Origin of the sequence: Romboutsia hominis, from assembly GCF_900002575.1 — a bacterium.
In the GTDB taxonomy this organism is placed as follows: Bacteria; Bacillota; Clostridia; order Peptostreptococcales; family Peptostreptococcaceae; genus Romboutsia_C; species Romboutsia_C hominis.
Map to the genome: position 1 here is coordinate 1 of NZ_LN650648.1, position 115343 is coordinate 115343.

Here is a 115343-nt window from a genome sequence, read left to right on the forward strand (position 1 = left end):
AAGTTGGGCACTCTAGAGGGACTGCCAGGGATAACCTGGAGGAAGGTGGGGATGACGTCAAATCATCATGCCCCTTATGCTTAGGGCTACACACGTGCTACAATGGGTGGTACAGAGGGCAGCCAAACCGTGAGGTGGAGCTAATCCCTTAAAGCCATTCTCAGTTCGGATTGTAGGCTGAAACTCGCCTACATGAAGCTGGAGTTACTAGTAATCGCAGATCAGAATGCTGCGGTGAATGCGTTCCCGGGTCTTGTACACACCGCCCGTCACACCACGGAAGTTGGGGGCGCCCGAAGCCGGATAGCTAACCTTTTGGAAGCGTCCGTCGAAGGTGAAATCAATAACTGGGGTGAAGTCGTAACAAGGTAGCCGTATCGGAAGGTGCGGCTGGATCACCTCCTTTCTAAGGAGAATTACCTACTGTTTAATTTTGAGAGTTTTTATAAAAAATCTCTTGACAAAATTCGACAAATATAATAAAATATTTATGTTGAAAATGATATGGGGGTGTAGCTCAGCTGGGAGAGCACTTGCCTTGCACGCAAGGGGTCAGGAGTTCGATCCTCCTCATCTCCACCATTAGTACTTTGAAAACTGTATAACATTTAGTGATATGACATCATTTTTTATAAATAGACAAGAAAAGTCTTTAAAATAATTTTTAATAACTGGTCAAGTTATTAAGGGTGCAGGGCGGATGCCTTGGCACTAGGAGCCGATGAAGGACGTGATAAGCTGCGATAAGCTTCGGGGAGTTGCACGTAAACTTTGATCCGAAGATTTCCGAATGAGGAAACTCACTTAGAGTAATGTCTAAGTATCGTTAAGTGAATACATAGCTTAGCGAGGGGAACCCGGGGAACTGAAACATCTAAGTACCTGGAGGAAGAGAAAGAAAAATCGATTCCGTAAGTAGCGGCGAGCGAACGCGGAACAGGCCAAACCAATAAAGTTTTCTTTGTTGGGGTTGCGGACATATCATAAAAATCGAGGTCATCGTAGATGAAGAGAGTTGGAAAGCTCCGCTATAAAGTGTAACAGCCACGTAGTTGAAACGATAATTCGATAGATATGATCCAGAGTACCACGGGACACGTGAAACCCTGTGGGAAGCAGGAGGGACCATCCTCCAAGCCTAAATACTACCTAGTGACCGATAGCGCATAGTACCGTGAGGGAAAGGTGAAAAGAACCCCGGGAGGGGAGTGAAATAGAACCTGAAACCCTGCACTTACAAGCTGTGGGAGCACATTTCTTGTGTGACCGCGTACTTTTTGTAGAACGGGCCAACGAGTTACGTTAAGTAGCAAGGTTAAGCACTTAAGGTGTGGAGCCGTAGCGAAAGCGAGTCTTAAATGGGCGATTTAAGTTACTTGACGTAGACCCGAAACCGGGCGACCTATCCATGAGCAGGTTGAAGCGAAAGTAAAATTTCGTGGAGGACCGAACCCACGAGCGTTGAAAAGCTCGGGGATGACTTGTGGATAGCGGTGAAATTCCAATCGAGCCCGGAGATAGCTGGTTCTCCCCGAAATAGCTTTAGGGCTAGCCTTGAGCTTAGAGAAACGGAGGTAGAGCACTGAATGTCCTAGGGGGTATTGCACTTACCGAAGACTATCAAACTCCGAATGCCGTCTTCTTTTGCTCAGGAGTCAGACTGTGGGTGATAAGATTCATAGTCAAGAGGGCAACAGCCCAGATCGTCAGCTAAGGTCCCTAAATGTACGTTAAGTGGTAAAGGATGTGGGATTGCACAGACAACCAGGATGTTGGCTTAGAAGCAGCCACTCATTTAAAGAGTGCGTAATAGCTCACTGGTCGAGTGATCCTGCGCCGAAAATTTCCGGGGCTAAAACGTACTACCGAAGCTACGGCATCATTTATGATGGGTAGGGGAGCTTCGTATGCAGGCTGAAGCATGACCGTAAGGACATGTGGACAGTATACGAGTGAGAATGTTGGCATGAGTAGCGAGACGTGGGTGAGAATCCCACGGGCCGTAAACCCAAGGTTTCCAGGGGAAGGTTCGTCCGCCCTGGGTTAGTCGGGACCTAAGCCGAGGCCGAAAGGCGTAGGTGATGGACAACAGGTTGATATTCCTGTACCACCAATAACCGTTTGAGGAATGGGATGACACAGTAGGATAAGCTAACCACACTGTTGGTTATGTGTGGCTAAGTACTGAGGCAGTCAAGATAGGCAAATCCGTCTTGATAATGCTAGGGTACGATGGGGAGCCCTTTTGGGCGAAGTAGCTGATTTCACACTGTCGAGAAAAGTCTCTACCGAGGTTAAAGGTGCCCGTACCGTAAACCGACACAGGTGGGTGAGGAGAGTATCCTAAGGCCAGCGAGAGAACTATTGTTAAGGAACTCGGCAAAATGACCCCGTAACTTAGGGATAAGGGGTGCCATCCTTTGGATGGCCGCAGAGAATAGGCCCAAGCGACTGTTTACCAAAAACACAGGTTTCTGCTAAGTCGCAAGACGATGTATAGGAGCTGACGCCTGCCCGGTGCTGGAAGGTTAAGGGGATCTGTTAGGAGCAATCCGAAGCAGTGAACTTAAGCCCCAGTAAACGGCGGCCGTAACTATAACGGTCCTAAGGTAGCGAAATTCCTTGTCGGGTAAGTTCCGACCCGCACGAAAGGCGTAACGATTTGGGCACTGTCTCAACAATAGACTCGGTGAAATTGTAATCCCGGTGAAGATGCCGGGTACCTGCGACAGGACGGAAAGACCCCATGGAGCTTTACTGTAGCTTGACGTTGGGTCTTGGTACTACATGTACAGGATAGGTGGGAGACTATGAAGCATGGACGCCAGTCTGTGTGGAGTCACCCTTGGGATACCACCCTTGTAGTACTGGGATCCTAACCAGAGGCCTTGAATCAGGTCTTGGGACACCGTCAGGTGGGCAGTTTGACTGGGGCGGTCGCCTCCCAAAAAGTAACGGAGGCGCTCAAAGGTTTCCTCAGCACGGTCGGAAATCGTGCGAAGAGTGTAAAGGCAAAAGGAAGCTTGATTGCAAGACATACAGGTCGAGCAAGGACGAAAGTCGGACTTAGTGATCCGGTGGTTCCGCATGGAAGGGCCATCGCTCAACGGATAAAAGCTACCCTGGGGATAACAGGCTTATCTCCCCCAAGAGTCCACATCGACGGGGAGGTTTGGCACCTCGATGTCGGCTCATCACATCCTGGGGCTGTAGTAGGTCCCAAGGGTTGGGCTGTTCGCCCATTAAAGTGGTACGCGAGCTGGGTTCAGAACGTCGTGAGACAGTTCGGTCCCTATCCGTCGCAGGCGTAGGAAATTTGAGGAGACCTGTCCTTAGTACGAGAGGACCGGGATGGACGTACCTCTGGTGTACCAGTTGTTCTGCCAAGGGCATGGCTGGGTAGCTATGTACGGAATGGATAAGCGCTGAAAGCATCTAAGCGCGAAGCCAACTTCAAGATAAGATTTCCCACCGTAAGGGTAAGACCCCAGGAAGACTACCTGGTTGATAGGTCGAAGGTGTAAGTGCAGTAATGTATTTAGCTTATCGATACTAATAGGTCGAGGACTTGACCAAAATCATTAACTAAATGATATACAGTTTTCAGAGTATTAACTCTAAAAGATAAAGATTATGTGGTTATTATAGCAAAGAGGATACACCTGTTCCCATACCGAACACAGAAGTTAAGCTCTTTAGCGCTGATGGTACTTGGGGGGCGACCCCCTGGGAGAGTAAGACGTAGCCACGTAATCTTTTTTTATGTCTAAAATTAAATAATGATTAAAATTATTTTTATGAGTATAAATAAGGTCGTTGATAGATTATAATAGTATCAACGACTTTATTTGTATTTATATACGAAAATTAATTGATAAATATAATACATATTAAATAAGTATTAATTTATTATATTGATTATTGGTTAGATCTAATCATTAGAAGGAGAACAAAATGAAAACAGAGATTATTAATCATTTAAGAGAAATCGTAGAAACTAATCTAATATCATTTCATGTGCCAGGTCATAAGTTAGGAAAAATTTATGACAAACTTGGATACTCTGATATAGTTAAAAATATATATAAAATGGACACAACTGAGATACCAGGAACTGATAATTTACATTCGCCAGAAGGAATAATAAAAAAATCGCAAGAAAGGGCTTCTAAGGCTTTCAAAAGCGATGAGACATATTATCTTATAAATGGAAGTACATGTGGGATACAAGGGGCTATAATGGCTTTATGTAATCCTAAGGATAAGATAATTGTTAATAGAGATTGCCATCAATCTGTTATAAATTCATGTATATTAGCTGATATAGAACCTATATATATACTTTCTAAAATTGACAAAGAAACTAATATACAAGAGGGAATAGATATTGAAGAATCTAAGAAGATAATAGACAATAATTTAGATGCTAAAGCTATTTTACTTACATATCCAACTTACTATGGAAAAACTTTTGAATTAAATGAAATATGTGATTATGCACACAAGCACAATATAGCAGTAATAGTAGATGAGGCACATGGGGCGCATTTAGGTTTAAGTGATAGATTACCAAAGACTGCCCTAGAAGAAGGTGCAGATATAGTAATTCAAAGTACTCATAAGACATTACCTTCATTTACTCAATCATCAATGATACATATAAAAGGAGATAGAGTGGATAGACAAAGATTAAGTACTATGCTTAGAATAATAGAATCATCTAGTCCTTCTTATATTCTTATGTCTTCATTAGAATTGGCTGTAGATATATATGAAACTAAAGGTAATGAATTAATGGAAGAACTTTTAGATAATATAGAGCAATTTAAAGAAAAAAATAAAAATACAAGTTTTGATATATATAATGAGGATGACAAAACAAAGTTATTTTTATCTTCTAAAAAACTAGGAATGACGGGATATGAATTAGAAGATCTTTTAAGAGAAAAGTACAATATACAGGTAGAATTAGCCAATTATTATGGAGTACTTTTAATATGTACTATAGGAAATACTAAAGAAGATTTAGATAAATTATCCGAAGCATTAGAAGACATGTCGAATAGATATAAGAAAGATTCTTATATAGAATGTCTAGAATATCCAGTAGTAATACCAGAAAAAGCACTAAATCCTAGAGAGGCATTTTATAAAAATAAGAAAAGTGTTAAAATATATGAAAGTATTGGACAAATTTGTGCCGAATATGTAATACCGTATCCTCCAGGAGTGAGTTTGTTGTCTCCAGGAGAAGTAATTACTAAAGAAATAATAGATTATGTAATTTTATGCCATAAAAAAGGAATGAATATAAATGGAATAAAAGATTTGAATTTAGAATTTATAGAGATTATAAGTGACTAATATAAATGATTATAAATTTTAGATAGACTCAGTTTAATATGTTATGTTAGTTAATCTATTATTCTATTAATGTATCTTATACATAATTAAAAAATAAATCAAAATATATAAGACTAAATAAAGAATTACGGAGGTGATACCTGGTTAAATATTTTTTTAATCAGGATATAAATATGAAGGGAAAGTTAATAATCATAGAAAGTGGATCAGATGCAAGCGGAAAGGCCACTCAAACAAAGAAGTTATATGAAAGACTTTTAGAAGATGGATATAATGTTAGAAAGGTTGAATATCCAAACTATGATGGAGAATCATCAGCACTAGTTAAGATGTACTTAAGAGGAGATTTTGGAAGTAAGCCTTCAGATGTAGACCCGTATATAGCATCTACATTTTATGCAGCAGATAGATATGCATCGTTTAAAACAGAATGGGAAGAGTTCTACAATAATGGTGGTATAGTACTTGCAGATAGATATACAACATCTAATATGGTACATCAAGCTTCTAAAATGGCTAAAGAAGATAGAGATAAATATTTAGATTGGTTATTTGATTATGAGTTTAATCTATATAAAATTCCACAACCAGATTGTGTAGTATTTTTAGATGTTCCAATAGAGTTTAGTAAAAAACTTATGGAAAATAGAAAAAACAAAATAACTGGTGAGGATAAAAAAGATATACATGAAAGTGATTTAGATTATTTAGAGAAATCATATAACAACTCTTTATATATAGCTGATAAGTATAATTGGGAAAAAATAAACTGTGTAGAGGAAGAAAACCTTAGAAGTATAGATAGTATACATGAAGAGATATACAAGGTTGTAGAGGATAAGATAAAATCTGTGGAGAGATAAATATGTACTTTGAAGATATAATAGGACAAGAGTTTGCTAAAAAATACTTAACAAATTCTATAAACAATAACAAAATAAGCCATGCATACATGTTTGAAGGAATAGAAGGTATAGGAAAAAAGAAACTAACCGAGGAATTAGCAAAATTATTGCTAGATATAAGTGATGTTAATAATAGCCCTGACTATATAGAGATAAAGCCAGATGGAAATAGTATAAAAATAGCACAAATAAGAAAATTACAAACAGATATAATTATAAAGCCTCATAAAGATTATAAAATATATGTAATAAATGATGCACATAAAATGACAGTTGAAGGTCAAAATGCTCTTTTAAAGACGTTAGAAGAGCCACCACAGTATGCTATAATAATTCTTGTAACATCTAATAAAGAAGCTCTTTTAGACACTATAAAATCTAGATGTGAAATAATTAAATTCTTACCTATATCTCTTATAGACTTAAAAAAATACCTAATACAAAAAGGTGTAGATGAACAGAGAACTCAATTGTTAGCTACTTTTTCTAGAGGTAGTATAGAAAAAGCATTAGAACTGTCTGAATCTAGTGAGTTTGCTCTTATGAGAGAAGAAATACAATCATATATAGAAAGACTTCTTGATAAGAATATAGTTGATATATTAGATATATCGTTAGATATAGAAAAATATAGAGGAGATATATTCAATATTTTAGATATTATGATTAATTATTTTAGAGATATTATGTTTATAAAAGAAAAAATTGACAAGAACATGATAATAAATTCCGATAAAATTACTTTTTTACAAAATATGAGTAAAAAAATTAGCTATTCTCAAGTGTCTAAGATTATTGATATAATAGAAGAGACAAAGAAAAAGATAAGAAGCAATTGTAACTTTAATATAAGTATGCAAGTTATGGCTTTGAATATATATGAGGTGATTAAATGATAAAGATAGTGGGTGTTAGGTTTAAAAATGCAGGTAAAATTTATTACTTTGATCCTGTTGATTTAGAAATAGAGAAAAATATGGATGTAGTAGTTGAAACTGCAAGGGGATTAGAATATGGTTCAGTGGTAGTAGGGCCAAAGGAAATATCAGAAGAAGAGTTAGTTTCACCATTAAAACCAATCATAAGAGTAGCTACAGAAGAAGATACTAAAATATATCTTGAAAACAAAGAAAAATCTAAGGAAACTTTTGAAATATGCCAACAAAAAATTAAAAGCCATGGGTTAACTATGTATTTAATAGATTGTGAATATACATTTGATAGAAATAAGCTAATTTTCTATTTCACAGCAGAAGGCAGAATAGATTTTAGAGAGCTTGTAAAAGATTTAGCATCGATATTTAAGACTAGAATAGAATTAAGACAAATTGGGGTTAGAGATGAAGCTAAAACAATAGGTGGATTAGGACCATGTGGTAGAAGTCTTTGTTGTTCATCATGGTTAGGAGATTTCCAACCAGTATCTATAAAAATGGCAAAAGACCAAAGTTTATCATTAAACCCTACAAAAATATCAGGAATATGTGGAAGACTGTTCTGTTGCTTAAAATATGAGCATGATGTGTATGCAGAAGCGATAGATGTTATGCCATCAGTAGGAGCATTAGTTAAAGTTGAAGATGGAAAAGGACGAGTTATAGAAATAAATCCATTATTAGAACAAGTTAAAGTTGAATTTAATGATAAGACTATAAAAGTATATCTTAAAGATGATGTTAAGGTATTACAAGAGCCTAGAAAATGTGGTGGATGTCAAAATGATATAGATGAAGCTACATTAAGAGAGTTAAAGAAACTAGAAGATTAATTTTATATAACTAAGGGGGTAGGATTTTTCCTACCCTTTTAGATAGAATAAATATAATTGATAAAGAACTTAATATAGAAAATATTAATATATTTAGTAAAGTATTTGACAGTCTTAGAGTAAGACATGAAAGGAGATATATATGGAAGTACAATTAAAGGAAACAGAAAGAATAGATGACTTGCAATTGAAAGGTCTTAAATTAATACAGGATAAAACTGGATTTTGTTTTGGTATAGATGCAGTATTATTAGCTAATTTTGCAAAGGTTAAAAAAGGAGCTAAAGTAGTAGATTTAGGAACTGGAACAGGTATAATACCAACACTTATAGCAGGAAAAAGCCAAGCGAGTAAAATAATAGGTGTAGAGATACAAGAAGAAGTATATGAAATGGCTACTCGCTCTGTAAAATTAAACAATCTACAAGACAGAGTGGAAATAATAAATGCTGACATAAAAACAATAGATAAAACACTAGAAGTACATGGCTATCATGTAGTTACATCAAATCCTCCATATATGCACATGGATGGTATAAAAAACCCTAATGATAAAAAGATGATATCAAGACATGAAGTTAAATGCAACTTAGAAGATGTTATAAGAGCAGCATCAAGGCTTACAATGCCTAAAGGAAAGTTTTTCATGATACATAGACCTACAAGACTTGTAGATATAATAGAGTTAGGAAGAAAATATAGACTAGAACCTAAGCAAGTTCAATTTATTCATCCAAGAGCTAATAAGGCACCAAACCTAATACTTGTAGAGTTTGCTAAAGATGGAAGACCAGAATTGAAAATACTGGACCCATTATATGTATATGGAGAAGATGGAAACTATACAGATGAGATAAAAGCAATATATGCAAATGAAGATATAGGAGAAGAGTAAATGAGCGGAAAGTTATATGTATGTCCAACACCTATAGGTAATTTAGAAGATATGACTTATAGAACAGTAAGAATTTTAAATGAAGTAGATTTAATAGCAGCAGAAGATACAAGACATAGTATAAAGCTTTTAAATCATTTTGAAATATCTAAACCATTAACTAGTTACCATGAACATAATAAAGATTCTAAAGGAAGTTATCTTATAGATAAATTATTAAATGGAGAAAATATAGCATTAATAAGTGATGCAGGAATGCCTGGAATAAGCGACCCAGGTGAAGAAATAATAAAGCAAGCAATAGAAAATAATATAGAGATAGAAGTATTGCCAGGAGCTAGTGCATCTATTATAGCTTTAGTTGGTTCAGGGCTAGAAACTAGAAAGTTTGCTTTTGAAGGATTTTTAGATAGAGATAAGAGAGTAAGAAGGCAACAATTAGAAGAAGTCAAGGAAGAAAGAAGAACTATAATATTCTATGAATCACCACATAGATTAAAAGATACTTTAAAAGATATGCTAAAAATATTAGGAAATAGAAAAATAGCAGTAAATAGGGAGCTTACTAAAAAATATCAAGAAGTAATAAGAGAAGATATTGAAACAGTAATTGAAATATTTAATGAAAAAGAAGTAAAGGGTGAATTTGTATTAATAGTAGAAGGATTTAAAGGTGAGATAACTAAGAAAAATAGCTATGATGACCTTAATGAAAGAGAATATGTTATTGCATTACTAGAAGAAGGTAAAAATAAAAAAGAAGCTATAAAAATAGTATGTAAGGATAGAAAACTACAGAAAGATATAGTATATAAGCAAGTTTTAGACCTATAAAATAAAACTAACTTGGGGTGGCTAAAATGGAAATTAAAGATATGTTGTTAGAAAGTTTAGTGTTTGAAAATACATCAGAAAAGTTTAAAGAATTAGATAGACTTAAAAAATTAGAAAAAGTTATATTAAAATTAAATGGCATGAAGGAAGTAGGAGAATGTAAATTTCATGTAGTAAATGTCTATGAACATTCTATAAAAGCCTTAGAAGAGTTTGAAGAAATGCTCAAAGAGGGAGAATTTTTCTCAAGTCATTTAAGAAACAATATAAAAGAATATTTAAATGAAGATATGGATGGTCATATAAAAAAGATTCATCTATTAAAATTAAGTATATTCTTACATGATATAGGTAAAGCAGACAGTAAAACAGTAGATGATACAGGAAGAGTACATTTTAGAGGGCATGAGATAGTAGGAGCTAAAATTTCAAGAGAATTAGGAAAAAGCCTAAATCTTGATGAAAGAAGTATAGAATTGATTGAAAAATATGTAAGATACCATATGGTACTCTTAGCTCTATATAAGAAAAATGATATGAGTAAAGAAAATCTTACAGAGTTATTTGATATTTTAGGAAAAGACTGTATAGGAGTGTTTATATTAGGCTATTGCGATATAGTAGCAACAAGAAAACTACTAAATCCAAATGAAGATATGAATATAATAAAGGTGTATATGGAATATGCACTTACGAATTATATCTATAGATACAAGCAAAGTTCATAATATAAATATTAGTTAGCTAGAATATATATTTTTAAAGAAAAGAAGTCAATGTAAAATAGTAGTTACTTTACATTGACTTCTTTTTTGATAATATTGGATCAATTTTTATAATATAGCCTTAGCTTGTATTGGTGTTGATAGTATAACTGAAGTTTTAGTAGAGCCGATTTTCTTTATTGTATCAATAACGTTTTCAAGTTCATACATGTCTCTAACTACAACCTTTAATAGTGAGCAGTCATCTCCTGTAACATGATGACATTCAACTATTCTTGGATCTTGACGAGCTACATTAATAAACTCTTCATACTTATTGCTAGGTAAAGATATGTGTATAAAAGCTTTTATAACTCTACCTAAAGCATCAGGATTAACTATAGCTTTATAACCTTCTATTATTCCTGATTCCTCTAGCCTTTTAACTCTTTCAGAAACAGCTGGAGAAGTTAGTCCAACTATTTTACCTAAATCTTTCATTGAAATTCTACCATCTTGTTGTAGAATGTCTATAATTCTGTGATCTGTAGCATCCATTTTGAATCCCCCTTGTATTAAGATGATTTATTATAGAAATTTTTAGAATCTATCATGTTGTTTTTTAGGTCCCAAAGGTCCTTAGATAAATCTACTTTGTAAGTTTGAGGATTAGAAAATCTTCTGTACTCATCCCATAAAGTGTTTAACTCATTTTGTACATAATCTCTTATTTTCATAACAGGTTTATGCTCATACATACATTTACCATTTATAAATAAAGGCTTATGAAGCTCTTTAACTGTATAGTTATTAAAAACTTTTGATTTCCAAGTGTATACAGGATGGAATACAGTAAGAGGCTTAGATTCATCTATTTTCTCATCATGCAACATTATTAAATCTGCTTCAGCCTTGTTATCTTCATTATAAATTCTTATAACTTTTTTATATCCTGGGTTATTTATTTTTTCAGGATCTTCTGATAATTTTATCTTAGGTTCTATTTTATCGCCATTAAAAGATGCAGCTAACTTGTAAACTCCTCCCAGAGACGGAGAGTCAGCAGATGTTATCAATTTAGTTCCAACACCCCAAGAGTTTATAGCAGCACCTTCAGATTTAAGATTAGATATAGTATGCTCATCTAAGTCATTAGATGCTGTTATACTAATATCAGTAAAACCTTCTTCTTCTAATGCTTTTTTACATTCTTTAGATAAATAGTGTAAATCACCAGAATCTAATCTAATACCTAAAGGCTTGTGACCTTTTTCTCTTAAGTTTTTGAATACTTTTATAGCATTAGGAAGTCCACTATTTAATACATTATAAGTGTCTATAAGTAAAAGGCATTTATCTGGATATATGTCGGCATAAGCTTCAAATGCCTCTAATTCTGTATCAAATTTTTGAACCCAGCTATGAGCTTGAGTTCCTACTACAGGAACATCAAATAATTTACCTGCTAAAACATTAGCAGTAGCATTACATCCCCCTATCATAGCAGCTCTAGCACCATATGTACCGGCATCAGGACCTTGAGCACGTCTAAGTCCAAACTCAAACACTGGATCTCCTTGAGCAGCAAAACAAACTCTAGATGCCTTCGTTGCTATAAGTGATTGAAAATTAACAATTGTTAATAAGGCAGTTTCGATTAATTGGGCTTGATATAATGGAGCTTTTACAGTAAGTATAGGCTCATTTGGGAACATTATAGTACCTTCTTCAACTGAGTATATATCCCCTGTAAATTTGAAATCCTTCAAAAACGTTAAAAATTTATCAGAAAAAAGATTTAGGCTTTTAAGATACTTTAAATCTTCATCGGAAAAATTTATGTTTTTTATATACTCAACAAATTGATCTATACCACACACTATTGTGTAGCCCCCGTTGCAAGCATTTTTTCTAAAAAACATATCAAATACTACAACATCTTCATGGATATTTTTTTCAAAATAACCATTTATCATAGTGAGTTGATACAAATCAGTAAGAAGTGTTAAATTTCTCATTGCATTTCTCCTTAAATATATATAATTATAAAATCACTTCGTATATGGATTAGTATGAAAAGCTAGTTGATTAAAAAACCCCACATATATACTAAAACACAATATAGTGCAAGTTTCAAGTATAAAGTAGTATATATAAATCATAAAATTTATCTAGAGGGGAGGCGATTTAATGGCAAGAATATGGTTTTATATGATTGCTATAGGAATAATAGGAAGTATGGTGTTTAATAATCTAGGAGAACTAAACAAAGTAATATTAACAGAAGCATCTAAAGGAGTAGAATTTGCAATAAGTTTGGCTGGGGTAATGGCTCTTTGGATGGGGATAATGAACATAGCAAAAGATGCTGGATTGATAGAAAAAATTGGACAAAAACTAAACCCTATAATGACAAGACTTTTCCCATCCATACCAAAGGGACATAAAGCTATGTCTTATATGGTTATGAATATAGCTTTGAATATGGTAGGGGCAGGTAATGGAGCTACAGCATTTGGACTAAAGGCTATGGAAGAACTACAAACTTTAAATCCTAAAAAGGATACAGCGACAAATGATATGATAATGTTTTTAGTCATTAATATATCATCAATTCAGTTAATACCATTTACTATGCTCAAAATAAGAATGGATTTAGGTTCTCAAAATCCAAGTCAGATAATAGTAACTACACTATTTGCAACAACAGTATCAACAATAATAGCTATAATAACCTGTAAATTATTGCAAAGTAAAAGGAGGTTAAGATAGATGGAGCTATTTTCAAATATACTTGTCCCTCTAATAATACTTTATATAGTTATTTATGGAAGACACAAAAAAATAGATATATATGATAGTTTTGTAAAAGGAGCAATAGATGGTCTTAAATCAGCTTGGTCTATAACACCTTACATAATAGGGATATTCTTAGCGATAGGGATATTTAAAACTGGGAAAGGAATAGAAATGCTTGAATTTTTATTTAAGCCAATAGCAGAGCTAATGAGTATACCAAAAGAACTTATAGGATTAATAATAGTAAAACCTCTTTCAGGAAGCGGTGCACTTGGAATGTATACTGAATTAGCACAAAGAGTAGGTATAGATACTATAATAGAGAAAATGGGATCTACAATAGTTGGGGCATCTGAAACAATTTTTTACACAATGGCTATATACTATGGAAGTTTAAAAATAAAGAACACTAGACACACACTAACTTGTGCTATGATAAGTCATATTGCAGGAGTTATAGCATCTGTATTTATCTGCTATATATTATTTACAGCTTAATATTTCTATAAAATGTACAAGATGGTATAATTAAAGTGTAAAAACCAATTGACATTAATTTATTAATTATATAGAATTAGTTTTAAATAGTAACAAGATTACATAAAATGAATAAAATATATTTATTTAGTAAAATATAGAAATATATAAAGCTGAGAAGAGAAGAGTAAATAAGGACTTTTTCTACAGAGAGCTAGGTTAGGTGAAAGCTAGCGTCAAAGAAATTATTGAAGATGGCCTCGGAGCTTTTTTATCTGAATAATAGAGAGTTCTATTTTTAAGATAAAACGGTTAGACACGTTATAGTCTGCTAAGATATCTAAAGTATTATAAGATACCATATTGATATGAGTAAACATCAATAAGTTTTAACTTTTAAAGTAGTATCTATAAATTTAGATAATTAGGGTGGTACCGCGAATAATCTCGCCCCTATGTATATCATAGGAGGCGAGTTTTTTAATACAAAGAGTTTCAACTCTATATTAAAGGTTAAAAATATAAATATATACTAAAAATAAATCAGGAGGTAAGAATATGACAAAACCAACTTTCTATGTAACAACTCCTATATACTACCCAAGTGGAAACTTACATATAGGACATACTTATACAACTGTTGCAGCAGATGCAATAGCAAGATTTAAACGTTTCTGTGGATATGATGTAAAGTTCTTAACAGGAACAGATGAGCACGGAGAAAAGATACAAAAAACTGCTAAGGCAAAAGGTATGACTGAAATAGAATACTTAGATGGGATGATAGCAGATATACAAAAATTATGGAAGACTATGGATATATCATATGATGATTTCATAAGAACTACACAAGATAGACATAAGGTAATAATCCAAAAGATATTCACTAAGTTATATGAACAAGGAGATATATACAAAGGAGCTTATGAAGGTAAGTATTGTACTCCATGTGAAAGTTTCTGGACAGAATCACAATTAGTAGATGGAAATAAGTGTCCTGACTGTGGAAGAGAAACTTATGATGCTAAGGAAGAAGCTTACTTCTTCAAATTATCAAAATATGAAGATAGATTAAGAGAATTATTTGCTGACCCTAACTTCTGTTTCCCAGTATCAAGAAAAAATGAGATGGTTGCAAACTTCTTAGATAAAGGATTAGAAGATTTATGTGTAACTAGAACTACATTTGATTGGGGTATAAAAGTACCATTTGATGAAAAACACGTAATATACGTTTGGGTAGATGCTTTATGCAACTATATAACAGCTTTAGGATATATGAGTGAAAATGATTCAGAATACAAAAAATTCTGGCCAGCTAATGTTCATATAGTAGGTAAAGAAATAATGAGATTCCATACAATAATATGGCCAGCTATACTTATGGCTTTAGGTGAAGAAGTACCTACACAAGTATATGGACATGGATGGATATTATTTGATAATGATAAGATGAGTAAATCAAAAGGAAACATAGTTTACCCAGAGCAAATGATAGAAAGATACGGAGTAGATGCTCTTAAATACTTCTTATTAAGAGAATTTGCATTTGGTCAAGATGGTAACTATACTCATAGAAACTTTGTAATTAGACTTAACTCAGATTTAGCAAATGATTTAGGAAACTTAGTAAGTAGAACAGTTGCAATGGTTGAAAAATATAACGGTGGAATAATACCAATGCCAAAAGCTACTACTGAATTTGATGCTGACTTAAAAGAAACTGCTAGATTATCAGTAGAAAACTTTGAAAATGAAATGAATAAACTTCAATTTAATGAAGCATTAGAAAGTGCTTGGAAATTAATAAGAAGAACTAACAAGTATATAGATGAAACTATGCCTTGGGCTTTAGCAAAAGATGAAGCTAACAAAGATACTTTAGATACAGTATTATACAACTTATGTGAATCTATAAGAATAGTAGCTACATTAATAAATCCAATAATGAATGCTACTGCTAAAAAAATATACTGTCAATTAGGAATAACAAATGAAGAATTAACAACTTGGGAAAGTGTTAAAACATTTGGATTAATAACTGAAGGAACAAAAGTACACAAAGGTGAATCTTTATTCCCAAGATTAGATATAGAAAAGGAAGTAGAAGAATTGAACGAATTATTTGCAGAAAAGAAAGACGTAGTAGAAGAAGTAGCTCCATTAGAGCATAAAGAAAACATAACAATAGATGAATTAGATAAAGTTGAACTAAGAGTAGGTAAAGTTTTAAGTTGTGAAAAACATCCAAAAGCAGATAGACTTTTAGTATCTCAAATAAAATTAGGTTCAGAAACAAGACAAATCGTATCAGGAATAGCTAAATGGTATAAGCCAGAAGATATGGTTGGAAAAGATGTTATAGTTGTTTGCAACTTAAAGCCAGTTAAGCTAAGAGGAGTAGAATCTCAAGGTATGATATTAGCTGCTGGAGATGATGGTGACGATTTAGTAGTACCAGTAGCTACAGGTGCTAAGGATGGATGCGAAGTTCGTTAATTAGTTAGGAGAATAAAAAATGTTATTTGACTCACATGCACACTTAAATAGTGAAAGATTTGATGAAGATAGAGAAGAATTAATAGAATCTTTAAAAGAAAAAGGTGTAGATTTAGTATTAAATCCAGGAGCAGATATAGAAACATCAATAACTAGTGTAGAATTAGCTAATAAATATGATTTTATATATGCAGCAGTTGGAGTACATCCACACGATGTTAAAGATTTAGATGATACTGCAATAGATACTTTAAGAAAACTAGCTACTGAAAATGAAAAAGTAGTAGCTATAGGTGAAATAGGATTAGACTATTACTATGATAATTCACCTAGAGAAGAACAAAAAGAATGGTTTAAAAAACAAATAGAATTAGCTAATGAGTTAAAATTACCTATAATAATACATGATAGAGATGCACATGGAGATACTTTTGAAATAATAAAAAATACAAAATCTCCAGAAATAGGATGTGTGCTTCATTGTTATAGCGGGAATGTTGAATTAGCTAGAGAATATGTAAAAATGGGTTGCTATATATCAATACCAGGAACAGTGACTTTTAAAAATAATAAAAAAACTAGAGAAGTAGCAAAAGAAATACCTCTAGAATATTTATTAATAGAAACTGATTCACCATATATGGCTCCAGAGCCTCATAGAGGAAAAAGAAATGACCCATCATTAGTTCAATTTGTAGCAGATAAGATAGCCCAAGAAAAAGGGATATCTTACGAGCAAGTTTGCAAAGCTACAAAAGAAAATGCTAAAAGATTATTCAATATAAAATAAAAGCCCTTGAGACTGTATAGTCTCAAGAGCTTTTTTTAATACAATTATAAAATATTTATAGATATACATTATTATTCTAGCATCATAGTTATTAAGTAAATATTGTAAAACACAATAAAAATAGAGTGTAAAAACAAAAACTATAGCACATAATGATATTATAGTTTTTGTTTTTCCTTGATAAAATTACATAAAAAACGTAAAATATAGAAATGAAGTTAAGACAGGATACAAAACAGATAAAGGTGAATTGATAATGATAAAAGAAATAATAGTTGTAGAAGGAAGAGACGATGTTACAGCAGTAAAAAGAGCTGTAGATGCAGAACTTATAACAACTGGTGGATTTGGGTTTCCTAAAGGTGTTATGGAAAGAATAAAATCTGCTCAAAAAAGACGTGGAGTAATAATATTTACAGATCCTGATTTTGCGGGTGAAAAAATAAGAAAAAAAATAGCTGCAGAAGTTCCAGGATGTAAGCATGCTTTTTTACCAAGAGAGGAAGCTAAAAAAGATGGTGACATAGGTATAGAAAATGCCACACCAAAGAGTATAATAGCAGCTCTTGAGAGAGTTAGAACAGAAAGTACAGAAAAAAGAGATGAATTTAAGCAAGTTGATTTAATAAGAAATGGACTTATAGGAAATGAAGATGCATCTAATAGAAGAGATGAATTAGGAAAGATACTTGGAATCGGATATGGAAATGCCAAGCAATTCTTAAATAGATTAAATAATTATGGGGTTACTAGAGAAGAATTTGTAAAATCACTAGAAACTTTAGATAAATAAATATAAAAGGAGAAAAATTAATGGATAGACTTTCATCACATAGAGCCACAAAAGATGTAGTTGAAAAGCACGGATTTAAATTTTCAAAGTCTTTAGGGCAAAACTTTTTAATAGATGATAATGTAATAGATAAAATATTAAGAGGGGCAAGACTTTCTGAAGGAGACTATATAATAGAAGTAGGTCCTGGTATAGGGACACTAACTCGTGAGATGGGTAAAGTAGCTCAGAAAGTTGTGGCTATAGAAATAGATAAAACATTAATACCTATATTACAGGGTGAAACATTAAAAGACTTTGATAATATAGAAGTAATAAATCAAGATATATTAAAAGTAAATGTTCAAGAATTAGTAAAAGAAAAACTAAATGGGGGACCAGTTAAATTAGTTGCAAACTTACCATACTATATAACAACTCCAATAGTTATGAAGTTCTTAGAAGAAGATATACCAGTAACGGATATAGTTGTAATGGTACAAAAGGAAGTTGCAGATAGAATGAATGCAGTACCAGGAACAAAAGATTATGGAGCTTTATCAGTAGCAGTTCAATATTATTGTGATACAGAAATAGTAGCAAAAGCACCAAGACATATGTTTATACCACAACCAAATGTTGACTCAACAGTTATAGGACTTCATGTTAGAGAAGAAATAAAATATCCAGTTGATAATGAAGAAATATTCTTCAAGACTGTTAAAGCGGCTTTTGGACAAAGAAGAAAAACATTACTTAATGCATTAGGTGGATTAGGATTCTTAAGTAAAGATGAGATAAAGGAAGTACTAAGTGCTGCTAATATAGATGAAAAAAGAAGAGGGGAAACTTTATCAATAGAAGAGTTTGCCACTTTATCAAATAAAGTAAATGAAAAAGTACCTTCAAAATAATTGAAGGTACTTTTTTTAGAATCATACTCATATACTATTAAGAGAAATTATGTTAAAAGGGGGATTAAAAGTGGCAGCTAAAAAAAAATTTAAGAGAGATTATATAATCCTTGAAGCTAAGGACACTAACTTTAGATACAAAGAACGTGTTTTACCAAAAGCATTTGCTAAAGTAGAGATAAATGATGAAAAATCAATAATTTCATTATATGTAGAAAATCTTAAATTTATGAAAGATGGATATAGGGTAGTTGCTATACAAAGCGATTATGATACCCTTGATTTAGGAAAGGTATTGCCAAGTGAGCAAGGAAAAGGTGAATTTACATTAAATTTAGACAGAGAAGATATAGATATAAAAGGTATAGCTCTTTTATATGAAAAAACTGTACCACTTATAGGATTTAAAGGTACTAAGATAGATAATTATGAGGAAATATTATTTGCAGGAGAAGAGTATGAAGATGACGAAAGATTTGAGGAATATGAAGAAATAGAGTATATAGAAGTAGATGATAATGACGAAGGGTTTGAGGAATATGAAGAAATAGGATATATAGATGTAGATAATATAGAAGAAGATGATAATGAAGAAGAGTATGAAGTGTATGAAGAAATAGAGTATATAGAAATAGATGATGATGAAGAAGAGTATGAAAGTGAAGAAGAAAGTGTATACAACTCAGATGATGGTTATTATGAAATTATAGAGGAGGATGTAAATCCTCAAACTAGAGAAAAATATGACGAATATGATAATATAGATAAAACTATAGAGAAAAATAGAAAAAGTAGTGAGCCTAAAGAAAAGAAGACATATCCTACTGTTTCACATCAACAAAAAACACGTCAAAAGTATGCAAAAACAAATTCTATAGATGAATACCAAAAAACGGCAGGAACACTTTTAATGCCAAGACAAATAAAAAAAGGGCTTAAACATTTTAAGGAAGTAAGACCATTTATCAAAGATGAAATAGACAATACTAGATGGTGGAAAATTGAAATAAGTCCTACAACTTTATGTGGATACACTATGCCTTACTTAGGATATGTTAATACTCTAAATTACACAATGTATAGTGATGCAGTAATGCAATCATATAAATATAGACATTACTTATTTGGTGTACAATATGATGAGTATAACAAGAGAAAGAATTATATATACGCAGTCCCAGGAAATAAAACAGAGCAACCAGATAAAGGTCATACAGGATTTAGAGAATACCAGCCTTGTGACACAAGAAATGATAGCTTAGGATACTGGTTATGTATGATAGATTCAAGAAGTAGAAAAATAATAAAATAGAATAAATTACCTCACATATTGATAATTTTTTGATAATGTTCTAAAATTATAGGTAGACCAAGTATAACTGGAGGAGAATATATGATAAATAATCAAAGACTAATCAATGAATTTTTAGAGCTAGTTCAAATCGACAGTCCATCTTCAAAAGAAGGCAAAATAGCTGAAGTTCTAGTCGAAAAACTAAAAGAAATAGGTTTAGAAGTTGTTATAGATGGTGCTGGTGTAAAAGCTGGTGGAGAAACAGGAAATGTAATTGCTACATTAAAAGGAAATAGAGAAGGTAAAACATTACTTTTCACTTCACATATGGATACAGTTAGTCCTGGTATAGGAGTAAAACCTATAATAGACGAAGCTAATGGCATAATAAAAAGTGATGGAACAACAGTACTAGGGTCTGATGATAAAGCTGGTATAGCTGCTATATTAGAGGCATTAAGAACAGTTAAGGAAAATGATATCCAACATGCAGATATACAAGTTGTATTCTCAATATGGGAAGAAGGCGGATTATATGGTGCTAAGTACTTAGATTATTCTAAAGTAAATGCAGACTATGCATTTGTTTTAGATAGTGGTGGAGCTCCAGGAGAAATAATAATTCAAGCGCCAGCACAAGATGCTATAAAGGTCAAAATAATAGGAAAACCAGCTCATGCAGGTCTTGAGCCAGAAAATGGAGTAAGTTCAGTAATGGTTGCTGCAAGAGCTATAGAAAATATGAATTTATTAAGAATAGATGAAGAAACTACTGCTAATATAGGTATAATAAATGGTGGAATAGCAACAAATATAGTTATGCCAGAATTAGAAATAGCAGCAGAAGCTAGAAGCTTAAGCGAAGAAAAATTAGATGCTCAAACAAACCATATGGTAGATGTATTCAAAAAAGCAGCTAAAGAATTTGGAGCTAAAATAGAAATAGAAACTACAAGAGCTTATGCACCATTTAATATATCTGAAGATGATGAAATAGTAGTGCTAGCTAAAAAAGCTTTTGCTAATATGAATATAGAAGGTCACACAACATCTACAGGTGGAGGTAGTGATACTAATATATTAAATAAAAATGGAATAAAAGCAGTTAACCTAGGTATAGGTATGAAGAATGCTCATACATTAGAAGAATATATAGCTATAAAGGATATAGAAAATTCTGCTAAAATGGTAACTGAGTTAATAAAAGAAGCATAAATTAAAAATTTAAAACTAATTAGAAATAGTATCTAAATTGCTTTTAGATACTATTTTTATGTTAAAAGATAAGAAAAAAATGTATAAAAATTAAAAAATGTACAAGTATTTATGTAGAAGGGTGTAGTAATTTCCCTGGAAATAAGTATAATAAGTAATTATGTCTTACAAAAACTACATAAAAGTAATATAATTATCTTATGATTATATGGATAAAGGAGGCGTGAAGATGGCTAAGAAGAAAAAAATCAAAAAAAAGGTTTTAGTAGCTCTTACTGTAGTGTTATTCTTTGTATGCTATTTCTTAGGATTTACCTTGTTCAAAGATACAAAAGACAAAGAACCAGGACAACAAACGACAGAGGCATTAGAAGATGACACAAGATCATTAATAAAACAATTGAGCTCTAAAAGTAAAATATACTTATCAGATTCAAAAGTAGAAAGTGTTAGAATAGAAAAGGATTATTGGGATAATATAACTGTGTTATTTACAGAATTTACAAAAATAAGAAAGCCACAATCATACACTCCTATATACAATGGTAACTCAGATGATGGAATTAGATTTTCAACAGACTTGAATTACTTTAGGGTATACACTGTCAGCAAAGAAGAGTACTATAAAGTTCCGGTTGCTACAAAAAAAGAACTTAGTAAGCTTTTAAGTGAGAGTATATATTTGTCATTTGACTTTATAAAGCAGTATAAGAGTTGGGATACTGTAAAAATAACTTATAAAGATGAAACTAAGAAAATATTTGGCTGGAATTTTAAAGACCTAGCACTTAAAATGGTTCAAAAGAGAATGGTTGGCAAAGTTCAGCCAGAAAAGAGTAAAGAAAGAAGTAAGTACAACTTTACTATAAACATTCAAGGCGAGAACTATGATGCGAAAGTAGAAACAATGGGTAAAGATTATGTAAAAATAACACAGGGTGAAGGAAAGAATAAAATTCAAGCATATTATGAAGTCCACACTGGATTATATGATTATCTTGTAAAAGACATATTTAAATTAGAGGAATAAGTATTTTAATAAGCAAAAAGGATATACTAGTTAGTATATCCTTTTTGTTTATTAATTTTCAACTAATTCTTCAGCTACCTTGTATATAGGTCCTGCACCAGCAGTTATTACTAAATCATTAGAAGAGACATTATCACGAAGATAGTCAACTATATCTTCAAACTTACTTATATAAGCAACATCAACATGGTTTTGATATAACTTTTCAACTAAATCTTTAGAATGAATATCTCCTGGATCATTTTCTCTGGCAGCGTATATGTCAGTTATAATAACTTTATCAGCAGAATAAAATGCTTCAGCAAATTCATTTAAAAGAGACTTAGTTCTAGTGTAAGTATGAGGTTGGAATATACACCATAACTTAGACTTCTTCATCTTTTTAGCAGCAGATAAAGTAGCCTTTAATTCAGTAGGGTGATGAGCATAATCATCAATTATTAATGCATCATTATATTTACCCTTAACCTCAAATCTTCTTCCAACACCAGAATAAGATTTTATATTTTCTCTTATAAGCTCTAATTCTATATTAGAAACATAAGCAACTAATATAGCAGCAGTAGCGTTGTAGATGTTATGAAGTCCTGGAACAGAAAGTTCAAATACACCTAAATTTTTACCATTCAATTCTATCTCGAATATACCATGACCTTTTTCATTGAAGCTTATATTTTTAATTAAAGCATCATTATCTAAATTTGTACCGTATTTTATAACAGTAGCTTTTACGTCGTGTAATATATCATTTGTATTTTCGTCATCTCCATTTATTATGAAATAACCATCTTTAGGAAGTAATTTACCAAATTTATTAAAAGATGCTTTTATTTCATCTAAGCCTGAGAAGTAATCTAAATGGTCTTCCTCTATATTTAAAACTGTTGATATCTTAGGGTTAAAGTTTAGGAAACTATCAACATATTCACATGCCTCTGTTATGAAATGATCAGAGTTACCTATTTTAACATTACCACCTATACTACTTAAATTTCCACCAACTAATATAGTTGGATCTAAATCCGCATATTGGAATATAGTAGATAACATAGAAGTAGTTGAAGTTTTACCATGAGTACCAGAAATTGCTATAGAATTTTTGTACTCTCTCATTATTTGACCTAAGAAAGTAGCTCTGTTTACAACAAGTTTATTCTTTTCTCTAGCTGCAATAAGCTCAGCATTATCATCATGAACTGCCGCAGTGTAAACAACCATATCTACATCATCTGCCAAATGTTCTTTTTCATGTCCTATAAATATATTAGCGCCTTGAGATCTAAGTTTATCTAATAAGTAAGATTCGTTTGAATCTGAACCAGAAACTTTATATCCTTTATTAAGGCATATTTCAGCTAAAGCACTCATGCTTATGCCACCGATTCCAATGAAATGTATCTTCATAAGAAAACCACCTTTCTTTTAATTAAGCCCTACAATATGAACTATGTTTGTGGTATAATAGTATAATGTTCAATATTTAATGATTAATATACATATACTATATTACATATACAATATATTAAAAAATTGCTTAAAACATAACCATTATTATATCATAATAAACATGGTTATGCATTATTTAGTTTATATAGAAGAAGCTGCAATCGTAGGAGGTTAAATGCATGAAATTTAAAAGAACGGAAAGAATTGGTGCCATAGTAAAGATATTATCGGACAATCCAAATAAGATATTTACATTAGGCTATTTTACAAATAAATTTAATGCTGCTAAATCTACAATAAGTGAAGATTTAATAGTAGTAAAAAATGTCTTTGAAAAATTAGAACTAGGGAAAGTAATAACAATATCAGGAGCAGCTGGTGGAGTAAAATATATACCAAAGACATCAAAAGCAGAAAATGAAGAATTTTTAATGGAATTATGTCAAAAAATAAGTGACGAATCTAGAGTATTATCAGGAGGATTTTTATATTTAATAGACTTAATATATGATCCTACTATAGCATCAAAAATAGGTAAAATATTTGCATCAAATATAGATTATGCAGAAGCTGATTGCGTAGTGACAATGGAAACTAAAGGAATTCCAATGGCTCTTATGACAGCTAAAGCAATGAATTTACCACTTGTTATAATAAGAAAAGATATAAAAGTATCAGAAGGACCTACACTAAGTATGACTTATGTTAGTGGAAATACTTCTAAAGTGGAAAGTATGAGTTTACCAAGAAGAGCAGTTAAGCCGAATAGCAAAGTTATATTAATAGATGACTTCATGAGAGGTGGAGGTACAATCAAAGGTATGACAGATCTTATGAGTGAGTTTGGAGCGGAAGTTATAGGAACGGGAGTATTTATATCTACAATGAAGCCAGAAGACAAAATGGTAAAAGATTATATATCTTTAATTCAATTAGATGTAAATGGAGATAATATAATAGTAGAACCAAATTTAAAGACATTTAAAGATGAATATCAGAAAGAATTTGTCGAAGGGGATTGTGACATAGAAGAAATAATAGAAGATTAGGTAAAAAATAAATTTACAAAAACCATAAATTTTCAAAAAATAAAAAAGGATATTCAAATATTTAATAGAATACTAAACTATAAGTAAATATATATATAAAATTTATAAATACATTAATTTGTCAAATTCAAAAGGGGGATATAAAAGGATGAAGATAACTGACGTAAGAATAAGAAAAATAACTGACGAAGGAAAAATGAAGTGTATAGTGTCTATAACTTTTAACAACTTATTTGTTGTACATGATATAAAGGTTATAGAAGGACATAATGGTTTATTCATCGCTATGCCAAGTAGAAAAATAGGGGAAGGTAATTTTAGAGATATAGCTCATCCAATAAACGCAGAGATGAGACAAGTATTAGAAGATGCAGTACTAAATGCATATCATGAAGCAGTTGCTCAATTAGAAGTTGCAGCTGAATAATTAAATAGAATTTTTTTATTGTTTATTATAAAGAGTCGAACTATTCGACTCTTTTTTATATTTAAAATTTTTGTTTAAATGTATACTTTTTTGACAAAAGGTGTTATATTAATTAGTAGTAACAAAGTATTGTATACAAACTATATTATATACATAATATAATAACATAGATAAAATAGTTATAAAGAATGGAGTGGAGAAATGAACTTTAAATCTATAATCCTTGCAGCAGGAAAAGGAACGAGAATGAAGTCTAAATTCCCAAAAGTAATTCATAAAGTATGTGGAAAAGAAATGGTTAACCACGTAATAGATGTATGTAAAAATTCAGGGGTTAACGATATAGTAGCAATATTAGGCCACGAAAGTGAAGTAGTAAAATCAAAACTACCAGAACATACAATGATAGCAATGCAAACGGAGCAATTAGGTACTGGTCATGCTGTCATGATGGCTAAAGAATACATAAATGATGAAGATATAATCGTAGTATTATGCGGAGACACACCTTTAGTAAAAGAAGAAACACTTAAAAAACTATTCGATTATCACATAGAAAATGAGTATCACACAACAGTGCTTACAACAGTAGTAGACAATCCAACGGGGTATGGAAGAATAATCAGAGATGAAAATTCAGATTTACTAAAAATAGTAGAGCAAAAAGATGCTTCAGAAGAAGAAAAGTTAGCTAAAGAGATAAACTCAGGAATATACTGCTTCAATGGAAAGAGTTTAAGAGAATCTTTAGATTTATTAGATAACAACAATGCACAAGGAGAGTACTACCTAACAGATACTATACAAATAATGAGAAATAAGGGTCTTAAAGTAGGAGCTTTCAACGGTTCTACAATAGAAGAACTAATGGGTGTAAACTCAAGAGTAGAGTTATCTAGAGCAGAACAAATAATGAGACAAAGAATAAATGAATCTCACATGGTAAATGGAGTAACAATCATAGATACTAATTCAACATATATAGAAGCTGGAGTTGAAATAGGAAATGATACAGTAATATATCCAGGAACTATGTTAATGGGAAGTACAAAAATAGGTTCAAGTTGTATAATTGGAATGAATTGTAGTATAACAAATTCAGAAATTGGCGATTATACAGAGGTGAAAAATTCAACTATAGTTGATAGTGTAGTAGGAGAAAACACTACAGTAGGACCATATGCATATTTAAGACCTAAGAGTAACATAGGGAACAATGTAAAGATAGGAGACTTCGTAGAAGTTAAGAATGCTACAATAGAAGATAATTCTAAAGCATCTCACCTAGCATATATTGGAGACGCTTATGTTGGAAAAGGTGTAAACATAGGATGTGGAGTAGTATTTGTAAACTATGATGGTAAAAATAAAGCAAAATCTATAGTAAAAGATGGAGCATTCATAGGTTCTAACTCTAATCTAGTAGCACCAGTAACTGTAGAAGAAAAAGGGTATATAGCAACAGGTTCAACTATAACAGACAATGTTCCACAAGGGGCGCTTGCAGTAGCGAGACAAAGACAAGTGAACAAAGAAGGTTGGGTAGAGAAGAAAGATCAAAAGGATAAAAAATAGCAACTAAACAGCTTATTATTTTTTTAGGCAAAAGCCTAGATTTTAAATAAATTAAACAAAGTTTCAAAAATTTTGGGAGGATTTACATGAACACTAGCGGAAGCGAAATAAAAATAATAGCAGGAAATGCATCTAATGAATTAGCTAAGAAAATAGCAGATCATATAGGTGTAGAATTATGTGACTGCCAAGTAAGTACATTCAGTGATGGTGAAATAAGCGTAAACATAAATGAAACAGTAAGAGGTTGTGATGTTTTCGTAGTTCAATCAACTAATAGTCCAGTTAATGACAACTTAATGGAATTATTAATAATAATAGATGCATTAAGAAGAGCATCAGCAGGAAGAATAACTGCAGTTATACCTTACTATGGATATGCAAGACAAGACAGAAAAGCTAAGGCAAGAGATCCAATCACAGCTAAATTAGTTGCAAACTTAATAACAGCAGCAGGTGCAGACAGAGTATTAACTATGGACTTACATGCTGCACAAATACAAGGTTACTTCGATATACCACTAGATCATTTACAAGGAGGAAGCATATTAGCTGATTACTTCAACAAAAAGAATATAGAAGATTTAGTAGTAGTTTCACCTGATTTAGGAAGTGTAACAAGATCAAGAAACTTTGCTAACAATTTAAACGGAGATGTTCCAATAGCTATAATAGACAAGAGAAGACCTAAAGCTAACGTATGTGAAGTAATGAACATAATAGGTGATGTGCAAGGTAAGAATGTTATATTATTAGATGATATGATAGATACAGCGGGAACTATAACAAATGCAGCAAATGCTTTAAAAGAATTTGGTGTTAAAGATGTATATGCTTGCTGTACTCATGGAGTATTATCAGGACCAGCTATGGAAAGAATAGAAAACTCTGCAATAAAAGAATTAATAGTTTTAGATACTATACAACTTCCAGAAGAAAAGAAAATAGATAAAGTACAAATAGAAACAGTTGCTCCATTATTTGGAGATGCTATAAAGAAAATATTTGCTAACGAGTCAGTTAGTAAGTTATTCTAGTCAAATAGATAAAGGATACCTATATAGGTATCCTTTTATTTTATCGCAATTAAAATGGATAAAAGAATATTTGATAAAGTTTAATATGGAATTTAAGGTAAAATAAGTGATTCAGGTAAAATTAAGCTAAAAAAAGATTTAGGACATTGACTATATATATTAGCTTAAATAATTTCTGAAGTAATGAGAGAAGTTGAAGATCAAGGTCAGGAGTTACTAGACCTTGTATTAACAGATACAGAAATAACGAAGTTAAAGAAGCCTTAAAAGTTTTTGAAGAATTTAATCTAAAGCTAGAGGAGATATTTCAGCTAATATCCAATTTATAGTCTATAGATCAGAAAAAGATATCCTTAGGTTAGACACAGATAACCCTCAATACTAAAAAGCCAGAAAAGTATAATCTATTTCAAGATACACTAAAATTAAAAATTTAATATACAACATTCAAATTGCATCTTAAATTTTATAAGATGCAATTTAATTATATAAGTTTACTATAGCAGTATATTTAAAAACTATAATATATGAGGAGAAAATTATGAATATATTTAATTTATTAGAAATGGCAGTAGAGTTAGGAGCATCAGATGTACATATAACAGTAGATACTCCTCCGATAGCTAGGATAAAAGGAAGCTTCGTAAAGTTAAATGAAGAAAGTTTAACTGAAAAAGACACTGAAATTATGGCCAGGGAAATAGCAGGAAATAAAAAATTTAAAATTCTAGAAGAACACGGAGAAGTGGATCTATCCGTATCTTTTAAAAGTGGGGATAGATTTAGAATAAATGCATATAAGCAAAAAGGTAAATATGCAATAGCTGTAAGGACTATAACATCTAAAATACCGTCATTTAAAACCTTAGGATTACCTGATATTATAGCTAGTTTTACAGAAAAGAGTAAAGGGTTAGTACTCGTAACGGGACCAACAGGAAGCGGTAAAAGCACAACTTTAGCTAGTTTAATAGACACAATAAACTCAACTCAAGAGAGACATATAATAACGCTAGAAGATCCTATAGAATATGTTCATCATCATAAAAAAGGAATAGTAAATCAAAGAGAAATAGGTAGCGATACAGAAAACTTTAATTCAGCACTTAGATCAGCGCTTAGACAAGACCCAGATGTTATTTTAGTGGGAGAAATGAGAGATCCTGAAACTGTTTCAATAGCTTTAACTGCTGCAGAAACAGGACATCTAGTTTTCTCAACTTTACATACAGTAGGCTCGGCTAAGACAATAGATAGAATAGTTGATATGTTCCCACCGGAACAGCAACAGCAAATTAGAACTCAATTATCAACAGTATGTGAAGGGATTATATCACAGCAATTAATAAAAACTATAGATGGAACAAATAGAGTCGCAGCATTAGAAGTTATGGTAGCCACACCAGCAATAAGAAACTTAGTAAGAGAAAATAAAACATATCAAATACAAAATATTATACAAACAAGCTCTAAGTTAGGTATGCAATCTATGGATCAAGGGTTGGTAAATTTATACAGAGAAGGAAAAATATCAAGAGATAGTGTATTAAGTAAGTGCTCTGACTACGAATACACATCTAGATTAGTTGGAGGGATTAATTATTAATCAAGCAACTAAATATAAACAGTTTAATACAAAAATATATAGATAAAATTGGAAAATATAATGAGAAAAAGTAAAATTTTTTATAGATGATATAAACTTGATACTAAAATTTAAATGTGACTCAGGATATGTAAACTATTTATAATATGATAAAAAATTAAACAAGGAGATAAATTGACAGATGGGAATGTATTATATATATTTTTTTATATTTGGAATAATATTTGGCAGCTTCTTTAACGTATGTATATACAGAATACCAAATAAACAATCAATATCAAATCCCCCATCACATTGCTACAATTGCAAAACACGACTAAGGCCATTAGATTTAGTCCCTGTACTTAGCTGGACTTTTCTAGGAGGAAAATGCAGATACTGCAAACAAAAGATACCGCCAAGATATGCATTAGTAGAACTTCTAACAGGTATATTGTTTGTATTAGTATATAAAGTATACGGACTAAACACTATAACACTATACTACTTGTTATTAGTATCACTATTAGTAATAATAACCTTCATAGATATAGATCACTATATAATACCCGATGGATTAATAATTTTCGGTAGTATAGGAGCTCTAGCTTTTAATATCCTAGGACAAGGAATCGGGTTAAAAGAAAGTTTACTAGGAGGGCTAATCTGTGGAGGAGGTACACTAGTACTAATATACCTGATAGAGCTATTAGTAAAAAAAGAAGTAATGGGTGGGGGAGACATCAAACTTTTTGGTATGGTAGGACTATTTTTAGGAATGAAATATGGACTACTAACAGTATTATTAAGTGTATATGTAGGAGCAATTTACGGAGTTTGTACTATAATATATAGCAAGATAAAAAACAAAGAATATAATTCAATGATACCTTATGGACCATTTATATCCATAGGAACATTAATTAATGTTCTATGTGGAACATCTATAATAGATTGGTATATGAGTTTGTTTTTATGATTAGATAATATAAATAGGGTCAATAATTAAATTGACCCTATTACTATGTTTAGATTATGATATATATAGTATTAATTTCAATAATAACATCATATATATGCAATAAAAAAATATATAAAATATGTGATGAACTTAATCAAAATAAGCTAAATACAATAATAATTTACACATTAAATCTGTTATCAATGTCTTTAATCTACTACAAATATGGAGTAAACGCAGAGTCAATAAAGTACTTATCGCTAATACCATTTATAATAGTTATATCAATAATAGATTATCATACTACATATATATATGATATAACTGTACTTAGTGGTATAATAATTCAAGGTGGAATTTTTCTAATTACAATAAAGTATGATGTTAACACAATGAGCCATATCATTGCACTATTAATAGGACTTATTGTACCATATATATTAGCCACAACAACAAAATCATTAGGACAAGGAGACATAGGCGTATACTGCTTATGTTGTTTTGTATTAGGGCATAACTATTCAATGTATTTAATCGCCTTATCATTTATTTTAGCTTGTCCGTATTCGATATATATACTTTTGTATAAAAGTAATAAGGAGAGGAAAATACCATTTGCACCATTTATATCTTTAGCAACAATAACAATAATAATAACAAATTATGATATATTAAATTTATATTTTGGCATAATAAGTAAATAGAGGAGGACAAAATATGTACGTAGTAGTAGGGTTAGGTAATCCAGGCAAGAAATATGAAAAAACTAGACACAATGTTGGTTTTGATGTTATAGATATTCTTGCAAAGGAATATAACATATCAGTGACGAAAATAAAGCATAAGGCCTTAATAGGAGAAGGAAGAATAGGTTCTGAAAAAGTTCTATTAGTTAAGCCACAAACATACATGAATTTAAGTGGTGAAACTTTAATAGATATATATAAATACTATAAGGTAGATTTGAGCAATATAATAGTAATATATGATGATATTGACTTAGATGTGGGTAAACTAAGAATAAGAAAAAAAGGTAGTGGTGGAACTCATAATGGTATGAGATCGATCGTTAAGTGTTTAGGTTCAACAGAATTTCCAAGGGTTAGAGTTGGAGTATCTAAGCCTATGCCAGGCCAAGATTTAGCAGATTTCGTTCTTTCAAGATTTAGAAAAGAAGAAGTTGATGATTTAGAAAGAGGTCTTGAAAAAGCATATCATGCTGTTGAGACTATAATAAAGGAAGATATAGATTTATCTATGAACAAATATAATGGATAGTGAGGGGGAATTAATATGAATGATGTATTTGTATACCCTTTGCAAAATTCCAAAGAATATAAAGAAGTTATAAACTCTATACAGAAAAACAAAGGCTCATTACTTATTAATGGGCTTTTACCTGTACAAAAACCTCATATTGCATATTCACTATACAAGGACTTATCTAGACAAATGATAATTATAACAAGTAGTGATTTAGAGGCTAAAAAAGTATATGATGATTTAAACTTTTATATTAAGGATAAGGTGGAGTATTTAGGTTTTCAAGATATTTACTTCTACCATTTAGATGCAAAGGATAGAAATGAAGAAGCTAGAAAATTAAAGGTGTTGCTAAAATTGGCTAAAGGTGAGGAAATAATTTTGGTAACATCTATTGAAGCTGCTTTAAAAAAATATATACCTAAAGATGTTCTTTTAGAGAATATATCAACGCATAAGATAGGTGATACTCTAAATGTAGAATTACTAAGTGAGAGATTAGTTGAGTTAGGATATGAAAGAGTTTCTAAGATAGAAGGTTTTGGTCAGTTTAGTATAAGGGGAGGAATAATAGATATATTCTCTCTAGAATACACAAATCCAATTCGTATTGAACTATTTGATGATGAAATAGAATCTATACGAACTTTTGATGTTTTTACGCAAAAATCTATTGAAAAGATACAAGAATTTTCTATAACTCCGTCTAGAGAGTTTATATACCCTAAAAATATAGATGAATTTGTGGCTAGAATGAAAAAAGACGTTAGTAAGCATACAGATGATGATGTTTTACAGAATATAGATAAGATATTTAATAAGACTTACTTTGAAGGAATAGAAAATTATATAGATTATATATATACAGATGAAAATAAGAGTATTTTTAATTATTTAAGTGAAGATGCAATAGTATTTATAAGTGATATAAGCAGACTTAAGGAAAGATGTGAAAATTATATACATACTTTCAAAGAAAATTATAAGGTAAATCTTGAAAGAGGATTGGCACTTAAAAATCAAGGGAAACTTTTATATCATTATTCAGATTTAGAATTTATTGCATCTAATAAAAAGTTTGTAATAAACACTTTACTACCAAAGCCTATAAATGATTTTAATATAAAATCAATTGTAAACTTTGAGGCTAGGGAAATACCAACTTTTAATGCTAAGGTAGATATATTAGTAGAGGAATTAAATAGATTAAAATACAATGGATATAAAATAATTTTAGCTACGAATACTCTTGATAGAGCTAAGAAATTAAATTCAGATTTATTGGATTTAGGGCTTGAATCAACTATCTCAGAAAGTAGGGATATAGAGATAAAATCGTCTCAAATAATAATAATACCAGCTCGTATAAGTAGTGGATTTGAGTATAAATCTATAAAGTATGCAGTTATAACTGATAATGAAATGATAGGTGTACATAAAAGAACATCGTCATCTAAGTCTAAAAAATCTAAAAAAGGTAAAAAAATAGAATCTTTCTTAGAGTTAAGTGTAGGAGATTATGTTGTACACGAGAATAATGGAGTTGGTAGATACACAGGAATAGAGCAAATAACTGTGAATGCCGTAAAAAAAGACTATATGAAGATAGTCTATCAAGGTGGAGACAATTTATATGTACCAATAGACCAAATGGACAAAGTCCAAAAGTATATTGGGGTAGAGGAAGAGAAGGTAAAGCTTAATAAATTAGGAACAAATGAGTGGACTAAGGCAAAAGCTAAGGTTAAAAAAGAAATAGAGGATATGACAAAAGACCTTATAGAGCTATATGCTAAACGTGAAAAAGTAAAAGGTTACAAATTCTCTGAAGACACTCCTTGGCAGCTAGAGTTTGAATCATTATTCCCACATCAAGAAACAGATGACCAACTAAAAGCCATAGAAGATACTAAAAAAGATATGGAATCAGATAAAGTTATGGATAGACTTGTTTGTGGAGACGTTGGGTATGGTAAAACTGAGGTAGCTATAAGAGCTATTTTTAAAGCTTGTATGGAGCAAAAGCAGGTTGCAGTATTAGTTCCAACGACAATACTAGCTCAACAGCATTATAATACTTTTAGGGAGCGTTTTGATAATTACCCAATAAGAGTAGAAGTATTAAGTAGATTTAAAACTCCTAAGCAACAAAAACAAATAATTGAAGATGCTAAAAAAGGTTTGGTGGATGTACTTATAGGTACTCATAGAATAGTTTCTAAGGACATAAACTTACCTAACTTAGGATTAGTTGTTATAGATGAAGAGCAGAGATTTGGAGTAAGACATAAAGAGGCTCTTAAAAAGATAAAATCAACAGTGGATGTATTAACTTTATCAGCAACACCTATACCTAGAACACTACACATGTCGCTAAGTGGAATAAGAGATATGAGTGTTATAGAAGAGCCTCCTCAAGAAAGACATCCTGTAATAACTTATGTTACAGAAGCAAAAGAAAGTGTTATACAAGATGAAATAGAGAGAGAACTAGCAAGAGGAGGTCAAGTATTCTTTGTATATAATAGAGTAGAAAGAATTGAAGAAATGGCTAGTATGATACAACGTTTAGTACCAGATGCTCAAGTAGCCGTAGCTCATGGTAGAATGACTTCTAAAGCTTTAGAAGATATAATATTAGGTTTCTTAAATAAAGATTATAATGTATTGGTTTGTACAACTATAATAGAAACTGGTATGGACATATCTAATGCTAACACTATGATAGTATATGATGCAGATAAGATGGGCCTTGCACAACTTTATCAGTTAAGAGGTAGGGTAGGAAGAAGTTCAAGACAAGGCTATGCTTATCTAATGTATGAAAAGGATAAAGTATTAAGTGAAGTAGCAGAGAAAAGACTTAAAGCTATAAGGGAGTTTACAGAATTTGGTTCTGGGTTTAAAATAGCTATGAGGGACCTTGAAATAAGAGGTGCAGGAAATATACTTGGATCTCAGCAACATGGGCATATGGCTGTAATAGGATATGATTTATACGTCAAGATGTTAAATGAAGCTATTAAAAAGGTTAAAGGTGAGGCTATTATCGAAGAAATAGATGTAGAAATAGATTTAAGTGTAAATGCTTATATACCAGATAGTTATATAAGTGATGAGTTAATGAAAATAGAAATGTATAAAAAAATTGCATCTATAGAAGATAAAGAAGATATGAAGGAAGTAGAAGAGGAATTAGAGGATCGATTCTCTGATATACCTAAATCTGTTAAATGTTTATTAAGAATAGCATATATAAAAACATTGTGTAAAAAGCTAAAGATAGAAAAAGTTAGACAGTTAAAAGATGAAATAATACTTGCTCCAATAACAAGATACAAAACAAGTGAAAAAATAGGGTATAATATAGTGATTGAGTTGGAAGAACTATTAGAAAAGATGTGTAGTATAAAATAAAATTAAATGAGGTGTTCAAATGAAAAAACTAATGTCAGTTGCAGTAGCTATGATGGTAGGGTTATCTGTCACAGCTTGCTCAAACTCGCCTAAAGGTGATGGTACGGTAGCTACAGTTAATGGTCAAAAGATAACTGTTAGTGAATACGAAACAACTCTAGCGTTATACAAGCAATCAGTAGAGGCTATGTATGGAAAAAATGTATGGGACACAGAAGTTGAAAAAGGCGTTAAATATAGAGATAAGTTTAAAGAAAATATCTTAGACCAAATGATAAATGTAGAAGTAGTATATGAACAAGCAAAAAAAGATAATTTACTACCTACTAAAGAAGAAGTAGACAAAAAATATAATGAATTAAAGAAAAATATAGATTCAGATAAAGAGTACAAGAAAGATATGGAAAAAATAGGAGCTAATGATGAGTTCCTAAGAACTCAACAAGAACAAGATTTAGCTGTTCAAAATTATAAAGAACATTTTGATAAGACTATTAAAATATCTGATGAAGAAATGAAAAAGTATTATGAAGACCATAAAAAAGACTACTACAAAGATGAAGTTAAAGCATCACATATATTAGTTTCAACACAAGATAAAAATGGAAAGCCACTTTCTGATGAAAAGAAAAAAGAAGCTAAGAAAAAAGCAGAAGATCTACTTAAGAGAGCTAAATCAGGAGAAGAGTTCTCAGAACTTGCAAAAGAAAATTCTGACGATCCAGGTTCAGCAGCACAAGGTGGAGATTTAGGGTACTTTAGCAAAGGAATGATGGTTCCTGAATTTGAAAAAGCAGCATTTAATCTTAAGCCAGGTGAAATATCAGACATAGTAGAAAGTAGCTTTGGGTACCATATAATAAAAGTTACAGATAAAGTAAATGAACAAACTCCATATAATGATGTAAAAGATTCAATAAAAACTATATTACTTAATGAAAAATTCACTGAACAAGTAACTAAACTTACAAAAGAAGCTAAAATAGAGAAAAATAAAGATGTATTAGACAAAATAAAAATATAAATATAAAGGCTATGCAAATTATGCATAGTCTTTTTTGTATATTTTTCTTATCATTGGTAAAAATAAGCTTAAAGTAATTTATGGAGGGATAAACTAAACATGAGAGCGACAGGAATTGTTAGAAGAATAGATGATTTAGGAAGGGTTGTTATTCCTAAAGAAATAAGAAAAACTTTAAGAATAAGAGAAGGAGATCCTCTAGAAATATTCACAGCTAAAGATGGAGAAGTAATCCTAAAAAAATACTCACCAATTGGAGAGTTAAATGAATTTTCTCAAGAATACACAGAAACTTTAGGAGAAACACTTGGTTTAGGTGTTGTTGTTACAGACTTAGATTCTATAATAGCTGTTTCTAAATTACCTAAAAAAGAATATAAAGAAAAAAGTATAAGTGATGAATTAGAACAATTAATAGAAAATAGAGAAACAAAAACTAGTAAGGATACTAAGCTGATACCTTTACATAAAGATGACAGCATGGATTATAAAAAACAAATTATAATACCTATAATAAGCTCATCAGGTGACTGTATAGGATCAATAGCACTAGTAGCAAAAGAATCAGATGATATGTCAGAAGCTGAAGAAAAAATATTAAAAATAGCAGCAAACTTCTTAGGAAAGCAAGTACAGTAAAAGATATAAAGTCAAAGACCCAAATAAATTTGGGTCTTTTTTATAGGGAATATTAAATTAAATTTTTAAAATGTTGAAAAACTGTAAGTATAAGTAATATCAATTGATTTACATATATATAAAAGTAATTTAGATTAAGATACAAAGTCGTTTGGTTCATCAATAAAGCTAATTATTTAAAGTTATAGTAATATATTGAACATACTATTGAATATATGATATATTAAAGTTTGTTATACAAAAAATATGGAGGTCGTGTTATGAGTAATAACAAGAACAAAGACTCGTTCTTAAAAGGTGCCCTTATACTTGGATTAGCAGGTATAATTGTAAAGATAATGGGGGCATTCTTCAGAATACCTCTTGGAAACCTAATTGGGGCAGAGGGGATGGGATATTATCAAGCTGCATATCCTGTTTACACTTTATTTTTAACACTAGCAACAGCAGGATTTCCAACTGCACTTGCAAAGTTAGTATCAGAAAAGAACGCAATTGGAGACCATAAGGGTGCTCATAAAATATTTAAAGTGTCATATACAGTTTTATTTATAACTGGTTTAGTGGCATTCTGTATATTCTTCTTTGGAGCAGATTACATAGTAAATGACATAATGGAAAATCCAGGTGCATACTACGCTATGATGGCTATATCACCAGCGCTTTTATTCGTACCAATGATGTCATCTTATAGAGGATATTTCCAAGGTAAAAGAGAAATGACAAAGATAGCTATATCTCAAATCCTTGAGCAGTTCTTCAGAGTTATATTAGGGTTAGGATTAGCTTACTATCTAATGAATAATTATGGTCCAAAACTAGGAGCTGCAGGGGCTATAATGGGGGCTACAATAGGTGCAGTAGCATCTATAGGTTATTTAATACTAGTTTATTTAGGACAAAGAAAACAACGTAAATATGAGAATGAAGCTAGTGCTCATTTCAAAGACGAATCAGTGTCTAGGATAATGAAAAATCTTCTAGTAGTAGCTATACCTATAACAATAGGTGCATCTGTTATGCCTTTAGTAAATATGATAGATAATGTAATAGTTATTAGAAGACTTACAGAAGCAGGATATACTCCTGGTCAAGCATTAGCGTTATTTGGGCAATTAACAGGATTAGCTATGTCTATAATCAACTTACCATCAGTTGTTACAATATCTATGAGTATGAGTTTAGTTCCATCTATATCAGAATCATATGCTGTTAACAACAAAATTAAGGCAAGAAAAGATACAAAGACAGCTATAAAAGTAACTTTACTAATAGTTTTACCAGCAGCATTTGGTATTGCATCATTAGCAGGTCCAATAATGCATTTATTATATCCTAAAGAGCCAGCATACGTAGGAACTATATTATTAGTACTTACACCATGTATAATATTCTTAGGATTAATACAAACAATGAATGGTATACTTCAAGGTATGGGTAAACCAATGGTACCTGTAATAGCTTTATTAATAGGTATGCTATTTAAGGTAGTAATAAGTTATACATTAACAGGTATATATGAAATAAATGTATTAGGTTCAGCTCTAGGTACAGTTACTGCATATCTAGTAGCAGCGCTAATCGAAATCATTTACATAAGAAAAGTGATGAAAGTAAAATTCTCACCAAGTGAATTTATTATAAAACCACTAATAACAGTTATAAGTATGTTTATAGTTGTTAAGTTAAGTTATGGATTCTTATTTGGAATATTAGGTAATACATTATCTACTGTAATCTCAATATGTATAGGTGCTGTCATCTATGGATTAGTACTTATATTTATAGGTGGAATTAAGAAAGAAGAATTATTAACTATTCCAAAAGGTGATAAACTTTATAGAATACTTAAAAAATTTAATCTTATGAAATAGAAAAACACTACTATAGAACATCATATGTTAAAATAATTATAGTTGTTGTTAAATATAGTCAAAAAATTATGCCTAATACTAATAAGAATTAGGCATAATTTCCTTAAAATTAAATAAAAAGGCAGATTCATGAACATAATATTTATGAATTAGATAGTACATATTTATAAGATAACTAACAATTGAAATAAATTAAGAGGAGTGGTATTATGGGTAAGATAAGTATTGTAGGACTTGGCCCTGGAGATTATTCTTTAATTAGTCAGGGAGCATTAGAAGCCTTACAGTCAGCTCAAAAGATATTCTTACGAACAGAGAAACATCCAACAGTGGACAAGCTAAAAGAATCTATAAAATATACTTCTCTAGATTATTTTTATGAAAAAGAAGAAAACTTTGAAGACGTATATACAAAGATTTCAGAATTTATAATAGAAACATCTAAAGAAGGGGACTTAGTATATGCTGTCCCAGGGCATCCAAGAGTTGCAGAAAAGTCTGTAGGTATAATAGAATCTATGGCAAGAGAAAAGGGCATAGAAGTAGAAACAATTGCATCTATGAGTTTTGTAGACGCTATGTTTAACTACTTAGCAGTTGACCCTGCAGATGGATTTAAGTTGATAGATGCATTTGAGATACAAAATTCCTATATAGATACAAATACTGCAATGATAATAACTCAAATATATGATAGCTTTATAGCTTCAAATATTAAGTTACAATTAATGGAGTATTATGATTATGATCAAGAAGTATGTATAGTAAGTGGTGCAGGTGTCAAAAATCTAGAAAGTAAGAAATATGTACCTTTATTCGAGCTAGATAGAATGGAAAATAAATTCGATTATTTAACGAGTTTATATATACCAAAAAGCTCTAAAAAAGTGTATAATACAGTAAATGACTTATATCAAATAATGGAAACTTTAAGAGGTCCAGGTGGTTGTGACTGGGATAAAAAGCAGACTCATGAATCATTAAAAAAATATGTCATAGAAGAAGCGTACGAGCTTTGTCAAGCTATAGATAACGATGATATAGATGAAATGATAGAAGAGCTAGGAGATATCCTTTTACAAGTTATATTCCACTGTCAAATAGGACAAGAAGAAGGATTATTTGATTTAAAAGAAGTTGTAGCTGGTATATGCGAAAAACTTATACATAGACATCCTCATGTTTTCAAAAATGAAGATATTGATATGAATACATTTGATAAAACATGGGAAGAGTTAAAAAAAGAAGAAAAAGGTGAAGACACCGTAACAGAAGGATTAAAAAGAATACCTAAATATTTACCTGCTCTTACAAAGGCTGAAAAAATACAATATAAAGCAGCTTTAGTAGGATTCGACTGGGATAATATTGATGATGTATTAAAAAAAGTTGAGGAAGAATATAAAGAATTACTTGACGAACACAAACAAGGAAATATAAAATACATAAAGGAAGAACTAGGAGATTTATTATTCTCAATAGTAAATTTATCCAGATTTTTAGGTATAAATCCAGAAGAAGCATTAAACCTTACAAGTCAAAAATTTATAAATAGATTTGAATTTGTTGAGGAAGGCTCAAGAAAATTAAACAAAAAATTAGAAGATATGAGCCTTGAAGAAATGGACAATCTTTGGAATGAAGCAAAAGCTAATAAGTTATAATTTTTAGCTAAAAACTAGAATTTAAAAATAAGAATTCTATTATTATATAAATTTTTTAGGAGGTAAGTATCGTGAATAAAGCTGAATTAGTTGCAAAAATGGCAGAAAAGAGTGAATTAACTAAGAAGGAAGCAGAAGCAGCATTAAACGCTTTTATGAAATCAGTAGAAGAAGCATTAGTAGGTGGAGAAAAAGTTCAATTAGTAGGATTTGGAACATTCGAAACTAGAGAGAGAGCTGCTAGACAAGGAAGAAACCCAAGAAACCCAGAAGAAGTTATAGAAATACCAGCTTCTAAAGCTCCAGTATTCAAGGCTGGAAAAGGTCTTAAAGATATAATAAATGGATAATTATTAAATTAAAAAGTGTGGAATTTTATACCACACTTTTTCTATATACTAATATAAATATAATTTTTTAAGGAAGTGAACTTAGATAATGAGATTAGATAAATTTTTAAAAGTGTCTAGAATAATAAAGAGAAGAACAGTAGCTAAAGAGGCTTGTGATAAGGGGATAGTTACTATAAATGGGAAAGTTGCAAAATCTTCATCAGAAGTAAATGTAGGGGATTTATTAGAAATAACTTTTGGAGAAAAAGTTATGAAGGTAAAGATAAATGAAATAAGAGAGCATGTATTAAAAAATGATGCAAAAGAAATGTATGAAATAGTAGAATAAAAATAGGATATCCTCAGTATATTTATAGTAGTATTAATTGAAAATTTACTGGGGGGGTACTATGGAACATAATATAACCTTAAAGGATAGGAGCAATTTAATTGTTTCTGGTGTAGAGCACATCTACTCCTTTAGCGATAAAAAGGTAGAAGTTAAAACAAGCGCAGGTGAAATGGTAATAGAAGGTGAAAACCTAGATATGAGTAAGCTGAGCATAGACGAGAAAGTTATAAATGTAGATGGAACCATAAATGCTATAATTTACTCCAAGGAAAGAAAAACACAAGAAAGCTTTTTTAAGAAGGTGTTTAAGTAGATGACTCCGTTTACTCAAGATGCTAGTTATTTTTTTGCAACTATTTACGGTGGGATAGTTGTAGGCGTATTATTTGATATTTATAGAGTTATAAAATCAAATTTTAAATTTATAAAATACTGCTCTTTAGTTTTTGATGCATTATTTTGGATTTTAACTACAATAACAGTTTTTATAACCGTAAATGCAATAGAATCTTTTGAACTGAGATATTATCATTTTTTAGCCTTATTTATTGGTTTTATTTTATATTACAACACCATAAGCAAATTTGTTTTAGCAATAATGAATAAAGTATTATATATTTTAACAGCATTAATCAAAAATACCACAAAGTACATAGTCAGTATTTTGAAGAATTTGTATTACGTTATGATATACACACTACACTTTTTATTTGATATGATATTTTATATACCTAATATGATTGTACTTATAAATAGGGGAGTGAAGAGAAAAACATTAGGTAAGATAAAAATAAGAAAAAAGGTGTAGGTTAATATGAACTTAAGAAAAAAATTTTCGAGCCAGTTTATAGTATTAACATTATTTTTAGGTGTCATAATAGTAGGCATGATGAGTGGATTTATATTTCAACTAAAAAAGTATAAGGAATATAAAGAAGAAATTTATAGTCTCAATGAGCAAATAAAAGAGACTAGGCTAGAAATAAAAGAGGCTGAAAAAGCAAAGAGTAATAACGACCTAGAGACTATGGCTAGAGAACGCTTAAATATGGTTAAGCCAGGGGAAATCATATATATTGATATAAAAGAAGGTAACTAAGTTACCTTCTTTTTAGATGATAAATATTTAAGGTATGTGAATGCATGTAAATATGAGATAATTAACATATATAGTTAAAAAATTAGTTGTACCTTATTATTGAACAAAAAAGACAAAGGAGATATACCAATGAAGATAGGAGCAATTGATATTGGAACAAACTCAATGAGACTTTTAGTGGCTGATTATATAAATGGCAAGATAGAAAATAGAAAAAAATTTATAAATACTACACGAATAGGACAAGGTGTAGATAAAGAAGGATATATAAATAAAGAAGCGATAGATAGAAATATAAAAGCACTAGAAACATTCTCTGATATATGTAAAGAAGAAGGTTGTGAAAAAATATATGCAATGGGAACTTCTGCATTAAGAGACAGCAAGAATAAAAATGAATTTATAGACTTAGCCAAAGAAAAAACAGGCATAGATATAGAAATAATAAGTGGCGTAGAAGAGTCAAATTTAGGATTTAAGGGTGTGTTAGAAGGTCTAAATGAAAAAGATAATATATTAGTAATAGATATTGGTGGAGGATCAACAGAGTTTATAATTGGAAACCGAAAAGGAATAAGTTTTGCTAAAAGTGAAAATGTAGGAGCCTTAAGGATGACAGAAAAATTTTTAAAAAAAGATCCAATAGATAACAAAGAATTTGAAGATATGGAAGTTTTCATAGAAAATACATTAAAAGATACATTAGAGTATATAAAAAGTTGCAATATAAGTTATCTTGTAGGCATAGGCGGAACTATAACATCTTTATCAGCAATTAACCAGGAATTAGAAGTCTATTCTATGGAAAAAATACACAATAGTGAAATATGCAAAAAAGATATAGATATAGTTCTACAAAGTTTAAAGAATATGACACTAAATGATAAAAAAAGATTAAAAGGATTACAGCCTAAAAGAGCAGATATTATAACTGCTGGTGTAAAAATACTAGATAAAATAATGGAAAAACTAGAAAGTCAAAAAATAATTGTAAGTGAATACGATAATTTGGAAGGATTAATCTGTCAAAAATCAAAAAATATGTCTTAATGTTTTTATTATAGAGAACTCATTATGACAAAAACATTACCCCCCTCTTTGTTACAATCTCATTATAAACAAAAGAGGGGGATTTTTTTATGGAGAAGAGTTCAGTAAAATTAAAAGATAAAACTATTAAAATTAATTATAGAAAATTTAATAGATATATGGAATTAAACACAATTGTATTTATATTAATGGCATTTTTGCTAAGTAGGACTATTTTGATGGATACTATAGCACCTCTGGGATTAGCATTTTTCATATATGTATCTAAGATAGAAAAATATAGACTTCCTGCTTTTATGGCAACGTTGTTGGGAATAATTTTATCCGGAAACACTATGCCTTATATTTTGAAGTATATCCTATGCTTAATTATATATATGTCAATAAACAAGAAAATTAAAGGTGTTAATTCAACCTGGAAGATAGCTCTTTTGGGAACTTTTATTATATTACCTATATCTATTGGACAAGCTCTTTTATCTAATAGATATGTATATGATATTTTTATAGCAATTATGGAATCATCTATAGTATTTATCGGAATATATATATTTTCTTATGGTATTGATTTGCTGAGTAATTCTAATAAGAAAATAACTATGAATGTAGAAGAAATTATATCTTTAAGTATAATAGTTACTTTAAGTATTATGGGAATAGGAGATATGTATATCTTAGGGGTGTCTTTAAAAACAGTCTTGTCTACAATACTTATTCTTATGGCATCTATTATTGGAGGTGCAGCTATGGGAGCTACTTCTGGGGTTATAGTTGGAATAGCATTTATGATAAGTGATATAACTAGTGCTATATATATGGGAGTGTTCTCTGTATCGGGACTAATAAGTGGGGCTTTTAACAAATTAAACAAATATATTTGTATAATAGGGTATATATTATCTTGGTTTATGATATATGGCTATAGTCTAGGTGTTGGATTGGATATTCAACAAATGAGGGATATGTTAATAGGGTGCTTAATAGTATTATTATTACCAAAGAAAGCTTTTGATAGAATAGAAAATAGGATAAGAGTTAATGTGAACTCTAATGAAGTAGTTAATGACTATATAGATAGAATGAAAAGCTTAACTAATAATAGACTATTGAATATGAGCAAAGCTTATGATAGTATAGCAGATACTTTTGATAAGATTAGAGAAAAAGAAAAAGTTGTAGATCAAAAGGATATAGCAAGTATAATAGATATGATTTATATTGATCAGTGTAAAAACTGTGGAATGAAAAGAAGATGCTGGGACTTAAAATTTAATTATACATATACTCTTATGAATGAGATATTACAAAGCATAGAGGAAGAAGGAGAGCTTAAAATAGACAGCGTACCAGAAGATTTTGTAAAAGAGTGTATAACTCCAGAGGGAGTAATTAAAACAATAAATAATTATTATAAATTATTTTTAGTAGATTATAACTGGACAGTAAGATTTTCAGAAAGTAGAAAATTAATAGCAAACCAAATAAGAAGTATATCAAAATCTATGAAGTCTATATCCTATGATTTAGAAAATAATATTGTGCTAGACTTAGAGAAAGAAAATGATTTAAAAGATGAATTAGAAAGAAACTGCATTTCAGTAAACAAGATAAATTATATAACAAAGAGTGATGATGACTTTGAAATAGTAATAAATAAAGATAACTGCATAGATGGATGTCTATGCGATAAAAAGCTAACAAATATTATATCTGATTATATGGGAACTAGTGTATCTGCTCAAAAGGTTGGATGTAGATCTTTAGGTCAAGAATGTAAAATAACTTTTAGTAGAAGTCAAAAATATAAAGCTATAACTGAAGTGATATCAATGTCAAAAGATGGACATATATTGTGTGGGGATAATTATACACATATGGAGATAAGAGATAGTAAATATATGATGGCCATAAGCGATGGAATGGGTAAAGGTCGAAAAGCATATGAAGAATCATCTATAACTATAGATATATTAGAAAAAATGATGGATGCGAAAATTGAAGATGAAATAGTTATCAACACAATTAATAACATGTTATTATTAAAATCGTCAGATGAGATGTTCTCTACATTAGATTTAGGAATAGTTGATTTAAAAAGAGGAATACTAGAAACTATAAAGATGGGGGCATGCCCTACATATATAATGAGAGATAATAAAGATATAGATTTAATATCCTCATCATCATTACCAGTGGGGATTTTATGTGATATAAACTTAGATAGAAAGACAACAAAGGTTAAAGATGGTGATTATATAATTATGGTATCTGATGGAATATTAGATGCTGGTAAGAATAACAATATGGGTGATAACTGGTTAATATACTTCATAAAAGATATGCAAACTACCAATCCAAAAGAGATAGCTAATTTAATACTAGACAAATCTCTTGAAATGCAAGGTGAAACTATAGAGGATGATATGACAGTATTAGTTACTAAGATATATAAAAATTAACTTATCAACATATTGTTAATAATATGTTATTAAAATGTGGATAAGTTTAGAGTTGAGTAATATTAGCCTATATATATTGAAAACACAAAGTTCGACAAAGTAAAACAATAAATAAAAAAATATTTTTTTGATGCAATGAAATTGTATACAAATAAACTAAAAGTATTTATTAACAATATAAGTGAATAACCTACAAAAACTTGTTGATAAGTATTAAATAATTGTTAATAAGTATGTTAAAAGTCAAAATTAAAAAAATTCCAATAGAATAAGAATATTGGAAAAACTAAATATTTGTCGTAATATAGATTGTTAATATGTTGATAAGTATGTGGATAAAGTGTTTATGTATAAATATTTAAAATGGTAATAGTTGAATAATAAGGAACAAAAAAGCCATCCTATAAGTAAGTAGATTTTATTGAAAGGATGGCTTTTTATGAGCAATAAAATATATTATAAAGCAATTATGATTTTGTCTATATCTGTTTTTTGTATAGGAGCTATGCCAGAAATATCTTATGGTAATGATTTTTTGCATAATAAAAGTATTATAGCAATAGACAATCAAGAAGAGACTAAACAAGAAAATAAGAAACATATTGACTATAATAAGATGTGTTGGAATCTACAAGCATTATATAAAAATGATGCTGAATGGGAAAAAGATTTAAAAAAATTTACAAAAGATATAAAGGAATTAAAAAATTATACAGGTAAAATTACCAAGTCTAAGACTCATTTGGATTTTGCACTAGAAATAAAAGAAAGATTAGATATAAAATTAAATAAGCTTGGAGGATATGTAAAATTAAAAAAGGATATAAGTAAAAATTCGTATAAATACTTAGCAATGGATGAAAAATTAGATAATGTATATAGAGACTATAGAATGGTATGTTCAGGTTTAGAATTAGAGGTTCTGAAATTATCAGATAAAGAATTTAAAGAAATCTCATCTAGTAAGAAAATAAAAAGTAAATATAATAGATATTTGTCAAGCATAAGAAGTTCTAAAGATTATTATCTAGATCAAACTTCAGAAAACATACTTGCAGATGTATCGAAAATAACATCATTACCAGGATATATATATGAACTCTTTAGAAATATGGATAAAAAAACAAATTTAAATCCATCTGAGTATAGTCAAGCTTTAGAATCTTTTGATAGAAATGAAAGAAAATCAGCTTACCAAAATGAATTTGTATCTTATAATGACAATATAAATACTTTAGCAGGGCTATTAGTAGGACAAGTAAATAAGAATATATTTTATTCCACTCAAAGAGGATATGAGTCTTCTTTAGATATGTACTTAAAAAGTGATGGGGTAAACACCAAAGTATATGATAGATTAATCGAAACTGTGAGTGATAATACATCTAGCTTGCATAAATATATATCCTTAAGAAAAAAGGCTCTTAATTTAGATAAAGTATATTATTATGATATGTTTGTTCCGATAGTAGATAGTGTTGATAATAGTATAGGATATGAAAAAGCACAAGGAATTATATATTCAGCATTAGCACCTTTAGGTAAAGAATATAGTGATATAGTATATAAAGCTTTTAATGAAAGATGGATTGATGTATATTCGAAAGATGAAAAAGTAAGTGGTGCATATTGTTTATCTGTTTATGATGCTCATCCATATATATTATTAAATTATGGAAGCAATTTAAGTTCAGTATCTACATTAGCTCATGAACTTGGGCATGGAGTATACTCTTATATGAGTGCCAAAAATCAAAATTATTATAATTCAAATCCATCTATATTCACTCATGAGGTAGCATCAACAACTAATGAAGCTTTATTGTATGAAGTGTTAATAAAGAATGCTACAAATGATAAAGAAAAGGCATATTATATAACTCAATACTTAGACTTAATAAAAGATACAGTATTTATTCAGACTATGTATGCTGAGTTTGAAAAAATTATACATGAGATGATGGAAAATGGAGAAGTTTTAAATACACTAGTATTAGATGATACTTGGGGAAAATTACTTCAAAAATATTATGGTAAAGATTATGAATTAGATCAATTAGCAAAAGTAGGATGGTCTAGAATACCGCACTTCTATAATAGTTTTTATGTATATAAGTATGCTACAGGATGTAGTGCAGGTGTTGCATTTGCACAAGATATCTTAAAAAATGGTTCAGATAATTATATTAGTTTTCTAAAAAAAGGAAGTTCAGATTCCCCTACAAATCTTCTGAAAAAAGCAGGAGTAGATTTAACGAGTACACAACCTATAGAAAATACAATAAATAAATTTGATGAATTAGTTAAAGAGTTAGAAACGATTATAGTTAAATAATATAGGTTATTAGTAATATAACTATATAAAAAGTCCTATTTTTGCTAAGTAGGACTTTTTATATAGGATTGATTATTAATGGAAGGAAAGTCATATATAAGAATATAAAATGATTTTTTAAGCTATCAAAAGCATATTTAATATGATTAATACAATATGGATATAATTGAAGCAAAAAAGTAATTTTAAAAGATACTTATAAATATGGTATAATAGCAGCTAAGTATATAGAAGAGAGATTTTAAAGAATAATTTGTGGAGTACATTAACTCAATTATAGAGAGTATAATAAATAATTTATTTGAGGTGGAATAAATGGCAAAAAATCAAAAGAAAAAAAATAAAATTATAGCAATATCAGTAGTAGTAGTACTTGTTGCTACTAGCATGACGACACTATTTGGATTATTAGCAGCTATGATGTAAGAAACTAACCCTTTGGTTAGTTTTTTATTTTAAAGAAATTAAATTAGGTTCTATATAAAATATTAATTTATAAGATTTGTATTAGACATTAAAAAAATATATCTTTATATTAATTTATCATCTAATAAATTAAGTAAAATTTATTTAAAATATAACATACTAGTATGTGTAGGGTTATTATAATACACTAAATAATAAAAAGTGATACACATGTTTACTAATTAACAAATATAATATATAATTTTTCTTAGTAAAACTAACTAAGGAGATGGAGTATATTATGGATAGAAATTTAGCGCTAGAACTTGTTAGGGTAACGGAATCAGCTGCATTAGTATCTTCTAAATTCATGGGTAAAGGAGATAAAAATGGAGCAGATGGAGCAGCAGTAGAGGCTATGAGGAGAGCTTTTGAATCAATAAAAATAGATGGTGAAGTTGTTATAGGTGAAGGTGAACTAGACGAAGCACCAATGCTTTATATTGGGGAAAAAGTTGGTATGAGAACGAAGGGGAGTATGGAAGTTGATATAGCAGTAGATCCACTAGATGGGACTACATTAATAGCTAAAGGACTTCCAAATGCTATATCAGTAATAGCCATGGGAGCTAAGGGAAGTTTATTAAATGCACCAGATACTTATATGAAAAAAATAATAGTAGGGCCAAAGGCAAAAGGAAGTATAGATTTAAATAAATCTCATGAAGAAAATATAAAAAATGTTGCTAAAGCTTTAGGTAAAAAAACAACTCAAATGACTATAATAGTTCAAGATAGAGAAAGACATAATGATATAATAGAAGCTGCAAGAAAACTAGGGGCTAGAATAAAAATGTTTGGAGATGGAGATGTAGCAGCTGCTATAGCTACTTGCTTCGAAGAAACAGGAATAGATATGCTTATGGGAATAGGTGGAGGACCAGAAGGTGTAATAACTGCTGCTGCCATAAAATGTATGGGAGGAGATATGGAAGGCCAAATATATCCTTTAAGTGAACAAGAGAGAGAAAGATGTCATGAAATGGGATTTTCTGATGAGGACTTACAAAAAGTTTTAACTATTGATGACTTAGCAAAAGGAGATGAATTATTCTTTGCTGCTACAGGAATTACAGAAGGTGATTTATTAAAGGGAGTAATACAAATAGGGAACAATAGGGCTAAGACACAATCTGTAGTTATGAGAGCAAAAACTGGGACTATAAGGTTTGTTGATGCAATACATAATTTAGATAAAAATGATATATTAGTAGATTTAATGAAAAAATATAATATGGAATAGAAGTATAATAAATATAGGTTTATTGTCTGAATAAGCCTATATTTTTTTATCGAGGAAATATAAATATACATAAATAGTTTAAAGTTTTTAAAAATAGTATAATATATAGTATATAGAATAATTATTATATATAGCTATGTTTGTATGTTGACCAGTATAGAAGATAAGTGATATTATAAAAATTAATTATAAGTAAATCTTTTCTTTTTCACACCTTTAAATCCCATAGATTAAATGGAAGATATAATAAAGAGATATAGATGAGGAGGATTCTTTTGAATATAGATAACATAAAAGTATCTGAATTAGACGATAAGACTCTACTTCAGTTAAAAGAGATAGCAAAAGAAATAGGCATAAAGTCTATAAGCAAGTATAAAAAGAATGAATTAATAGATATAATAAAAGAAAGTTTAGAAAAAGACAGTGTAGAGAAAGAACAGAAAGTTAAACAAATAGAAGTTAAAGAAGAGAGAAATAGTCAACAAAGAAACGAAGAAAATAGAAATAATCGTAATACAGAAAACAGAAATCATAGAAATAATACGGAAAATAATCATAGAAATCATATAGAAAATAACAATACTAGAAATAATAAAGGATACTATACTCAAAAGGTAGTAGATGAATCTAAAATAATAGATGAATTTAATACATCAAAAGATGATGAGGTAGTAGGAGTTCTTGAAATACTTCCAGATGGGTTTGGATTCTTAAGAGGGTCAAATTACCTATCTACAGAAGGAGATGTTTATGTATCGCCTTCTCAAATAAGAAGATTTAATATGAAAACTGGAGATAAGATAAAAGGAATAACTAGACACCCTAAAACAGGAGAAAAGTTCAGGGCTCTTTTATATGTTCAAAAAATAAATGACGAGAAGCCTGAAACAGCGATACAAAGAAAGGCCTTTGAATTATTAACTCCAATATACCCAGAAGAAAGACTTACATTAGAAAGACATCAACATGATATAGCTACCAGATTAATAGATTTAATATCTCCGATAGGAAAGGGTCAAAGAGGATTAATAGTTGCACCTCCTAAAGCAGGTAAGACAAGCTTATTAAAAAATGTAGCAAATAGTATAGCTAAAAATCATCCTAATGTAGAACTTATAGTACTTCTTATAGATGAAAGACCAGAAGAAGTTACTGATATGAGAGAATCTATTAATGGAGATGTTATATACTCAACATTTGACCAAGTATCTAGCCACCATGTTAAAGTCGCTGAAATGGTATTAAATAGAGCACAAAGACTAGTTGAACATGGAAAGGATGTAGTTATATTATTAGATAGTATAACTAGACTTGCGAGAGCTTATAATTTAACAATATCTCCAACAGGAAGAACTTTATCTGGAGGACTTGATCCAGGAGCATTACATGGGCCTAAGAAATTCTTTGGTGCAGCTAGAAATATAAGACAAGGTGGTTCGTTAACTATACTTGCGACTGCTTTAGTAGAAACAGGTTCTAGAATGGATGATGTAATATTTGAAGAATTCAAAGGAACTGGAAATATGGAGCTTAACTTAGACAGAAAGTTAGCTGAAAAGAGAATATTCCCAGCTGTAGATATATACAAGTCAGGAACAAGAAGAGAAGATCTATTACTTACAGAAGAAGAGAAGTCAGCTTTATATAAATTAAGAAGAGAAATGAGTAATAATTCTGTATTAGAGGTTACAGATAAAGTTATAGAATTATTAAAAAGAACAAAGAATAATGAAGAGTTTATCAAATCGATAAAAGGAATTTAATCTAAAGAAAAACTGCTTGTACCAATAAAAAACTTATGTTATAATGGTGTAGTTGATAATGCAAAACGAAAAAATTAATATAGTTAATTTATAAAATTTGAGAAGAGGTGAATATGATGCAAAAAGATATACAACCAAAATACGAAGCTGTAGAAGTACGTTGTGCTTGTGGGAACACTTTCAAAGCTGGTTCTGTTAAGGACGAGATAAAAATAGAAATATGTTCTGAGTGCCATCCTTTCTATACTGGAAAGCAAAAGAATATAGAAGCAGGTGGAAGAATAGACAAGTTCAAGAAGAGATTCAAAATGGACTAATCTTTACAAAAATGGAGTTGGGCAGCCAACTCCTATTTTAATGTAATCTAACAATCATAGGGGGTACGAAATATGTATAGACCTGTAAATCACGGGTATATAGAGGTTGTCATAGGACCTATGTACAGTGGTAAAAGTGAAGAGCTTATAAGAAGATTGAGAAGAGCTAAAATAGCAAAACAAAATGTAGTAGTATTTAAGCCTCAAATAGATAATAGATATAGTAAAGAGGATGTTGTTTCACATAATGGAGACAGTATAAATGCAATACCTATAAGTAATGCAAGAGAGATATATAATCATATAGATAATAAGACTCAGGTGGTAGGAATTGATGAAGTTCAGTTCTTTGATGAAGAAATAGTTGAAATAGCTATGAACTTAGCAGATAAAGGTATAAGAGTTATTGCTGCTGGTCTTGATATGGACTTTAAAGGAGAGCCTTTTGGACCAACACCAAAGTTATTAGCTGTTGCAGAATTTGTTGATAAGATACAAGCTATATGTTCAGTATGTGGACAGCCAGCTAATAGATCTCAAAGATTAATAAATGGAGAACCTGCAAGATATGATGACCCTATAATACAAGTAGGGGCTGTTGAAACTTATGAAGCTAGATGCAGAAAATGTCATGTGGTTTATAAAGATAAAAAATAATTGAAAGTAAAGGGAGTTTCTTAAAATGATGTTAATCACCAAGGAATGCTCCCTTTTATAATATAAAAAGTCTATTTTAATACATACTCTTATATTATAATAAAGAAATAAGTAAAGTATAAAATAAAGAGGTGAATTAATGAAGAAGCAATCTGTAGGTGGTCAGGCTGTAATCGAAGGGGTTATGATGCAGTCTAAAGAAAAAAGAGCCGTTGCAGTGAGGAAAAGCAATGGGGAGATTGTTGTAAAGAAAAATAGAGTAAAAAGTTGGATAAAAGATAAGAATATAGATAAAATACCATTTTTAAGAGGTTCATTTGTATTAATCGAGACAATGGTAGAAGGTATTAAAAGTTTAAACTTCTCATCAGAATTTTTTTTAGATGAAGAAGAAGAGGATGCTTTTGACAGGTTTTTCAAGAGTATATTTAAAGATAAAGCTAATGATGTGATGATAGGTTTGACTATGATAATATCTATTATTTTATCAATAGGATTATTTGTACTAATTCCTACTGTAGTAGGAGGTTTGTTTTCAAAATATATACAAAGCGATTTCGTATTAAACCTAATAGAAGGCTTTGCTAGAATAGCTATTTTATTTATATACATAGTAGGAATATCTAAGAGTAAAGATATAGAAAGGGTATTTCAATATCATGGTGCCGAGCATAAATCTATATACTGCTATGAAAGTGGAGAAGAGCTTACAGTAGAAAATGCTAGAAAATTTACTAGACTACACCCGAGGTGTGGGACTAACTTTTTATTTATAGTTATGTTTACGTCTATTATACTATTCTCTTTCTTTGGATGGCCTAATCCCATATTAAGAGTGGTTATGAGAATAATATGTATTCCTGTGGTTGCTGGAATATCTTATGAAATAATAAGATTTCTTGGGAAATATAATAATAGTCTTACTAAAATTGTCGCATATCCAGGAATGTTTTTACAAAACTTTACAACTAAAGAACCTGATGATGAGCAATTAGAAGTAGCACTAACAGCATTAAAAGCTGTAATAGAAGAAAAATAAAGGTGATAATATGACAATAAGAGACATACTTATAAAGTATATGGAGGAATTAAAAGAAATAAGTGACACTCCAAGATTAGACACGGAAATTATTTTACAAAAAGTACTTGGAGATGTGGATAGAATTTATATCCATTTAAACTTAAATAAAGAATTAACTAAAGAACAATATAAAATGTTTTTAAGTTTAATATCAGAAAGGATAAATGGAAGACCGATAGCTTATATAGTAGGTAATAGAGAATTTATGGGACTTGATTTCTTTGTAAAAGAAGGTGTTTTAATACCTAGACCTGATACAGAACCTTTAGTGGAAGAAATTATTGAACTTTGTAAGGATAAAGAAGTTAATATAGTGGATATAGGAACAGGTTCAGGGGCTATAACTGTAAGTCTAGCTAAGTATATAGAAAAATCTAAAGTTGTATCTTTAGATATATCGGATATACCTTTAGAAGTGGGAAAAATAAATGCAATAAACAATGGTGTAGATGATAAGGTCGTATTTAAGAAATCAGATTTATTTTCAGCTATTGAAAATATAGAAACTAAATTTGATGTTATAGTTTCAAATCCACCATATATACCTAAAAGGGACATAGAAACACTTCATACGCAAGTTAAAGATTATGAGCCATACAATGCCTTAGAAGGTGGAGAAGATGGACTTGATTTCTATAGAGATATAACCAAACAATCAGTAAGATATATTAAAGAAAATGGAATATTGGCATATGAAGTTGGGCATGATCAAGCAGAAGATGTAAAGCGAATTATGGAAGCTAATGGATACACAAATATATATACAAAGAAGGATATACAAGGTATTGATAGAGTTGTTATAGGCTATAAACTATGATATAATGAAAAATTGATATGTTACAATAAACGAGGTGAAAAAGGATGCTAAAAAAATTAGATGTATTAGAAGATAAATACAAAGATTTAACAGAAAAAATAAGTGATCCGGAAATAATAAATGATCAAAAAACTTGGCAAAAGTACATGAAAGAACATTCTGACTTAGAGCCAATAGTAATGAAGTATAGAGAATATAAAAATGTTTTAACTAGTATAGCTGATTCAAAGGAAATACTACAAGAAGAATCAGATGAAGAGTTAAGAGACCTAGCTAAGATGGAATTATCTGAGTTAGAAGAGCAAGTAGAACCTCTAGAAGCGGAATTAAAGATATTATTATTACCAAAGGACCCTAACGATGAAAAGAACGTAATCGTTGAGATAAGAGGAGGAGCTGGTGGAGATGAAGCAGCTCTATTCGCAGGGGACCTATTCAGAATGTATTCAAGATACGCTGAAAGAAGAAGATGGAAAATGGAATTATTAAGTGCAAGTGATACTGGTGTTGGTGGATATAAAGAGGTATCATTCTTAATAAAAGGTAAGGGAGCTTACTCAAGACTTAAATATGAGTCAGGAGTTCATAGAGTTCAAAGAATACCATCTACTGAATCAGGAGGAAGAATCCATACATCTACTGCAACAGTTGCAGTTTTACCAGAAGTTGAAACAGTAGAAGTAAACATAAACCCAAATGACTTAAGAATAGATGTTTTCCGTTCTTCAGGAAATGGTGGGCAAAGTGTTAACACTACTGACTCTGCGGTAAGAATAACTCACATACCTACAGGAGAGGTAGTATCTTGTCAGGATGGTAAATCACAGTTAAAAAATAAAGAACAAGCATTAAAAATACTAGTAGCAAGACTTAATGATAAAGCTATAGCTGAGCAAAACAAAGATATAGCAGCGGAAAGAAAGAGTCAGGTTGGTACTGGAGATAGATCTGAAAGAATAAGAACTTACAACTTCCCTCAAGGAAGAGTTAGTGATCATAGAATAAACTTAACATTATATAAGTTAGATTCATTCTTAGATGGAGATATAGATGAAATGATAGATGCTTTAATAACTGTAGATCAAACTGAGAAAATGGCATCACTATAATTTGATTAAATCTAATCCTTCTATTAATCCCTATTAATTTAGGGATTTTTATATAACATGAATAAATATGTTCCTTCTTTAAGTATACATTAGTATATAAAATTTAAAGGAGGAGCATATGATACTTAAAATAACATTAATAGGACTTTTAGCAGGTGTAATAGGAACTGGTATGGGTGGTGTTATATCCGCAGTTTTCAAGAAAAATGTGGACAAATATCTTAGTTTTTTTATGGGGATATCTGGAGGCATAATGTTAGCTGTAGTAGTTTTCGATTTGATGAATGAGTCAATGGAGGAAATGGGAATAGCATATACTTCCTTATTTGTATTAATTGGTGTACTTATCACCATGTATATAAAAAATAAGCTCGATATACCTAGTGACTTAAAATCTGGATATCTTGTTTTTATTAGTATATTACTTCACAATCTACCGGAGGGGTTAGCGATTGGATCGTCTTTTATATCGGAGGAATCCTTTGGTATAACTTTAGCAATAATAATTGGAATTCACAATATTCCAGAAGGATTAGCTATGGCACTTAGTTTAGTGGGGTCTAAAATTAAAATACCAAAAGTGATTGGATTTACACTGTTAGCAGGAGTTCCTATGGGTGTGGGTAGTTTTTTAGGTGGTTGTTTTGGGATAGTATTTAATTCTTTAATGGGTATTTTTCTTTCTTTAGCTGCAGGAACTATGATATATGTAGTTTTAGAAGAAATATTTCCAAAGTCAACGACATTACATTGTATAATTGGTTTTTTAGTAGGTACAATAATTGTAAAGTGTATTTAAGCTAAAAATGAAAGTAGGCATACAAAAGATGAAAACAATAATAAGTAAAATAGATGTTAATAACATAAATGTAGAAGAATTAAAAAAACAAGCAGAATTATTAAAAGAAGGAAAGACTGTAATATTCCCGACTGAAACAGTATATGGTCTAGGAGCAAATGCTCTAGATGAAAATGCCGTAAAGAAAATATATGAAGCTAAAGGCAGACCTAGCGATAATCCACTTATAGTACATATATATGATAGAGAAGAAGTTAGAGATCTGGCTAAAGATATAAGTAATAAAGCCGAGATTGTTATGGATAAGTTTTGGCCAGGACCAATAACTATAATACTTAATAAAAAGGACATAGTTCCTAACACGACTAGTGGAGGATTAGATACGGTAGCTATAAGGATGCCGTCTCATAAAATAGCAAGAGAACTTATAAAACAATCAGGACTACCTATTGCAGCACCATCTGCTAATATATCAGGTAGACCATCTCCAACTAAAGGTAACCATGTAAAAGAAGAAATGGATGGAAGAGTTAGTGGTATTGTTTTAGGTGGAAATTGTGATTTTGGACTGGAATCTACAGTGTTAGACCTTACAGGTGAGGTACCTATGATACTTAGACCTGGAAGTATAACAAAAGAAGATCTAGAAGAAGTTTTAGGAGAAGTTTTGGTCGATCCTTCTCTATTAAAAAAAGAAGATAATAAAAAAGCAAAAGCACCTGGGATGAAGTATACACATTATTCTCCTGATGCAGACGTATACATAGTGTCAGGGAATGATAAAGATGTTATCAATAAAATAAATCAAATCATACGTGAAAACTCTGAAAATGGTATTAAATCTGGAGTGATGTGTGTAGAAAAAAATAAAGAAGTATATGAAGGAGAAGTTATTTCTTTGGGGAATACTTTAGAAGAAGTAGGAAGCAATTTATTTGATGTACTAAGAGAAATGGATAAAAGAAATGTAGATATAGTTTATTCTGAATCCTTTGAAATGACTGGTGTAGGTCAAGCTATAATGAATAGATTACTTAAATCGGCAGGATATAAAGTAATAAAAGCATAAATTTATGGCAAAAGTAGGTTAAAATATATTATAATAATATAAATTGGAGGACTAGGCAGATGAAAATAGGACTAGGTAGTGATCATGGAGGATATAATCTTAAGGAAGAAATAAAAAAGCACTTAGAAGCTAAAGGCATAGAGTGTGTAGATTTTGGACCAAAAAATGACTTAGAATCAGTGGACTATCCTATATATGGGGAGACAGTTGCCAATTCAGTAGTAAATAAAGAGATTGATTATGGAATAATTTGCTGTGGAACAGGAATAGGTATATCTTTAGCAGCTAATAAAGTTAAAGGAATTAGATGTGCTGTAGTATCTGATGTTTTCTCAGCTAAGATGTCTAAAGCTCATAATGATGCAAACATGTTATCTTTAGGCGAGAGAGTTTTAGGAAGAGGATTAGCTTTAGAAATAGTAGATGCATGGATAAATACAGAATTTGAAGGCGGTAGACACTCAAAAAGAGTTGATATGATAAAAGAAATAGAAAAAAAGCACAGCAAATAGGAGGTAGTCATAATGGGTAAAGTAATAATCACAGATCATCCATTAATACAACACAAGTTAACATTAATGAGAGATAAGAACACTGGGTCAAAGGATTTCAGACAACTTTTAACAGAAATAAGTATGTTAATGGGATATGAAATAACAAGAGACTTACAATTAGAAGAGGTGGAGATAGAAACACCAGTAGTAAAAACTGCATCTAAGGTTATAGCAGGTAAAAAGTTAGGAATAGTACCAATACTAAGAGCAGGTTTAGGTATGGTAGATGGACTTATAAGTTTAACACCAGCTGCAAAAGTTGGTCATGTAGGCTTATACAGAGATCCAGAAACATTACAACCAGTAGAATACTACTGTAAATTACCACAAGATATAGAAGAAAGAGAAATGATAGTTGTAGATCCAATGCTTGCTACGGGTGGATCTGCAGTTGCAGCTATAGATGTACTTAAAGCAAGAGGGGCTAAGTTTATAAGATTAGTTAACTTAGTTGCTGCTCCAGAAGGTATAGCAGAAGTTCAAAAATATCATCCAGATGTAGATATATATGTTGCATCAGTAGATGAAAAATTAAATGAGCATGGTTATATAGTTCCAGGTTTAGGAGATGCAGGAGACAGACTATACGGTACAAAGTAATAAGACAACATGGAAAAGGTATCTATAAAATTTATAGATGCCTTTTTAATAACGAGTAAGGAAAAGGATATCTGTTAAAGAGGTGAAGTTAAAAAAAATAACAAAACTTTAAATGAAGAAATTTCTATATTATGCTAGTCGGTTTAAATTGTTATTGAGAATCAGAATATTTAATTATTAATCTTAAAACATGCATAAATGAGTGAATAGGTAGAATAATATACAAAAACCATTAAAATTTTATAAATATATATTAAATATTATTTAAATGGGATAGAAATTGTATAGTTTGAATAATATATTTATGAAAACATTTTATTCAAGTTATATACCTATAATGGCTTAAATTGGTGCTTTCACAAAACTTCAAATGAATTCAAAAAAAATCAAATTTAATAAAAAAATGTTTAAAAATTGCTGAAAAAGTGGTAATATAGGATATATGGTTTTTTATATAAAGGGCTCAAAGTGGGTCTTATAAATCATGTACATAAGTAAATTTAATGAATATATAAGAAACTATTCATAGAGAGGTATCTAATGTATGAGTAAACACAAGATATACATGGAAATAGCTAAGATGCTTTCTTTGATAAGTCAAGTAGGGTTGATGATATTAATTCCTATATTTGGGTGTACCTTTTTAGGAAAGTTTTTTGATTCCAAATTTAATACAGAACCAATATTTATGATAGTATTTTTATTATTAGGAGTTGGTGGAGCATTTATGGGAGTTTATAAAACTTTAATAGTATACACAAAAAGGAAGTGATTATATGCATACAAAACTACAAGATGAAATAAACTACGTAACAAAGGGAGTTATAGTTTACGATCTTATAGCTATTATATTATTGTTGATAACTTCAACATTTAGCAAAGAAATGCTTTTAGGGTTGATATTTGGTACGATAATAGCTGTACTTAATTTTAGATTGTTAGCTATAACAATAGAAAAATCGGTAACTATGCCTGTTTCTAAGGCTCAAATATACTCAGCTGGTCAATATTTGCTGAGGATGACTGTGACAGGAGTAGTGCTATTTGTCTCTGTAAAAGCCCCATACATACATGTATTAGGGGTTGCAATAGGGTTATTAAGTCCTAAGTTTGTTATATTAACAAAAACATTCTTAATAGACAAACTCAAAAGAAAGGAGGCGTAAGTATGAGCCAAGCAAAATGGGTTATATTTTTCGGTAACTTTAAATTAAGTGAAACCGTAGTAACAAGTTGGTTAATACTTGCAGGGCTTGCTTTAGCTTCTTACTTAATGACAAGAAACCTAAAGAAAGTTCCAACAAGTAAATTGCAAATATTCTTAGAATTTGCTATAGGTGGGCTTGCTAAATTAGTAGAAGATACTATGGGTAAGGAAACTGTAAAAAGAATGCCAAATGTGGTTCCGTACATAGGAAGTTTATTTTTATTCTTTGCGGTTTCTAACTTAATAGGATTATTAGGATTTAGATCACCTACAACAGATTTAGATACTACATTAGCATGGTCATTAATAACATTCGTTATGATTTATTATGCAGGTGTTAAATTTAATGGTCCAGTATACTTCAAAGGATTATTAGAGCCAAACCCACTGTTATTACCACTTAACTTAATAGGAGAATTAGCGAAACCAGTTTCACTAAGTTTCCGTCCATTTGGTAATATACTTGGTGGAGCCGTTATAATGGCTTTACTATATGACTTCTTGGGATATCTATCAACATTAATCCCAGGTGTTACAATACCTTTTGGTCAGTTAATAATACCAGTACCACTGCACTTATATTTTGATATATTTGCTGGATTATTACAGTCATTTATATTCATAATGTTAACGATGGTATTCGTAGGAAGTGCAGCAACAGAATAAAAAAATATTAAATAATCAAAATTTTAAAAAATTAGAATTTCTAAGGAGGAAGTAATTATGGAAACAGCTATAATAGCAGCAGCTTCAGCTATAGGAGCAGGTATCGCAGTTGCAACAGGTATAGGAGCAGGAATAGGACAAGGATTCGCAGCAGGTAAAGGTGCAGAAGCAGTTGGAAACCAACCAGAAGCACAAGGTGATATAATAAAAACAATGTTACTTGGAGCAGCAGTAGCAGAGTCTTCAGCAATATACGGACTAGTTATAGCAATAATCCTTCTATTTGCTAATCCATTAATGTAAGGAAATTATGAATGAATATTAAGAAATTTTGTAAATAGGAGATGGGGAGAGCCATCTCCTACTTACGAATTGTGATTAGTAGGAAGGAGGATAACATATGGAATTCAAGCCACTTATAGGCATATCATATGAATTAATATTCCAGCTTATAAATACATTCCTAGTATTTGTAATATTAAAGAAACTTTTATTCAAACCAGTATTAGGAATAATCGAAGCTAGAGAAAAAGACATCAGAGAAAACTTAGCACAAGGAGAAGTTGCTAAGACAGAAGGTTTATCTTTAAAGAAAGAATATGAAGAAAAGATAATCTCAGCTAAAAACGAAGGTCAAGAAATAATAAAACAAGCTACATTAAGAGCAGAGCAAAAAGAATCTGAAATGATAGCTAATGCTAAAAATGAAGCACAAAATATAAGAGAAAAAGCTAATAAAGATATAGAACAAGAAAGACAAAAAGCTATGAATGAAATCAAAAACGATATATCTGATATAGCATTATTAGCAGCATCTAAAGTTATTGAGAAAGATATAGATAAATCTAAGCACAAGGATTTAATAGATAACTTTATAAAAGAGGTAGGCGAAGCTAAATGATGAATGTAGTCGCGAGTAGATATGCTGAAGCCTTATTTCAAGTAGGAGAAGAAACTAACACAACTGCTAGCTTAAATGAAGAATTAGTAGCAGTTGTAAACATACTAAAATCTAACGAAGATTTTTTCAATGTTTTAAAATCTCCTCTTGTAGGAAAAGGAGAAAAGAAAGACTTATTAAAGAAGGTTTTTCAAAATCAGTTGAGTGAAAATTTAAGCAATTTCTTAAAAATAATGATAGATAAAGATAGAGTTTCAGTTATAGAAGCTGTTCAAAACTCATTTAAAGCATTATTAAATGAAAAAGAAAATGTGTTAGAAGGAACTGCAATAACTGCAGTACCTATGTCTCAAGAAGAAATTAAAGAACTTGAGTTAAAACTTTCAAAAAAATACAACAAAAATGTTACTTTAGAAAACAACGTTGATGAATCTATACTAGGAGGAGTTCTAGTTAGACTTGGAAACGAAGAGATAGACGGAACTGTTAAAACTCGTTTAGCAGGAATGAAAAATATACTATCTCAAGTAATATCTTAGAATGGTGGTGAACCCATGAACTTAAGACCTGAAGAAATAAGTTCTATAATTAAAGAGCAAATAAAAAATTATGAGAATAAAGTTGAATTAACAGATACAGGTAGTGTTTTAAAAGTTGGGGACGGTATAGCTAGTGTTTACGGATTAGATAAAGCTATGGCTGGTGAATTATTAGAGTTCCCAGGAGAAGTATACGGAATGGCTCTTAACCTTGAAGAAGACATGGTTGGGGCAGTTATATTAGGTAACGACTCTGGAATAAAAGAAGGAGATATCGTTAAGAGAACTGGTAATATAGTTCAAGTTCCAGTTGGTGATGCTATGATAGGTAGAGTTGTAAACTCACTAGGGCAACCAGTTGATGGAAAAGGACCTATAAACACTAATAAATTTAGACCAGTTGAATCAGAAGCTACAGGAATAATGGCTAGAAAGTCAGTTCATGAGCCTCTACAAACAGGAATAAAAGCTATCGATGCCATGATACCAATAGGTAAAGGACAAAGAGAGCTTGTAATAGGTGATAGACAAACAGGTAAAACATCTATATGTATAGATACAATACTTAACCAAAAAGGTAAAGATGTTATATGTATATACGTTGCAATAGGACAAAAGCGTTCGACAGTTGCACAAGTTGTTAGTACATTAGAAAAAGGCGGAGCTATGGACTACACAATAGTAGTGTCTGCTACAGCATCTGAATCTGCACCACTTCAATTCTTAGCACCATATGCAGGAGTTGCTATGGGTGAAGAATTTATGTTCAACGGAAAACATGTATTAATAGTATATGATGATTTAACTAAGCACGCGGTTGCATACAGAGAAATGTCATTATTACTTAAGAGACCACCAGGACGTGAAGCTTACCCTGGGGATGTATTCTACTTACACTCAAGATTACTTGAGAGAGCAGCTAAATTATCTGATGAGTTAGGTGCAGGATCTATAACTGCATTACCTATAATAGAAACTCAAGGTGGAGACGTTTCTGCTTATATACCAACTAACGTTATATCAATAACAGACGGACAAATATACCTTGTGCCAGAATTATTCTACTCAGGAATAAGACCAGCAGTTGACCCTGGTATATCAGTATCAAGAGTTGGTGGATCTGCTCAAATAAAATCAATGAAAAAAGTTGCAGGACCATTAAAACTTCTTTACTCTCAATATAAAGAACTTGCAGCATTCTCTCAATTCGGATCAGACTTAGATGAAGATACTAAGAAGAGACTTGCTCAAGGGGAAAGAATAGTTGAGGTTCTAAAACAAGGTGAACATCAACCTATGGATGTTAAAGATCAAGTAATAGCTATATTTGCAGTTGTTAACAACTTATTAGCAGATATACCTGTAAATAATATAAAGAGATTTGAAGCAGAATTAATTGAATTCATAGATGCTAATTATCCACAAATAGGAGAAAAAATTCTTGCGAATGGAGATTTCACTCAAGAATTAACAAACGCTATAAACGATTTCAAGAAGAAATTTGTTATAGAAGCGTAATCCTTTTTAAAAAAGGAGGTAACCCAATTGGCAGGAGCTGGAATGAAAGAAATTAAAACTCGTATTGCCAGTGTTGAAAATACTAAGCAAATAACTAAAGCTATGGAATTAGTTGCTTCTTCGAAGTTTAGAAAAGCTAAGGAAAGAGCAGAAAGTTCTAAGCCATATTTTAATACTTTACAAGAAGCTGTTCAAAATATAGCTAAGAATACGAGTGGAGTTAAAAGTGAATTTCTCAAAGAAAGAGAAGTTAAAAATAAATGTTATATAGTTATAGCAGGAGATAGAGGACTTGCAGGAGGATACAACTCGAATGTATTTAAAACATTAGTTGCAGAGACTCAAGGTTCTAATAATGTTAAGGTTGTAGCTATAGGAAAAAAAGCAAAAGAGTTTGTTAGCAAAAGATCTTTTGACTTAATTGGAACAATAGATTCTGTTGAAGACGTTAAGTATGAAGATATAATCGAGATATCTAATAATATAATGGATTCTTATCAAAACGGAGATATAGATGAAGTTAAGTTAATATATACAGAGTTTGTTTCAGCATTAAGTCAAGAGCCAAGAGTAACTAGATTGTTACCAATAGCAGTAGACAAAGATAAAGAAGAGAAGAATAGTAGAGCTTCTGTTCAATACTTACCTTCTCCAGATGCTGTACTTGGTTTTATCGTACCTAAGTATGTTTCAGGAAGAATATACGGAGGTATAGCTGAAGCTTATGCTTCAGAACAAGCAGCGAGAAGAACAGCTATGGAATCAGCTACAGACAATGCTAATGAAATGATATCTAATTTAGAGTTACAATACAATAGAGCAAGACAAGCAGCAGTTACTCAGGAAATATCTGAGATAGTTGCGGGGGCTTCTTCAGCTCAATAATAAGGAGGTTAGGACATGGCAAATGTAGGTAAAATAGTTCAGGTTATCGGTCCAGTTGTTGACGTAAAGTTCGATGATGAAAAAAGCTTACCTAATCTATTAAATGCATTAGAGATAAAGCACGGAGATAAAAAAATAGTTATAGAAGTTGCACAACATGTTGGTGATGACACAGTTAGATGTATATCGATGAGTTCTACTGATGGACTTGTAAGAGGTATGGAAGTTGTTGATACAGGAGCTGCAATAAGTGTACCTGTAGGAGACGAAACTTTAGGAAGAATATTCAATGTATTAGGTGAGCCAGTTGATGGTAAGGAAGCACCAAAAAATGCTCCTAAGAGTCCTATACATAGAGAAGCTCCAGCATTTGACGAATTAAAGCCAGGTGTTGAAATACTAGAAACAGGAATAAAAGTTGTTGACTTACTAGCACCATACTTAAAAGGTGGTAAAATCGGTCTATTCGGTGGAGCCGGAGTTGGTAAGACAGTTCTTATACAAGAGCTTATAAACAATATAGCTACTCAACACGGTGGTATATCAGTATTCGCAGGTGTTGGGGAAAGAACAAGAGAAGGTAATGACCTTTACGGTGAGATGAGCGAGTCTGGAGTTATCAAAAAGACTGCTCTAGTATTCGGACAAATGAACGAGCCACCTGGAGCAAGAATGAGAGTTGCTTTAACTGGTCTTACAATGGCTGAGCACTTCAGAGATCAAGAAGGACAAGACGTTTTATTATTCGTAGATAATATATTCCGTTTCACTCAAGCAGGATCTGAGGTTTCAGCATTACTTGGACGTACTCCATCAGCAGTTGGATACCAACCAACATTAGCTACAGAGATGGGTAAATTACAAGAGAGAATAACATCTACAAATAAAGGGTCTATAACATCAGTTCAGGCTGTATACGTACCTGCCGATGACTTAACTGACCCAGCACCAGCTACAACATTCACACACTTAGATGCTAAGACAGTTTTATCTAGACAAAAAGCGTCTCTAGGTATATTCCCAGCTGTTGACCCATTAGAGTCTACATCTAGAGTACTTGACCCAGCTGTAGTTGGAAAAGAACATTATGAAGTTGCAGTAGCTGTTCAATCTATACTTCAAAAGTATAAAGAGCTTCAAGATATAATAGCTATACTTGGTATGGACGAATTATCTGATGAAGATAAGGTAACAGTACAAAGAGCTAGAAAGATAGAGAGATTCTTATCTCAACCTTTCACAGTTGCTGAGCAATTCACAGGATTTGAAGGTAAATATGTACCTGTTAAAGAAACTGTAAGAAGTTTCAAAGAAATATTAGAAGGTAAGCATGATGACTTACCAGAATCAGCATTCTTATTCGTAGGAAGTATAGAAGAGGCAGTTGCAAAAGCGAAGGAGAGTAGATAATAATGGCAAGCGAATTTGCGGTTAAAATTGTTACTCCTGATAAAATCTTCTATGAAGATAAAACAGAGATGATAATAGTTAGAACTACTGAAGGAGACAGAGGTATATTAAAAAACCATAGACCTTTAGTTGCAGGATTATCTGATGGAACTCTACGTCTAAAAAAAGAAGGTAAATTTAAAGAAGCAAAAATATCTGGGGGATTCATGCAAGTTGAAAAAGAACAAGCTGTTATTTTAACTGAATCTGCAGAGTGGTTATAAAAAAAGACTAGAGTTTAACTCTAGTCTTTTTATTTTAAAAAACATCAGTACTAATAGAAAATTCTAATTATCTATTAAAAATAATTCTACTGTAGTATTATAATAGGCATATGACAGGATTTTATAATGTCGAGTTGAATATATTTATATATATGCAACAAAATAATACTATAATAGGAACCGGAGGCATCTATGAATATATTAGATATTGGTATAGATATAGTGGAGATAGGAAGAATAAAAGAAGCTATAAATAAAAATAATAGATTTTTAGAAAAGATATTTACAGAAAATGAAATAGAATATTTTAAATCTAACAATTTTAGAGTTGAAAGTATAGCAGGGAATTTTTCAGCCAAAGAAGCTATAAGCAAGTCTTTAGGGACAGGTATAAGAAATTTTAATTTTAAAGATATAGAAATATTAAGGAATGAAATAGGAAAACCTATAGTTAAAACCTATAATAATTTGGAGAAGATATGCATAGACTATAATGTTTTAGAAATAAAAGTATCTATATCTCATTGTAAAGAATATGCGGTAGCTAATGCTATAACTATAATTAAGGAGTGATATTATGAACAATAAAATAGCTAAGGACATAATGACAACGGATGTAATAGTGGCAAATAGAGAAGAAAGTATAGTTAATGTTGCAAGGTTACTAATTAAAGAAAGAATAGGAGGGGTACCTGTAGTAGATGAAGATAATAAGGTAGTAGGTATTATTTCTGAGACAGACATAATGAAGAAAGAACAGCATGTAGAAGCTCCTCATATAATTAACTTTTTCCAAGGGTTAATATTTTTAGATGATTACAAGAAGATGGAAGAAGAGTTTAAAGAAATAGCAGCATACAAAGTAAAAGACTTAATGTCAACTGATATAGTAACTGTAAATGAAGAAGATAATTTTGATGATGTAGCTAATATTATGATAAAAAAATCAGTAAATAGAGTTCCAGTAGTAGATAAAGAACATAAATTAAAAGGAATTATATGTAGATACGATATAATTAGAGCTATGTATAATGAATAAGAATTAATATAGGAGGATTTTGTGAGAAGTAAGCTAACGCTACTAGCAGTGCTTATTATAAGTATGCTAGTTATTATTGTAGGTTGCCAAAAAAGGCAATTAACTAAAGAAGAGGCCTATGAAGAATTTCAAAAGGTAATATCTGAAATTGATTCATATACATGTAAGGCTGAAGTAGAAGTAGTTGGCAATAAGAGTTCACATAATTACGTATTTATTCATAATTATAATAAGCCAGATAATTATAAATTAGAGTTAGTATCACCAGAGCATTTAAAAGGTAAAACTATTGAATACAAATCAGATAAAATAATAGTAAAAAACCCAGGAATAAAAGATGAAATTGAACTACCTAATGTAGGTGAAAATGATCAAAATATGTTTATTGGGGATTTTATAAAAAATTACCTGCAAAGTGAAGAGGTTGATATAAAATTATCTGATGGTAGTCTTGCCTTAGAAACGTACATACCAGGTGAAGATGAATATTTTAACAAACAAATATTGTATATTAATATTAAGACTAAACAACCAGAAAAAATGGAAATAATAGATTCTAAAGGAATGATTAGATTCACTATTACTTACAAAGATTTTCAATATGAAAAGTAAGGGGGAACTAAAGAAATGAACAAAATAACAGCTCCGACATGGGCAGAGATAAATCTAGACAATATCAAATTTAACCTTGATAATATAAAAAAATCCTTAAATGAAAATACAAAAATTTGTGGTGTGCTAAAGGCTAATGCCTATGGGCACGGTTCAGTACCGATTGCAAAATTATTAGAAAAAGAAAATGTTGATTATATAGCAGTAGCTAGATTAGAAGAAGGAATAGAATTAAGACAAAATAAAATAATGCTTCCTATACTTTGTTTAGGTTATATTCCGGAAGAAGCATTAGCAACTGCTATAGACAATGATATAACTATTACTATTTACTCAGTAGAAATGGCTCAAAAACTTAATGATATCGCCAAGCATATAGGTAAACATGCTAAAATCCATATTAAAATTGACACAGGTATGTCAAGGATAGGGTTTATACCTAATTCTCAATCAATAAATGATATAAAGTCGATAAATGATTTAGAGTTTGTAGACATTGAGGGTATCTTTACACATTTTGCTACAGCAGATGAAAAAAGTAAAGAATTCACTAAGCTTCAAGTACAAAGATTTAAATATATGGTTGAAGGGTTAGAAGCTATAGATATAAACATACCTATAAAACATGTATCAAATAGTGCTGCAATTATAGATTTACAAGATTTGAATCTTAATATGGTAAGATGTGGAATAATACTATACGGTCATTATCCATCAGAAGAAGTAGATAGAGACATTATTCAATTAAAGCCTGCAATGACTTTAAAAACGAGAGTAGCTCATATAAAAGATGTGGATAAAGGTACTGGGATAAGTTATGGATTAAAGTATAGAAGTGATGAAACAGAAAAAATCGCAACTATACCTATAGGATATGCAGATGGATTTTCTAGAATACAAAAAAATCCTAAGGTGATGATTAAAGGAAATATATTTGATGTCATAGGTAGGATATGTATGGATCAGTGTATGGTCAAAATTAACAAGAATATAGACATAAAAATTGGCGATGAGGTTATAATATTTGGGGAAGAGAAATTGACAGCAGAAGATGTAGCAAAAAGCCTAGAGACTATAAACTATGAAGTGTTATGTATGGTATCAAGAAGAGTAGATAGAATCTATATGGAAAGAAATGCAATTTTACAATCAGATAGTTATTTGATAAAATAATAATGATAGTATACCCCGGGAGGCGATTTTGTGCACAAAAAAAGTAAGGAAAAGATAGTATTTACTTTACCGGATTCCCTCGTTTCTGAGGTAGACCATATCGTTGAGATGGAGAATAGTAATAGAGAAGATTTTGCAAAGGCTGCCTTTCAATTTTATATAACTCAAAAGAGAAAAATAGACATAAAAGAGTCTATGATCAAAGGTTATAAAGAAATGGGGCAAATTAATCTATCGCTGGCTGAACTAGGTATGACAAATGAAGTATCTTCTGAGGATTGTATTGAAGGGAAGATAGCCCAGGGTGAGTATTAACCTAGACATAAAGCGAGGAGATTTATACTACGCTGATTTAAGCCCTGTTGTCGGATCGGAACAAGGTGGAGTTCGTCCTGTTTTAATTATACAGAATGATATAGGAAATAAATATAGTCCAACGGTAATAATAGCTGCTATAACATCACAGATTAACAAGGCGAAATTACCAACACATATAGAAATTAGTGCGAACGAATATGGGCTTAATAAAGATTCTGTTATTCTCTTAGAACAGATACGGACTATAGACAAAAAAAGGTTAAGAGAAAAAATTGGTTGTCTAGATGATAATATGATGGTAAAAGTTGACAGTAGTCTTCAGATAAGTCTAGGACTATTTGCGTTATAAAATTATTGGTATTATTTTTAATATCAATAATTTTTTTTTATTAAAAATGAAATATGATATATTAAAGATAAAAAAAGTGTATCATAAATAATGTCTAATATATATTTTGATATATAAAAATCATAATTGTTAAAAATTATATATCAAAATATATAAAAAGTATACATAATATATCTAAATTAAAAAAATAAAGTAAAAAAAATCTATAAAAGTGATATAATAATATGAGATTACAAAAATATATTACATAAGTAATATTTACTTTATGAAAAACAGGGAGGTAATTACATGAGAGACCATAAGGGATTAAATGAGATTGCACGTATTATCAGAAAAGATATAGTCTCTATGATACATGAATCTAAATCTGGACATCCAGGAGGATCATTATCAGCTGTAGAAATACTAACAGCTCTTTATTTTAATGAAATGAATATAGATCCTAACAATAGCAAAATGGAAGATAGAGATAGATTTGTTTTATCTAAAGGACATGCAGCACCAGTACTTTATGCAACTTTAGCTCAAAAGGGTTACTTTGCTAGAGAAGAATTAATGAAGCTAAGAAAAATAAATAGTATGTTACAAGGTCATCCTGATATGAAGGGAATACCTGGAGTTGATATGTCAACGGGTTCATTAGGACAAGGTTTTTCAGCAGCTTGTGGTATGGCTATGGCATCTAAATTAGATAATGCACCATGGAGAGTGTATACTATACTTGGGGATGGAGAAGTTCAAGAAGGGATAGTTTGGGAAGCTGCTATGAGTGCAGCTCACTACAAACTTGATAATATGGTAGCATTCTTAGATTATAATGGTCTTCAAATAGATGGAGCAGTAGAGAAAGTTATGAACATAGGTCCTATAGTAGATAAGTTTAAAGCTTTCGGATGGAATGTAATAGAAATAGATGGACATGATTTCGATCAAATTTTTGCAGCTTTAGATATGGCTAAAGAAACAGTAGGAAAGCCAACAATGATAATTGCAAAGACTATAAAAGGTAAAGGTGTATCTTTCATGGAAAATGAAGCTGGATGGCATGGAACAGCTCCAAGTGATAGCGATTTAGAAAGAGCCTTAGAAGAATTAGGGGGTGCAGACAATGAGTAAGATAGCAACTAGAGAAGCATACGGAAAAGCATTAGTTAAATTAGGACAAATAAACGATAATGTTGTAGTATTAGATGCAGATTTATCAAAATCAACTAAGACAAATGATTTTTATAAAACATTCCCAGATAGATTCTTCAATATGGGTATAGCTGAACAAAACTTAATAGGTGCAGCTTGTGGATTTGCTGCAGCTGGTAAAATACCTTTTGCAAGTAGCTTTGCTATGTTTGCAACAGGAAGAGCTTTTGAAGTTATCAGAAACTCTGCTTGTTATCCAAAGTTAAACGTAAAAGTTTGTGCTACTCATGCTGGTATAACAGTTGGAGAAGATGGAGCAACACATCAAAGTGTAGAAGATATAGCTATAATGAGAAGTATACCTAATATGACAGTTATGGTTCCTGCTGACGGTGTAGAAGCAGAACAAATGATATTTGAAGCAGCTAAAGTTTACGGACCTATGTATGTTCGCTTAGGAAGAAGTGCAGTTCCTACAATATTTGATGAAAATTATAAATTTGAAATAGGAAAAGGTACAGTAGTTAGAGAAGGAAATGATTTAACAATAATAGCCTGTGGAATAATGGTTAACGAAGCTATAATAGCATCAGAAGTTTTAAAATCAGAAGGTATAAATGCTAGAGTTATAAATATGTCTACTATAAAGCCTATAGATAAAGAGTTAATAATAACTGCCGCTAAAGAAACTGGTGCAATAGTAACTGCTGAAGAACATAGTATATTAGGTGGTCTAGGTTCAGCAGTAAGTGAAGTTGTTACTGAAGAATGTCCAGTTGTAGTTAAAAAAGTAGGTATAAATGATACTTTCGGAGAATCAGGTACACCTGCTGAATTAGTAAAAAAATATGGATTAACATCTAACGATATAGTTAAAGCTGCTAAGGAAGCAATAGCTAAGAAATAATATAAAAAGGATATAGCGTAAGCTATATCCTTTTTAATTATCAAATTTATTTACTATAAAAGATTTTATATTTTCGTTATATTTCACTAAATACATATCATATAATAACATTCCTCAAATAATAGAAGGTAAAATCCAACTAGTTTTGTATCTTAAATAATTCAATAAATTTTAAAATATCGTATTTTAGCAATGAATATAGTCTTTTGAGATATGAAGATGTTTGTTAGCACGTAGATTAATCAAGTAAATTTTTTATGAGGTTTTGGAAATATACTAATAAATAATATTCTAAGGCTCGTATAAATTTCATATATTAAAATATATGGGGGTGAAATAAATGAATATAAAATTTAATGTAAAGGGAGTTATATATGGAGTACTTCTATTAATACTAGTAATAGGTGGGTTTATAGTAATCCCAAATATGTTTATGGAAAAGTCAAATCCAGTAGATTACACTATAGTACAAAGAGAATCTATACCAGAAAAGATACTTGATATGATGGACAAATATACAGATGAAGAAAGAGCTTTAGCTGTAAAGTTAAACGAAAAGATATATGTTATTGTAACCAGAGGTAAAGATAATGAAAAGGGAATAGAGATGAATAAAATAGAAATGGTTCAAGAAAATGATAGAAGTTTAATGAAAGTAAAAATTTCATATAAAGAAAAAGAAAAATCATATCCGTACATAGTTGTAGAAACCAATTTAACTGATCTTCCTGAAAATATAGAATTAAATGTGACAGAGGAATAACAGACTACATATTATATTAATAAAAATTTAGAAAAATAAACATGTACATAATCTAATAAAAATCGCCTTAAAATATTTTAAGGTGTTTTTTTATGTCTAAAAGATATTTTTAAATTTTAAATAAAATAATTAAATTAGATGAATTTATTAAAAAAATATTATTATTGCATATTAACTAATTATTTATCAATAAGCGGGGAAAAATAAAACTTAACATAATATGAAGAGGTGAATGATTGTTGAATATAGATAAATATAAAGTTAGAGTAGAAGACTTAAAACCGAGCTCATTGATAGAGGATCTATCATTTAGTACTACAGAAGAGATAGATTCTAAAAGAGAAATAATAGGCCAAGATAGAGCTGTGAAGGCCATTGAGTTTGGACTTAAGATGAAAAAAAGTGGATATAACATATATGTTGTAGGTACAAATGGATTGGGAAGAGTTAGTTACACTAGTGAACTTATAAAAAAGTATACCAGCAATAATAAACAAAATAATAATAGAGATTGGGTATATGTAAATAATTTTAAAAACATTAATGAACCTATAGCTTTATCTTTCAAATCAGGGGTAGGAAAAATATTTAAAGAAGATATAGAAGAAATAATTCAAAAATTAAAGTGCGAGGTACCTAAATTATTTAATTCAAAAGAATATGAATACCATAGCAGAATACTTATGAGTGAACTTGAAAATAGTATTCAAGGAATAATATCAGAGTTAAATGAATTTGCCAAGCCTAGAGGATTTAAGTTTGAAGTTACAGAAAGAGGACTTGTTAGTATCCCAATAAAAGAAGATGGAACATTAATGCAAGAACAAGAGTTAGGTCAACTAACTCCTACACAAATCAATAAATTAAGAGAAGAGGGTCTTAAGCTAAATCAAGATAGCAAGGAATATATAGATAAGATAAAAAATTGTGAAGATGATTATAAAAATAAAACTATTGATTTAGATAAAAATGTAGGAAGAAGTTTAGTTGGGTTTTATGATAAATACTTACTAGATAAGTATGGAAAAGAAGAAAAAATACAAAGATATATAAATGATTTATGCAATGATATAGTTAATAACATTGATAAATTTAAGGATAAAAATGAAGGTAATCAACAAAAACCTATGGCGCTATTTGGTATGATGGGTCAAAAAAATGATGATAAGTTTTTTAATAGATACAAAGTAAATTTATTTATAGATAATAGTGAGTGTGAAGATTGTAAGATAATAGTAGAAAGCAATCCTACATACTATAATTTGATAGGGTGTATAGAGTATAAAAATGAGATAGGAGCTTTAACAACAAGTTTTACGGAAATAAAGCCAGGAGCCTTACATAAGGCGAATGGAGGATACTTAATCATAAATGTAAAAGATTTATTATCGAATCCTTTTTCTTGGGATTGTCTAAAGAGAAGTTTAAAAACAGGAAAGATATCAATAGAATCTCTTAATAAACAATATGGATATTTAGTAACATCTACATTAAAGCCAGAACCAATAGATTTAGATGTGAAAGTCATATTAATAGGAGACAGTCGTTATTATGGACTTTTATACTCATATGAAGAAGATTTTAGAAATCTATTTAAAGTGATGGCTGACTTTGATATAGAAATAGATAAAAATGATGAAAATATATATAAGACAATTCAGCTAATAGCTGATACTTGCAACAATGAAAAATTAAAACACTTTGAAAGAGATGCAGTTGAAAAGGTAATAGAATATAGTATTAAGTTAAGTGACAATAAAGATAAATTAACAGCAAGAGTTAGTAATATAATAGATTTAGTATATGAGTCAGAGGCTATAAGTGATGATAGTGAGTTATATGTCACTGCAAAAGATGTTCAAAATGCAATAGAACAAAAAGTATATAGAAATAATAAATATGAAGAAAAATTAAATGAGATGTTTGAAGACAAAACTCTGTTAATTGATATAGAAGGAGAGAAAGTAGGTCAAATTAATGGATTAGCTGTTATGGGTACAGGTGAATATTCATTTGGTAAGCCATCAAAAATAACAGCATCTACTTATAGGGGAAGACATGGTGTAATAAATATTGAAAGAGAAATAAAGCAAAGTGGAAGTATTCATGATAAAGGAGTTTTAATATTAAGTGGATATTTAGGAGAAAGGTATGGAAAAGAGAGACCATTATCTATAACTACATCAATAACTTTTGAACAAAACTATAGTGGTGTAGATGGAGATAGTGCATCTAGTACTGAATTGTACGCTATAATATCTAGTATAGCTGATATACCTATAAAACAAAGTATTGCAGTAACTGGTTCTGTTAGTCAAAAAGGAGAAATACAACCTATAGGCGGAGTGAATCAAAAGATTGAAGGATTTTTTGATGTATGTAAGCTAAAAGGTTTCTCTCAAAAACAAGGTGTTATGATTCCGATACAAAATGTTAAGAATTTAATACTAAAAGATGAGATAGTGGAAGCTGTAAAAGCTGGAACTTTTAGTATATATGCAATAAGTAGTATAGAAGAAGGATTAGAGATACTTACAGGTAAGACTATAGATGAAATAGATAATTTAGTTAAGGATAAGCTTGAGAGTTTAAGACAAATAGATAAAAAAGATAGAGATGATAAAAAGGAATAAAAAATACTAAGGGTTAAAATACTAAGTTTTAACCCTTAGTATCATTTTTAAATTAATATTATCTAAAATTTATTAGGTGTAAGTATTTGGCTTTCTGTAATTATATAGTCAAGTTGAGCATCGTGATCTTCTTTAGGTACAGAATCAAAAATTTGTAAATCAAAAGCAATTCCTACTGTGATAGCATCTTCTCTTAACCTTTCTATGAATCTATCATAAAAGCCACCACCGTAACCGAGTCTATAGCAATCTTTATCATAAGCAACGGCTGGAACTATTACTACATCTATATCTTTAACCTCTACCTCTGGAGAGCATTCAGGTTTTGGTTCCCTTATTCCATAAGCACCGATTTTTACTCCATCTTTTAAATCAATTATTTGAGATGGTATTAATTTTTTTTCTTCTTTAATCGTTATAGGAGATGAGACAGTTTTACCCAAAGAAAGAAGCTTAACTATAAGTTCATCTGTTTTAACTTCATTATTAAAATCAAGATAAAGCATAATATTTTTAGCTTTTTTTATACAATCTAAAGCTAATATTTTTTGAGTTATTATTGATGAGTTTTTACATAAAGATTCATAATTTTGGTTATTTCTATCAGAAATAACTTTTTTTCTAAATTCCTTTTTCATAAAATCTACCCCTTTTACTATGGTATAATATGGATATGTATCCATTATAAATTTTAGTACATAAGTTAAAAACTAAGCAACAAAAATAGAAATGGTAATAAAAAGAATAGCTAGTCATATAATATATACTAGATTAGATAAAGGAGATGCCTAGAATGATATCAAAGAAAAGAGCTATCGTGTATGGAATAGTTTTAGTAATAGTAACAGCTTTGTTTACCTCTACTTTGCAAATAGGATTAGGTAATAAGGTTGTAGTGTCGAAAGATTTATATGAAAAATATAGTAAGTACAATAAGATGATAGGTCTAGAAGGAGCTATAAAAGAAGATTTCTATCAAAAAACAAAAGATGATAATTTGGTTAATGGAGCTATAAAAGGAATGTTTTCAGGATTAGATGATCCATATTCTCAGTATTATACAGAAGATGAGTTTAAAAGATTGAAGGAACAAACGAGTGGGTCTTTTGTTGGTATAGGTGTGATAATAAGTCCTTCTCCAGATGATGATTACTTAACAGTAGTATCTCCTATACAAGGTTCTCCGGCAGAAAAAAGTGGAATAGAAGCGGGAGACAAGATAGTAAAGGTAGATGGAAAGAATGTATTTGCTAAAAATTCAGATGAAGCAATTAGCATGATAAAAGGTAAAGAGGGCACAACTGTAGAATTAACTTTAAAAAGAGATGGCAATGAATTTGATGTTAAAGTTAAAAGAGAAGAGATTGTTTCAAAAAGCGTAGAAGGTAAGATGCTAGAAGATAAAATAGGATATTTAAGAATAACTTCTTTTAGCGAAAATACATATAAAGAATTTAAAACTGTACTAGATAAATTGAAATCAGAGGGAATGAAGGGGTTAATATTAGATGTAAGAGATAATGGTGGAGGACTATTAAATATATGCAAAGATATAGCCGATGAGTTAATAGGAGAAGGAACTATAGTTTACACTAAAGACAATAAAGGAAATACAGAATACTTAAAATCAGATAAAGATAAGCTAGGATTGCCAATAGCTATTTTAACTAATGGGAATAGTGCATCAGCATCAGAAATATTAACAGGAGCTATTGTAGATAATAAAGCTGGTATCTCAATAGGAACTACAACTTTTGGTAAAGGTTTAGTACAAAGTGTAAGAGAGCTTAAAGATGGTACAGGTTTTAAATTAACCACTGCTCAATATTTTACTCCTAATGGAGATTATATAAATGGAAAAGGAATAAAACCAAATATAGAGGAAAAAAATCCTGAAAAGCAATTAGATAAAGCTATTGATTGGATGAAAAAGGAAATAAAATAGAATATATCAATAAAAACAGGCATAAAATATAAAAAGTGCCTGTTTTTTAATGAAAAATATAATTAAAATTTATAAAAAAATAGAATGTAAAAATATAACATATTATAAAGAATTAAAATATAAAATATGAATATATTTAAGAAATTTTGTATATTTTATAGAAGGGAATATTAATTAAGTATAGAATTAATATATTAAGTTTATAATTAAAATAGGAAGTGGTTATTATGAAGAAGAACAGAGGAAAAGTTGTTAACTTCAATGAATATAAAGAGCATAAAAAACAAATGGAAGTAGATAGAGTGGAATTATTAAACCTTATAAAGAAGCTAGTTACTACAAAATAGAGAGTGTGAAAACTCTCTATTTTTGTAGTTTAATATCTAATTTTAAAATTTAAAATGAAAAATAAAATTAGTTATGACATCTTTAAATCATTAATATATCCTTGAAATTGATTAAATTCATTTTCATCTGATATCTCAATAGTTTGAGAATCTTCAGAATCAAAATTCTTAAGATATATAGTGTAATTATTATCTGTACAGTTATGGTAAATACATCTGTAGCCATCCTCATATAAATCTTTGATTTTGTTGAAAGTAGACATAGAATTTGTTAGCTATAATTATATATAGCATCTCCTTTCTTAGAGTTTATACAAGTATATAAAGTTGTATTTATTTAATATTTTATGAAGTTTAAGAATTAATATTCAATATCGTGGGTAATATATATGTAAACATTAGTATATATAGTAATTTAAATGAAAAGATAAATAAAATTAGAAAAAAACAAAAAAGTGTTGACGAAATGGATTTGAGATGGTATAGTTATACTTGTCCTTAAGAAAAGGGCAAACACAAAAGAAAAGGAACAGAAAAAAGTTGACAAAGTAAAATTACTTTGGTAAACTAAAGAAGTTGTAAAAAAGTAGCGCCGACACGGTCGCTTAAAATGAACTTTGAAAATTAAACAGTAGGTTAATTTAAATAACTAATGATTCTTTAAAGAATCGAATACAACCAAGCCAGATATTCAGATAATGATAGTCTGAGCGGGTAACAACTTTTATTTGAGAGTTTGATCCTGGCTCAGGATGAACGCTGGCGGCGTGCCTAACACATGCAAGTCGAGCGATTTACTTCGGTAAAGAGCGGCGGACGGGTGAGTAACGCGTGGGTAACCTGCCCTGTACACACGGATAACATACCGAAAGGTATGCTAATACGAGATAACATGAGAGAGTCGCATGGCTTTCTTATCAAAGCTTTTGCGGTACAGGATGGACCCGCGTCTGATTAGCTAGTTGGTAAGGTAACGGCTTACCAAGGCGACGATCAGTAGCCGACCTGAGAGGGTGATCGGCCACATTGGAACTGAGACACGGTCCAAACTCCTACGGGAGGCAGCAGTGGGGAATATTGCACAATGGGCGAAAGCCTGATGCAGCAACGCCGCGTGAGCGATGAAGGCCTTCGGGTCGTAAAGCTCTGTCCTCAAGGAAGATAATGACGGTACTTGAGGAGGAAGCCCCGGCTAACTACGTGCCAGCAGCCGCGGTAATACGTAGGGGGCTAGCGTTATCCGGAATTACTGGGCGTAAAGGGTGCGTAGGCGGTCTTTCAAGTCAGGAGTGAAAGGCTACGGCTCAACCGTAGTAAGCTCTTGAAACTGTAAGACTTGAGTGCAGGAGAGGAGAGTAGAATTCCTAGTGTAGCGGTGAAATGCGTAGATATTAGGAGGAATACCAGTTGCGAAGGCGGCTCTCTGGACTGTAACTGACGCTGAGGCACGAAAGCGTGGGGAGCAAACAGGATTAGATACCCTGGTAGTCCACGCCGTAAACGATGAGTACTAGCTGTCGGAGGTTACCCCCTTCGGTGGCGCAGCTAACGCATTAAGTACTCCGCCTGGGAAGTACGCTCGCAAGAGTGAAACTCAAAGGAATTGACGGGGACCCGCACAAGTAGCGGAGCATGTGGTTTAATTCGAAGCAACGCGAAGAACCTTACCTAAGCTTGACATCCTTTTGACCGATGCCTAATCGCATCTTTCCCTTCGGGGACAGAAGTGACAGGTGGTGCATGGTTGTCGTCAGCTCGTGTCGTGAGATGTTGGGTTAAGTCCCGCAACGAGCGCAACCCTTGCCTTTAGTTGCCAGCATTAAGTTGGGCACTCTAGAGGGACTGCCAGGGATAACCTGGAGGAAGGTGGGGATGACGTCAAATCATCATGCCCCTTATGCTTAGGGCTACACACGTGCTACAATGGGTGGTACAGAGGGCAGCCAAACCGTGAGGTGGAGCTAATCCCTTAAAGCCATTCTCAGTTCGGATTGTAGGCTGAAACTCGCCTACATGAAGCTGGAGTTACTAGTAATCGCAGATCAGAATGCTGCGGTGAATGCGTTCCCGGGTCTTGTACACACCGCCCGTCACACCACGGAAGTTGGGGGCGCCCGAAGCCGGATAGCTAACCTTTTGGAAGCGTCCGTCGAAGGTGAAATCAATAACTGGGGTGAAGTCGTAACAAGGTAGCCGTATCGGAAGGTGCGGCTGGATCACCTCCTTTCTAAGGAGAATTACCTACTGTTTAATTTTGAGAGTTCATTAGAACCTCAAAATTAGTACTTTAAGCAACAGAATAAATTGAGTGAATACGAAATTTGTTTGTTGGCGACGTACTTTAGTACTTTGAAAACTGTATAACATTTAGTGATATGACATCATTTTTTATAAATAGACAAGAAAAGTCTTTAAAATAACTTTAATAACTGGTCAAGTTATTAAGGGTGCAGGGCGGATGCCTTGGCACTAGGAGCCGATGAAGGACGTGATAAGCTGCGATAAGCTTCGGGGAGTTGCACGTAAACTTTGATCCGAAGATTTCCGAATGAGGAAACTCACTTAGAGTAATGTCTAAGTATCGTTAAGTGAATACATAGCTTAGCGAGGGGAACCCGGGGAACTGAAACATCTAAGTACCTGGAGGAAGAGAAAGAAAAATCGATTCCGTAAGTAGCGGCGAGCGAACGCGGAACAGGCCAAACCAACAAAGTTTTCTTTGTTGGGGTTGCGGACATATCATCAACGAAGAGGCTATTGTAGACGAAGAGAGTTGGAAAGCTCCGCTATAAAGTGTAACAGCCACGTAGTCAAAACGAGAAGACTTCAGATATGATCCAGAGTACCACGGGACACGTGAAACCCTGTGGGAAGCAGGAGGGACCATCCTCCAAGCCTAAATACTACCTAGTGACCGATAGCGCATAGTACCGTGAGGGAAAGGTGAAAAGAACCCCGGGAGGGGAGTGAAATAGAACCTGAAACCCTGTACTTACAAGCTGTGGGAGCACATTTCTTGTGTGACCGCGTACTTTTTGTAGAACGGGCCAACGAGTTACGTTAAGTAGCAAGGTTAAGCACTTAAGGTGTGGAGCCGTAGCGAAAGCGAGTCTTAAATGGGCGATTTAAGTTACTTGACGTAGACCCGAAACCGGGCGACCTATCCATGAGCAGGTTGAAGCGAAAGTAAAATTTCGTGGAGGACCGAACCCACGAGCGTTGAAAAGCTCGGGGATGACTTGTGGATAGCGGTGAAATTCCAATCGAGCCCGGAGATAGCTGGTTCTCCCCGAAATAGCTTTAGGGCTAGCCTTGAGCTTAGAGAAACGGAGGTAGAGCACTGAATGTCCTAGGGGGTATTGCACTTACCGAAGACTATCAAACTCCGAATGCCGTCTTCTTTTGCTCAGGAGTCAGACTGTGGGTGATAAGATTCATAGTCAAGAGGGCAACAGCCCAGATCGTCAGCTAAGGTCCCTAAATGTACGTTAAGTGGTAAAGGATGTGGGATTGCACAGACAACCAGGATGTTGGCTTAGAAGCAGCCACTCATTTAAAGAGTGCGTAATAGCTCACTGGTCGAGTGATCCTGCGCCGAAAATTTCCGGGGCTAAAACGTACTACCGAAGCTACGGCATCATTTATGATGGGTAGGGGAGCTTCGTATGCAGGCTGAAGCATGACCGTAAGGACATGTGGACAGTATACGAGTGAGAATGTTGGCATGAGTAGCGAGACGTGGGTGAGAATCCCACGGGCCGTAAACCCAAGGTTTCCAGGGGAAGGTTCGTCCGCCCTGGGTTAGTCGGGACCTAAGCCGAGGCCGAAAGGCGTAGGTGATGGACAACAGGTTGATATTCCTGTACCACCAATAACCGTTTGAGGAATGGGATGACACAGTAGGATAAGCTAACCACACTGTTGGTTATGTGTGGCTAAGTACTGAGGCAGTCAAGATAGGCAAATCCGTCTTGATAATGCTAGGGTACGATGGGGAGCCCTTTCGGGCGAAGTAGCTGATTTCACACTGTCGAGAAAAGTCTCTACCGAGGTTAAAGGTGCCCGTACCGTAAACCGACACAGGTGGGTGAGGAGAGTATCCTAAGGCCAGCGAGAGAACTATTGTTAAGGAACTCGGCAAAATGACCCCGTAACTTAGGGATAAGGGGTGCCATCCTTTGGATGGCCGCAGAGAATAGGCCCAAGCGACTGTTTACCAAAAACACAGGTTTCTGCTAAGTCGCAAGACGATGTATAGGAGCTGACGCCTGCCCGGTGCTGGAAGGTTAAGGGGATCTGTTAGGAGTAATCCGAAGCAGTGAACTTAAGCCCCAGTAAACGGCGGCCGTAACTATAACGGTCCTAAGGTAGCGAAATTCCTTGTCGGGTAAGTTCCGACCCGCACGAAAGGCGTAACGATTTGGGCACTGTCTCAACAATAGACTCGGTGAAATTGTAATCCCGGTGAAGATGCCGGGTACCTGCGACAGGACGGAAAGACCCCATGGAGCTTTACTGTAGCTTGACGTTGGGTCTTGGTACTACATGTACAGGATAGGTGGGAGACTATGAAGCATGGACGCCAGTCTGTGTGGAGTCACCCTTGGGATACCACCCTTGTAGTACTGGGATCCTAACCAGAGGCCTTGAATCAGGTCTTGGGACACCGTCAGGTGGGCAGTTTGACTGGGGCGGTCGCCTCCCAAAAAGTAACGGAGGCGCTCAAAGGTTTCCTCAGCACGGTCGGAAATCGTGCGAAGAGTGTAAAGGCAAAAGGAAGCTTGATTGCAAGACATACAGGTCGAGCAAGGACGAAAGTCGGACTTAGTGATCCGGTGGTTCCGCATGGAAGGGCCATCGCTCAACGGATAAAAGCTACCCTGGGGATAACAGGCTTATCTCCCCCAAGAGTCCACATCGACGGGGAGGTTTGGCACCTCGATGTCGGCTCATCACATCCTGGGGCTGTAGTAGGTCCCAAGGGTTGGGCTGTTCGCCCATTAAAGTGGTACGCGAGCTGGGTTCAGAACGTCGTGAGACAGTTCGGTCCCTATCCGTCGCAGGCGTAGGAAATTTGAGGAGACCTGTCCTTAGTACGAGAGGACCGGGATGGACGTACCTCTGGTGTACCAGTTGTTCTGCCAAGGGCATGGCTGGGTAGCTATGTACGGAATGGATAAGCGCTGAAAGCATCTAAGCGCGAAGCCAACTTCAAGATAAGATTTCCCACCGTAAGGGTAAGACCCCAGGAAGACTACCTGGTTGATAGGTCGAAGGTGTAAGTGCAGTAATGTATTTAGCTTATCGATACTAATAGGTCGAGGACTTGACCAAAATCATTAACTAAATGATATACAGTTTTCAGAGTATTAACTCTAAAAGATAAAGATTATGTGGTTATTATAGCAAAGAGGATACACCTGTTCCCATACCGAACACAGAAGTTAAGCTCTTTAGCGCTGATGGTACTTGGAGGGCGACCTCCTGGGAGAGTAAGACGTAGCCACGTAATCTTTTTTTATGTTCAAAATAAAAAATACAAGGAGTTAAAATGAAAACTGAAAAAATAATCGATTTTAAAGAAATCAAGAGATTAAATCTTATAGATCAAAAATCACTAATGGAAAGAGCTTTGAAGTTATCAGAAGAGGTTGGGGAAGTTTCCCAGGCAGTATTGAGTTCATCAAATGTATGTGGGTGTGGATACAAAGAAAAAACAAAAGAAGATATAGTTGAAGAGTGTTTAGACGTAATAATTGTAGCAAGCTCAATAATAAGCCAGAGTTATGATAATGAAATTAATATGGATGAGATAGTTAATATATATAAGAAAAAGCTTAAAAAATGGGAAGAAAAATGCAAAACTATATAAATTTTAAAATATTAGATAACTTAAGTTGATTAAATATAGACTTAAGTTATTTTTATTTATAAAGAATTAGTAATGTAAAATTAATATCATTATACGTAGGAGGTTATACTCATTTTAAGTATATTTTGATTGGTAACAATTTTATTAAATGATCTTTAATCTATTTGTAATAGTATAAAAATTTAATAAAAATATAAATAAGTTAACATAATAGTTGGAGAAATAGAAAAAATATTTTTTATTGAATACTAAAATTTCTAATCAAAGTAGAAAGTGTATATAAAAATATATAATTTAAATAAAAAAATTTAATTAATGATAAATAAATTAGAAATGTGGATAAAAAATAGAAAATCGGTATATAAGCTAAGTCTAGGATGTATATAATGTTAATAACATAAACAAAAATTGTGTATAACTTAAAAAAATAAACTAATTATAAAAAATACTAAAAAAAGTTAAGAAAAAGTATTGACGATATAAAGTATAGGTGGTATAGTAATACATGTCCTTAAGAAAAGGACAAACACGAAAGAGAAACAACAGAAAAGAGTTGACAAAGTAAAATTACTTTGATAAACTAAGGAAGTTGTAAGGAATGAACTTTGAAAATTAAACAGTAGGTTAATTTATACAACTAATGATTCTTAAAGAATCGAAAACAAACCAAGCCAGATATTCAGATAATGATAGTCTGAGCAGGTAACAACTTTTATTTGAGAGTTTGATCCTGGCTCAGGATGAACGCTGGCGGCGTGCCTAACACATGCAAGTCGAGCGATTCTCTTCGGAGAAGAGCGGCGGACGGGTGAGTAACGCGTGGGTAACCTGCCCTGTACACACGGATAACATACCGAAAGGTATGCTAATACGAGATAATATGTTTTTATCGCATGGTAAAAACATCAAAGTTTTTGCGGTACAGGATGGACCCGCGTCTGATTAGCTAGTTGGTAAGGTAATGGCTTACCAAGGCGACGATCAGTAGCCGACCTGAGAGGGTGATCGGCCACATTGGAACTGAGACACGGTCCAAACTCCTACGGGAGGCAGCAGTGGGGAATATTGCACAATGGGCGAAAGCCTGATGCAGCAACGCCGCGTGAGCGATGAAGGCCTTCGGGTCGTAAAGCTCTGTCCTCAAGGAAGATAATGACGGTACTTGAGGAGGAAGCCCCGGCTAACTACGTGCCAGCAGCCGCGGTAATACGTAGGGGGCTAGCGTTATCCGGAATTACTGGGCGTAAAGGGTGCGTAGGCGGTCTTTCAAGTCAGGAGTGAAAGGCTACGGCTCAACCGTAGTAAGCTCTTGAAACTGTAAGACTTGAGTGCAGGAGAGGAGAGTAGAATTCCTAGTGTAGCGGTGAAATGCGTAGATATTAGGAGGAATACCAGTTGCGAAGGCGGCTCTCTGGACTGTAACTGACGCTGAGGCACGAAAGCGTGGGGAGCAAACAGGATTAGATACCCTGGTAGTCCACGCCGTAAACGATGAGTACTAGCTGTCGGAGGTTACCCCCTTCGGTGGCGCAGCTAACGCATTAAGTACTCCGCCTGGGAAGTACGCTCGCAAGAGTGAAACTCAAAGGAATTGACGGGGACCCGCACAAGTAGCGGAGCATGTGGTTTAATTCGAAGCAACGCGAAGAACCTTACCTAAGCTTGACATCCTTTTGACCGATGCCTAATCGCATCTTTCCCTTCGGGGACAGAAGTGACAGGTGGTGCATGGTTGTCGTCAGCTCGTGTCGTGAGATGTTGGGTTAAGTCCCGCAACGAGCGCAACCCTTGCCTTTAGTTGCCAGCATTAAGTTGGGCACTCTAGAGGGACTGCCAGGGATAACCTGGAGGAAGGTGGGGATGACGTCAAATCATCATGCCCCTTATGCTTAGGGCTACACACGTGCTACAATGGGTGGTACAGAGGGCAGCCAAACCGTGAGGTGGAGCTAATCCCTTAAAGCCATTCTCAGTTCGGATTGTAGGCTGAAACTCGCCTACATGAAGCTGGAGTTACTAGTAATCGCAGATCAGAATGCTGCGGTGAATGCGTTCCCGGGTCTTGTACACACCGCCCGTCACACCACGGAAGTTGGGGGCGCCCGAAGCCGGATAGCTAACCTTTTGGAAGCGTCCGTCGAAGGTGAAATCAATAACTGGGGTGAAGTCGTAACAAGGTAGCCGTATCGGAAGGTGCGGCTGGATCACCTCCTTTCTAAGGAGAATTACCTACTGTTTAATTTTGAGAGTTCATTAGAACCTCAAAATTAGTACTTTAAGCAACAGAATAAATTGAGTGAATACGAAATTTGTTTGTTGGCGACGTACTTTAGTACTTTGAAAACTGTATAACATTTAGTGATATGACATCATTTTTTATAAATAGACAAGAAAAGTCTTTAAAATAACTTTAATAACTGGTCAAGTTATTAAGGGTGCAGGGCGGATGCCTTGGCACTAGGAGCCGATGAAGGACGTGATAAGCTGCGATAAGCTTCGGGGAGTTGCACGTAAACTTTGATCCGAAGATTTCCGAATGAGGAAACTCACTTAGAGTAATGTCTAAGTATCGTTAAGTGAATACATAGCTTAGCGAGGGGAACCCGGGGAACTGAAACATCTAAGTACCTGGAGGAAGAGAAAGAAAAATCGATTCCGTAAGTAGCGGCGAGCGAACGCGGAACAGGCCAAACCAACAAAGTTTTCTTTGTTGGGGTTGCGGACATATCATCAACGAAGAGGCTATTGTAGACGAAGAGAGTTGGAAAGCTCCGCTATAAAGTGTAACAGCCACGTAGTCAAAACGAGAAGACTTCAGATATGATCCAGAGTACCACGGGACACGTGAAACCCTGTGGGAAGCAGGAGGGACCATCCTCCAAGCCTAAATACTACCTAGTGACCGATAGCGCATAGTACCGTGAGGGAAAGGTGAAAAGAACCCCGGGAGGGGAGTGAAATAGAACCTGAAACCCTGCACTTACAAGCTGTGGGAGCACATTACTTGTGTGACCGCGTACTTTTTGTAGAACGGGCCAACGAGTTACGTTAAGTAGCAAGGTTAAGCACTTAAGGTGTGGAGCCGTAGCGAAAGCGAGTCTTAAATGGGCGATTTAAGTTACTTGACGTAGACCCGAAACCGGGCGACCTATCCATGAGCAGGTTGAAGCGAAAGTAAAATTTCGTGGAGGACCGAACCCACGAGCGTTGAAAAGCTCGGGGATGACTTGTGGATAGCGGTGAAATTCCAATCGAGCCCGGAGATAGCTGGTTCTCCCCGAAATAGCTTTAGGGCTAGCCTTGAGCTTAGAGAAACGGAGGTAGAGCACTGAATGTCCTAGGGGGTATTGCACTTACCGAAGACTATCAAACTCCGAATGCCGTCTTCTTTTGCTCAGGAGTCAGACTGTGGGTGATAAGATTCATAGTCAAGAGGGCAACAGCCCAGATCGTCAGCTAAGGTCCCTAAATGTACGTTAAGTGGTAAAGGATGTGGGATTGCACAGACAACCAGGATGTTGGCTTAGAAGCAGCCACTCATTTAAAGAGTGCGTAATAGCTCACTGGTCGAGTGATCCTGCGCCGAAAATTTCCGGGGCTAAAACGTACTACCGAAGCTACGGCATCATTTATGATGGGTAGGGGAGCTTCGTATGCAGGCTGAAGCATGACCGTAAGGACATGTGGACAGTATACGAGTGAGAATGTTGGCATGAGTAGCGAGACGTGGGTGAGAATCCCACGGGCCGTAAACCCAAGGTTTCCAGGGGAAGGTTCGTCCGCCCTGGGTTAGTCGGGACCTAAGCCGAGGCCGAAAGGCGTAGGTGATGGACAACAGGTTGATATTCCTGTACCACCAATAACCGTTTGAGGAATGGGATGACACAGTAGGATAAGCTAACCACACTGTTGGTTATGTGTGGCTAAGTACTGAGGCAGTCAAGATAGGCAAATCCGTCTTGATAATGCTAGGGTACGATGGGGAGCCCTTTCGGGCGAAGTAGCTGATTTCACACTGTCGAGAAAAGTCTCTACCGAGGTTAAAGGTGCCCGTACCGTAAACCGACACAGGTGGGTGAGGAGAGTATCCTAAGGCCAGCGAGAGAACTATTGTTAAGGAACTCGGCAAAATGACCCCGTAACTTAGGGATAAGGGGTGCCATCCATTGGATGGCCGCAGAGAATAGGCCCAAGCGACTGTTTACCAAAAACACAGGTTTCTGCTAAGTCGCAAGACGATGTATAGGAGCTGACGCCTGCCCGGTGCTGGAAGGTTAAGGGGATCTGTTAGGAGTAATCCGAAGCAGTGAACTTAAGCCCCAGTAAACGGCGGCCGTAACTATAACGGTCCTAAGGTAGCGAAATTCCTTGTCGGGTAAGTTCCGACCCGCACGAAAGGCGTAACGATTTGGGCACTGTCTCAACAATAGACTCGGTGAAATTGTAATCCCGGTGAAGATGCCGGGTACCTGCGACAGGACGGAAAGACCCCATGGAGCTTTACTGTAGCTTGACGTTGGGTCTTGGTACTACATGTACAGGATAGGTGGGAGACTATGAAGCATGGACGCCAGTCTGTGTGGAGTCACCCTTGGGATACCACCCTTGTAGTACTGGGATCCTAACCAGAGGCCTTGAATCAGGTCTTGGGACACCGTCAGGTGGGCAGTTTGACTGGGGCGGTCGCCTCCCAAAAAGTAACGGAGGCGCTCAAAGGTTTCCTCAGCACGGTCGGAAATCGTGCGAAGAGTGTAAAGGCAAAAGGAAGCTTGATTGCAAGACATACAGGTCGAGCAAGGACGAAAGTCGGACTTAGTGATCCGGTGGTTCCGCATGGAAGGGCCATCGCTCAACGGATAAAAGCTACCCTGGGGATAACAGGCTTATCTCCCCCAAGAGTCCACATCGACGGGGAGGTTTGGCACCTCGATGTCGGCTCATCACATCCTGGGGCTGTAGTAGGTCCCAAGGGTTGGGCTGTTCGCCCATTAAAGTGGTACGCGAGCTGGGTTCAGAACGTCGTGAGACAGTTCGGTCCCTATCCGTCGCAGGCGTAGGAAATTTGAGGAGACCTGTCCTTAGTACGAGAGGACCGGGATGGACGTACCTCTGGTGTACCAGTTGTTCTGCCAAGGGCATGGCTGGGTAGCTATGTACGGAATGGATAAGCGCTGAAAGCATCTAAGCGCGAAGCCAACTTCAAGATAAGATTTCCCACCGTAAGGGTAAGACCCCAGGAAGACTACCTGGTTGATAGGTCGAAGGTGTAAGTGCAGTAATGTATTTAGCTTATCGATACTAATAGGTCGAGGACTTGACCAAAATAAAATGATTAACTCTAGATGGTATACAGTTTTGAAAGTACTAATAAAACTAAATATGCGGGTGTAGCTCAATGGTAGAGTTCCGGCCTTCCAAGCCGGCTGTGAGGGTTCGATCCCCTTCACCCGCTCCAAATAAAGATTATGTGGTTATTATAGCAAAGAGGATACACCTGTTCCCATACCGAACACAGAAGTTAAGCTCTTTAGCGCTGATGGTACTTGGGGGGCGACCCCCTGGAAGAGTAAGACGTAGCCACGTAATCTTTTTTATTGATAAAGACACACAAAAATGTAAAAAGAGATATGAATTAAATTCATATCTCTTTTTATTTATAATGAAATTATAAATAATTATTATGATATATTTAATTAAAATAGTAAGTGACTTATAAGAGTAAATAAAAACAATCATTTTAATCCTTTTACTAGATGAAAAATATTTATAAAAATATCTAAGTATTTATGAATATTTTTTGTAAAGCAGGAGATAATTATAATGTAAAACTTAATATAAATAAATTACTCAATCTCCCCCATTTTAAAAAGGTCTCTATCCCCCATAGAGGCCTTTATTTTTTTATAAAATATTAGTGAATTAAAGCAGATTACATATACATTCATTAACAATATCATAAATAGTTAAGCAAGCAGATTCAAATTAACACTACTGCTATATAATGACATTATATAATTCTTCATTAAATAAAAGTTGAATTTCATATCGTTAAAAGACTTATATAAATAAGGTTGAAATCGTAGGATAGTGGGTAATATATAAAGAATATATTACGACAAATGGATGATTTATGTAAATTTTATTAAATAAAGCACAAGATATATATAGATATATGTTATAATTAAATGGTAAAGAACGAATGTTCGTGAGAGAGGAGTGATATTGTTGGAATTTAAATTAAAATCGGAATTTAAGCCTACGGGAGATCAGCCTGAGGCTATAAAGTCAATAGTAGATGCTATAAATAACAATGAAAAGTTTTCTACTCTTCTAGGGGTAACAGGATCTGGTAAAACCTTTACTATGGCTAATATTATAAAAAACGTAAATAAGCCAACATTGATATTAGCTCATAATAAAACATTAGCAGCTCAATTATACAGTGAATTTAAAGAGTTTTTCCCGGAGAATGCAGTAGAATACTTTGTAAGTTACTACGATTACTATCAGCCAGAAGCATACGTAGCTCATAGTGATACATATATAGAAAAAGATGCAAGTATAAATGATGAAATAGATAAGCTTAGACACTCTGCAACAGCAGCAATATTAGAAAGAAGAGATGTTATAATAATTTCATCTGTATCCTGTATATATGGATTAGGGGATCCAGAAGACTATAGACAACTTATGGTATCTCTAAGACCAGGAATGGAAAAGGATAGGGATGAAGTTATAAAGAGATTAATAGATATACAGTATGAAAGAAATGATGTTAACTTTGTTAGGGGTACTTTTAGAGTTAGAGGAGATATTTTAGAAATATTCCCTGCAAGTAATGATGAAAAGGCTATAAGAATAGAATTTTTTGGTGATGAAATTGATAGAATAACAGAAATAGATTATGTTACAGGTAAAATGGTAGGGGTGAGAAATCATGTAGTAATATTCCCGGCATCTCACTATGTAACAACACCAGAAAGAATAGAAAAAGCTATAGTTGAAATAGAAAAAGAGCTTGAAGAAAGAATAAATGAATTTAAAGACAATGATAAATTACTAGAGGCTCAAAGAATTGACCAAAGAACTAGATATGATATAGAAATGTTAAAAGAAATAGGATTCTGCCAGGGTATAGAAAATTACTCAAGACATATAACAGGCAGAAAGCCAGGAGAGAAGCCATATACATTAATGGATTTTTTCCCAGATGATTATTTAATAATAGTTGATGAATCTCATGTTACAGTACCACAAGTAAGAGGTATGTATGCCGGAGATAGATCTAGAAAAGGTTCGCTTATAGATAATGGATTTAGATTACCATCAGCTTATGATAATAGACCTTTAAATTTTGAAGAATTTGAAGAAAATATTAATCAAATACTATTTGTAACTGCAACACCAGGACCATATGAGATACAACATTCAACAACTATAGCAGAACAAATAATAAGACCAACAGGTTTACTTGATCCTATAATAGAAGTTAGACCTATAGACAATCAGATAGATAATTTAGTAGGTGAAATAAATAAGGTAATTGAAAAGAATGAAAGAGTTTTAATAACAACTCTTACTAAGAAAATGAGTGAAGATTTAACCAACTACCTTAAAGAAATTGGTATAAAGGTCAAGTATTTGCATTCAGATATAGATACTCTTGAAAGAGTAGAGATTATAAGGGATCTAAGATTAGGTAAGTTTGATGTATTAGTTGGTATAAACTTACTTAGAGAAGGATTAGATATTCCAGAAGTTTCCTTGGTGGCGATATTAGACGCAGATAAAGAAGGATTCTTGCGTTCTGAAACATCATTAATACAAACTATAGGACGTGCAGCTAGAAACTCAGAAGGTAAAGTTATAATGTATGCAGATAGAATAACTAGGTCTATGCAAAGTGCTATAGAAGAAACAAAAAGAAGAAGAGAAATACAATCACTATATAATAAAGAGAATAATATAACTCCTACAACTATTAAAAAGAGTATTAGAGATGCTATAGAAGCTACGAAAGTCGCTGATGAAGAAGTTATATACGGAGTTAAAGAAACTGATGATATAGATGAAATAAAAGCTAATATAGCTAAATTACAATCAGAGATGATGGAAGCAGCTCAAAATTTACAATTTGAAAGAGCAGCAGAACTTAGGGATAAGGTAAAAGAATTAGAAGAAAGGATAGAAATTAATGGAAGATAAAATCATAATAAAAGGCGCAAAAGAGCATAACTTAAAAAATGTTAATATAGAACTTCCGAGAAATAAATTTATAGTATTTACTGGATTATCAGGATCTGGTAAATCTTCTTTAGCTTTTGATACTATATATGCAGAAGGTCAAAGAAGATACGTTGAGAGTTTGTCAGCTTATGCTAGACAATTCTTAGGTCAAATGGAAAAACCAAATGTAGAATATATAGAAGGATTATCTCCAGCTATATCTATAGACCAAAAAACAACATCTAAAAATCCTCGTTCTACTGTAGGTACTGTAACAGAAATATATGATTATTTAAGATTATTATTTGCTAGGGTAGGGGAAGTACATTGTCCTACTTGTGGTAAATTAATTAGTCAAATGACAGTCCAAGAAATTGTTGATAAAATGATGGAATTTGAAGAAAGAACTAAACTTCAAATATTATCACCAGTAGTAAGAGGTCAAAAGGGAACTCATAAAAAGATACTAGAGAATATAAAAAAAGAAGGATTTGTCAGAGTTAGAGTTGACGGAGAAAACTATGAAGTTACAGATGAAATAGAATTAAATAAAAATCAAAAACATAATATAGAGGTTGTGATTGACAGAATAGTTATAAAAGATGGAATAGAGGCTAGACTAGCAGATTCAATAGAAACAGCTATAAAATTATCTGATGGTCTTGTTATTGCTCAAATAATAGGTGGAGATGAAATACTTTACTCAACTAAATTTGCATGCCCAGAGCATGGAGTAGGTATAGAAGAACTATCTCCAAGAATGTTCTCATTTAACAGTCCATTTGGAGCATGTGATGCTTGTAATGGTTTAGGAGAAAGTAGAGAAGTAGACCCAGATTTAGTTATACCGAATAAAGATTTATCTATAAAACAAGGTGCTATAGCAGCGTGGGGTTCTGTAAGCACAAGTGATGATACATATTATAGTAAAATGGTTAGAAGTTTAGCAGAACATTTTAACGTATCACTTGATACACCATTTAAAGATTTGCCTGAGGACTTTGTTCAAGAGTTACTTTATGGAAAAGACAATGTGATAGTTGAATTTATATTTGAATCAAAGTTTGGAGGAAGAAGAGAATATAGAGCGCCATTTGAAGGAGTGATAGTTAATCTAGAGAGAAGATATAGAGAAACTAACTCAGAATATTCAAGAGAAAAAATAGAAGAATTTATGGCTGAAACTCCTTGTCCAAAATGTAAAGGAGCAAGACTTAAGAAAGAAGTATTATCAGTATTAGTAGATAATAAAAATATAATGGATGTAACTAATTTTTCAGTAAATGAGCTTATAGACTATATAGAAAATATTAATTTAAGTGAAAAGCAAAAGTTTATAGCAAATGAAATACTAAAAGAAATAAGAGGAAGAGCATCTTTCTTAAGAGATGTTGGTTTAGATTACTTAAACCTATCAAGAAAAGCAGGAACTTTATCAGGAGGGGAAGCACAACGTATAAGACTTGCTACTCAAATAGGTTCAGCTTTAGTTGGAGTTTTATACGTACTAGACGAGCCAAGCATAGGGCTTCATCAAAGAGATAACGATAGATTAATAGGAACATTAAGACATCTTACAGATATAGGTAATACTCTTATAGTAGTAGAACATGATGAAGATACAATGAGAGAAAGTGATTATATAGTAGATATTGGTCCAGGAGCTGGGGTACATGGAGGTAATATCGTTGCACAAGGTACTTTAGATGAAATATTAGACAATGAAAATTCTATAACAGGACAATATTTAAGCGGTAAAAAACAAATTACTATACCAGAAGAGACTAGAGAAGGAAATGGTAAATACTTAGAAATAGTTAAAGCTACTGAAAATAACTTAAAGAATATAAATGTAAAGTTCCCTTTAGGTAAATTTACTTGTATAACAGGAGTTTCAGGTTCTGGTAAAAGTACATTAATCAACGATATACTTTACAAAGGAATAGCTGGAAAGATAAATAGATTAAGAGAAAGACCAGGAAAGCATAAAGAAATAAAAGGGATAGAAAATATAGACAAAATAATAAATATAGACCAAAGTCCAATAGGAAGAACACCTCGTTCAAATCCTGCAACCTATACGGGTGTATTTGATATGATAAGAGATTTATTCGCATCAACTAATGAAGCTAAAGCTAGAGGATATCAAAAAGGAAGATTTAGTTTCAATGTGAAAGGTGGAAGATGTGAAGCTTGTAAAGGTGATGGTATTATAAAAATAGAGATGCACTTCTTACCAGATGTGTATGTACCTTGTGAAGTATGTAAGGGCGAAAGATATAATAGAGAAACACTACAAGTTAAATATAAAGATAAAACAATAGCTGATGTATTAGATATGAATGTTGAGGAAGCTCTTAAATTCTTTGAAAACATACCTAATATAAAAAGAAAATTAGAAACATTAATGGATGTTGGACTTTCATATATAAAATTAGGACAACCATCTACACAATTATCAGGTGGAGAGGCTCAAAGAATAAAACTTGCTACAGAATTAAGTAAAAGACCAACAGGTAAGACTTTATATATATTAGATGAACCTACAACAGGACTTCATATGGCAGATGTAGACAAGTTAATACAAGTACTTCAAAGATTAGCAGACACAGGTAATTCAATAGTAGTTATAGAGCATAACTTAGATGTTATAAAAACTTGTGACTACATAATAGATTTAGGACCTGAAGGTGGAGATAAAGGTGGTCAAATAGTTGCCACAGGGACACCAAAAGAAGTATCTAAAGTTGAAGGGTCTTACACAGGGATGTTCTTAAAGAAATATTTTGAATAAATAAGTGAAATGAACTCAGTGAATTTTAAGTAACAGACGTGGATGAGTGAATTTAAAAGAATATATAATAATTTTAATAAAATTAATTTTTTATTTAGCCAATTTTGTAATTTTAATTGCAATATTGGCTAAAACTATATAAGTAATATTTAGAATTGTAAGAAATTTAACATATATGTAAAAATATGTTAAAATATAAATGAGAAACTTAGACAAAAAAGGAGATGATTTATATGTCAGCAAAAAAGAAATCTAAATTCTCATTTCCAACAGCCTACACTGTAATACTTATAGTAATGCTATTAGTGTTAGGACTTACTTATGTAATACCTTCAGGAAAGTATTCAAAATTACTTTATGATGCTGAAGCAAACGTATTCGTAATAGAATCGCCTACAGGTCAAGTATCAGAAAAAAAAGCAACTCAAAAAACACTGGATGAACTAGGGGTAAAAACTAATCTAAGTAAATTTACAGATGGTTCTATAAGTAAACCAGTGGCAATACCAGGGACTTATGAACAACTACCAAAAGAAAAACCAACAGTATTTAAAGCATTAACAACATTTTTAAATGCACCTATACAAGGTTTATATGATTCAATAGATATAATTGCTTTCGTTCTTGTAATAGGTGGTATAGTAGGAGTAATAAATAAAACAGGAGCATTTACAGCGGGTATAAGTGCTTTATCAAGAAATCTAAAAGGAAAAGAAGCTTGGTTAATAGTAATAATAACAGTAATAATAGGAATAGGTGGAACAAGCTTTGGATTAGCAGAAGAAACAATAGCATTTTATCCAATAGTAGTGCCGATATTCTTGGCAGCAGGATATGATGCATTAGTAGCAATTGCAGCAATATATCTTGGTTCTTGTATGGGAACAATGGCATCAACAGTAAATCCTTTCTCTACAGTTATAGCATCAAATACAGCAGGAATTGATTTTACAAGTGGAATGCCTTTAAGAATATTTATGTTAGTTGCAGGTCTTGCAGTTTGTATATTCTACACAGTTAAGTATGCAGAAAAAGTAAAAAAAGACCCAAGTCAATCATTAATATATTCACAAAAGAAAGAATTAGAAGATCACTTCCTAAAAGGTCATAATGAAGAAAATGTACCTGAGTTTACATGGGGAAGAAAATTAATGTTATTAATATTTGCATTATCATTTGTTGTAATGGTATATGGTGTAAAAGAATTAAAATGGTCATTTAAAGAAATGACATCATTATTCTTATTTGTAACATTCATACTAGCTATATTTGCAAAACTTAGTGAAAAAGAATTTGTTTCTGAATTTGTTGCAGGAGCAGCAGATTTACTAGGAGTTGCATTAATAATTGGTCTTGCGCGTGGTATCACTATAATAATGGATGGTGGTATGATAAGTGATACTATATTATATGGATTAAGTAATGTAGTATCAAATATGAGTGGTATAGTATTCTCAACAGTAATGTTCTTTGTTTATATATTACTAGGATTCTTTATATCTTCATCTTCAGGACTTGCAGTTTTATCAATGCCTATAATGGCACCTCTTGCAGATGTTGTTGGAGTAAACAGAGACGTAATAGTAAGTGCATATCAATTTGGACAAGGACTTATAAGTTTTATAACTCCTACAGGATTAATACTTGCATCACTTGCTATGGTAAATGTAACTTATGATAAATGGCTAAAATTTGTAACACCATTAATTATAATGATATCAGTACTTGCAATAGTAGTACTTGGTATAGGTGTAATTATATAGATTAATACTAAAGGAGTGTTTTAAAATAATTTTTGAGATTTATTTTAAACACTCCTTTTTAATAAATTCTAATAACTGATTTTAATAGAAGAGTGTATATTATAATATACATTACATAGTTTAAAAGCATCAAAATGAGCTATCTCTTTTGGAGATAGCTCTATATGAAAAAGAGGAATTAATTACTAGTAATTTCTTTTGCAGAAAGTTCTTTTTCGTAACCTGCTATTTCAGACTTTGATGCATATATAAAATGTCCAGGTCTTATTTCTACCCATTCAGGATTTTCAGTAGAATAATCATGAATACTTGGATCATATTTTATACGGACTCTGTTTTTTTCATAATCAGGGTCTGGTAAAGGTATAGCAGATAGTAAAGATTTAGTATAAGGATGAAGTGGATTTTCATACAATTCATCAGCAGTAGTAAGTTCAACTAACTTACCTTTATGCATAACCCCTATTCTATCGCTTATATATTTAACCATTGAAAGGTCATGGGCGATAAATAGATAAGTTAAGCCATTTTCTTTTTGAAGCTTTCTAAGTAAGTTAACAACTTGTGCTTGAATAGAAACATCTAGTGCAGATATAGGCTCATCAGCAATTATAAATTTTGGTTGTATAGCTAGAGCACGAGCAATACCTATACGTTGTCTTTGCCCACCAGAGAATTCATGAGGATATCTACTAGCATGTTGTTCATTAAGCCCTACAGTTCTTAACAACTCATAAACTTTATCTCTTCTTTCTTCTTTAGTTTTACATAGGCCATGTACATCTAAACCTTCGGCAATTATATCAGTAACAGTCATACGAGGATTTAGACATGCCATAGGATCTTGGAATATCATTTGCATATTTTTATTTACATGATTTTTCTCATCTTTTTTCAATTTTTTAGAAGAGATATTTTTACCATCAAATTCTATTTCTCCACTAGTTGGATCATAAAGTCTTATTATAGCTCTACCAGTAGTAGATTTACCAGAGCCAGACTCCCCAACCAAACCAAATGTTTCACCTTCATATATTTCAAAAGAAACATCATCAACAGCTTTAACAGTAGTATTTCTATCTATTCTAAAGTGTTGTTTTAAGTTTTTAACTTTTAATAGAACTTTTTTACTCATCTGCTTTCACCTTCTTTCTACCTACGTTATTAGGTCTTTCAATCTTTGGAGCCAATGGATGTAATAACCATGTAGCTGCATAGTGTGTATCGCTAACTTTAAACATAGGTGGTTCAGCTAAGTGATCTATTTTAAGAGCGTAATCACTACGAAGAGCAAATGCATCTCCTTTAGGAGGGTGCATTAAATCTGGAGGAGTTCCAGGTATATTATATAAATCATTATCTCCTATATCTAAAGTTGGCATAGAACCTAAAAGTCCCCAAGTATACGGATGCTGAGGATTATAGAATATATCATTAGTTGTTCCATGTTCTATGATTTTACCAGCATACATAACTGCAACTCTATCAGCCATATTAGCAACAACTCCAAGGTCATGAGTTATAAATATAAGGGCAGCTCCGGTTTTTTCCTGAAGAGCTTTCATAAGCTCTAATATTTGAGCCTGTATAGTAACGTCTAATGCAGTTGTTGGTTCATCTGCTATTAGAACTTTAGGATTACAAGCTAAAGATATAGCTATTACTATACGCTGTCTCATACCACCTGAAAATTGATGAGGATATTGTTTAAACCTTTTTTCAGGTTCAGATATACCAACTAAATCTATAAGTTCTATAGCTTTAGCCTTAGCTTCTTCCTTACTAAGACCTTGATGCTTAATAATACCTTCCATTATTTGTTTTCCTATGGTCATAGTAGGATTTAAAGAAGTCATAGGATCTTGGAATATCATTGCAATATCTTTACCTCTTAATTTTTCCATCTCAGGTTCACTAAGTTTAGTTAAATCTTTACCGTTAAATAATATTTCACCATCTTTTATATAACCATTTGCAGATAGTATTCTCATTATAGTTTTACAAGCAACGGATTTACCAGAACCAGACTCACCAACTATAGCAAGTGTTTCACCTTTATGTAAGTCGAATGTAACGCCTCTAACAGCTTGAACTTCTCCACCATATGTATTGAAACTAACGCACAGGTTTTTAACTTCTAATAATTTTTCCAATCAACTCATCTCCCTTACTAATTATTGATTACGCATTTTAGGGTCAACAGCATCTCTTAGACCATCAGCTAATAAATTAAGAGCAAATATCAAAGAACAAACTACTATTGATGGGATAAACATCATATATGGGTAGCTTTGTAATGATTTAAATCCTTCATTTATTAATACACCAAGTGATGCTTGAGGTGGTTGAAGACCTAACCCTATAAAACTTAAAAATGCTTCATAAAATATTGCTTGAGGTAGTGAGAACATGATCATTACCACAATAGGACCAATAACATTAGGGAAAAGATGTTTAAAAATAACTCTAAAATCAGAAGAACCTAAAGTTTTAGAAGCTAATACAAACTCTTGATTTTTAAGTCTAAGTACATGAGAACGAACAACTCTAGCCATACCAGTCCACCCAGATACAGCCATTGCTAAAGAAATTGATAATATACCTGGATTAAATACCATTATGAAAAGTGTAACAATAACCAACTGAGGAATACCTGTAATTATCTCTATTATACGTTGCATTACAAGGTCTACTTTACCTCCATAGTAAGCAGATATACCACCATAAGCAACACCTATAAGCAAATCGAAAACAGCTGCTAAGACCGCTATGAATAAAGAAACCCTAGCGCCAATCCACGTACGAGTCCAGATATCACGTCCAAGTGCATCTGTACCAAATAAATAGTTTTCTTTTATATTTTTCTCAGCATAAACGTCAACACCATTTGAATCTTTACCATCCATTATACCTAAAGAAGATACTATAGGCATTTTAGGTGGAATCTTAACGTTTCTTATGTTTTGAGATTTATAATCATATTTAGAAAAAATAGGTGCGAATATAGCCATTAACACTATAGTAAAAAGTATTATTAATCCAACTACAGCCCCTTTATTTTTAAATAATCTTTTTCGAGCATCTTGCCAAAAAGTTAGACTTTCTCTAGTAATAGCTTCATTATCTCCTGACTGTATAGGAGTAGGTTCAAATAAATCAGCTGTTAACTCTACTTCTTGACCATCAATTATTACTTTATCAACCATTTTATTTACCTCCTGCCAAACGGATTCTTGGATCTATTACACCGTAAAGTATATCTACTATTAATATAACTGCTATGTAGAATGCACTATAAAGTATAGCAACCCCTGAAATTATGAATAAGTCATTTATAGATATAGCATTAACTAATAAGTCACCTATACCAGGTACAGCAAAAACTTTTTCTACAACTAAAGAACCTGTAAGAAGTCCTGCAGCTAAAGGACCTAATATAGTTATAACAGGAATTAATGCATTTCTAAGAGCGTGCTTTAAGATAACTGTGGATTTTTTTAAACCTTTTGCTTTAGCAGTAATTATATAATCAGAGTTTAGAACTTCAACAAGTTCTGTTCTAGTAAAACGAGCAACGTTTGATATTGTAAAAAATGAAAGTGCAATTGATGGAAGAATAGTCCAAACATATCTAAAATCTGAACCTAAAGGAACTCCCCAAGCTATAGGTAGTATTTTTAATTTACTTGCAATATACAATTGGAGTGAAGCTGCAAATACAAATGATGGAACAGAAACTCCTATTACTGAAAGTATAGTACAAGTATAGTCCCAAATAGTATTTCTCTTAAGTGCAGCGACAATTCCAAGTGCTAAACCTATGAAGGTACCTAAAACTAAAGATTGAGCACCCAACATAGCAGAAGGGCCTATACGACTGGCAATGATATCTTCGACTTTCTTATTAGATTGTTTAAATGAAATGCCAAGGTCACCTTTGAATACACCTGTAAGATATCTTACATATTGGACTGGAACAGGATCATCTAATCCATAAGTAGCTTCCAGTCTAGCAATTTGTTGAGGATTTAACTTTTGTTCATTAAATGGACTGCCTGGAAGAAGTCTTACCAAGAAAAATGTAACTGATATGACTATAAATAAAGTTATAAACATATATGCAATACGTTTTAATACATAGCGAAACATCGCTACCCCCCCTTTTTTTGAATTTTTAATTAAAATCACTAGTTTTAAGTGATATAGAATCTAAGTATAATAATTAATTTAGTTTTATATAATTATGATATAAACATAAAACTTATACCAATAGTAATTGTTGATATTAACAAACCAGATATTAATAAACTATTTGTAAGATAAAAGCTATTTTCTCTATTAACGTAATCTTCAATTGTCATGTTAATATCTTCTGTTAATACGCCTTTTCTTCTTTGAAATTCTTGACTTAATTTATTAAAAGAGAAAAGTGTGATATTAAAAAATCCTTTTTCCCAAACGAAACATAATAATCCGAAAAGGAAATAAATCATACCAACAATAAATGCACAATTTAAAAATGAATATGCACTAAATTTGTTGATAATTGAATATAATAAACTGATAATAGCATTAATTGCAAGAAGTTGAAAAGTATTTTTCATATTCGAACCGCCTTTCGAGCTTGTTTATTATTTTAATTGTAGTAGCATAATAAAGTATTTTCAAGTTAAAATTAATATTTTCATATAAAAAAATTTTTTTAATTAAAAAATCAGAAAATTAAAAAAAACAAATGATTTTTATTATAACATGTTATATAATAAACTTTAAATATATGAGTTTATTTGTAAATTGGATATAGGGGAGGATGTTTACTATGTTTTTAAAAAGAAAAATATCAGTATTAGCAACAATAGCATTAGTAAGTTCAAGTTTGCTTGTTGGATGCAGTAGCACAGGAGGATCTAGCTCTAGTGGTGGAGGAGAAGCTACTTCAGAAGAAGTTCTTGCTAATAAAAATGCAAGAAATGCTATAGCTATGGCTATAGATAAGCAAGCCTTATGTGATGTTATATTAAATAATGGATCAATTGCATCTGATACATTTACACCATCTAACTTGGCATTTGACAACGGAAAAGATTATGCAGAGTACACAAAAGATAAAGGTGTAACTTATGATGAAGAAAAAGCTAAAGAAGCATGGGCAAAAGCTAAAGAAGAAGTTGGATTCGATACTGTTACACTTGAGTTATTAACTTTCGACCATGACTCAGGAAAAAGAACAGGTGAATTTATCCAAGCAGAATTATCTGATGCATTAGAAGGATTAAATGTAGAAGTTAAAAATCTTCCTTTCAAGCAAAAATTAGCAGAGGAGACAGCTGGAAACTTTGACTTAGCTTACTCAGGATGGGGAGCTGACTATCCAGATCCATTAACATTCCTACAAACAATGCAAACTGGAAACCAATTCTCTAAGCAAGTTGGATATAAAAGTGATGAATTTAATAAATTAGTAGATGAAGCTACAAAAGCAGAAACTACAACTGAAGCATATGAAAAATACGCAAAAGCAGAAGAATTAATGTTATCTGATGGATTCTTAGCGCCAATTCAACAAAAAGGAAGAACTTATTTAGAGAAGCCTTATGTTTCAGGAATAATAAATTATTCTTGGGGAGCTGACTATGATTATAGATATGCAGATGTAGATAAACCAGAAAAAGTTCTTAATATAGATATAAGTTCAGATATACCTACAATGGACCCAAGTAAAGCAACAGACGTTTCATCTTTCACAGTTATGAATAATACTATGGAAGGATTAACTAGAATAGATAAAGATGGTAAAGTTGAGCCAGGTGTGGCTGAATCTTGGGAAGTTTCTGAAGATGGATTAACTTGGACTTTCAAGTTAAGAAAAGATTCTAAGTGGTCAAATGGAGACCCTGTAACAGCTAAAGATTTTGAGTATTCTTGGAAAAGAACTTTAAACCCTGATACAGCATCTGAGTATGGATACATAATGAATGATATAGCAGGGGCAGCAGAAGCAGCTGATAAAGGTTCAGAAAATGTAGGGGTTAAGGCTGTTGATGATTATACATTAGAAGTTAAGTTAAACAGAAAAGTTTCTTACTTCCCTGAATTAGTATCATTCCAAGTATTCTTCCCACAAAATCAAAAATTTGTTGAAGCTCAGGGAGATAAATATGGTACTACAGCAGATACTCAAATATATAATGGACCATTTACTTTAACAAATTGGAAAGTAGAAGACCAATATACTATGGAAAAAAATCCTAACTATTGGAATAAAGATATAATCAAATTAGATACTATAAATACTAAAGTAGTTAAGGAAACTAGTGCTTCAGTTAACTTATATGAAGATGGTCAAATAGATAGATGTCTATTAGATTCTGACTTTGTTGATAAATATAAAGATAGTAAGGAAGTTCACAACTACGGTCAAGCGTCTACATTCTTCTTACAAGTAAATGGTGGGAGAGGAGCTTCTAAATAAAATAAATTAAAAGCTTTATAATATAGCCTAAGTACTTTAATAATAAATAATTTTAAAAATTTTAAAAGTAAATATATTGATTTTGCTAAAGCGTAGGTATAAATTAGTTTTGACTGTTTTATATCTACGCTTTTAATTTTAATAAAATAATCTATGGGAATAATTTATTTTTTTAGGGTATAATTCTAATATGAAAATATAAAAGTGGAGGTAATAAATTGTTTGACATACAGGATCATTTAAAGAAACTTCCAGCACAACCTGGTGTATATTTAATGAAAGATAAGTTTGATAATATTATATATGTAGGAAAGGCTGTATCCTTAAAAAATAGAGTAAGACAATATTTTCAATCATCTAAAAATCATCCTTCAAAAGTAAAGTCTATGGTTAAAAATATATATAAATTTGAGTATATTATTACAGATTCAGAATTAGAAGCACTTATATTAGAATGTAATCTGATTAAGCAATATAGACCTAAATATAATGTTTTATTAAGGGATGATAAAACATACCCATATATTAAGGTAACAACTAATGAAGATTTTCCTAGAGTATTAAAAGTTAGAAGAGTACTAAAGGATAAGGCAAGGTATTTTGGTCCATATACTAATACAACAGCAGTGAATGATACATTAGAGATAATAAGAAATACTTATCCAATAAGAACTTGTAATATAGATATAGATAAAGCTATAAAGAACAAAATGAGACCATGCTTAAATATGCATATAAAAAAGTGTGTAGGCCCATGTACAGGAAATGTAAGCAAGGAAGATTACAATAAAATGATAGAAGAAATAATACTTTTCTTATCAGGTAAAGAAGAAAAATTAATTGAAATACTGACTGAGAAAATGAATAAATGTGCTATGGAATTTAATTTTGAAGATGCAGCTATGTACAGAGATAAAATTAGAAGTTTAGAAGAAATGATGCAAAAGCAAAAAATAGATGCCACTACATCAGACTTAAATCAAGATGTTATAGCAATGGCAAGAGCACATGATGAAGCTTGTGTTCAAGTATTCTTTATTAGAAATGGTAAAATAGTAGGTAGAGAACATTTTATATTAGAAGGGGTTATGGAAAGTGAGAGAGCATCTATATTATCATCCTTTGTTAAGCAGTTTTACATGGAACAAGAGTATATACCAAAGGAATTAATAATAGAAGATGAAATAGAAGACAGTTTTATACTAGAAGAATGGTTATCTGCTAAAAAAGGGCAAAAAGTTACTATAAGGGTTCCTCAAAAAGGAGAAAAGAAAAATCTAGTAGAAATGGTAAGAAAAAATGCTGTAGAATATCTTGAGAAATTTTCCGATATGAACAAGAGAAAGTACGAAAAAAGTATTGGAGCTTTAGATGAGTTAAAAAATATATTAGGATTAGACAAAAGACCAAAAAGAATAGAGTCCTTTGATATATCAAATATACAAGGTGTAGACTCTATTGGTTCTATGGTAGTATTTACTGATGGAAAAAAAGATAAAAAGGAATATCGTAGATATAAAATAAAAACAGTTATAGGTCCTAATGATTTTGATTCTATGGCAGAAATAGTAGAAAGAAGATTGAAGTATGGAGATTTACCAGATTTAATTCTTTTAGATGGAGGAAAAGGACAAGTTAGTGCAGTAAAAAAAGTTTTAGAAAGATATAATGTAGAAATACCTCTATGGGGAATGTATAAAGACGATAAACATAGAACAAAGGGACTTATTTCCCAGGAAAAAGAGATTGAACTAGATAAAACATCTAACTTGTATAGATTTGTCGCAAGTATTCAAGAAGAAGTTCATAACTATGCTATAACATATCACAGAAGTTTAAGAAATAAATCTTTGACAAAATCAGTTCTAGATGATATACAAGGAATAGGGGAAAAAAGAAAAAAAGCTCTATTAAATCACTTTAAAGATATAGAATCTATAAAAAAAGCTAACATTGAAGAATTATTAGAAGTGGAAGGAATGAATAGAGCAGCCTGTGAGAATGTTTACAATTATTTCAGAAAGGGATAATAATATGAATTTCATCGATAAGGTTTCAATCAAAGAAATTATAAAGGATTTAGAATTAGAAGTAGTATATATGCCTGATAATAAAGAGTACTATGTATATTCTCAGGATGTAAATAGGCCAGGATTACAATATGCTGGATATTTTGAACATTTTGCTTATGATAGAATTCAAATAATAGGAAGAGCAGAATATAATTACTTTAGTTATTTAGATGCAGAAAGAAGAGAAAATGTACTAGATAAATTATTTTCTTATGAAATTCCTGCACTTATAGTAACAAGAGGATTGGAAGTTAATTCTGATGTCATAAAATATGCTAAGAAGTATGGAAGAATAATTTTAAGCACAAAGAGAAATACAACTAGATTTATAAACAGATTATCAAATTATTTAGATGATAGAATGGCACCTCATACTACATTGCATGGTGTATTAGTGGATGTATATGGTATAGGAGTATTAATAAAGGGAGAAAGTAGCATTGGTAAATCAGAAACAGCTTTAGAATTAGTTCAAAGAGGTCATAGATTAGTTGCCGATGATGCAGTAGAAATAAGAAGATTAGATGAAAGTGTACTTTTAGGGCAATCCCCAGAGTTACTTAGACATTTTTTAGAAATAAGAGGGATTGGTATAATAGATGTGAGAAGCTTGTATGGTGCTGGCGCTGTAAAAAATAGTAAAACTATTGATTTAGTAGTGCACTTAGAGGCTTGGAATGAAGATAAATATTATGATAGATTAGGATTAGACAAAGAATTTGAAGAAATTTTAGAAGTAAGTGTCGAGAAGTTAGTTGTACCAGTTAAACCTGGTAGAAATACAGCTATGATAATAGAAGTTGCAGCCATGAACTTTAGGCAAAAGGGAATGGGATATGATGCAGCACAAGAATTTACTAAAAAATTATCTCAACTTATAGATACTAAGAAGTGCTAAGTAAAAATATTTAAAAAGATGGTGTAGGTAGGAATAAATAATAAGCTTATCTACACTTTTTATTTGTAAAATATTATAGTATGTAAATAAAAAGTGAATTGACCAATATTATTTAATTAGCTCAATTCACTTATATTAAAATTTTACTAATTTAGGTTAAACTGTTGCATCAGACTCTTTTATACAAGTGCATTCTCCATTATTTACATTGTAAACTAAGCTCTTATCAAAATAGTGAGTATGAAGGAATTTATGAGCAACTTTTCCATGAGGTTCTCCTAAGAATTCATCATATAATGCTACTATAGCAGGATTTTCATGAGATTTACGAAGTTTTTTATTTCTATCTATATTATATAACCCTAAAGCCCTTTTCTTAACAACATCATAATCACCATGATGATATGGTTGACCAGCACCAGCAATACATCCACCAGGACAAGCCATTACCTCTATTATATGGTACTTAGAGTTTCCGTTTTTAACTTCATCCATGACTTTTCTAGCATTTCCAAGGCTACTAGCTATACATACATTTACAATAGTACCATCTATATCTATACTAGCTTCCTTTATACCTTCCATCCCTCTAACTTGAGTGAAGTTTACATCAGCAAGTTCTTTATCAGTTACCCATTCATAAGCAGTACGAAGAGCAGCCTCTAAAACACCGCCAGTAGTACCGAATATATCAGCAGCCCCAGAAGATTTACCTAGTGGGTTATCAAAATCTTTTTCATCTAATGTTAAGAAATCTATACCTGCTTCTTTTATCATTTTAGCAAGTTCTCTTGTAGTTATAGAAACATCAACATCGAGAACCTCTTCTTGACCTAATTCAGTTCTAGAACATTCATATTTCTTAGCTACACAAGGCATCACTGAAACAATATACATATCTTTTGGTTTTATATTTATAACTTTAGGAGCAAAATAATTCTTAGCTATAGCTCCAAACATTTCTTGTGGTGATTTACAACTTGAAGGAAGATTTAGAAATTCTGGATAGTTTTTTTCAACAAAGTTTATCCAAGCAGGGCAACAACTTGTTAAGATAGGAAGATTTTTACCTTTTTTAAGTCTGTGTAAGAACTCAGAAGCTTCCTCTAATATAGTAAGGTCAGCAGAGAAGTTAGTATCAAATACATATTTAAAGCCAAGAGCTTTTAACGCAGATACCATTTTTCCTGTAGTTATAGTACCTGGCTCTAATCCAAATTCTTCTCCTAAAGCAACTCTTACAGCAGGAGCAACTTGAACGGCTACAGTCTTTTCTTTTTGATTTAAGGCATTCCATACAGTAGGTATATTATTTACCTCTGTTAAAGCTCCTGTTGGACATACTGCTATACATTGACCACAGAAAGTACATTCAGTTTCACATAAATAAGAATTGAAGAAGGTGCTAACTTCTGTGCCAAATCCACGATTTATGCCAGATAAAACGCCTACACTTTGTATATCATTACACATTGTTTCACATCTTCTACATAAGATGCATTTGTCATGGTCTTTTACTATTGATTCTGTTGAAGTGTCTTTTGGAGAAGTTGATTGTTCGCCTTTATATCTGATTTTTCTTATACCTAAATCAGCGGCTATACTTTGTAATTCGCAGTTTCCATTTTTCTCACAAACTAAACAATCTTGAGGATGGTCTGATAATAATAATTCAACAACATTTTTACGAGCCTTTAAAGCTTCTTTAGTATTGGTTTGAACATCCATACCTTCTTTAACTAAAGTACCGCAAGCAGGAACTAAACCTCTTCCAGCACTAACCATACATACACGGCAAGATGCGCATTGGTTAATCATATTTATTTCTTTCATTTTTAGGTGACAAAGATTAGGTATTTGAACATTTACTTCTTTTGCAGCTTCTAAAATAGTACTGCCTTTAGGAACTGAAACAGACTTGCCATTTATAGTTAAGTTAACTAAACTCATTTTTATCCCCCCAATAAAGCTAAATTTATTGTTTTATGATAGCATTAAATTTACAATTATCCATACAAGCACCACACTTTAAGCACTTAGAAACATCTATTACGTGTTTTTCTTTAGGTTTACCAGATATACATCCAGCAGGGCATATTCTGCTACACTTAGTACATCCCTTACAGTCATCAGTTATGATGTAATCAAGAAGTGCTTGACACTTTCCAGATGGACATTTTTTATCTACAACGTGAGCAACATACTCATCATAGAAGTTATCAAGTGTACTTAAAACTGGGTTAGGAGCACATTTACCAAGGCCACATAAAGAAGTAGTCTTTATAGTTGTTGCCAACTCTTTTAAATCAGCTAAATCTTGTAAAGTACCTTTACCTTCTGTTATTTTTGTAAGCATTTCAAGTAATCTCTTATTACCTATACGGCAAGGAGTACATTTACCACAAGATTCTTCTACAGTAAATTCTAAGAAGAATTTACATATATCTACCATACAATCGGAATCATCAAGAACGAGCATACCACCTGAACCCATCATAGAACCTATAGAGCTTAATGATTTAAAATCTATAGGAGTATCAAGGTTGTTAGATGCAATACATCCACCAGATGGTCCTCCAGTTTGAACAGCTTTAAACTCTCTTTCATTAGGTATACCGCCACCTATTTCATATACTATTTCTCTTAAAGTAGTGCCCATAGGAACTTCAACAAGACCTACGTTATTTATTTTTCCACCAAGTGCGAAAACTTTAGTTCCTGGAGAATTTTCAGTACCGTACTTAGTAAACCATTCGGCCCCTTCATTTATTATTGCAGGGATATTAGCGAAAGTTTCAACGTTGTTTAAGCAAGTTGGTTTATCCCATAAACCACGCTTAGAAGAACTATAAGTCTTCATTCGAGGCTCTCCACGTTTACCTTCTATTGAATTAATGAGAGCAGTACCTTCACCGCAAACGAATGCTCCAGCACCATACTTTAAGTCTATATTAAAGTTAAAATCTGTACCTAATATATTGTCTCCAAGAAGACCAATTTCTTGGGCTTGAGATATAGCAACTTTTAACCTTTCTATTGCAAGAGGGTACTCAGCCCTTATGTATATGTGACCTGTATCAGCACCTACAGCATAGCCACATATAGCCATAGCTTCTAATACGCTGTGAGGGTCACCTTCAAGTATAGATCTATCCATGAATGCACCTGGATCACCTTCATCGGCGTTACATACAACATATTTTTGACCTGGAGGAGTTTGAGCAGTAGATTCCCATTTAACTCCTGTAGGGAAACCGGCACCACCCCTACCTCTAAGGCCAGAAGCTTTCATTTCCTCAATAACTTGTTCTGGTGTTAATTCATTTATACATTTACCAAGTGCAACGTATCCTTGACATCCTAGATATTCGTTTATATTTTCAGGATTTATATGACCACAATTTCTAAGAGCAACACGAGATTGCTTTTTATAGAAGGACATATCGTCATGTTTTTCAACTTTTCTATGACCAAGGGCAGGTTCTTCAAATAATAATCTTTCAACAACTTCATGCTTAACTAGATGTGTATCAACTATCTCCTTAGCATCGTCAGGAGTTACTTGAACATAGAAAACATTATCAGGGAAGACCTTAACTATTGGACCCTTAGCACAGAATCCAAAACATCCTGTAAGATGAACTTCAGCTTGACTTTCAAGACCTGCATTTTTTATTTCATTTCTCAAATTTTCTATTATAAGATTACTATCTGCAGAAGTACATCCAGTACCTCCACAGACTAATAATTCTCTTTTTGTTAAGTTCCCTTTAGAATGATTTTCTCTCATATCAAGGGCTGGTTTATACTTTGCAACCAGGCTTTTTAATTCTTCAAAAGATTTTATCTTACTCATTTATTTCCCCCCTTAGCAATTTACTTCTGTCTCTCTATAATTGTCTAAGATACTAGTAACATCTTCAGGCTTAACTTGTCCATAAACTTTACCATTTACCACAACAACCGGAGCAAGGCCACATGCACCAACACATCTTAATCCCTCAAGAGAGAATTTAAGATCCTTTGTAGTTTCTCCAGATTTTATACCAAGTTCTTTTTCAAATTGTGCTAATATTTTATCTGCACCTTTAACGAAGCAAACAGTACCTAAACATACACTTATTTTATATTCACCTCTTGGCTCAGTGGTAAAGTAAGAATAGAAACTAACAACACCGTACACTTTAGATGGAGCAACATCTAAAGCTTTAGCTATATAAAGTTGTACTTCTTTAGGCAAGAAGCCAAATATACCTTGAGCATGGTGTAGTACTTGGATTAAAGCGCCCTTTCTAGTTTCAAGAGAATCAATGAAGTTGTCTAATTGGTCAAATAAATGCTTGTTACGTGAATAAAAGTCACACATACAAATCCCCCTTATCGTATAAAAAATTTAAACTAATAAAACTTTAAAGTATAATAAGAGTTTTATTAAAAATTAACTTTATAAAATAATACTTATCTTATAATAGTAGATTTTATATTATTTTATGCTAAAAAGTTAATTAAAATTAAGATATACCCATTGGAAATATGTTAAATCAGTAAATCTAAGATGAAAAATTAGATGAGTATTACGATGTTAGTAAAGATGTGATAGTTTAAATGATAATTATATTATAATATATAAAATAGTTAAAAAGTTAAAATTTAAAGAATTAGTGAAAGAATATTTTGAATTGTCTAAAAATATACGATGAATAAAAGTATGCATCAAGTTAAAACTCAATACATACTTTTATTTATTACAATACAGGAGATAAAAGTCTAGAAATAGACTGTTTTATTCTCACTATATTTGATCTTGAATTATATATATCTAAGGTAATTTCTTTAGATTTTAGAATGTCATTTTCAAATATTTTCTTTTGTTTCTTAGCAACTTCAGGAGAGTACATAAATGCATTAACCTCAAAGTTTAACTCGAAACTTCTTATATCCATATTAGCTGTACCAATAGAACAGATAGTATCATCAATAACTATGGTCTTAGCATGTAAAAATGCATTCTCGTCATAAGTATACAGTTTTGCACCGAATTTTAATAGCTCACCTGCATAAGAGTAAGATGCCCAATATACAAATGGGTGGTCAGGTTTAGATGGTATCATTATTCTAACATCAACACCAGATAGACATGCTACCCTTAGTATATCTACTAAAGTTTTATCTAAGATAAAATAAGGGCTTTGTATATAAAGATACTTCTTAGCTCCCTGAATCATTTTCATATACCCATATTTTATTTCATCTAATTCTGTTATATCAGGACCACTAGATACAATTTGAACACCAACATTGTCACAAGAAGTTTCAGTTGGAACCATAGTATTTTTTTGAATGAAATACTTATCCATATCTAAATTTTCCTGAGTTGTAAATCTCCAATCAAGCATAAATCTAATATTTAAATCTCTTACACATTCTCCTGTAAGTTTAAGGTGAGTATCTCTCCAGTAACCAAATTTAGGGTCTTTACCTAAATATTCATCACCAACATTATTCCCACCAACGAAACCAACATTACCATCTATAACAACGATTTTACGATGATTTCTATAGTTTAGGTTGAAGTTTACTATTTTCATAAAAGAAGGGAAGAAGCAACCAACTTTAACTCCTGCTTTTTTTAACTTAGCTATAGATTTATCTGAGAAGAGTCTACTTCCTACAGCATCATATAGAAGCCTTACTTCTACACCCTCATCTAATTTTTCTAATAGAATATCTATTACTTTATTTCCGATGTCATCATCTTTAAATATATAAAACTGTATATTTATATATTCCTTAGCCTTTTTTAATTCATCTAATAGAGAATCAAAAAATTCCTTAGGTTTTTCATATATATCAACAGAGTTATTAGTTGAATAATGTGCATAGTTAGAATTAGCTAGAGCATAAATAATATCCTTATTAGCTAATAAGCTAGGATCTAGACTGTTATCACATTCTAACTTAGCGTGAGTGTTAACTATATTATCTTTTAAAATTCTATCTTCTTCTTCTTTAATCTTAAACATATTATCTTTAGAGATTCCATGTCCAAAAGTAATATACAATACAAAGCCTACAGCAGGAATGGTTAAAAGTATAAGAATCCATGCCATTGTAGTTTGAGTATCTCTTTTTTCTCTAAATATAAGATGTATAACTGCAGAAAAGTTTAATATATAGATTAGTGTCACAAACATTTCATAGGCTGAATCTTTAACAAAAGATAAGTTCATCACAAAACCCCCTTCTAGAATAAGTACGAATAAATATATATTTTAATACTATTTATAGTACATAGTCAATAAATAAGGTATAAATTTAACGAAAACACAAAAGTATGTCGAGAAAATAAGGATTAGCTAACAGAATGTCTTAATAATAAAAAAAGAGATTATACTGTGATTATAGTATAATCTCTTGAATATTTATATTAATTAAGCTGCTTTCTTAGCTTCTGAAGATTCTTCTTTATTAGCATATAAGAAGAAGTATATACCAGCAACGAATATTGCCCCTCCTAATATGTTACCTATTGTAACTGGTATTAAGTTATTCATGAATATGCTTGGTACGTTTATAGCAGCTGCATCAGCGGCAGTTTTGTGAGCTGCTTCTAAGAATGCAGTATTTCCTTTAGCGAATAAACCTGCGAATAAGTATCCCATGTTAGCAACACTATGCTCAAATCCAGCACAAACAAATAAGAATATACCGATGAATCCAGTTAAAACTTTACCAGATATATCCTTAGCTCCGTAGCTCATCCATACAGTAACACAAACTATCCAGTTACATAATATACCTGATATCATAGCAGATATCCAAGGGAAACCTAATTTACCGATAGCATTTTTAACAACAACACCACCATATAGTCCGTTACTCCAATCGAATACACCAGACATACTAACCATCCATGCAACTAATACTGCACCTAATAAGTTACCTATCCAAACTAAAGCCCAGTTCTTGAAAGCTTGTCCCCAAGTAACTTTTTTCTTGAAAGCTGCTAAAGCTACAAGTATATTTCCTGTGAATAAGTCCGCACCAGCTATTAAAACAAATATAAGTCCAGCAGGGAACATAAGTCCAGCTACCATTTTACCTAATCCGTAAGTAGCAGGGTTTGCTAATAAGTTGTAAGCAGCTGCAACTGATCCTAAAGCACCGAATGCTATGTAAGCACCAGCTAAGAATGCAGAAGCTAAAACTTTTTTAGTTGGCGTAGTAGCCTTTTTTATACCAGTGTTGATAGTGTACTCTGCTATTTCAGCTGGCATAAGCATTTTCTTATCTGACATATAAAGTCCTCCTCTAAAATATATAAATATTATTAAATAATAAATTTCAAACTTGTTATGAAATTTTAATTTTTCTGTCGAAAAACACAACAGTAGTAATTATACAATAAAAATTTAACTTTGTATACATAAAACATTCAACTTAATAAAATGTGAAATTAATCTACAAAAACGTCTTTTATAATGTGAGTAACTATGTTTAAAAATATATATTTAGTATACATGGTTTGTATTTGTAGATAAATTAACTATGATGGTGCTATAATCTTTTTAAGTGCTTATATAAAAATAGGGGGTGGATTTATGGACAAAAGATTCTTAACACCCAGGGAAGTAGCAAATGCTACTGTAAATGTAGGTATAAATAAAGCTAACTTATCTACTAGCTCATGTATTAGGTTAGGTATGCTTGCAGGTATTTTTATAGGCTTTGGAGGATTAGGAAACATACTATTCGGTCAAACTATATCTAATATAGACCCAGGGCTAGGTAGATTTGTTGGAGCGATGGTGTTCCCTGTTGGACTTATGTTAGTTGTAATATGCGGAGCAGAACTTTTTACAGGAAACAATTTAATGACCTTAGCAATTTTAGAAAAGAAAATAACTATAGGTCAAATGTTTAGGAATTGGAGCTTTGTATATTTGGCAAACTTTGTAGGATCTGTAGTTCTAGCTTTAATTGTATTTTATTCAGGTACATTATCTGGTGATGCAGCTACTAAAGCAATAGCTATAGCAGAATCTAAAGCAAATCTTGATATTTTGCAGATGTTCTTAAGAGCTATAATGTGTAATATTTTAGTTGTTTTAGCAGTATGGATGGCTACAGCTTCTCAAGATATAGCATCAAAAATATTTTCATGTTGGTTCCCAATAATGCTATTTGTATTATGTGGATTTGAACATAGTATTGCGAATATGTTCTTCATACCTATGGGAATGTTATTAGGTGCACAAGTTAGTATAGTAGGATTACTAATAAATCTAGTTTTTGTAACATTAGGAAATATTGTAGGAGGGGCTATAATTATTCCCTTTGCATATCATAGATGTTACCTTAAAAAAACAACATCAAAAAATACTAATTAGGAACATTGCGTTGATATAGCTATATCAACGCTTTTTTAATTTACTTTAGACCTTTATATATTGTTATTTTTTTTTTAATACATTATTATATATAAGATAGATGAAATTAATAAAATACAAGTAAATGAATATAAATAAGTATATAAATATGTATAATTAGTATAAACTAGGAGGAAATATAGATATATGAATAAGGAATTTATATATAACAGTTTATTAGATATATTAGGCGAAGAAAATAAAGGAAATATAATGGTAGATGAGCCGATGAAAAAACACATATCATTTAGAGTTGGTGGACCTGCCGATATATTAGTAAAGCCAAATACAGAAGAACAGATAAGAGATATTATAAAACTATTAAAGGAAGAAAACGTTCCATATATTGTAATAGGAAATGGTTCAAACTTATTAGTTAAAGATGGTGGAATAAGAGGAGTTGTTATTGAAATATCAAATAATTTCAATGACTTCGAAATAGAAGGAACTACTGTAAAAATTAAATCAGGAGCAATGCTTTCTGTAGTTGGGAAAGCTGTAATGAGGGAAGAGTTAAAAGGCTTTGAATTTGCGGCTGGAATACCAGGTACATTAGGTGGGGCATTAGCTATGAATGCAGGTGCTTATGGCGGAGAAATGAAGGATATAGTTAAATCTGTAAGACTTATGGATACAGATGGTAATATATTTGAGTTTACAAATGAACAAATGGAATTTGAATATAGAAAAAGTATTTTAACTAGAACAAACTATATAGTATTATCAGCAGTAATAGAATTAGAAAAAGGAAACTATGAAGAAATAAAAGAAACAATGAAAGACTTTACTCAAAGAAGAGTTACAAAGCAACCTTTAAGTTTACCAAGTGCGGGAAGTACTTTTAAAAGACCAGAAGGACACTTTGCAGGTAAATTAATAGAGGACTGTGGATTAAAAGGTCTTACATTAGGTGGAGCACAAGTTTCTGAAAAGCACAGTGGATTTGTTGTTAATATAGGCAATGCTAAAGCTAAAGATTTATTGGATTTAATGTATGTAGTAAAAAGTACTGTTAATGCTAAGTTCAATGTTTTACTTGAAGAAGAGGTTAAGATACTTGGAGAGGACTAAAATATGCAAATATTAGCAGATTATCATACACACACTATATATAGTCATGGAAAAGGTACAATAGAAGAGAATGTTAAAGTGGCTATGTCTAAGGGTATAAAAAAAATCGGAATATCAGACCATGGATATAGACATATGACATATGGTGTTAAACTAAAAGATATACAAAAAATGAGAGAAGAAATTGATAAATTGAACCAAAAATACCCTAATATAGATATCCTTTTAGGAATGGAATGTAATATACTAGATAAAAATGGTAACATAGATATAAATGAAAATATTATACATTTTTTCGATTACGTAATGGCAGGGTATCATTTTGGATCAGCTCCAACATCATTAAAAAGTATGATGAATCATTTTAATAATTACATTATAAAAAATGAAAAGGCAAAAGAGTATAATACTCAAGGCATAATAAATGCTATGAGAAACAATGATATTTTTATTATAACGCATCCTGGAGATAAAGGAGATGTGTATATAGAGGAAATAGCTAAGGTGGCAAAAGAGACTAATACAAGACTTGAAATTAATAGTAGTCATGGATATTTAAATGTAGAACAGCTAAAAAAAATAAAACATTTAGGAAATACATTTATAATAGGATCTGATGCACACATACCTAATAACGTAGGAAATTTTGACAAAGCTATGAAGACTATTAAAGAAGCTAAATTAGATTTATTATTTGTTGAAAATATAAGAGTATAAAAATTTAAGGGGGTAAGTTAGATGAAATTTGTAATAGTTACTGGACTTTCTGGGTCAGGAAAAAGTGAAACTATGAGAGCTTTAGAAGATAT

At 32.0% G+C, this 115343-nt stretch carries 95 protein-coding genes, 2 tRNA genes, 8 rRNA genes and 2 other annotated features (1 of these 107 running past the window's edge); of the genes, 90 read left to right on the forward strand and 15 right to left on the reverse strand.

The genetic code is table 11. The features are described from left to right. Positions 1-406: a sequence feature (16S ribosomal RNA rRNA prediction is too short), on the forward strand. A gap of 100 nt (positions 407-506) precedes the next feature. From FRIFI_RS00005 to FRIFI_RS00050, 10 genes are all read left to right on the forward strand, one after another. Beyond that, positions 507-582 (forward strand) — tRNA-Ala (locus FRIFI_RS00005). Between the two features lie 91 nt (positions 583-673). After that, positions 674-3576: ribosomal RNA gene (locus FRIFI_RS00010) — 23S ribosomal RNA — on the forward strand. Positions 3577-3634: 58 nt separating this feature from the next. Further along, positions 3635-3751: ribosomal RNA gene (gene rrf / locus FRIFI_RS00015) — 5S ribosomal RNA — on the forward strand. A 203-nt stretch (positions 3752-3954) separates the two neighbouring features. Then, positions 3955-5364 (forward strand): aminotransferase class I/II-fold pyridoxal phosphate-dependent enzyme, encoded by a 1410-nt coding sequence (locus FRIFI_RS00020; RefSeq protein ID WP_092921506.1) that lies wholly within the window; start codon positions 3955-3957, stop codon positions 5362-5364. 173 nt (positions 5365-5537) lie between these two features. Beyond that, positions 5538-6227 (forward strand): dTMP kinase, encoded by a 690-nt coding sequence (locus FRIFI_RS00025; protein WP_092921504.1) that lies wholly within the window; start codon positions 5538-5540, stop codon positions 6225-6227. 2 nt (positions 6228-6229) lie between these two features. Next, the gene (locus FRIFI_RS00030; protein ID WP_166504660.1) at positions 6230-7165 is read left to right on the forward strand and encodes a DNA polymerase III subunit; all 936 of its coding nucleotides are present in this window, start codon (positions 6230-6232) and stop codon (positions 7163-7165) included. Next, positions 7162-8037 carry a PSP1 domain-containing protein gene (locus tag FRIFI_RS00035; protein WP_092921500.1) on the forward strand — a complete coding sequence of 292 codons (876 nt, stop codon included), beginning with the start codon at positions 7162-7164 and terminating at the stop codon, positions 8035-8037. The genes FRIFI_RS00030 and FRIFI_RS00035 overlap by 4 nt, the downstream gene beginning before the upstream one ends. Positions 8038-8179: 142 nt before the next feature. Then, a complete protein-coding gene (locus FRIFI_RS00040; RefSeq protein ID WP_092921497.1) occupies positions 8180-8932 on the forward strand; it encodes a tRNA1(Val) (adenine(37)-N6)-methyltransferase in 753 nt (250 codons plus the stop codon). Continuing rightward, the gene (rsmI, locus tag FRIFI_RS00045; protein WP_092921495.1) at positions 8933-9766 is read left to right on the forward strand and encodes a 16S rRNA (cytidine(1402)-2'-O)-methyltransferase; all 834 of its coding nucleotides are present in this window, start codon (positions 8933-8935) and stop codon (positions 9764-9766) included. A gap of 26 nt (positions 9767-9792) precedes the next feature. Continuing rightward, positions 9793-10494 carry an HD domain-containing protein gene (locus FRIFI_RS00050; RefSeq protein ID WP_092921493.1) on the forward strand — a complete coding sequence of 234 codons (702 nt, stop codon included), beginning with the start codon at positions 9793-9795 and terminating at the stop codon, positions 10492-10494. A 105-nt stretch (positions 10495-10599) separates the two neighbouring features. Here the strand turns inward: FRIFI_RS00050 and FRIFI_RS00055 are convergent, their stop codons facing one another. Both FRIFI_RS00055 and FRIFI_RS00060 read right to left on the reverse strand, forming a co-directional pair. Next, positions 10600-11028, reverse strand: a complete 429-nt coding sequence (locus FRIFI_RS00055) for an Lrp/AsnC family transcriptional regulator (RefSeq protein ID WP_092921491.1) — start codon at positions 11026-11028, stop codon at positions 10600-10602. 17 nt (positions 11029-11045) lie between these two features. Then, the gene (locus FRIFI_RS00060) at positions 11046-12488 is read right to left on the reverse strand and encodes a nicotinate phosphoribosyltransferase (protein ID WP_092921489.1); all 1443 of its coding nucleotides are present in this window, start codon (positions 12486-12488) and stop codon (positions 11046-11048) included. A 172-nt stretch (positions 12489-12660) separates the two neighbouring features. Between FRIFI_RS00060 and FRIFI_RS00065 the strand changes: the two genes are divergently transcribed. The 9 genes from FRIFI_RS00065 (at position 12661) to FRIFI_RS00105 (ending at position 22260) form a co-directional block, all read left to right on the forward strand. After that, on the forward strand, positions 12661-13242 hold the full coding sequence (locus FRIFI_RS00065; RefSeq protein ID WP_240276228.1) for a nucleoside recognition domain-containing protein: 582 nt from the start codon (positions 12661-12663) through the stop codon (positions 13240-13242). Next, a complete protein-coding gene (locus FRIFI_RS00070) occupies positions 13243-13767 on the forward strand; it encodes a spore maturation protein (RefSeq protein WP_092921485.1) in 525 nt (174 codons plus the stop codon). It begins immediately after the preceding gene. Between the two features lie 145 nt (positions 13768-13912). Beyond that, positions 13913-14204, forward strand: a binding site (T-box leader). Positions 14205-14271: 67 nt separating this feature from the next. Beyond that, the gene (metG, locus tag FRIFI_RS00075; RefSeq protein WP_330405606.1) at positions 14272-16245 is read left to right on the forward strand and encodes a methionine--tRNA ligase; all 1974 of its coding nucleotides are present in this window, start codon (positions 14272-14274) and stop codon (positions 16243-16245) included. A 19-nt stretch (positions 16246-16264) separates the two neighbouring features. After that, on the forward strand, positions 16265-17035 hold the full coding sequence (locus FRIFI_RS00080) for a TatD family hydrolase (RefSeq protein ID WP_092921481.1): 771 nt from the start codon (positions 16265-16267) through the stop codon (positions 17033-17035). Positions 17036-17291: 256 nt separating this feature from the next. Then, positions 17292-17828, forward strand: a complete 537-nt coding sequence (rnmV, locus tag FRIFI_RS00085) for a ribonuclease M5 (RefSeq protein WP_092921479.1) — start codon at positions 17292-17294, stop codon at positions 17826-17828. A gap of 20 nt (positions 17829-17848) precedes the next feature. Beyond that, positions 17849-18721, forward strand: coding sequence for a 16S rRNA (adenine(1518)-N(6)/adenine(1519)-N(6))-dimethyltransferase RsmA (gene rsmA, locus FRIFI_RS00090; protein WP_092921477.1), 873 nt, complete (start codon positions 17849-17851; stop codon positions 18719-18721). A 70-nt stretch (positions 18722-18791) separates the two neighbouring features. Next, on the forward strand, positions 18792-20033 hold the full coding sequence (locus FRIFI_RS00095) for a hypothetical protein (RefSeq protein ID WP_166504662.1): 1242 nt from the start codon (positions 18792-18794) through the stop codon (positions 20031-20033). Between the two features lie 81 nt (positions 20034-20114). Then, positions 20115-21230: a M20/M25/M40 family metallo-hydrolase gene (locus FRIFI_RS00100; RefSeq protein ID WP_166504663.1), complete on the forward strand. Its 1116-nt coding sequence runs from the start codon at positions 20115-20117 to the stop codon at positions 21228-21230. Positions 21231-21459: 229 nt separating this feature from the next. Next, positions 21460-22260 carry a hypothetical protein gene (locus tag FRIFI_RS00105; protein ID WP_092921471.1) on the forward strand — a complete coding sequence of 267 codons (801 nt, stop codon included), beginning with the start codon at positions 21460-21462 and terminating at the stop codon, positions 22258-22260. A 51-nt stretch (positions 22261-22311) separates the two neighbouring features. Here FRIFI_RS00105 and murC read toward each other — a convergent pair whose 3' ends face one another. Beyond that, the gene (gene murC / locus FRIFI_RS00110) at positions 22312-23664 is read right to left on the reverse strand and encodes a UDP-N-acetylmuramate--L-alanine ligase (protein ID WP_092921469.1); all 1353 of its coding nucleotides are present in this window, start codon (positions 23662-23664) and stop codon (positions 22312-22314) included. Between the two features lie 221 nt (positions 23665-23885). Between murC and purR the strand changes: the two genes are divergently transcribed. The 52 genes from purR (at position 23886) to FRIFI_RS00370 (ending at position 74645) form a co-directional block, all read left to right on the forward strand. Continuing rightward, complete coding sequence (gene purR / locus FRIFI_RS00115; RefSeq protein ID WP_166504664.1) at positions 23886-24755, forward strand: pur operon repressor; 870 nt, start codon at positions 23886-23888, stop codon at positions 24753-24755. A 148-nt stretch (positions 24756-24903) separates the two neighbouring features. Next, positions 24904-25182: a septation regulator SpoVG gene (gene spoVG, locus FRIFI_RS00120; RefSeq protein ID WP_092921465.1), complete on the forward strand. Its 279-nt coding sequence runs from the start codon at positions 24904-24906 to the stop codon at positions 25180-25182. 201 nt (positions 25183-25383) lie between these two features. Next, entirely contained in the window at positions 25384-26757 is a 1374-nt protein-coding gene (gene glmU / locus FRIFI_RS00125; protein ID WP_092921463.1) for a bifunctional UDP-N-acetylglucosamine diphosphorylase/glucosamine-1-phosphate N-acetyltransferase GlmU, read from the forward strand. Positions 26758-26843: 86 nt separating this feature from the next. Beyond that, a complete protein-coding gene (locus FRIFI_RS00130) occupies positions 26844-27794 on the forward strand; it encodes a ribose-phosphate diphosphokinase (protein ID WP_092921462.1) in 951 nt (316 codons plus the stop codon). Between the two features lie 541 nt (positions 27795-28335). After that, positions 28336-29400 carry a type IV pilus twitching motility protein PilT gene (locus FRIFI_RS00135; RefSeq protein WP_092921460.1) on the forward strand — a complete coding sequence of 355 codons (1065 nt, stop codon included), beginning with the start codon at positions 28336-28338 and terminating at the stop codon, positions 29398-29400. Positions 29401-29581: 181 nt separating this feature from the next. Next, positions 29582-30358, forward strand: coding sequence for a prepilin peptidase (locus tag FRIFI_RS00140; protein ID WP_092921458.1), 777 nt, complete (start codon positions 29582-29584; stop codon positions 30356-30358). Between the two features lie 56 nt (positions 30359-30414). Continuing rightward, the gene (locus FRIFI_RS00145) at positions 30415-31044 is read left to right on the forward strand and encodes a prepilin peptidase (protein WP_092921456.1); all 630 of its coding nucleotides are present in this window, start codon (positions 30415-30417) and stop codon (positions 31042-31044) included. Between the two features lie 13 nt (positions 31045-31057). Beyond that, entirely contained in the window at positions 31058-31618 is a 561-nt protein-coding gene (gene pth, locus FRIFI_RS00150) for an aminoacyl-tRNA hydrolase (RefSeq protein ID WP_092921454.1), read from the forward strand. 15 nt (positions 31619-31633) lie between these two features. Continuing rightward, positions 31634-35020 (forward strand): transcription-repair coupling factor, encoded by a 3387-nt coding sequence (mfd, locus tag FRIFI_RS00155; protein WP_166504665.1) that lies wholly within the window; start codon positions 31634-31636, stop codon positions 35018-35020. Positions 35021-35039: 19 nt separating this feature from the next. Next, a complete protein-coding gene (locus FRIFI_RS00160) occupies positions 35040-36044 on the forward strand; it encodes a peptidylprolyl isomerase (protein ID WP_166504666.1) in 1005 nt (334 codons plus the stop codon). 99 nt (positions 36045-36143) lie between these two features. Beyond that, a complete protein-coding gene (locus FRIFI_RS00165; protein WP_092921448.1) occupies positions 36144-36683 on the forward strand; it encodes a stage V sporulation T C-terminal domain-containing protein in 540 nt (179 codons plus the stop codon). A 260-nt stretch (positions 36684-36943) separates the two neighbouring features. Continuing rightward, positions 36944-38557 (forward strand): putative polysaccharide biosynthesis protein, encoded by a 1614-nt coding sequence (locus FRIFI_RS00170; RefSeq protein WP_166504667.1) that lies wholly within the window; start codon positions 36944-36946, stop codon positions 38555-38557. A gap of 209 nt (positions 38558-38766) precedes the next feature. Then, a complete protein-coding gene (yabN, locus tag FRIFI_RS00175; RefSeq protein WP_092921444.1) occupies positions 38767-40221 on the forward strand; it encodes a bifunctional methyltransferase/pyrophosphohydrolase YabN in 1455 nt (484 codons plus the stop codon). A gap of 71 nt (positions 40222-40292) precedes the next feature. After that, positions 40293-40571, forward strand: a complete 279-nt coding sequence (locus FRIFI_RS00180) for an HU family DNA-binding protein (RefSeq protein WP_092921443.1) — start codon at positions 40293-40295, stop codon at positions 40569-40571. A gap of 88 nt (positions 40572-40659) precedes the next feature. Then, positions 40660-40902, forward strand: a complete 243-nt coding sequence (locus FRIFI_RS00185; RefSeq protein WP_092921441.1) for an RNA-binding S4 domain-containing protein — start codon at positions 40660-40662, stop codon at positions 40900-40902. Between the two features lie 61 nt (positions 40903-40963). Beyond that, complete coding sequence (locus FRIFI_RS00190) at positions 40964-41218, forward strand: YabP/YqfC family sporulation protein (protein WP_092921439.1); 255 nt, start codon at positions 40964-40966, stop codon at positions 41216-41218. Next, positions 41219-41713 carry a spore cortex biosynthesis protein YabQ gene (yabQ, locus tag FRIFI_RS00195; protein ID WP_092921437.1) on the forward strand — a complete coding sequence of 165 codons (495 nt, stop codon included), beginning with the start codon at positions 41219-41221 and terminating at the stop codon, positions 41711-41713. A gap of 6 nt (positions 41714-41719) precedes the next feature. Next, a complete protein-coding gene (locus FRIFI_RS00200; RefSeq protein ID WP_166504668.1) occupies positions 41720-42004 on the forward strand; it encodes an FtsB family cell division protein in 285 nt (94 codons plus the stop codon). Between the two features lie 129 nt (positions 42005-42133). Next, positions 42134-43054, forward strand: coding sequence for a Ppx/GppA phosphatase family protein (locus FRIFI_RS00205; protein WP_166504669.1), 921 nt, complete (start codon positions 42134-42136; stop codon positions 43052-43054). A gap of 89 nt (positions 43055-43143) precedes the next feature. Further along, positions 43144-45513, forward strand: coding sequence for a stage II sporulation protein E (gene spoIIE / locus FRIFI_RS00210; RefSeq protein WP_166504670.1), 2370 nt, complete (start codon positions 43144-43146; stop codon positions 45511-45513). A 616-nt stretch (positions 45514-46129) separates the two neighbouring features. Next, positions 46130-47848: an oligoendopeptidase F gene (gene pepF / locus FRIFI_RS00215; RefSeq protein ID WP_416389771.1), complete on the forward strand. Its 1719-nt coding sequence runs from the start codon at positions 46130-46132 to the stop codon at positions 47846-47848. Positions 47849-48554: 706 nt separating this feature from the next. Next, positions 48555-49556, forward strand: a complete 1002-nt coding sequence (gene glpX / locus FRIFI_RS00220; RefSeq protein WP_092921429.1) for a class II fructose-bisphosphatase — start codon at positions 48555-48557, stop codon at positions 49554-49556. A gap of 260 nt (positions 49557-49816) precedes the next feature. Then, positions 49817-51322: a transcription termination factor Rho gene (gene rho / locus FRIFI_RS00225; protein ID WP_092921427.1), complete on the forward strand. Its 1506-nt coding sequence runs from the start codon at positions 49817-49819 to the stop codon at positions 51320-51322. Between the two features lie 116 nt (positions 51323-51438). Then, complete coding sequence (rpmE, locus tag FRIFI_RS00230; protein WP_092727659.1) at positions 51439-51639, forward strand: 50S ribosomal protein L31; 201 nt, start codon at positions 51439-51441, stop codon at positions 51637-51639. 72 nt (positions 51640-51711) lie between these two features. Further along, on the forward strand, positions 51712-52296 hold the full coding sequence (locus FRIFI_RS00235) for a thymidine kinase (RefSeq protein ID WP_092921425.1): 585 nt from the start codon (positions 51712-51714) through the stop codon (positions 52294-52296). 139 nt (positions 52297-52435) lie between these two features. Then, complete coding sequence (locus FRIFI_RS00240) at positions 52436-53335, forward strand: DUF1385 domain-containing protein (protein ID WP_092921423.1); 900 nt, start codon at positions 52436-52438, stop codon at positions 53333-53335. A gap of 10 nt (positions 53336-53345) precedes the next feature. Further along, a complete protein-coding gene (gene prmC, locus FRIFI_RS00245; RefSeq protein WP_092921421.1) occupies positions 53346-54194 on the forward strand; it encodes a peptide chain release factor N(5)-glutamine methyltransferase in 849 nt (282 codons plus the stop codon). A 44-nt stretch (positions 54195-54238) separates the two neighbouring features. Next, positions 54239-55303 (forward strand): peptide chain release factor 1, encoded by a 1065-nt coding sequence (gene prfA, locus FRIFI_RS00250; RefSeq protein ID WP_092921419.1) that lies wholly within the window; start codon positions 54239-54241, stop codon positions 55301-55303. Between the two features lie 118 nt (positions 55304-55421). After that, positions 55422-56102, forward strand: a complete 681-nt coding sequence (locus FRIFI_RS00255) for a ZIP family metal transporter (RefSeq protein WP_092921417.1) — start codon at positions 55422-55424, stop codon at positions 56100-56102. Positions 56103-56130: 28 nt separating this feature from the next. Next, complete coding sequence (locus FRIFI_RS00260) at positions 56131-57171, forward strand: L-threonylcarbamoyladenylate synthase (RefSeq protein WP_166504673.1); 1041 nt, start codon at positions 56131-56133, stop codon at positions 57169-57171. Positions 57172-57230: 59 nt separating this feature from the next. After that, the gene (gene rpiB, locus FRIFI_RS00265; protein ID WP_166504674.1) at positions 57231-57683 is read left to right on the forward strand and encodes a ribose 5-phosphate isomerase B; all 453 of its coding nucleotides are present in this window, start codon (positions 57231-57233) and stop codon (positions 57681-57683) included. Between the two features lie 12 nt (positions 57684-57695). Beyond that, on the forward strand, positions 57696-58325 hold the full coding sequence (gene upp, locus FRIFI_RS00270; protein ID WP_166504675.1) for a uracil phosphoribosyltransferase: 630 nt from the start codon (positions 57696-57698) through the stop codon (positions 58323-58325). A gap of 544 nt (positions 58326-58869) precedes the next feature. Then, positions 58870-59097, forward strand: a complete 228-nt coding sequence (locus FRIFI_RS00275) for an AtpZ/AtpI family protein (protein WP_092921409.1) — start codon at positions 58870-58872, stop codon at positions 59095-59097. Positions 59098-59101: 4 nt separating this feature from the next. After that, a complete protein-coding gene (locus FRIFI_RS00280) occupies positions 59102-59491 on the forward strand; it encodes an ATP synthase subunit I (RefSeq protein WP_092921407.1) in 390 nt (129 codons plus the stop codon). A gap of 2 nt (positions 59492-59493) precedes the next feature. Further along, positions 59494-60198, forward strand: coding sequence for a F0F1 ATP synthase subunit A (gene atpB, locus FRIFI_RS00285; protein ID WP_166504676.1), 705 nt, complete (start codon positions 59494-59496; stop codon positions 60196-60198). A gap of 57 nt (positions 60199-60255) precedes the next feature. Next, positions 60256-60501 carry an ATP synthase F0 subunit C gene (gene atpE, locus FRIFI_RS00290; RefSeq protein WP_092921403.1) on the forward strand — a complete coding sequence of 82 codons (246 nt, stop codon included), beginning with the start codon at positions 60256-60258 and terminating at the stop codon, positions 60499-60501. Positions 60502-60598: 97 nt separating this feature from the next. Further along, positions 60599-61099 carry a F0F1 ATP synthase subunit B gene (gene atpF / locus FRIFI_RS00295; RefSeq protein WP_092921401.1) on the forward strand — a complete coding sequence of 167 codons (501 nt, stop codon included), beginning with the start codon at positions 60599-60601 and terminating at the stop codon, positions 61097-61099. Further along, on the forward strand, positions 61096-61638 hold the full coding sequence (locus FRIFI_RS00300) for a F0F1 ATP synthase subunit delta (protein WP_166504677.1): 543 nt from the start codon (positions 61096-61098) through the stop codon (positions 61636-61638). The genes atpF and FRIFI_RS00300 overlap by 4 nt, the downstream gene beginning before the upstream one ends. A 15-nt stretch (positions 61639-61653) precedes the next feature. Continuing rightward, positions 61654-63156: a F0F1 ATP synthase subunit alpha gene (gene atpA, locus FRIFI_RS00305; RefSeq protein ID WP_166504678.1), complete on the forward strand. Its 1503-nt coding sequence runs from the start codon at positions 61654-61656 to the stop codon at positions 63154-63156. 27 nt (positions 63157-63183) lie between these two features. Then, complete coding sequence (atpG, locus tag FRIFI_RS00310; protein WP_092921398.1) at positions 63184-64041, forward strand: ATP synthase F1 subunit gamma; 858 nt, start codon at positions 63184-63186, stop codon at positions 64039-64041. A 15-nt stretch (positions 64042-64056) separates the two neighbouring features. Then, a complete protein-coding gene (gene atpD / locus FRIFI_RS00315; RefSeq protein ID WP_092921397.1) occupies positions 64057-65451 on the forward strand; it encodes a F0F1 ATP synthase subunit beta in 1395 nt (464 codons plus the stop codon). Positions 65452-65453: 2 nt separating this feature from the next. After that, positions 65454-65714, forward strand: a complete 261-nt coding sequence (gene atpC / locus FRIFI_RS00320) for an ATP synthase F1 subunit epsilon (protein WP_092921396.1) — start codon at positions 65454-65456, stop codon at positions 65712-65714. Between the two features lie 192 nt (positions 65715-65906). After that, entirely contained in the window at positions 65907-66287 is a 381-nt protein-coding gene (gene acpS, locus FRIFI_RS00325; RefSeq protein WP_092921394.1) for a holo-ACP synthase, read from the forward strand. Between the two features lie 4 nt (positions 66288-66291). Beyond that, positions 66292-66753 (forward strand): CBS domain-containing protein, encoded by a 462-nt coding sequence (locus FRIFI_RS00330; protein ID WP_092921392.1) that lies wholly within the window; start codon positions 66292-66294, stop codon positions 66751-66753. Positions 66754-66774: 21 nt separating this feature from the next. Continuing rightward, positions 66775-67365: a germination lipoprotein GerS gene (gene gerS / locus FRIFI_RS00335; protein WP_166504679.1), complete on the forward strand. Its 591-nt coding sequence runs from the start codon at positions 66775-66777 to the stop codon at positions 67363-67365. Between the two features lie 15 nt (positions 67366-67380). Further along, complete coding sequence (gene alr, locus FRIFI_RS00340; RefSeq protein ID WP_166504680.1) at positions 67381-68538, forward strand: alanine racemase; 1158 nt, start codon at positions 67381-67383, stop codon at positions 68536-68538. A 30-nt stretch (positions 68539-68568) separates the two neighbouring features. After that, positions 68569-68853, forward strand: coding sequence for a ribbon-helix-helix protein, CopG family (locus FRIFI_RS00345; protein ID WP_092921386.1), 285 nt, complete (start codon positions 68569-68571; stop codon positions 68851-68853). Next, positions 68843-69205, forward strand: coding sequence for a type II toxin-antitoxin system PemK/MazF family toxin (locus FRIFI_RS00350; RefSeq protein ID WP_092921385.1), 363 nt, complete (start codon positions 68843-68845; stop codon positions 69203-69205). The genes FRIFI_RS00345 and FRIFI_RS00350 overlap by 11 nt, the downstream gene beginning before the upstream one ends. A gap of 288 nt (positions 69206-69493) precedes the next feature. Then, positions 69494-70321, forward strand: coding sequence for a transketolase (locus tag FRIFI_RS00355; protein WP_092921383.1), 828 nt, complete (start codon positions 69494-69496; stop codon positions 70319-70321). Beyond that, positions 70314-71249, forward strand: a complete 936-nt coding sequence (locus FRIFI_RS00360; protein ID WP_092921381.1) for a transketolase family protein — start codon at positions 70314-70316, stop codon at positions 71247-71249. The genes FRIFI_RS00355 and FRIFI_RS00360 overlap by 8 nt, the downstream gene beginning before the upstream one ends. Positions 71250-71589: 340 nt before the next feature. Continuing rightward, positions 71590-72012 (forward strand): hypothetical protein, encoded by a 423-nt coding sequence (locus tag FRIFI_RS00365; RefSeq protein ID WP_092921379.1) that lies wholly within the window; start codon positions 71590-71592, stop codon positions 72010-72012. Between the two features lie 236 nt (positions 72013-72248). Beyond that, entirely contained in the window at positions 72249-74645 is a 2397-nt protein-coding gene (locus FRIFI_RS00370) for a Lon protease family protein (RefSeq protein WP_242977262.1), read from the forward strand. Positions 74646-74707: 62 nt separating this feature from the next. Here FRIFI_RS00370 and FRIFI_RS00375 read toward each other — a convergent pair whose 3' ends face one another. Continuing rightward, positions 74708-75283, reverse strand: a complete 576-nt coding sequence (locus tag FRIFI_RS00375) for a 5-formyltetrahydrofolate cyclo-ligase (RefSeq protein WP_166504681.1) — start codon at positions 75281-75283, stop codon at positions 74708-74710. Between the two features lie 155 nt (positions 75284-75438). Between FRIFI_RS00375 and FRIFI_RS00380 the strand changes: the two genes are divergently transcribed. After that, positions 75439-76590: a S41 family peptidase gene (locus FRIFI_RS00380; RefSeq protein ID WP_166504682.1), complete on the forward strand. Its 1152-nt coding sequence runs from the start codon at positions 75439-75441 to the stop codon at positions 76588-76590. A 418-nt stretch (positions 76591-77008) separates the two neighbouring features. Here FRIFI_RS00380 and FRIFI_RS00385 read toward each other — a convergent pair whose 3' ends face one another. Further along, complete coding sequence (locus tag FRIFI_RS00385; protein WP_092921369.1) at positions 77009-77200, reverse strand: hypothetical protein; 192 nt, start codon at positions 77198-77200, stop codon at positions 77009-77011. Between the two features lie 461 nt (positions 77201-77661). On the opposite strand from FRIFI_RS00385, the gene FRIFI_RS00390 reads away from it, so the two are divergent. From FRIFI_RS00390 to FRIFI_RS00440, 11 genes are all read left to right on the forward strand, one after another. Further along, positions 77662-79164: ribosomal RNA gene (locus tag FRIFI_RS00390) — 16S ribosomal RNA — on the forward strand. 204 nt (positions 79165-79368) lie between these two features. Further along, positions 79369-82271, forward strand: a 23S ribosomal RNA gene (locus FRIFI_RS00395). Positions 82272-82329: 58 nt separating this feature from the next. Further along, positions 82330-82446 (forward strand): 5S ribosomal RNA (gene rrf / locus FRIFI_RS00400). 42 nt (positions 82447-82488) lie between these two features. Then, a complete protein-coding gene (locus FRIFI_RS00405) occupies positions 82489-82809 on the forward strand; it encodes a MazG-like family protein (protein ID WP_166504683.1) in 321 nt (106 codons plus the stop codon). A gap of 712 nt (positions 82810-83521) precedes the next feature. Then, positions 83522-85024, forward strand: a 16S ribosomal RNA gene (locus tag FRIFI_RS00410). Between the two features lie 204 nt (positions 85025-85228). Continuing rightward, positions 85229-88131 (forward strand): 23S ribosomal RNA (locus FRIFI_RS00415). Between the two features lie 59 nt (positions 88132-88190). Beyond that, a tRNA-Gly gene (locus tag FRIFI_RS00420) sits at positions 88191-88264 on the forward strand. A gap of 11 nt (positions 88265-88275) precedes the next feature. Continuing rightward, positions 88276-88392, forward strand: a 5S ribosomal RNA gene (gene rrf, locus FRIFI_RS00425). The 16S, 23S and 5S rRNA genes sit together here with 1 tRNA gene alongside, the layout of an rRNA operon. 642 nt (positions 88393-89034) lie before the next feature. Next, complete coding sequence (gene uvrB / locus FRIFI_RS00430) at positions 89035-91014, forward strand: excinuclease ABC subunit UvrB (RefSeq protein ID WP_092922272.1); 1980 nt, start codon at positions 89035-89037, stop codon at positions 91012-91014. After that, positions 91004-93829 carry an excinuclease ABC subunit UvrA gene (uvrA, locus tag FRIFI_RS00435; protein ID WP_166504684.1) on the forward strand — a complete coding sequence of 942 codons (2826 nt, stop codon included), beginning with the start codon at positions 91004-91006 and terminating at the stop codon, positions 93827-93829. Before uvrB ends, uvrA begins: the two co-directional genes overlap by 11 nt. Before the next feature lie 233 nt (positions 93830-94062). After that, positions 94063-95592: a YfcC family protein gene (locus FRIFI_RS00440; RefSeq protein WP_092922278.1), complete on the forward strand. Its 1530-nt coding sequence runs from the start codon at positions 94063-94065 to the stop codon at positions 95590-95592. A gap of 178 nt (positions 95593-95770) precedes the next feature. Here the strand turns inward: FRIFI_RS00440 and FRIFI_RS00445 are convergent, their stop codons facing one another. From FRIFI_RS00445 to FRIFI_RS00465, 5 genes are all read right to left on the reverse strand, one after another. Continuing rightward, on the reverse strand, positions 95771-96727 hold the full coding sequence (locus FRIFI_RS00445; protein ID WP_166504685.1) for an ABC transporter ATP-binding protein: 957 nt from the start codon (positions 96725-96727) through the stop codon (positions 95771-95773). Then, positions 96720-97745, reverse strand: a complete 1026-nt coding sequence (locus FRIFI_RS00450; RefSeq protein WP_092922284.1) for an ABC transporter ATP-binding protein — start codon at positions 97743-97745, stop codon at positions 96720-96722. Before FRIFI_RS00450 ends, FRIFI_RS00445 begins: the two co-directional genes overlap by 8 nt. A 21-nt stretch (positions 97746-97766) precedes the next feature. Continuing rightward, positions 97767-98798, reverse strand: coding sequence for an oligopeptide ABC transporter permease (gene opp3C, locus FRIFI_RS00455; protein ID WP_166504686.1), 1032 nt, complete (start codon positions 98796-98798; stop codon positions 97767-97769). 1 nt (position 98799) lies between these two features. Beyond that, positions 98800-99741 carry an ABC transporter permease gene (locus FRIFI_RS00460; RefSeq protein ID WP_092922290.1) on the reverse strand — a complete coding sequence of 314 codons (942 nt, stop codon included), beginning with the start codon at positions 99739-99741 and terminating at the stop codon, positions 98800-98802. A gap of 92 nt (positions 99742-99833) precedes the next feature. Next, a complete protein-coding gene (locus FRIFI_RS00465) occupies positions 99834-100196 on the reverse strand; it encodes a DUF3899 domain-containing protein (RefSeq protein WP_092922293.1) in 363 nt (120 codons plus the stop codon). 215 nt (positions 100197-100411) lie between these two features. On the opposite strand from FRIFI_RS00465, the gene FRIFI_RS00470 reads away from it, so the two are divergent. The 3 genes from FRIFI_RS00470 (at position 100412) to hprK (ending at position 105034) form a co-directional block, all read left to right on the forward strand. Further along, positions 100412-102064 carry an ABC transporter substrate-binding protein gene (locus FRIFI_RS00470; protein ID WP_166504687.1) on the forward strand — a complete coding sequence of 551 codons (1653 nt, stop codon included), beginning with the start codon at positions 100412-100414 and terminating at the stop codon, positions 102062-102064. Positions 102065-102282: 218 nt separating this feature from the next. After that, entirely contained in the window at positions 102283-104094 is a 1812-nt protein-coding gene (gene uvrC, locus FRIFI_RS00475) for an excinuclease ABC subunit UvrC (RefSeq protein ID WP_092922299.1), read from the forward strand. A 4-nt stretch (positions 104095-104098) separates the two neighbouring features. After that, positions 104099-105034 carry an HPr(Ser) kinase/phosphatase gene (gene hprK, locus FRIFI_RS00480; protein ID WP_092922302.1) on the forward strand — a complete coding sequence of 312 codons (936 nt, stop codon included), beginning with the start codon at positions 104099-104101 and terminating at the stop codon, positions 105032-105034. Between the two features lie 156 nt (positions 105035-105190). Here hprK and FRIFI_RS00485 read toward each other — a convergent pair whose 3' ends face one another. From FRIFI_RS00485 to FRIFI_RS00505, 5 genes are all read right to left on the reverse strand, one after another. Beyond that, positions 105191-106984, reverse strand: coding sequence for an NADH-dependent [FeFe] hydrogenase, group A6 (locus tag FRIFI_RS00485; protein WP_166504688.1), 1794 nt, complete (start codon positions 106982-106984; stop codon positions 105191-105193). Positions 106985-107009: 25 nt separating this feature from the next. Further along, entirely contained in the window at positions 107010-108890 is a 1881-nt protein-coding gene (locus tag FRIFI_RS00490; protein ID WP_092922308.1) for an NADH-quinone oxidoreductase subunit NuoF, read from the reverse strand. A 12-nt stretch (positions 108891-108902) separates the two neighbouring features. After that, entirely contained in the window at positions 108903-109400 is a 498-nt protein-coding gene (locus FRIFI_RS00495) for an NADH-quinone oxidoreductase subunit NuoE family protein (RefSeq protein ID WP_092922311.1), read from the reverse strand. A 379-nt stretch (positions 109401-109779) separates the two neighbouring features. Beyond that, on the reverse strand, positions 109780-111264 hold the full coding sequence (gene cls / locus FRIFI_RS00500) for a cardiolipin synthase (protein ID WP_330405545.1): 1485 nt from the start codon (positions 111262-111264) through the stop codon (positions 109780-109782). Positions 111265-111465: 201 nt separating this feature from the next. Continuing rightward, a complete protein-coding gene (locus FRIFI_RS00505; protein WP_092922317.1) occupies positions 111466-112332 on the reverse strand; it encodes a formate/nitrite transporter family protein in 867 nt (288 codons plus the stop codon). 303 nt (positions 112333-112635) lie between these two features. On the opposite strand from FRIFI_RS00505, the gene FRIFI_RS00510 reads away from it, so the two are divergent. From FRIFI_RS00510 to rapZ, 4 genes are all read left to right on the forward strand, one after another. Continuing rightward, positions 112636-113424 (forward strand): formate/nitrite transporter family protein, encoded by a 789-nt coding sequence (locus FRIFI_RS00510; RefSeq protein WP_092922319.1) that lies wholly within the window; start codon positions 112636-112638, stop codon positions 113422-113424. A gap of 186 nt (positions 113425-113610) precedes the next feature. Continuing rightward, positions 113611-114534, forward strand: coding sequence for a UDP-N-acetylmuramate dehydrogenase (gene murB, locus FRIFI_RS00515; RefSeq protein ID WP_092922322.1), 924 nt, complete (start codon positions 113611-113613; stop codon positions 114532-114534). Between the two features lie 3 nt (positions 114535-114537). Then, positions 114538-115251 (forward strand): PHP domain-containing protein, encoded by a 714-nt coding sequence (locus tag FRIFI_RS00520; protein WP_166504689.1) that lies wholly within the window; start codon positions 114538-114540, stop codon positions 115249-115251. Between the two features lie 21 nt (positions 115252-115272). Beyond that, positions 115273-115343, forward strand: the 5' end (the start) of a protein-coding gene (rapZ, locus tag FRIFI_RS00525) for an RNase adapter RapZ (protein WP_092922327.1). Its footprint extends 787 nt past the window's final position; only the first 71 of its 858 coding nucleotides appear in the window; its start codon is at positions 115273-115275; its stop codon lies off the right edge, out of view.

Bases quoted from the DNA above. Each gene is read 5' to 3' on its own strand.
- FRIFI_RS00105 (WP_092921471.1), top strand. From the start codon at position 21,460: ATGGCTAAGAAGAAAAAAATCAAAAAAAAGGTTTTAGTAGCTCTTACT.
- FRIFI_RS00470 (WP_166504687.1), top strand. From the start codon at position 100,412: ATGTTTTTAAAAAGAAAAATATCAGTATTAGCAACAATAGCATTAGTA.
- atpA (WP_166504678.1), top strand. From the start codon at position 61,654: ATGAACTTAAGACCTGAAGAAATAAGTTCTATAATTAAAGAGCAAATA.
- FRIFI_RS00035 (WP_092921500.1), top strand. From the start codon at position 7,162: ATGATAAAGATAGTGGGTGTTAGGTTTAAAAATGCAGGTAAAATTTAT.
- atpB (WP_166504676.1), top strand. From the start codon at position 59,494: ATGAGCCAAGCAAAATGGGTTATATTTTTCGGTAACTTTAAATTAAGT.
- FRIFI_RS00495 (WP_092922311.1), bottom strand. From the start codon at position 109,400: ATGTGTGACTTTTATTCACGTAACAAGCATTTATTTGACCAATTAGAC.
- spoIIE (WP_166504670.1), top strand. From the start codon at position 43,144: ATGGAGAAGAGTTCAGTAAAATTAAAAGATAAAACTATTAAAATTAAT.
- FRIFI_RS00360 (WP_092921381.1), top strand. From the start codon at position 70,314: ATGAGTAAGATAGCAACTAGAGAAGCATACGGAAAAGCATTAGTTAAA.
- pth (WP_092921454.1), top strand. From the start codon at position 31,058: ATGTACGTAGTAGTAGGGTTAGGTAATCCAGGCAAGAAATATGAAAAA.
- rnmV (WP_092921479.1), top strand. From the start codon at position 17,292: ATGATAAAAGAAATAATAGTTGTAGAAGGAAGAGACGATGTTACAGCA.
- FRIFI_RS00490 (WP_092922308.1), bottom strand. From the start codon at position 108,890: ATGAGTAAGATAAAATCTTTTGAAGAATTAAAAAGCCTGGTTGCAAAG.
- prmC (WP_092921421.1), top strand. From the start codon at position 53,346: ATGACAATAAGAGACATACTTATAAAGTATATGGAGGAATTAAAAGAA.
- opp3C (WP_166504686.1), bottom strand. From the start codon at position 98,798: ATGGTTGATAAAGTAATAATTGATGGTCAAGAAGTAGAGTTAACAGCT.
- FRIFI_RS00130 (WP_092921462.1), top strand. From the start codon at position 26,844: ATGAACACTAGCGGAAGCGAAATAAAAATAATAGCAGGAAATGCATCT.
- uvrA (WP_166504684.1), top strand. From the start codon at position 91,004: ATGGAAGATAAAATCATAATAAAAGGCGCAAAAGAGCATAACTTAAAA.
- atpC (WP_092921396.1), top strand. From the start codon at position 65,454: ATGGCAAGCGAATTTGCGGTTAAAATTGTTACTCCTGATAAAATCTTC.
- FRIFI_RS00505 (WP_092922317.1), bottom strand. From the start codon at position 112,332: ATGTCAGATAAGAAAATGCTTATGCCAGCTGAAATAGCAGAGTACACT.
- FRIFI_RS00380 (WP_166504682.1), top strand. From the start codon at position 75,439: ATGATATCAAAGAAAAGAGCTATCGTGTATGGAATAGTTTTAGTAATA.
- hprK (WP_092922302.1), top strand. From the start codon at position 104,099: ATGAATTTCATCGATAAGGTTTCAATCAAAGAAATTATAAAGGATTTA.
- murC (WP_092921469.1), bottom strand. From the start codon at position 23,664: ATGAAGATACATTTCATTGGAATCGGTGGCATAAGCATGAGTGCTTTA.
- rpiB (WP_166504674.1), top strand. From the start codon at position 57,231: ATGAAAATAGGACTAGGTAGTGATCATGGAGGATATAATCTTAAGGAA.
- FRIFI_RS00070 (WP_092921485.1), top strand. From the start codon at position 13,243: ATGGAGCTATTTTCAAATATACTTGTCCCTCTAATAATACTTTATATA.
- FRIFI_RS00080 (WP_092921481.1), top strand. From the start codon at position 16,265: ATGTTATTTGACTCACATGCACACTTAAATAGTGAAAGATTTGATGAA.
- atpF (WP_092921401.1), top strand. From the start codon at position 60,599: ATGGAATTCAAGCCACTTATAGGCATATCATATGAATTAATATTCCAG.
- FRIFI_RS00190 (WP_092921439.1), top strand. From the start codon at position 40,964: ATGGAACATAATATAACCTTAAAGGATAGGAGCAATTTAATTGTTTCT.
- FRIFI_RS00170 (WP_166504667.1), top strand. From the start codon at position 36,944: ATGAGTAATAACAAGAACAAAGACTCGTTCTTAAAAGGTGCCCTTATA.
- FRIFI_RS00145 (WP_092921456.1), top strand. From the start codon at position 30,415: ATGATATATATAGTATTAATTTCAATAATAACATCATATATATGCAAT.
- rpmE (WP_092727659.1), top strand. From the start codon at position 51,439: ATGCAAAAAGATATACAACCAAAATACGAAGCTGTAGAAGTACGTTGT.
- FRIFI_RS00140 (WP_092921458.1), top strand. From the start codon at position 29,582: ATGGGAATGTATTATATATATTTTTTTATATTTGGAATAATATTTGGC.
- FRIFI_RS00060 (WP_092921489.1), bottom strand. From the start codon at position 12,488: ATGAGAAATTTAACACTTCTTACTGATTTGTATCAACTCACTATGATA.
- prfA (WP_092921419.1), top strand. From the start codon at position 54,239: ATGCTAAAAAAATTAGATGTATTAGAAGATAAATACAAAGATTTAACA.
- pepF (WP_416389771.1), top strand. From the start codon at position 46,130: ATGTGTTGGAATCTACAAGCATTATATAAAAATGATGCTGAATGGGAA.
- upp (WP_166504675.1), top strand. From the start codon at position 57,696: ATGGGTAAAGTAATAATCACAGATCATCCATTAATACAACACAAGTTA.
- FRIFI_RS00050 (WP_092921493.1), top strand. From the start codon at position 9,793: ATGGAAATTAAAGATATGTTGTTAGAAAGTTTAGTGTTTGAAAATACA.
- FRIFI_RS00440 (WP_092922278.1), top strand. From the start codon at position 94,063: ATGTCAGCAAAAAAGAAATCTAAATTCTCATTTCCAACAGCCTACACT.
- murB (WP_092922322.1), top strand. From the start codon at position 113,611: ATGAATAAGGAATTTATATATAACAGTTTATTAGATATATTAGGCGAA.
- FRIFI_RS00185 (WP_092921441.1), top strand. From the start codon at position 40,660: ATGAGATTAGATAAATTTTTAAAAGTGTCTAGAATAATAAAGAGAAGA.
- cls (WP_330405545.1), bottom strand. From the start codon at position 111,264: ATGAACTTATCTTTTGTTAAAGATTCAGCCTATGAAATGTTTGTGACA.
- mfd (WP_166504665.1), top strand. From the start codon at position 31,634: ATGAATGATGTATTTGTATACCCTTTGCAAAATTCCAAAGAATATAAA.
- glmU (WP_092921463.1), top strand. From the start codon at position 25,384: ATGAACTTTAAATCTATAATCCTTGCAGCAGGAAAAGGAACGAGAATG.
- FRIFI_RS00355 (WP_092921383.1), top strand. From the start codon at position 69,494: ATGAGAGACCATAAGGGATTAAATGAGATTGCACGTATTATCAGAAAA.
- purR (WP_166504664.1), top strand. From the start codon at position 23,886: ATGAAATTTAAAAGAACGGAAAGAATTGGTGCCATAGTAAAGATATTA.
- FRIFI_RS00205 (WP_166504669.1), top strand. From the start codon at position 42,134: ATGAAGATAGGAGCAATTGATATTGGAACAAACTCAATGAGACTTTTA.
- FRIFI_RS00445 (WP_166504685.1), bottom strand. From the start codon at position 96,727: ATGAGTAAAAAAGTTCTATTAAAAGTTAAAAACTTAAAACAACACTTT.
- FRIFI_RS00300 (WP_166504677.1), top strand. From the start codon at position 61,096: ATGATGAATGTAGTCGCGAGTAGATATGCTGAAGCCTTATTTCAAGTA.
- atpE (WP_092921403.1), top strand. From the start codon at position 60,256: ATGGAAACAGCTATAATAGCAGCAGCTTCAGCTATAGGAGCAGGTATC.
- atpD (WP_092921397.1), top strand. From the start codon at position 64,057: ATGGCAAATGTAGGTAAAATAGTTCAGGTTATCGGTCCAGTTGTTGAC.
- FRIFI_RS00260 (WP_166504673.1), top strand. From the start codon at position 56,131: ATGAAAACAATAATAAGTAAAATAGATGTTAATAACATAAATGTAGAA.
- FRIFI_RS00405 (WP_166504683.1), top strand. From the start codon at position 82,489: ATGAAAACTGAAAAAATAATCGATTTTAAAGAAATCAAGAGATTAAAT.
- FRIFI_RS00055 (WP_092921491.1), bottom strand. From the start codon at position 11,028: ATGGATGCTACAGATCACAGAATTATAGACATTCTACAACAAGATGGT.
- FRIFI_RS00520 (WP_166504689.1), top strand. From the start codon at position 114,538: ATGCAAATATTAGCAGATTATCATACACACACTATATATAGTCATGGA.
- spoVG (WP_092921465.1), top strand. From the start codon at position 24,904: ATGAAGATAACTGACGTAAGAATAAGAAAAATAACTGACGAAGGAAAA.
- rsmI (WP_092921495.1), top strand. From the start codon at position 8,933: ATGAGCGGAAAGTTATATGTATGTCCAACACCTATAGGTAATTTAGAA.
- acpS (WP_092921394.1), top strand. From the start codon at position 65,907: ATGAATATATTAGATATTGGTATAGATATAGTGGAGATAGGAAGAATA.
- FRIFI_RS00135 (WP_092921460.1), top strand. From the start codon at position 28,336: ATGAATATATTTAATTTATTAGAAATGGCAGTAGAGTTAGGAGCATCA.
- FRIFI_RS00460 (WP_092922290.1), bottom strand. From the start codon at position 99,741: ATGTTTCGCTATGTATTAAAACGTATTGCATATATGTTTATAACTTTA.
- FRIFI_RS00160 (WP_166504666.1), top strand. From the start codon at position 35,040: ATGAAAAAACTAATGTCAGTTGCAGTAGCTATGATGGTAGGGTTATCT.
- FRIFI_RS00365 (WP_092921379.1), top strand. From the start codon at position 71,590: ATGAATATAAAATTTAATGTAAAGGGAGTTATATATGGAGTACTTCTA.
- FRIFI_RS00235 (WP_092921425.1), top strand. From the start codon at position 51,712: ATGTATAGACCTGTAAATCACGGGTATATAGAGGTTGTCATAGGACCT.
- rho (WP_092921427.1), top strand. From the start codon at position 49,817: ATGAGGAGGATTCTTTTGAATATAGATAACATAAAAGTATCTGAATTA.
- FRIFI_RS00465 (WP_092922293.1), bottom strand. From the start codon at position 100,196: ATGAAAAATACTTTTCAACTTCTTGCAATTAATGCTATTATCAGTTTA.
- FRIFI_RS00375 (WP_166504681.1), bottom strand. From the start codon at position 75,283: ATGAAAAAGGAATTTAGAAAAAAAGTTATTTCTGATAGAAATAACCAA.
- FRIFI_RS00485 (WP_166504688.1), bottom strand. From the start codon at position 106,984: ATGAGTTTAGTTAACTTAACTATAAATGGCAAGTCTGTTTCAGTTCCT.
- FRIFI_RS00040 (WP_092921497.1), top strand. From the start codon at position 8,180: ATGGAAGTACAATTAAAGGAAACAGAAAGAATAGATGACTTGCAATTG.
- FRIFI_RS00200 (WP_166504668.1), top strand. From the start codon at position 41,720: ATGAACTTAAGAAAAAAATTTTCGAGCCAGTTTATAGTATTAACATTA.
- FRIFI_RS00030 (WP_166504660.1), top strand. From the start codon at position 6,230: ATGTACTTTGAAGATATAATAGGACAAGAGTTTGCTAAAAAATACTTA.
- FRIFI_RS00020 (WP_092921506.1), top strand. From the start codon at position 3,955: ATGAAAACAGAGATTATTAATCATTTAAGAGAAATCGTAGAAACTAAT.
- FRIFI_RS00240 (WP_092921423.1), top strand. From the start codon at position 52,436: ATGAAGAAGCAATCTGTAGGTGGTCAGGCTGTAATCGAAGGGGTTATG.
- rsmA (WP_092921477.1), top strand. From the start codon at position 17,849: ATGGATAGACTTTCATCACATAGAGCCACAAAAGATGTAGTTGAAAAG.
- FRIFI_RS00165 (WP_092921448.1), top strand. From the start codon at position 36,144: ATGAGAGCGACAGGAATTGTTAGAAGAATAGATGATTTAGGAAGGGTT.
- FRIFI_RS00065 (WP_240276228.1), top strand. From the start codon at position 12,661: ATGGCAAGAATATGGTTTTATATGATTGCTATAGGAATAATAGGAAGT.
- FRIFI_RS00510 (WP_092922319.1), top strand. From the start codon at position 112,636: ATGGACAAAAGATTCTTAACACCCAGGGAAGTAGCAAATGCTACTGTA.
- FRIFI_RS00255 (WP_092921417.1), top strand. From the start codon at position 55,422: ATGATACTTAAAATAACATTAATAGGACTTTTAGCAGGTGTAATAGGA.
- FRIFI_RS00385 (WP_092921369.1), bottom strand. From the start codon at position 77,200: ATGTCTACTTTCAACAAAATCAAAGATTTATATGAGGATGGCTACAGA.
- FRIFI_RS00025 (WP_092921504.1), top strand. From the start codon at position 5,538: ATGAAGGGAAAGTTAATAATCATAGAAAGTGGATCAGATGCAAGCGGA.
- FRIFI_RS00280 (WP_092921407.1), top strand. From the start codon at position 59,102: ATGCATACAAAACTACAAGATGAAATAAACTACGTAACAAAGGGAGTT.
- yabN (WP_092921444.1), top strand. From the start codon at position 38,767: ATGGGTAAGATAAGTATTGTAGGACTTGGCCCTGGAGATTATTCTTTA.
- alr (WP_166504680.1), top strand. From the start codon at position 67,381: ATGAACAAAATAACAGCTCCGACATGGGCAGAGATAAATCTAGACAAT.
- glpX (WP_092921429.1), top strand. From the start codon at position 48,555: ATGGATAGAAATTTAGCGCTAGAACTTGTTAGGGTAACGGAATCAGCT.
- FRIFI_RS00100 (WP_166504663.1), top strand. From the start codon at position 20,115: ATGATAAATAATCAAAGACTAATCAATGAATTTTTAGAGCTAGTTCAA.
- yabQ (WP_092921437.1), top strand. From the start codon at position 41,219: ATGACTCCGTTTACTCAAGATGCTAGTTATTTTTTTGCAACTATTTAC.
- FRIFI_RS00275 (WP_092921409.1), top strand. From the start codon at position 58,870: ATGAGTAAACACAAGATATACATGGAAATAGCTAAGATGCTTTCTTTG.
- FRIFI_RS00330 (WP_092921392.1), top strand. From the start codon at position 66,292: ATGAACAATAAAATAGCTAAGGACATAATGACAACGGATGTAATAGTG.